This is a genomic window from Catenulispora sp. GP43 (genome assembly GCF_041260665.1).
Classification (GTDB): Bacteria; Actinomycetota; Actinomycetes; order Streptomycetales; family Catenulisporaceae; genus Catenulispora.
This window is the reverse complement of the sequence record NZ_JBGCCT010000030.1, coordinates 1-115,343: the sequence shown is the minus strand read 5'-3', so window position 1 is coordinate 115,343 and position 115,343 is coordinate 1. Positions and strand designations below refer to the sequence as shown.

Sequence of the window (115,343 nt, the reverse complement as noted above, 5' to 3'; positions counted from 1 at the left end):
ATGCTTTCCGTTCACAAGTGTTCGTGCGGTTACGCAGCGGTCATGGCCGGGGTAGTGCGGGGCGGTAGGCATCGAGCGGTGCGGACGGATTCCGTGGGGGGATTTCGGCATGGCGGTCGGGTCGGGCGTGGAGAGCCCGCTTGTGCGAGTACGTGTCGCACGAGCGAGATCTGGTTATGGCAGGCGCGCCGGTACGGCGCTCCTGGTGGCGATGGACTGGACGTGCGCGACGGCGGCCACATGGCTGGCGGTCCCGGTCCAGGACGACTGGCCGGCGCTGGTCGCCGTGCCTGTCGCGTGGGTCGGTGCCGCTGGTGCGCACCGGCTGTACGAGCGACGGCACGTGGGGCCGGGGACCGAGGAGTATCACAGGATTCTGCGGGCCTGCCTGGCCGCGATGGCAGCGCTGTCGGCGCTGTGCGCGCTGGTCGCCCGCAACGACAGATTGGTGCGTGGGGTGCTGCTGGCAGCGCCCACGGCGGCGGTCGCGTCGCTGTTAGCCCGCAAAGCGTTCCGCGCCTTGCAAGCACGGCACACGGGGCTGGCCTCAAGGCCAGCTCTCTTGGTTGGCAGCGCGATCCAGTGCTCGGCGATGGCCGCGATCCTGCGGCGTGAGCGCTCGGGGCTGCGGGCGGTGGCCTCGTTGGAGGTCGCCGGGCCCGCCGCGCCCGGTGCGCCGTTGACGACGGCCTCGGGGTCGGTGCCGCCGACTCCGCAGGACCCGCTGGACCCGCTGAACGTCGGCACGCTGACCGCGCACGGCGGACCCAGCGACGCCGAGCAGGTCGCGACGGCCTTGGAGGTGACCGGGTGCGAGGTCGTGGTGCTGATGCCCGGCCCGCATCTGGGGGCGGCGGCACTGAGCGGCCTGGGCTGGAGGCTGGCCGGCCTGGGCGCGGACATCCTGGTCGCCCCGTTCCTGAGCGAGATCGCGCCGGCGCGGCTGGCGGTCCGGCGCGACGGCGGCGTCCCGCTGTTCCACGTGCGCGCACCCAAGCTGTCGCGTGGCTCCCGCGTTCCCAAGGAACTCGGCGAGCGGGTGATGGCGGCGATCGGCATCCTGCTGCTGGCGCCGATCTTCCTGGCGGTGTCGGTGGCGATCCTGGTCGGCGACGGCCGTCCGATCTACTTCCGGCAGACCCGCGTGGGCCTGCGCGGGGAGCACTTCGTCCTCTACAAGTTCCGCACCATGTCCAACGGCGCGGCCGCGGCGAAGAAGGAGCTCACACACCTGAACGTCAACGCCGACGGCCTGCTGTTCAAGATGCGGCGGGACCCGCGGGTGACGAAGGTCGGCGCGGTGCTGCGCCGGTACTCGCTGGACGAGCTGCCGCAGCTGCTCAACGTCGTGCGCGGCGACATGGCCCTGGTCGGGCCGCGTCCGCCGCTGCCGGAGGAGGCTGCCAAGTACAGCGAGGAGGTCGGCCGCCGGCTGCTGGTCAAGCCCGGCCTGACCGGGCTGTGGCAGGTCAGCGGCCGCTCCGACCTGGCGTGGGCGGACGCGGTCCGGCTGGACCTGGGATACGTCGAGAACTGGTCGTTGGGCCTGGACGCGGAGATCTTGCTGCGGACCGGCTCGGCCGTCGTCAAGGGCAAAGGAGCGTACTGAGAATGTCGGGGGGATCATCGGCCGCGGAGCGGCCGGGAATCGCTGTTGTCGGCGCCGGGTACTGGGGGCCGAACCTGGTGCGGAACCTCATGGGTTCGCCGGACTGGGACCTGCGCTGGCTGATCGATCTGGACACCGCGCGGGCCGAGAAGGTCGCGGCGCCGTACGCCAGCGTCCGGGTCAGCGGTGCGTTGGACGACGCGCTGTCCGACCCGGACGTCAAGGCGGTGGCGATCGCGACGCCGGCCCGCACGCACCGGGACGTGGCGATGGCCGCGTTGCGCGCCGGGCGGCACGTGCTGGTCGAGAAGCCGCTGGCGGCCACCGAGGCCGAGGGCGCCGAACTGGTCGCCGAGGCCGCCGAGCGCGGCCTGGTGCTGATGTGCGACCACACCTACTGCTACACCCCGGCCGTGCTGGCCATCAGAGAACTGATTCATTCCGGCGAGCTCGGCGAGGTCCACTTCGTCGACTCGGTGCGGATCAACCTGGGGCTGATCCAGCCGGACGTGGACGTCCTGTGGGACCTGGCCCCGCATGACCTGTCGATCCTGGACTTCATCCTCCCGGAGACCGTCAAGCCGGTGGCCGTGGCCGCGACCGGCGCGGACCCGATAGGGGCCGGCCGGACCTGCGTGGCGTACCTGACGCTGTCGCTGTCCTCCGGCGCGATCGCGCACGGCCACGTGAACTGGCTGTCCCCGACGAAGGTGCGCACCACCATCGTCGGCGGCTCCAAGCGCACGCTGGTCTGGGACGACCTGAACCCGGCGCAGCGGGTCAGCGTCTTCGACCGCGGTGTGGACCTGGCCCGGCCCGAGGAGCTCGGCGCCGACCAGCGGCGCGCGGCCCTGGTGTCCTACCGGACCGGGGACATGGTGGCGCCGGCGCTGAACGAGCGGGAGGCGCTGGCGGTGGCGGTCGAGGAGTTCGCCCGCGCCGTGCGCACCGGTACGCCGGCGGCCACCGACGGCCGTGCGGGACTGCGGGTCCTGCGGATCCTCGAGGCCGCCTCGCGCAGCCTCGCCGAGAACGGAGCCCTCGTGGCTGTGAGCGACGACGCCTTGGAGGGCGCATGAGCACCACGCACAACACCGGCGCGGCGGTCGCCCTGGCGGGCAGCCGGGCGCTGGTCACCGGCGGCGCCGGGACGATCGGCTCGCATGTCGTGGACCGGCTGCTGGAGGCCGGCTGCGAGTCGGTGGTCGTGCTGGACAACTTCGTCCGCGGCCGGCGGGCCAACCTGGCCGCGGCGATTCCGGGCGGCCGGGTGCGGATCGTCGAGGGCGACATCCGGGACCGGGACCTGCTCGCCGAGCTGAGCGCCGGCACCGACGTGGTGTTCCACCTGGCGGCGATCCGGATCACGCAGTGCGCCGAGGAGCCGAGGCTGGCCAACGAGGTGCTCGTCGACGGCACGTTCAACGTGCTGGAGGCCGCGGCGGCGGCCGGGGTGAAGAAGGTCGTGGCGTCCTCCTCGGCCTCGGTCTACGGCCTGGCCGAGCACTTCCCGACCGACGAGCGGCACCACAGCTACAACAACGACACCTTCTACGGCGCGGCGAAGGCCTTCAACGAGGCGATGCTCCGCAGTTTCAAGAGCATGTACGGGCTCGACTACGTCGCGCTGCGGTACTTCAATGTCTACGGCCCGCGCATGGACATCCACGGCCTCTACACCGAGGTCCTGATCCGCTGGATGGAGCGCATCGCGGCCGGCACGCCGCCGCTGATCCTCGGAGACGGCACGCAGACGATGGACTTCGTGCACGTCGCGGACATCGCGCGGGCCAACGTCCTGGCGGCGGCCGCGGACCTGACCGACGAGGTCTTCAACGTCGCCTGCGGGGTCGAGACCAGCCTGAACGAGCTGGCCAAGACGCTGCTGGAGGTCATGGGTTCGGATCTGCCGGTGGAGTACGGGCCGCCGCGGGCCGTGAACGGCGTGACCCGGCGCCTGGCCGACATCTCGCAGGCCGAGTCGCGGCTGGGGTTCAAGGCCGAGATGCAGCTGCGTGAGGGGCTGACGGACCTGGTGCAGTGGTGGCGGAGCGAGCAGGAGGCGGCGCCCGAGCCGGCGCCGGTGTCCGGGGTCGCGGCGGCGGCGGTGCGCGCCGCGGCGGCGGCCAAGACGGCCTCCGGGGCCGCGGTCGAAGGAGCTCCCTCATGAGCAGCGCTGTGGTCACCGAGGCCGAAGCCGAGGCCGAGGCGGCGGCGCGCATCCCGGTGATGGTGCCGTGGCTCGGCGAGGAGGAGGCCGAGGCCGCGGCCGAGGCGGTGCGCTCCGGCTGGGTCGCCCAGGGGCCGCGCGTCGCCGAGTTCGAGCGGGCCTTCGCCGCCGAGGTGGGGGCCGCGTACGGCGTCGCCTGCAGCTCGGGCACCGCCGCGCTGCACCTCGGCCTGGTGGCCCTCGGCGTCGGCACCGGCGACGGCGACGAGGTGGTCGTGCCGTCGCTGTCCTTCATCGCGACGGCGAACGCCGCGCGCTACGTGAACGCCGTCCCGGTCTTCGCCGATGTGGACCTCGCGACGGGGAATCTGACCCCTGAGACCGTGGCCGCCGTGCTGACTCCCCGGACCCGCGCGGTGATCCTCGTCCACCAGGGCGGCGTGCCGGCGGACCTGGACGCGCTGCGCGGCCTGTGCCGGGAGCGCGGTCTGGCGCTGCTGGAAGACGCGGCGTGCGCGGCGGGAGTCCGCTACCGGGGCGCTCCGGTCGGGGCCGGCGCGCAGGCGGCGGCGTGGTCGTTCCACCCGCGCAAGCTGCTCACCACCGGCGAGGGCGGCATGGTCACCACCGACGACGCCGAGGCCGCGGCCCGGATGCGGCGCCTGCGCGAGCACGGGATGAACGTCTCGGCCGCCGACCGGCACGCGAGCGCGAAGCCGGTGCTGGAGGCGTATCTGGAGACCGGGTTCAACTACCGGATGACCGACATCCAGGCCGCGGTGGGGCTGGTGCAGCTGCGCAAGCTGGCCCCGACGGTCGCCGAGCGGCGGGAGATCGCGGCCCGGTACCAGCGCGAGCTGGCGGGGATCCCCGGGCTGTCGCCGGTGACGGACCCCGAATACGGCCGGACCAACTACCAGTCGTTCTGGGTCCGGCTGGACGACCGGTTCCCGGTCTCCCGCGACGAGTTGCTGCTCCGGCTGTCCGACGCGGGAGTCTCCGCGCGCCGCGGCATCATGGCCGCGCACATGGAGCCGGCGTACGCGGACGTCAGCACGCCGCGGCTGCCGGCCACCGAGGCGCTGAGCCTGAACTCGCTGATCCTGCCGGTGTTCCACGGCATGACCGCGGCGCAGCAGGACCGTGTCGTGGCCGTCGTGAAGGCGGCCGCCTCGTGACCGAGCTGCGGATCGCGATCGCCGGGGCCGGCGGCTTCGGCCGGGAGACGGCCGAAGCCCTCCGGGACCGGTATCCGGGCTCTGACGTCTTCGCCGGCTTCCTCGACGACGCGCTGCCCGGACTGCCGATCGCCGACCAGGTCCGGGGGCCCATCGACCTGATCCGCTCGCTGCCGGAGGTGCGGCTGGTGGTCTGCGTCGGCAATCCGCGCAACTACTTCGCGCGGGCCCGGATCGTCGAGCGGCTGGGCCTGCCGGACCGGCGGTACGCGACCATCGTGCACCCCTTCGCGCAGCTGTCGCGCAGCTCCACGGTCGGTGCCGGATCGGTGCTGCTGGCCGGGGTGGTCCTGACCGCCGACGCGACGATCAGCCGGCACGTGGCCGTGATGCCGCACGCCGTGGTGACCCACGACGTCGTGGTCCGGGACTACGCGACGCTGGCCTCCGGGGTGAAGCTCGGCGGCGGCGTGGTCGTCGACGAGGGTGCCTACATCGGGGCCGGGGCCATGGTGCGTGAGGGCGTGCGCATCGGGGCCTGGTCGCAGGTGGGCATGGGATCCGTGGTGCTCCAGGACGTGCCGGACCGCGAGGTGTGGGTCGGGAATCCGGCCCGCAAACTCCGGGACGTCGCCCGCCCGGAGTCCTTAGCGCACCGGGCGGCGCTGCGATGAACACGTCGCGGCAAGACGGCGGGGGCGCGATGCCGTGCCCTCGCCGTCACTGTCCCCGCCCCAATTCATCGAACCCTGATTCACTGCGCCGTGCGTGCGGCGCCGTCGACCGGAGGACTGATCCATGAGCCCGCGCATACCCCTGGTCGACCTGGCCGCCGCGCACGCGGAGGTCGCGCACGCGGTGCAGGCCGGGTTCGCCGAGGTGCTGGCCACGACCGGATTCGTCGGCGGCCCGCAGGTGGCGGCCTTCGAACGCGAGTACGCGGCGTTCGCCGGCGTCGCGCACTGCGTCGGCGTGGCCAACGGCACCGACGCCGTCGAGCTGTCGCTGCGCGCGGTCGGGGTCGTGCCGGGCGACGAGGTGATCGTGCCGGCGAACACCTTCGCGGCCACCGCCGGCGCGGTGGCCCGGATCGGCGCGAAGCCGGTGTTCGTGGACTGCGACCCGGCCTCCTGCCTGCTCGACGTCCCGGCGGCGCTGGCCGCGATCCGGCCGGCCACCAAGGCCATCGTGCCGGTCCACCTGTACGGGCAGCTCGCGCCGGTCGACGAGCTGCGAGCCGGTCTGGCCGGCAGCGACATCCGGATCGTCGAGGACGCCGCCCAGTGCCAGGGCGCCACGCGCCTGGGCCGGACGCCCGGCTCCGGGCCCGGGGCGATCGCCGCGACGAGCTTCTATCCCGGCAAGAACCTCGGCGCCTACGGGGACGGCGGGGCGGTCCTGACGGACGACGAGGAGCTGGCCGGGACGGTGCGCAAGCTGGGCAGCCACGGCGGCCTGGTCAAGTACGCGCACGACATCGCGGGCGTCAACAGCCGGCTGGACGCGCTGCAGGCCGTGGTCCTGCGCGCCAAGCTGCGCCGGCTGCCGGAGTGGAACGCCGCGCGCCAGGCCGCGGCGGCGTACTACGACAAGCTGCTCGCCGACCTCGACGACGTCACCCTGCCGACCGTGCTGCCGGGCAACGAGCACGTCTGGCACCTGTACACGGTCCAGGTCCCCGACCGGGACGCGGTCCTGGCGGCCCTGGAGGCCGAGGGCATCGGCGCGGGGATCCACTACCCGGTGCCGCTCCACCGGACCGGCGCGTTCGCCACCGAAGCGTCGTATCCGCACGCCGAACATGTCGCGGCGCACACGCTCTCCCTGCCGCTGCACCCGCATCTGATGCGGGAGCAGCAGGAGAGCGTCGTCGCCGCCCTGGCCCGGGCGCTTCCGGCGCACCGGGGCCGTCTGTAGCAAGACAGAGCACTGCGAACGAGGTCGCGGAACCATGGCGCACAACAGGATTTACAGAGGGCTGAGGAAGTCCGCCTACGCGGTCGTCGCGGTGGCGGTCGCCTCCGTGGTGACGGTGTGGGGCGTGGCCGGGCCGGCGCCCGCCGCGGCGTGCGCCAACGCGGTGGCGTGCGAGAACCAGCAGACCACCGGCGTGGAGGACCTGACCGACGGCGCCGGGAACCTGGCGACGTACACCAGCGCCTACGGGGACATCCAGGGGTTCACCACCTCCGAGAGCGTGCTGCCGGGCGGCACGATCAGCCTGAAGGTGGAGTCCCCGACGAAGTACGCGGTCGAGGTCGACCGCCTCGGGTACTACGGCGGCAAGGGCTCGCGGGCGATGTCGTGGAGCATGAACACCTCCACCGGGACCTACCCCGCCAACTACACGAACACCCTGCCGGCCTGCGACTCCGACAAGTCCACCGGTCTGGTGGACTGCGGGAACTGGCCGACCACCGTGGCGATCCAGGTGCCCTCCACCGCAGTGTCAGGGGTCTACATCGTCGCCCTGGAGCAGTGGGACAGCACCGACGCGCTGATCGGCTACATGCCGGTGCCGGTGGTGGTCCGGGAACCGGACAACGCCGCGCACCACAGCGACGTCGTGGTGCAGACCTCCGACCAGACCTGGCAGGCCTACAACACCTTCGGCGGCCAGGACGTCTACGTGGGCAACGGCCCGGCGCCGGACGGCCGCGCCTACCGCGTCAGCTACAACCGGCCGCTGCCGGACATCGGGCAGAACGGCGTGTTCGGCTCGGAGTTCGCGCTGATCTACTGGCTGGAGGAGAACGGCTACGACGTCAGCTACATCTCCGGTATCGACGCCACGACCGACGCGGCGTCGGTGAGCAACCACAAGGTGTTCATCTCCTCGGGCCATGACGAGTACTGGAACCAGGCCCAGTGGAACAACGTCATGGCGGCGCGGCATGCCGGACAGAACCAGATCTTCATGTCCGGCAACGAGGTCTTCTGGCGGACCCGCATGGAGAACAGCATCGACGGGTCCAACACGCCGAACCGCACCATGACCACGTACAAGATGACGAAGCTGTACGGGACCAACCCGGTGGACGGCGTCCCCGACCCGACAGGGCAGTGGACCGGCACCTGGATGGACGCCCACGGCCTCGGCACCGGCGCGGCGCCCGAGGACCAGCTGACCGGCACGCTGTTCTCGGTCAACGCGAACCAGTACTCACCGATCACCTTCTCGTCGCAGTACGCCGACCTGCGCGTCTGGCGCCACACCTCGGTCGCCAGCCTCATGAACGGCTCGGAGAGCACGCCCTACGGCCTGCTGGGCTACGAATGGGACTCGGACTACGCCGACTCCACACGGCCGCCGGGGGAGATCGACCTGTCCTCCACGACGCTGACCGTGGACCAGCTGCGCACCGACTACGGCAACGACTACTCGACCGGTCAGGCCACGCACAGCCTGGTGGAGTTCCGCGACCAGACGTCGCATGCGCTGGTCTTCGGCACGGCCACGGTCCAGTGGTCCTGGGGCCTGACGAACCTGCACACCGACAACACCGGCGTCGCCAACCCGCCGAACCCGCCGAACCAGACCACCACGGTGGACCGGGACGTCCAGCAGGCCACCATGAACATGCTGGCCGACGAGGGGGAGCAGCCGACCACGCCGCAGTCCGGACTGGTGACCGGCACGGCGCTGCCGGCCGGCACCCCGGGCCCGACGACGACCGTGACCGCTCCGAGTTCCGGCACCACGGTGCAGGTCCTCAAGCCCCTGACGGCCACCGGCACCGCGGCGCCGTCGCCCGGGACCGTCGTGGCCCGGGTCGAGGTCTCGGTGGACGGCGGCACCACGTGGAACGCCGCCAGCACCACGCAGACCGCCGGCGGCGCGGTGACCTGGAGCTACGCCTGGACGCCGACCACCATGGGCAATGCGCAGATCCAGGTGCGCTCCGAGGACGACAACGCGGACATAGGAGCCCAACAGTCGGTCGGCCTGACCGTCGGCCCGCAGGTCTGCCCCTGCGTGATCTTCCCGTCCACCGCGTCGCCGTCCCACCCGGACAGCGGTGACGGCGCGTCGGTGGAGGTCGGGACCAAGTTCAAGACCTCGACCGCCGGCAACATCACCGGCGTCCGCTTCTACCAGAGCCCGGCGAACACCGGCTCGCACGTGGCGAGCCTGTGGACCTCCAACGGGCTGCTGCTGGCGTCCACGCCGGCCTCGACGGCGACGGTGACGCAGCCGGGCTGGCAGACGCTGAACTTCACCACGCCGGTGTCGATCAAGGCGAACACGACCTACGTCGTGTCGTACCACGCGCCGGTCGGGCACTACGCGGCCGACGCCGGGTACTTCACGTCCGGCGGGGCCGGGGCGCCGCCGATCCAGGCGCAGCAGTCGACGAGCTCCAGCGGGAACGGCGTCTACGCCTACGGATCCTCGACGGCCTTCCCGAACAACTCCTACAACGACACCAACTACTGGGTGGACCCGGTGTTCGACAACACCGGGATCCCGACCACGCCGCCGACGGTGACCTCGACGACCCCGGGCTCGGGGGCGACCGCGGTGTCGCCGACGACGCAGGTGTCGGCGTCGTTCAGCGCCTCGATGGACCCGACGACGGCGACCTTCACGGTGAAGGACGGGACGGGGACCTCGGTGCCCGGCTCGGTGAGCTACACGTCGTCGACGAACACGATCGTGTTCACCCCCGACAGCCCGCTGGCGTTGAGCACCGGGTACACCGCTTCGCTCATGGCGGACGACGCCTATGGCAACGCGATGAGCGCGGCGGCGACGTGGCAGTTCACGACCGCCGCCACGATGCCGGCGCCCTCGTGCCCGTGCACGCTGTGGCCGACGTCGAGTGTGCCGACGACGGCGGACTCCGGGGACGGCAACTCGGTGGAGCTCGGGGTGAAGTTCTCCTCGTCGGTGGCGGGGAACGTGACCGGGCTCCGGTTCTATAAGAGTGCTGCGAACACCGGCACGCACACCGGCACCTTGTGGAGCGCCACCGGCCAGCAACTGGCGACCGGGACGTTCACCGGCGAGAGCGCCTCGGGGTGGCAGACGCTGACGTTCGCGACCCCGGTCTCGATCGCCGCGAACACGCCGTACGTGGTCTCGTACCACGCGCCTGCCGGGCACTACGCGGCGGACGGCGGATACTTCACCAACCCGCACAACTACTATCCGCTCACCGCGCCGGCAACCACGAACGGGCTCTACTCGTACGGGTCGACGGCCACGTTCCCGACCAACACCTATAACGCGACGAACTACTGGGTGGATCCGATCTTCCAGACGACCGCCCCGGCCGCCAGCCCGGCGGCGTCGCAGCTGTCGAGTCCCAGCGCGCGGGTGATCAGCGGCCGGGTGACGGGTGCCGCGGTGGCGGGCGCGGGCGCGGCGGTTGCGGGATCCGCGGCCACGCCGTCCGGCAACAAGATCACGCTGCTCAAGGACCCGGTGATGGATCCGACGCACCCGATCACCACGGTGCTTCCCGCGACGGCCGATCCGGCGTCGGTGAAGATGACCGTGATCACGGCGGCGCCGGTACCGGGGCAGGAGTGGCCGTCGGGGACGGTCATGCCGGGGTACGTGACCTTCGATCCGGCGACGCACATCGTGGCGTTCCATCCCTCGGGGATGCTGCCGCGCGACGCGTCGTACCGGGTGACGGTGACCGCGAACGTCGACAACGACGATCCGACGCCGCCGCTGACGTGGGTGATCGCGCCGACGACGGTGACCGGCGGTTCGCCTGCGCTGCCGGGGCAGGGAACGCCTCTGGGTGTGGCGCCGGGAGTCTTGCCGTCCCCTTCGTATGGGAGCCGGAGTAACAAGCCGGGGATCAAGTAGGAGGTGGCCGGCCGGGTCGCGCGTCGCGGTTGCGCGCAGGGCTCGGCCGGCTGCTTGTTCGCTAGTCGTGTTTCAGTTTCTGTGAATCGGGCGGAGTGTTATGGGCAGTGTCAGCGTCGTGATCCCGTGCTATCGGTACGGGCACTTCTTGGCCGACTGCGTGCGCAGCGTGCTGGACGAGCAGCCCGGCGTCGACGTACGGGTCCTGATCATCGACGACTGCTCGCCCGACGACTCGGCGGACAAGGCGCGGGAACTGGCGGCGGCGGACCCGCGCATCTCGGTGGCGGTCCACGAGGTGAACCGGGGCCACATCGCGACGTACAACGAAGGACTGTTGGACTGGGCCGACGGGGACTACAGCGTCCTGCTGTCGGCAGACGACCGGCTGACCCCGGGAGCCCTGGTGCGCGCGACGGCACTGCTGGACGCGCACCCCTCGGTCGGCTTCGTGTACGGGCACCCGCTGACCTTCCAGGACGGCTCGTCGCTGCCGCCGGCGCGCGGGGCGGACTGGCGCAGCGGCGAGTGGGCGGTGCGGCCCGGACTGTGGTGGCTGCGGCGCCGGTTCCGCACAGCGGAGGGCTGCATCACGTCCCCGGAGGTGGTGATGCGCACCTCGGTCCAGAAGCGCATCGGCGGCTATGACCCGGCGCTCCCGCACTCCGGCGACATCGAGATGTGGATGCGCGCCGCCTCGGTGGCCGGCGTCGGCCACATCCGCGGCGCGGACCAGGCGTACTACCGCCGCCACGGCGCGAACATGTCGACGGTCGACTTCGGCGGCCAGCTCGACGACCTGCGCCAACGCCGTGCTGCCTTCGAGTCGGTCCTGGTGAAGTGCGGCGACGCACTGCCGGACGCGGACGCCTGGGCCGCGGAGATGCGCCGGAAGCTGGCCCGGCAGGCGCTGCGACGAGCGGTGCGCGCGTACGACAAGGGGCTGACGGGGACGGTTCCGGTGACGGAGCTGATCGCCTTCGCCGAGGACTGCTGGCCGGAGTACCGGCGGCTGCCGGAGTACGCGGGCTTGCGGGTGCGGCGGACGGTCGGGGAGCGGGCTATGCCGTACCTGCGGCCGCTGGTGGTGAGCGCGGCGGTGAACCGGGGGCGGGAGTGGGTGTGGTGGCAGTCTTGGCGGCGGCGGGGGTGGTAGGGGATAGGAGCGCCTCGCGGCTGGTGGCGGTGCTGGTGCTGGTGCTGGTGCCGGTGCCGGAGGCTGGCGGTGCGGTCGGATGGCACCACGCTGCAACCGCCCCCACCGCCCCCACCGCCCCCACCGCCCCCACTGCCCCCACCGCCCCCACCGCTCGCCGGAGAGTCAGTCCGCACTCACCACCAACCGCTGCAACCCCCTGATCGTCGTCGTCCTCCGCCGCCGCACCGGCCCGGCGAGCCGAAGCTTCGGCATGCGCTCCGCCAGCATCTGGATGGCGATGGTCAGCTCCATGCGGGCCAGCGGTTGCCCCACGCAGTAGTGGATGCCACTGGAGAAGGCCAGGTGTTCGGCGGGGTTGGGGCGTTCGATGTCGAAGGTGTCCGGGTGGTCGTAGACCTCGGGGTCGCGGCCGGCGCCGCCGATCATGGTGAAGACGGTCTGTCCTCGGCGGACGTGCCGCCCTTCGAGTTCCGCGTCCTCCAGGGCGATGCGGCTGGTGCCCTGAACCGGTGGGTCGTAGCGGAGTGCCTCCTCGACCGCTTGGGGGGCCAGGCGTTCGGGGTCCGCGCGGAGGGCTTCCCACTGTTCCGGGTTGCGCAGCAGGGCCAGGACGCAGTTGCCGATGACGTTGACCGTCGTCTCGAAGCCGGCGATCAGGAGCAGGAAGACCATCGGTTCCAGCTCGCTCGGCTGGAGCTGGTCGCCTTCGGCCGCCAGCAGGCGGCTGATCAGGTCGTCGGCCGGTTCGCGGCGGCGGAGCTCGAAGACGTTCTCGAACAGGGTGTGCAGCGCTGCCTGTGCGGCTTGGAAGCGTGCCGCTTGGCGCAGCGAGTTGACCCCGTCGAGTGCGCCGCCGACGACGGCGCCGTGTTCGGCGAACTCGCGGCTGTCGGCGTCGGGGATGCCGAGGAGTTCGGTGATGACGCTGATCGGGAGCGGCGCGGCGAAATCGGTGACGAGGTCGAAGCTGCCGCCGCGGGACGTCGCGCGGTCGAGGAGGTCCGCGACCGTGTTCTCGATGCGGTCGCGGAAGGCCGGGAGGGTCTTCGGGCTGAAGGCGGGCTGTGCCAGGCGGCGCAGTCTGGTGTGGTTCGGCGGGTTCATGCCGAGGAACGACAGGTCCAGGTACTCGTCCTGCATGACGCCGAACTTCCGGTCGCGCAGTACCGCGTTGCACACCCGGTGGCTCGCCGTGGACCAGTTGCCGCGCGCCGTCAGGTAGAGCGGCCCGTTCTGCTGCATCTGCCGGTAGATCGCGTACGGGTCCTGGCTGCCTTTGCGGGTGGCGAGCTGCGCCATCGGCTCGTGTCGTACGTAGGCCAGATAGTGGGTGAAGGCACGCTGTGTGTAGAGCGATGCGACGAATCCGGCTGTCTGCGTGAGCCTGCTCATGCCGACGCCTCCTGCACGCCCCGCGCACCCAGTCCGTGCAGCAGCGTTCTGAGCGCGAGATCAGGCGCGTCGAGCGGCGCCAGCTTTCCGTCGTGCACAGCCTCCGCCGCGGTGTAGACGAGCGCGTGCATGGTCTGCAGCAGCCACCAGTCGGGCGTGGAGGCGGCGAGCAGGCCTTGCTTGCGCGCGCGATCCAGGACCGCCAGGCAGCGGTTCTCGACGTCGATGTAGCGCTGAATGAGTTCGTGATCACCGTCGAGGACGGGGTTGCGCCACAGGAACGCCAGCTGCGGCCCGCTCTCGATCATGGCGGCGAGCAACTCTCGCAGGCCCGCCTCCGTGCCGGGCTTGTCCGCGACCCGGTCGACCGCCTGCTCCCAGATGTCCGTGGCTCGCACGCCGACCGCGCGTACCAGCTCGTCCCTCGTCGCGTAGTGCTTGTGGAGCGTGGTGCGACTGATCCCGGCGGCCTCGGCCACCTCGGCGAGCGAGGCGCCGGGCTGCGCCAGGAGGACTTCGGCCACCACGTCGAGCAGGGGCCGTTTCACGGCGCGGCGGGATCGGCTCAAGGCGCCAGACTGAACACTCATGTTCAGGACGCTACGTCTCTGTGCGCGAGCTGGCAACAGAGTTCGAAGACGATCGCGTTTGTCAGGCCGAGGCGGACTCCCCCGAAGCGAGCCGTTCGTCGACGACGATCGGCGGCGCAATGGGCTTGCGGCGCCTGCCGATCCGGCCGAACCGCGACGCCACCGTCCCCGACACCTGCCGCATCACTGATGCCGGCACCGCGATCGGCACGTACGCGGCCATCGCGACCAGGCTCGCGCCGGCGAGTCCGGCGTCGGAGTCTCCGGCGACGTGGTTCACCGCGACGGCCACGGCCACCACCGCCGCGCCGCCGAGCAGCGGGCGCCACGTGACCGCGGCGATGCGCAGGGGGTGGATGCCGACGGCGCGCAGCGTCAGGAGGTAGGCCGGCGCGATGAGCGCGGCGGCGACGACGATGTGACCCGCGCCGACGCCGCTGATGCCGTTGCGGTGCGCCCCGATGATGAGGGCCGGGATCAGGGCGGCGAGCCAGAGGGCCTGGACCGTCAGCAGCGCCCGGGAGCGGCCGGCGGCGACCAGGAAGTCGTAGCAGAGCTCGAAGACGATCCGCAGCAGGCCGAGGATCGCCAGATAGCGCAGGGCTCCCGCGGCGCCGGTCCACTGGTCGCCGTAGACCGAGCGGATGATCGGTCCCGGCAGGGCCGCGAGCAGCGCGCAGGCCGGGACCGAGGCGATCAGCAGGGGCGACAGGCCGCCGGTGAAGCCGTCGGTGAGGGTCTGCTCGGAGACCGCGGCGCGGGAGAAGCCCGCGAAGGAGACCCGGCGCGCGGTCTCGGAGATGGCGCGGACCGGCCAGCTCGACATCGTGAACGCGACCCGGTACAGGCCCAGCGCCACCGGGCCGAGCGTGGCGCCGACGACGGCGCTGTCGGTGTTCATCGTCGCCAGGACGAACAGGCTGGCTCCGGCCAGCGGCGCGCCGTAGTGGACGAGTTCGCGCGCCACCTTGCGGTCCCAGCCGGGCCGCAGGTAGCCGGGGGCCGCGATGCCGCAGCCGATCAGCGCGACCATGACGCCGGCCACGCCGCCCCAGGCGAAGCTGGACGCGCCCCAGCCGCGGAACGCCAGCAGCAGGGTGAGGCCGGAGCTCACGACGAACGTCAGCAGGTCGATCGTCAGGCGCGCCCGCTGCCGGAACTCGCGCATCAGCACCGCGTTCGGGACGCAGGCCACGCCGTCGACGACCACGGCGAAGCACAGGATCCGCAGCACGCCGGTGGCGTCGGGGGAGCCGAGCATGACCGCGATGTCGTGGGCCAGGAACCACAGCCCGACGTACAGCAGCGTGCTGGAGGCCGTCGCCAGGGTGACGACCGTCGGCGCGAACGAGCGCGGGTCGCGGTCCCAGCGCACCACGGCCAGGCTGACGCCCAGCTCGTTGAACGACAGCAGCACCGCCTGCGCGACGCCGCCGACCGCGTACAACCCCCAGTCTCGGGGCGTCAGCGCGCCGCGGGCCAGGATCACGCCCGTCGCGAACGTGCCGATGCGGATCAGCAGGGTATTGATAAGGCTCCACTTGGCGGCGGAGCGGACACGGTCGCCGAGCGATTCCGGAGCAGCGGGTTCGGAACCGGCGGTCTCCGAACCAGCGGGTTCCGAACCCCCGGGTTCCGAACCGGCGTCCGGGGCGACTTGCGACTGGCTCATGGGGCACCTGTCTGAGCTCTGGCGGCGGCTTCCGACCGGGCGATGCCTAAATAAGCACCCGAACAACCGAACAAGAGGAAGAGCAACCCGCTGAGCATCGGGAAGCTGAGTGTGTCGAAGGTGGCGCTGATGAAGAACATCACCGCGAACGTCGCGGCGAAGCACTGGCCGAGGTCGCGGTACGGCTCGTCCACGCTCAGCCTGCGGCCGAGCCGGCCGGCGCGGATCCCGGTGAAGTAGACGACCAGGACCGCCAGGACGCCGACGATGCCGACCTCGACCAGGGCCAGCAGGTAGTAGTTGTCGGTGTAGCGGTAGAGGCTCGGGATGAACGTGGACGGGCCGCGGCCGAACCACGGCCGTTGTTTGATGTACGGCGTGACGCCCGCGTAGTCCTTCGTGCGGGCCTGCGAGCTGTTGTCGGAGTTGCCGGAGGCCGAGGAGAACAGCACCAGGATCGTGCCGAGCAGCCCCGGGACGAGGACCCGGACCGCCGCCGCGCCGACCAGCGATATCAGGTATGCCGGACGCCGGCGGTGCTTGGGCCAGGAGGGCATCAGCACCGCCATCACCACGACCAGGCCGATGATCGCGGTGCGGGACACCGTCATCGGCAGGCTGATGACCATGACGGTCACCGGGCCGTAGCGGCGCAGCTTGTCCCGCAGCCCCGGGCCCCACTTCGAGGCGTCGCCGGCCTGCTGGAGCGCGAAGGGCAGGTGGACGGCGATCACCGCGCCGAACTCCAGCGGCTGGGTGGTGGTGGCCTGCGCGCGCAGGTGGCCGCCGCGGGCGCCGGTGGCGGCCGGGTCGACGTTGGTGGCCAGCCCCGGGATGACGATGTGCTCGGTGAACTGCCAGCCGGAGAAGAACTCGAAGATGCCGATCACGGCCACGATCGTGCCGAGCAGGACCAGGCGGCGCAGCAGCGTCTCCAGGCGGGCCCGGTCGGTGATCCCCGCGGAGGCCACGACCACCAGGCCGCACCAGATCAGCATGAGGATCAGGGCCCGGTCGGCGGCCTGGGTCTCCAGGGTGCTGGCCGAGCGGCCCGCCAGCGTGATGTAGGAGATGGTGAAGGCGGAGGCCAGGACGCACATCGCCTTGCGCACCGAGCCCGATCCGGGGTCGACGCTGAGGCGGCCGGTGAGGCGCCCGGCCAGGAACCACAGGAACGCCAGCACCGAGAAGACGGTCGCCGGGGCGCCCAGGGCGCCGAGGTTGGCCACCGTCTGGGTGGCCGGGGCCAGCATCACCAGGGTGGCGTAGACGGTCAGGACCGAGGTGGCGTCCCAGCGGGACGGCTTCGCGTGCAGGACCGCGGGGTCGCGGTGCCGGGACAGGGCCGGGAGCCGGCGGTGGCCGGCGGTGTCGCCGGCCGAGCTGCCGGAGGAGTCCCCGGCGGTCCGGCGGCGGGGTCGCGGGGGCGCCGGAGCGCTCACTTCTCGGGCCTCCTCAGCGCGGGCCCGGGTCGCGATCGGTGATCGCGAGGTGTTCGAGCGGGAGCGGCTCGATGTCGATCCACGGCTCGGTCTCGTCCTCGTGCTCCGCCTCGAACTCCGCGTCGAACTCGGAGTCGCGGTAGTGCGGCAGCTGCGCTGCGGACGACAGGGCGGGGGCGGGGGCGGGGGCGGGGGCGGAGGCGGAGGCGCGGCGGGCCAGGGTTCCGTTGCCGACGCCGTTGCCGTTGCCGTTGCTGACGCCGACGCCGGCGGTGGTGCCGGCGCCCGATCCCAAGCCCGATCCCGAGCCCGCGTGCGAGGCAGAGGAACCGGACCGGCGGCGCGGCTGGCCGGCCCGCTCACGGGCCCGGCGCAGCGCCACGGCCTCGCTGCCGAACACGGACAGGAACAGGATCGCCAGGCCGAACACGCCGGCCCCGGCCACGTCCTCGAACTTCGACTTCATCGACGTCGTCGGCTTCTGCGGCGGGACCACGACCACCGCCCGGATCAGCGTCGAGGCCGGCAGCGAGGAGGTGGTGCTGGTCTGGATCACCGCGAGCTCGCTGATCGCGTACTGGTCGAAGGTCTGCAGCTCGGTCATGACCAGGTTCGGGTCCTTGCCGGTCATGGTCATGGTCAGGAAGGGCCCCGAGGCGTTCGGCGCCAGCTCGGCGGAGAACGCGTCGGTGACACCCTTGCCCGCCAGATCGGTCGCCGTCTGGTCCGAACTCAGCCGGCGCGCCAGGAAGTCGGCCATCGGTGTCAGGGAACTGTTGAACGCCAGGAACGGGTTGCCGGTGCCCTGATCGGCGCTGGACCCCGCCGGCGAGTTGAGCAGGCTGATGGTGGACGTGGTCTGATACTTCGAGGAGATCATCGTCCACGCCGCCGCGGGCAGGGCGATGGCTACCAACAGTGCGGGGATGGACACGTACCATCGCCGCAGCATGACGCGCAGCATCGTGCCGAGATCCATGGTCCCCCCACGTTTCGCGTTCGGCCTCGCGCGCCGGATCCCAGACGAAACCCGACGGTGGTCCATGATAGGGCCGTATCAGATCACGGGGAAGGAAACGGACGAGCTCGTCCGTGTGGGGATCTCCCCCCATTTTCGGGGTTCCGGCGCCGCGCCCCGCCCTGCATCATCGAGGGGGTCGGCACGGGCGCTCCAACAGGCGCCCGGCCAAGCGGATGGGGGACTGCTGTGAGGGCGCGGGACGAACTCGTGGCGTCACCGGACCGGCGCGACGCCGGCCTGGCGCACGCGGTACGGCGGCGCGCGCGGGCGTCATGGCTGGCGGCCCCGATCCTGGCCGTGACCATGCTCGGCGGCTACTACGCGACCCACCCGGCGCCCCGCTTCCGTGCCCAGGCCGTGGTCGAGGTGGAGGCACCCTCGCTCGAGCAGGCGAAGGACAACCCGAACCCGTACTCGGACCAGAAGGCCTCGCTGGCGGCGACCGCGGCACTGATCGCCGAAGGACTGTCGAGCGATTCCAGCGCGGCACAGCTGCACGCGCAGGGCATGTCGGCGGGGTACTCGCTGACTCCGCGCAACAGCGGGACGACGCAGGAGCCCTACTACTGGCTGCCGCGCCTGGACATCTCAGCGGACGGACCGAGCGTGCCGGCGGCGGCGTCGTCCCTGCGGATCCTCCTCGGCGCGCTGAACGCGGATCTGGACGACCTGCAGAACCGGGTCGGCGTCGACGCCAACGACAGGGTCCGGACACAGCTGCTGGTCCAGCCGTCGACGACGGTGGTGCCGGTGCGCAAGACGCGGGCGCTGGCGGGCGTGCTGCTGATCGGCGGCGGGGCGGCGGCGCTGATTCCGGGGTGGGTCCGGCGCGAGGTGGAGAGGCGGCGGAGTCGGGGGAGTCGGGGGAGGCGGCTGGCGATCACGGCTGGAGTCGGGCCGGGGGAGCCTCTGGCGGAGGAAGATGTGGTGGACGCGACCGGGTGGTACTGAACCCCTACTCCCCGAACAACTCCTCCAGCGCGCGCTCAACAACCTCGGCATCCGGCGTCGGGCACGTCCATCCGGCCGCTTCCATCGCGGCCAGGAAGTCCGGTTCCGGCGCGAAGCCGTACTCGGCGAGGTAGTAGGCGAGCGCGTCGTTCCAGACCCAGGTGCCGTCGGTGCGGAAGTTCATCGGGACCACCTCGCCGCGGTTCGGCTCGACGAAGTCGGGCTCGGACGCGGTGGTCATCATCAGCGCTGTGCCCGCCGCGAGGTAGGCCAGGGGCTGGTCGCGCTCGGCCGGGGTCAGGCGCGGGTGGTTCGGGAGGTAGTACGGGACGCCGTCGGTGGCGCCGTCGAAGACTTTAGCGATGCGGGTCGTGGGCGGCATGGTCGTCGCTGTTCCTATTCCGGTCAGGGCGCGGGCATCCAGCTGAGGATGGTCGGCCAGTAATGATCCATGATCACCGATATCGCGGCGTTCAGGGGCGGGGCCGCGGGGCGGATCTCCCGGTCCGGGTGGTCCAGGATGGCCTGGATCGCGGTCTGGGCGGGGGAGCCGGCGGGTAGTTCCGCGCGCAGCCGGGTCAGGGCATTGCGCATGGGGGTGTTCAGCTTGGACGTGTCGCGCACGATCAACCGCAGTGGCAGCGGGACCTCGTGCCCGGACAGGCTTTGCAGGACCACCGCCTTCTTGCTGAAGTCCAGGCGCTCGCCGGCGTTGAGATACAGGCCCGCGAACAGGGCGTCGCGGTCTGCGGCGGTCAGCCCGTCCGGGTCCGGGTCGAAGCGGGTCGCGGTCCAGTCCAGCGACGCCATCAGGTCGGTGCGGTCCTCCGGTGGGAGGTCGAGGTCGGCCAGGCGGGTGTCGACGAAGGCGCGGAAGCGCGCGTACGTCACGTCCGTGGTCACCTCCGTCGGCTCCGGGTCCGGCGGGGGGTTGTCCTGGTGCGCCTGGTCGCCGAGCCAGCCGGGCAGGGCGATCGAGCGCTGCTGGGCCGTGGCCCGGCGGAAGTGGATGTTGGCCGGGGCGACGAAGCCGTTGTCGGTCAGTGTCGAGGCGGCCAGGTGGCGGTCGTGGTGGACCAGCGCCAGGAACGTCCGCACCTCCGCCGGGTCCTGGGTCGCCAGTTTGGCGAACAGCGCCGGCATCGCCTTGTCGATGGTCAGGTGCTGGTTGCCGAAGCGGGTCGCGGCGCCGTCCCGGACGATGTCGCCGGTGAAGTGGCCCAGCATCAGGGACTTGTTGTGGAACAGCATGCGCTGGTTGCCGTTGGTCTTGACCTGCACAGGCTTGGGGTTGCGGGGATCGTCCAGGGACAGCCGGTCCTCGGGATCGAAGCCCTGGGCGTTCTCGAACCGGCTCATGTGGCCGGCTGTGAGCCGGGTCGTTCCCACGTGCGGCTCCCCGTTGACCAGGGTCACTCGTCGGGCGAACGGCGAGCCGTCGACGTGGACCCAGACGTGTTCGTCGTTCTGCAGCCGCGTTGTGAGATCCGTGAGTGCCTGCTGGGCCTGTTCGGGATCGTCGAGCGCGAAGGAGACGGGATCCACTGGCTCGTTGTGCGACGCGTCCGGATCCGAGGTGTCCGGCGCCAGCTGACGCAGAGCTTCCCGGATGTCATCGCGATCCGCCGGCACATGCTTGGCCAGCGTCTCGACCGTCTTGTCGTCCAACAGGTCCGACAGATCGTCCCGCATCTTGTTCATGTGCTGGTCGATCAGGTGCCGTTCGAACAGCGAGTCGCCGGTGGTGGTGATGACGCCGGCCAGCGCGCGCAGCGGTTCGTGCGCCTCCTGCGGCCAGGTCTCGATCTCGTCGTCGGTGCGCGGCAGCGTCCGGGTGAGCAGCGTCAGCGCGGACGTGCGCCCCAGCTTCTGCCCCGGCGCCAGCTCCAGCTTGACGCCGCCGTCCGGCGAGAACCGCCGCCAGGCTCCGGTATCAGGCTGCTTACGCTTCGGCGTCGGCCGCGGCACGCCGTTGGCGTCGTACTTGTACAGGTTCTCCGAGACGTACGTGTTGCCGTTCTTGTCGGCCCACGCCTTGTCGTTCGGCGCGATGACGTCGACGCCGAGCTCCTTGGCCAGTTCGTGGGCGTATCCGTGGTCGTCCATGCCGGTGTAGCAGGAGAACAGCCGGATCGGCCGCTGGTTCCGGGACCAGCCCTGGTCCGCGCGGATGAGGGCGGCCATCTCCTTGACCGACAGGTGTCCGGCGCCGACGTGGGTGGAACCGGGCGAGCCGTGGAGTGCGACGGTGAAGTAGCGCGTGTCGGGGCCGGCCTTCATCGCCTCGATCGCCGGCTTCAGGCCCTTGTCCGAGTCGTGCTTGAGGTTGCGGATCCACAGCACGTCGTCCGTGCCCTCGGTGTAGCCCTTCTGGAAGTGCTCGACCCACGCGGTGCGGGCCGCGGGGTCCGCGAAGTCGTGCCCGACGTGTACCTGGAACGCACCGGCGTCGCGGCGCAGCCGCAGCTCGACGATCGAGACCCGGGCGTAGGCCTGGCCGGTGGCGTTGTACAGGTCGGTGTGCTCGAACCTCTGCTGCTGCTCGGGCGGCAGCGAGTCGGTGTATCTCTCGACGGCGGCGTGCAGGTCGTTGACGGCGGCCAGGTGCCCGCGGTCGTCGGTCTGCCGGGCCACGGCCGCGGCCTTGTCGGCGACGTCCTGGTAGCCGGTCTGGCTCCGGAACTCGTCGTACTTGGACTTGCTCATGTTCGCCAGCGCCTCGCCGACGAGCTTGACGTCGTCCTGGTGCTGCTTGATGACCGCGAAGGGGTGCGCTTCCCCCTCCTGGAACGCCTCGCGCAGTTCCTCGACCGTGTCCGGCAGGTGCGTCGGGATCAGCTCCGCGAGCTCGCCGAGGCGGTCGTGCGGCAGGCCGATGGCGTCGGCGACCTCGTGGACGTGGCCGGTGGTCACCTGGTGCCAGGGCAGGTCCGCGCCGGTCGCCAGGCGGCCGATGGTGCTCAGGACGTAGTCGGTGCCCAGCGGCAGGTGTTCGGAGCGCTGGCCCCAGTCGCCGTACACCGCCAGGACCCCGTCGCCGTAGCCGGCGACGTTCGTGTCGTCGGGATGCACGTCGAAGTGCTCGAGGGCGCCGTCGTGGAACTTGATCTCGTGCGGGGCGTCCTGGCCGGTGTGCACGGCGACGAAGTCGGAGGCGTCGAGCAGTCGCCGGCCGGCATCGGTGATGTCGACGGTGCCGTTCTCCTGCTGCTCGCCGAGCTGGTGCCCGATCTCTGCGGCGTTGGTGCCGGACTCGCGGATGTCCATGCCGACCATGTCGCGGCGCAGGGTGAGGCGGAGCATGACGCGGTCGAAGCGGGCGTCGTTGTAGAGGTCGGCGCCCTCGCGGTCGGCGGCGGTGTACAGGCCGCGGCCGAGGTGGATCCAGCCGAGCTTGTTCAGTGGCTCGATGCGGCCGTTGAGGTGGGCGACGGCGGTGCGGATGTCGACGAGCCGGTAGACGGTCGTGCCGGCCGGGATCGTGTGGACGGTGACGGAGCCGTCGGTGGGGTGGGCGAAGGGGGCGACGAGCGGGGCGACGGAGGCGTGGGTGGGGACGGTGGGCGGCGCCGGTTCCGGTTCCGGGCCACGGACCTCGTGGACGGCATGCAGGACGTGGTCCCGCGACTGCAGGCCGGGGACCCGCTCCAGCAGCGCGGCTTCGGGAACCGTGCCGGGGGACAGGCTGATGCGCATGATGAGGCGGCGGAAGTCCTCGGGCGAGGTGTCGCGGGCGAGGTTCTCCAGCTGGGTGAGCTCATCGGGCGTGAACCGGCTGAGCTCGTCGCGGGTCGCGGCATCGAGCGGGATCGCGTCCAGGGCCGGCTCTTCGCGCGGGGGCTCGGTCTCGGGGTGCGGGGCCTGGTCGTGCGGAGCCTGGTCGTGCGGGGCCTGATCATTCGGCGGCTCGTGCGGTGCGACCGGTGCCGGCTCTTCGCGCGGCGGCTCCGGCGGCGCCACCGGCTCCGGCTCGCCCCGCAGCTCCCGAATCTTCGCCGCCGGCACCCCGAGCGCCTCCGCCCCGGCCGCGTCCACGTGCACCAGCACGTCGACTGTCGTGGTGCCCGGGGCGCCGCCGCGTCCGAAGTCCAGCTTCAGCTCGATCGGCACGTGCACCGCGAACAGGCCGCCGGGCTGGCGGTCCCAGCGCGGCCGGGTCTCGGTGCTGTGCGTCTCGCTGGTCTTCTCGCGTTCCTCGACGGAGCGGCCGACGCCGGCGCGGCCGCCGACGGTCACGCCGTGCGGGGTGACGCCGCTGGCCGAGATCTGGCCCTTGGTCTCCTGCTTCGTGCTGGCGGTGTGCTCGGTCGTGGTGCCGACGTCGCGGTGGCTGAAGGACTCGCGTTCGGCGCCGCTCTTGAGGAACGCCACGCTTTTCGGCGCCTTCAGTGTGCCCTCGACCAGGACGCCGCGCTTCATCATCAGCGTGCGCCCCGCCAGGTCCACGCCGCGGAACTCGGCGCCGCCGGGCTTGAGCACTTCGTGCAGCGACGCGCCGAAGGTGCCCTTGCTGAGCACCGCGGCGTCCGAGGGCGCGTGCCGCTGTTCGGTGCCGCCGGCCTCGCGGAACAGGGTGCTGATCTTCTCCTGGCCGTGCCAGTCCAGGGCGACCGTGGTGTCCGGCAGCTTCGGCCGGGCGCCGGGTGTGCCCTCGGCCGGGGAGGGCGTCTCGGGCGTGTCGTGGCTGTCGAGGGTGTGCGTCGTGCGCTCGAAGACGCGCACCTCGCTCACGTAGCTGCCGCCGACCGTCTTCTGCAGCGTCTCGGGCGGACGGTCGCCGAAGTGCAGGTTCCACAGCGGGTGCGAGAGCCGGGTGATCGTGTACGTGTACTCGACGTCCTGGCGGTACTCGTCCACCACATCGCCCGAGAAGCGCAGGCCCTCGGACTCGATGTCGCGCCGGGCCCGGGTCTGGACGTCGGCGGAGCCGCCGGAGCGGGTGTGCGTGGCGGTCGCGGTCAGGTGCGGGGTGTCGACGCCGAAGGTCGCGGCGCCGGAGGTGGTCTGCGAGCTGCCGGAGCGCTCGCTGGAGGTCGCCACGTCCGCGTTGTACATCTTCGCGCCGCCGGTGGCGTTGGTGTCGTGCAGCACCGGGCGGCCGACGGTCCTGGCCTGGATGCGCAGTTCGTACCGGCCGCCGCTCACGGTGACGATCGGATGCGTCAGGCCGCCGTCGCTGAGCTTGCGGATCTGCGAGGCCAGCGTCGGGGTCTGGAGCAGGTCGCGGACCTGCTCGTTCAGGTCGCGGTCGCCGAACGCCGCGTCGGCCTTGGCCGTCGCCTCCAGGCCGAGGCCGCCGTCCGGGCGCGCGCCGACCGGGCCGAACAGCATCCCGGACTTCAGGGCCGGGGACGGATCGCCCTCTCCCGGGGCTTTGAAGCCCTCGAAGATCTTCTCGGCGTCGTCCGCGGGGAAGTCGAAGAGGTCCCGCCGGTCGTGCAGCTCGCTGAGCGGCACCATGACCAGCGTCTCGCCGACCGTCTCGACCGGCCGGTCGTCGGGGCCGCCGACGCCGGTGACCCGGTGCCGCACCTGGGTGCGCACCAGCGCCATCTGGACAGTCTTGGCGGTCATAAGACGCGAGGTGTTCTCGCCGCGCCCGGTGTTCGAGCCCTGGGCCGTGTCCCGCGAGTGGCTGACGGTGGCGCCGCCGGTGAGGTCGTCGCCCGCGCCGCCGCCGAACCCGGAGCCGCCCTTGCCGGCCCGGACCTCCAGGTCGTGGTCCACCATGGTGCCGGCCTCGCCGTGGCTCTCGACGTAGACCGCCATCGTCTTCAGGACCTGCGGCCGCCCGGTCGGCGTGACGTCCCAGTGCACGCCCGGCGCGACCCGCACGCCGCCGCCGGACAGCAGCGGCAGCTCCGCGGCGAACCGGCCGGTGCCGAACTCGTGGGACAGGTCGGGGTTCCTCTTCGCGATCTCGGTACGCAGCGCGTCCATCCCGCCGCCGGTGACGGCCATGTGGATGGGCGTGGTGGTCAGCGGCGAGTGCTCGTGCGCGGCCAGCGGACGCAGCGGCAGCGGCTTGCCGAGCCCGGCCGTGGTCTTGACCAGGTCCGAGGACACCCACAGGTGCAGGCCGCCGTCGACCCCGCCCTCGATCGGCTTCTCCGGGTGCTCCAGCCTCCAGCCCAGCCTGCCGCCGACGTCGAACAGCGTGCTGCCGCTGAGGCTGCGCGTGTACTGCCGCACGCCGCCGGACACCGTCGAGCGCGCCGCCTTCGTTTCCCGGCCGCTGATCGTGGCGCTGAACAGGCCGTTGCTCTTGCCCAGGCCGAGCGAGCTGCTCAGGGACAGGTCCTGCTGCCGGGAGCTGCGGATCCTCGAGGTCTGCGACGCCTGGTGGACCGAGATCGGCATCAGCTTGTCGTCGGTGCCCAGGGAGGTGGCCTCGGCGGGCTTCAGGTCGGCCAGGGACAGCCGCAGCGGCACGTCCTTGCCGTCGATCCGGAGCTTGACCGTCACGCCCTCGCCGGTCAGCGCGTCGGCCCGCTGGACGAGACCGGGGCCGGAGACCGCGGAGACGATGCGGCGCCAGTTCTCGTGCTTGTCGTCGGCGCCGTGCAGGAAGGAGCCGGCCGGATCGTGCCGGAACAGCGCGGCCAGCTCGCCGGACGCCTCCTCCGGCAGGTGGTCGGCCAGCTTGGTCGTGAGGTCCCGGTACAGGCCGTCCAGGTTCGAGAGCTTCTTGACCTGGCCCAGCGGCAGCCCTTCGGAGGTCATCAGGTGCGGGTCGAGGCTCGCGGCGTCCGCGGACGCGGGCTTGCGCTCCGGCGTCCCGTCCTGGCTGATCAGCCGAGCGTGGTCGGCGGTGCGCAGCCGGATCCAGGCGGTGGCGTTCGGCACGCTGAAGTGCTCGCTCCGGTCCTCGCCGATGGCGACGTGCAGATCGAGCTGCGACTCCATCTGGTAGGACGCGTTAGTGTCCTCGGCGCGCACCGTGCGGGTCACCGTGAACGCCGATTCCAGGCTCGCGTTCTCGGTCCGCGTGCTCGCGCCGTTGACGCCGAGGGTGGCGGTGCTGTCGTGGGACTTCCCGCCGGCGGTCAGGCTGGCCGGCAGACCGCCGCCGCGACCGGTGCTGACGCCCTGCTTCACGGTGTGCCGGGCGACGGTGTCCATCTTCAGGCCGGCGCGGGACTCGCTCACCTGGGTCAGGGTCCTGGCTATCGCGTGCGCGCCGAGGGTGATCGGGATCTTCGTGCCGGCGCCGTCCTCGGCCGTGACCGACGTGGACAGCGCGGCCCGGCGCAGCGGGTCCGTGCTGTGCAGACCCGCCACGTTGTGCGGGGAGGAGAGCTCGGCGAAGTAGGCGTCCACGTCGGCGCGGCCCTTGTCGCCGAGGACCAGGCCCTTGCCGTGCAGATCCGCGAGGAACCGGTGCTTCAGCTCGTCCCCGTAGCCGGTCCGCTCGGCGAGCAGGTGGTCGATCGAGGGGTCGTCCAGTGCCCGGGTGACGGCGCGCGGCTCCTTGTCGAAGCCCTCGGTGGCGGTCAGGTGCTCCTGGATCCGCAGCTCGACGGTGTGCGCCGGGCCGTCGGCCGGCGGCACGTCCTGCACCCAGTGCCCGGTCGCGGTGTCGGTGACCTCGATGTGCACCTGGGTCTGGACGGTGTGCCGCGCGGTGCCGTCGGAGGGGTCGAGGTAGATGTCGCCGCCGAACGCCTCCGAGGAGGTCAGCTCCCGGCTGCGGATGCGCGAGGCGCCGGCGTTCGCGCCGAGGCTCAGCGGGCCGAAGCCGGTCTTGAGGCCGCCGTCCACGGTCAGGGTGCGGCTGGTGCCGTGGCTGCCGCCGCCGTCGTCGCCGGTGCGGAACATCCGGCTCTCGTTCTTGGCGGTGGCCTGCGACTCCTCGACCCGCTCCGGGCCGGTCCTGAGCAGGGCTTTGAGACGCGCGTCGTAGGCGTGGCCGTCGCGGGTCACGCGCAGCGTCAGACCGCTGTCGGCCATCGCGCCGAAGCCCTCGCGCAGCTCGGTCGGCAGCCCGACCTCGAAGTGCAGCGGGCCGCGGCCGGGGATCAGCGCCCGCAGGCGGGTCTCGATCTGCTCGTGGCCGCCGAACTCGGTCGGGGTGAACAGCCCCGGCAGCTCCTTGGCGTGGGTGCGGGACGCCGCGATGTGCTCGGGCGGCAGGCCGTGGCCCAGCGGCGGCCGCGGGGTGCCGGCGCCGTTGAGCCGGCGGCGCATCGGCCCGGCGAGGAAGTCGGGGTGCTGATACCGGCCGTCGCCGGACCCGGCGGCGGTGAGCAGCCGCCGGAAGGAGTCGGCGCCGGTGCCGCTCTCGCCGTCGAGCGGACGCAGGCGGTCGCCGAGCTGCCGGTAGAACGTCTCGGGGTCGCTCTGGCCGCGCCGGTCGTAGGACGCGTGCGCGAGCTTGGCGACCTGCATGGCGCGGCGCATGTTCCGTACCGTGCCGGCGTCGGGGTCGGCCGGCGCGTGCTCGCCGAAGGCCTGGTAGTAGACCAGGGCGGCGTCGCGCTCGATGGTGTGCCGGTCGGACCACGGGACGTAGGCCTCGTACCGGACCCGCGACCACGGCGCGCGGACGAAGTCGCCGTCGTCGTGGAACAGTGCGCCGTCCAGCGCGCTCAGGCTGCCGGGCCTGCGGGCCCGGGTCGCCGCCGCCGCGAGCGTGGCCACGCCGGTCTCGACGTCGTGCCCGGGGCCGAGGAGCTGGTGGACGAGGTCGGTGAAGTCCGAGACCCGCGGTTCGCGGCGGGGGTCGGTGAAGGCCGGGAACTTCTTGAGGCTGACCGCCGCGAGCTTCTTCAGGCCCTCCGGCGGGATGAAGCCGCCGAGGCTGTCGGACAGGGTGCGGGCCTGGGCGTCGGTGATCTCGGTGCGGGGCCGCGGGGGCGCGGCGGTGCGCGCCGGACGCGGCGCCGGCGCGGGCGTCTCGTCGCGGGCCGCGAGATGGCGCTCCATGGCCGAGGCCGACAGGCGCTCGTTCGGGTGCGCCGCGCGGAACGAGCCGATGTTCGTGCTGAGCCGCTGCACGAAGTCGAGCTGGGATTCGCCGGGTGCGCGATCGCGATCACGGTACAGCCCGAGCTGGCGGCCGAGGTCCTCGATGTCGGCGTAGCGGATCGGCCGCTCCAGCGCCGCCGAATGCGCCGGCAGCACCTCGCGGTGTGCCTCGACCGCCGACCACAGGGCGCTGAGTTCCGCGCCCGGGTGGTCGAGGTCGGGATGGAAACCGATGCCGTCGGCGACCGTGAGGACGTCGGTCCACGTGCGTGCTTCGCGTTCGGTCGGCGGCCGGTCCGCGGTGAGGGATCGCGGCACGTCACCGGCCTGGGTGTCGCGTGCCTTCCGGTACTCCAGGTGGGTGCGCCAGGCGTGCTGGTCGACCGGGCCGAGGGTCTTGAGCGCGGTGTACTCGTCGCTGAGCTTCCGGACGCGTTCCGGCGTGGCCGTCGCATCGGGGCCGAAGCGGTGCCGGATCACGTCCTGCACATGCGCCGGCCTGACGACGCCGTTCCCTCGGTCGGCGCGCGCCAGCATCAGCACGTTGTGCGCCTGGCGGATCGAGGCGGTGTCGGAGGGCGCGGCGTCCGGGAACAGCGCGCGGTGGACCGCCGACAACTGCCGCGCCGTGACCGGATCGACCGACAGGCCGGCGCTCTTCGCGTGCGCGGTGACCGGGTCGTAGACGTAGGCGGCGTCCGATCCGGAAGGCGGTGCGCCGTGGTCCGGACGGCTCCGCGCGTCGGACAGCGCGTCGAGGGCCTGCTTCACTTCGGAACCGGCCGGGGCGTGCTGCTCCATCCACTGGATGGTGTCCGGGGTGAGCACCTTGTCGAGCGCGTCGCGGGCCGATTCGGAGACGTCGAAGGCCTTCTCGCTGTCCCCGCCGGTCTGGCGCATCAGGTGTTGCCAGTCGCCCACGATCTTCTGGGTGACCGGGTCCGCGCCGGCCAGGGTGTCGCCGAAGGGGCCGGCGATGGCTCTGCTCAGGACGGTCAGCGCGGGCTTGCGGCCGAGGTCCGCGGAGTCCAGGCGGATCGGGGCCCGGCCGGCGCTGCCGTCCGCGTTCACGGTGCGCGGCGAGAACACCCGGTATGCGCCGTCGGTCTCCTTGACCGGCCGGTAGGTGCCGTCGGGGCGGCGGACCAGGGTGCTGGCGTACGGCTTGCCGTCGCGCACGCCCCACACGACCGTGTTCGGCGCCTTGACCTCGACCCCGAGCAGGTCGGCGAGCTGCTGGGCGAAACCCTCGTCGTGCTCGCCGGTGTTGCAGGCGACCAGCCGGATCGGGCGCGGGTCGTCCTTCCACTCCGGGGTGTGCTGGAGCAGGTTGGCCATGTCGCGGGCGCTCAGCGTGGTTTTGCCGACGTGGACCTGCTCTGGCGAGCCGTGCAGGACGACGGAGAAGTGGCCGGGGTCGGCCAGCATCGTCGTGGACGTGTGCCGGGTCTGCATGTCGTGCTGGGACTGCGGATCGCGGATCCAGATGCCGCTGCCGTCGGGGCGGGCCTCGACGTACTCGGCGCGGAAGCGGTCGGCCTCGGCGGCGTCCTGGAACGCGGGCAGGTCGCGCCTTTCGACCTCGGGGTCCGGCCCGTACGCGCGCAGCTGGTCGGACAGCCGGCGGTGGAAGCGGGAACCCTGGATCGCGGTGCGCAGGTCTGCCGGCTCCAGATGAGCGACGTTGACGTGCAGCCGGCGCAGGATCTCCTGGCGCCGCGCGTGTTCGGTGGCGTCGCCGGCGTTCGCGATCAGGTCGCGGAAGTGCGCCGGCGGCAGGTGCGCGACGAGCGGGCCGAGTTCGTCGAACTCGCGCCGGGTCTCGGCGGCGTCGTCCTTGAACTGCTTGCGGGTCGCGGGTGGTTCGGGGTGGGAGGTGCCGTAGTGCTGGTCTTCGGCGGCCGGGGGCTGATAGGGCTGGTCCGGGTTGCGCCGGGCGTCCCGCACCAGGTCGTTGAGGCTGAAGGGGCCCGACTCCGGGCTCAGCCGGAAGGTCCGGTCGGCCATGGCGACGGTCCAGGCCCCGGGGTCCGTGATCGTGCCCAGTTCGGGGTGCCTGGCCGTGAGCCGGCGGCGGAAGTCGGCCATGTCGTCGAGCGTCAGCGGCCTGGTGGAGACGGCGCGGTCCGCGGTCTTGTGGTAGAGCCCGATCAGCTTCCACATGCCGCGTTCCTGGTTGGCGCTCAGGTGGCCGATCTGGGTGCGCAGCGCCATCACGTCGACCGCGCGGTCCCAGCGCCGGTCGTGGTCGCGTGCCGAGAGCGCGCGGATCCCGCCCCGGCCCGGCGGGCGGGGGCTCATGTTGCGGGCGAACCTCTCAGGGTCCTGGCCCTCGGGGATCGCTCTGGCGTATTCGGACAGGCGCCGGTACTCGGCCTGGGTCCGCTGGCTGCGGCGCATCATGTGGCCGTGATCGGCCAGCAGCGTCGGCAGGTGTGCGGCGTTGTAGTTCCCGTTGTCGCCGATGCGGAACTCGACGAGGTCGCGCAGGGCCTTGTGCGCCCACAGCGGGTCGGTGCGGTCGCTGCGGGGCGAGGTGATGCGCAGCAGGTCCAGGACCTTTACGGTCTGGTCCACCTCTGTTTTGTCACTCAGGTATTCGCTGCCGAACAAGCCCTTGTGGAGCTGGTAGACGTCGCGGGCGTCCTCGATGGGCAGGTGCCCGAACCCCGCCTTGTCCATGTCCTCGCGCAGCCACCTGTCCTCGGGCGTGGTGGGGTCGTATCCGGCCGCGCTGTGCAGGGTGCCCCGCGGGAACAGGCCGCTGTCGTTCAGGTAGGTCTTGACCGAACGCGGGACCGACTGGCTGAGGAAGAGCGGGTCCTTGCTCCGCTGCGAGTTCTCGAAGCGGCCGGACAGCACGATGTCAGGCTTCGGATACTTCTCGTTCGGCCAGGTCTCGTGCATGGTGTGCAGGACGGCGTGCCAGATCCGGTCCCGGTGGTCCGGCGCGGCCTCGGCGATGACGTCCATCACCGAGGGCAGGTGGAGCACGCCCTCGCGGTTGGCCGCCTCGCGGTGCAGGATCGTGACGGCCGCCTTGACGACCTGCTCCGGCGCCGGATGGGCGCGCGGCGGGCCCGGCGCGGCGTTGGGGTCGGGGACCCACGTGGACGCCGAGCCGGCCTCGATGTCCGCGTGGTCGATGCCCCGGAACCACCCGCTGTCGGTGTTCTCGGTGTCCTCGGGCCTTCTGACCGAGGCGGCCAGTTTGGTGAAGAACCACGGCGTCGGGCCGGTCCGGTTGATGACCTCGGCGCGGACGTTGCGGTGGTAGAGCCGGGCCGGGCGGGTGATGCCCCGCCAGGTCTCCATCTGCCGGTCCCTGCCCTGCGCGCCCTTCTCGGCCAGGATCTCGTTCAGGGAGAGCGCGTAACGGTCTTTCAGGGTCGCGCGGTACTGGTGCACGATCCGGTTGCCGGGGGGCGCGATGAAGGCCGAGTTGTTCTGCTTGCCCTCCAGCCGGGACAGGGCGAACTGCCCGTGTCCGGTGTCGGCCTGGATCTCCTCGATCCGGGTGCGGAGGTGTCCGGTGGCCCGGTTGTCGCCGTCGGTGTAGACGCCGCCGAAGCGGTGCATGATGTCCATGCGCAGCAGGTCGCTGGCTGTGGCGTAGCTGAACTTGGTGCCGCGGGCGCGTTCGGTGGCGATCTCGGCGTGCAGTTCGGCCCGGTCGCCGCCGGCGAAGACCTCGTCGATGTTGGCGAGCTTGATGTCGTGGTTCCCGGCCCAGTCCAGCATCTGCTGGATCTGCTCCTGGCGTTCGGTGCGCGGGGCGTCCGGGCCCTGCCGGCGGAGCTCGTCGATCTCGTGGCGCGGGACGTCGGTCCACAGCACGGAGGTCAAGCCGGTGGTGGCGGCGTTGTCCCGCATCGTGTCCCGGAAGCTCTGGTGGCCCGCGTCGCCGGTGTGCAGCGGGCCGCCGAGCCAGATGCTGTGCAGGACGTGCGGGATCCGCGGCGGGTCGTGCTGGGCTCCGGGGCCGCTGAACAGATCGGCGAGGTCGTGCGGCGGGCCTTCCGTCCGGGCCAGGTCGATGCCTTCGAAGAAGCGGTCCAGGTTCTCCTGCGGCAGGTCGTCCAGCCGCCGGCCGCCCAGGAAGCCGGGCTTGGCCGGGACGTCCCGGACCCCCATGACGTCCGGGCCGCCGGTCGCCTCGAAGCCGTCCTCGGGCCGGGCCGTGCCGTTGTGCGGGCGGCCGGCCAGCTGCATCAGGTCGCTGACGTTGCGGTTCGGTTCCCGCGGCACGGCCGGATGCGGATTGGCGGGGGCCATGAGGCCGCGGTCGTTCGGATCGTGCGCGCCGCCGGCCAGGCGGTGCAGGGCGTTGCTGACCGAGCCGGTGGGGCGGCGGGTGAGGGCGCCGTGGCCGCCGCGCGACGATACCGGGACGCGGGACCGCCGGGTACCGCCGGTTCCCGTGGTGATGTGCGACTTCGGGGCGGTGTCGGAGGTCTCGGTACTGCGCGGCTTCTCGCCGCTGCCGTCCGGCGAGCCGTCCCGCGCGGTCTTGGCGCGGTCGCCGGGCAGCGGGTGCGGGGTGCGCCGGCTCAGCTTGCCCAGCGGCTTCGTCTCGGGGCGCAGTGCCCGGTAGTGGTTGCGGCCGTCCTCGGTGGTGACCCGGTGGATGTAGACGCGCTTGGCGGAGTCGCCGTTCAGGTGGAACGCCGGCTTGTCGTCGCTGACCACGACGACGTCCAGGCCCAGCGTGTGCGCCACGGCTTGCAGCATCTCGCCGCCGAGCGGGGTCTCGGCCAGGGTGCGCTCGCGGATCGCGTAGTCCAGGAGGTCGCGGTGCTGCGGGACGTCGCCGCCGGCGTCGACCTTGGCCTTCGCGTAGGCGGCGAGCTGGGCCATGCCCTTGTCGCCGTCGGAGGTGTAGTGGTCCTCCAGCGCTGAAAGGACCGTCGCGGGATCCTGTTCCAGGCGGCGGGAGAGTTCCTGGACCGGATCGGTGACCTTGCGTTCCGGGAAGCCGGTGAAATCGCGCGGTCTGGCCGGGCCGGCCAGGTCCAGGGCGTCGATATGCGAGCTGGACGAGGCCTTCGGCGGGCCGATGCGGTCCAGGACGGTGCGGGCGCCGTCCGGGGAGAGTTCGCCGAGCAGGACGGCGGAGCCGGGACGCGTGTCAGTGCTCTGGGAACCGACCTGGTCGGCGATCCGGTTGCGGAACTCGCGCATGCCGCCGTCGGTCGACAGGTCCAGGCCCTCGGCGTGGATGCTCTTCTTGGTCACGCCCTGGCTCAGCGCCGAGTCGGCCAGCGAGGCGACGGTGCAGTCGCCCTCGCCGGCGACCTCCTTGGACACGAACTTCTCGCCGCCGCCGCCGAGCGCGACGCGGGCCTCGGGCGGCTCCCCGCCGACGATCGGCTCGCCGACGGTCTGGCGCGGGTCGTAGACGGAGCCGAGGTGCTCGACGCTCCCGTCCGGGCGGACCATGCGGAAGCCGGAGCCGCCGTCGCTGCCGGGGACGCGGATCGAGCCGTTCGGGCCGTTCTCGACGGTGCCGTGCGGGACGACGATGTCCACGCCCTTGTCGGCGGCCAGGGTGCGGATGCCGTCCAGCTGGGCCGGCGGGACGTCTTCGAGCACGGTGAAGCGGGGCTTCGGGGCGCCTTCGGGATGGTTCTCCAGCGTCTTGTCGATGACCGAGCCGAGGCGCTCGTTCAGCGGCGGGGTGCCCTCGGGGTGCGTGACCTCCGGGTCCCCGTACCAGACGGTCTTGGTGCCGTCGGTGGAACCGGGCTGGCGGCGGACGTTGAAGGAGAAGTCGTTGGTGCCGGTCTTGTTGTCCTCGTAGGCACCGTTGGGGCGGACCCAGCTGTCGCCGTTGAGGAAGTCCTCGTTCATGTGGAAGTCGTCGAACGGCTTCACCTTGACGCCGGGAGCGTGGTGCAGGCCGCCCATGGCGGCGCCGAGGGCCGCGCCCTGCAGCAGGCTCAGGCCGTCGATCGGCTGGCCGTTGATGCCGTCCATGATCAGCGAGGTCACCGTGTTGTTGGCGACCTGGGTGGCCATGTTGGCCCACTTGGGCGGGGCCCATATCAGCTTGTTGGCATCGGTGACGCCGGCCTCGGCGGCCTTGAAGAACTTCGGGGCGCCCTTCATCAGGGCCCCGGTGAGCGCGCCGTCCACGGCGCCGCCGATGGCGCCCATCTCGATGGTGTTCAGCGACAGGTTGCCGTCGAAGCCGGAGCGGTCGCGCTTGACGAGGACCTGGTAGCCCTGGACCGCGAGGTCGCCGGCCTCCATCATCACGGTGTTGGTGACGACCTTCTCGACCATCTGCGTCAGCAGCTTGGGCACGGTGGTGCGGATCGCGGCGATGCCGGCCTCGGCCACGGCCATGGTGGCGCCGAAGGTCTCCGGGGCGTTGGCGATGGCCTCGACGATCATCGGCGCCATGATCGCCATGTTGATGACGGCGGTGCCCTTGCTGTACTCGGCCTGCAGCGCGGCGTCGTGGATCTCCACGGCCATCGCCCGGGCGCCGACGGACATGCCGGGCATGCCGTTGTTGACGACGTCGCGCAGGTTGTCGGTGTACTGCGTCATCGCCGGGCCCGAGTTGGACAGGTTGGCCAGCCGGACGGTGTCCACCATGTTGGAGTTGACCAGGTCGATCTTGTCGCTGAACCCGCCGACCTGCTCGCCGAACCGGGCGATCTTGTCCTCGTCGGCGTCCGGCCACTCCGAGCCGGTGAGCTTGAAGAGCCAGCGCAGCGGCTCGGGGAGGTCGATGCCCATGTCAGGGCTCGTGCGGGGTGGTGTGCGTGCCGCTGCCCGGGGTGTGCGGCGCGGCCGGCGGCAGGTTCAGGCTGTCGCCCATCTTGGTGATGCCCTGGAGCGAGGCGTCGTCGGTCGCGCGGTAGTCCGCGGCCATCTTGACCATGCCCAGGCTGATGCCCTGGACGCCGTCGCGCGCGCCCTTGACGCTGTCGGCGAGGTTGCGGACCTGGGTGACGTAGTTCTCCCGGAAGCCGCGGCTGAAGTCGTCGTTCCCGATGCCGATGTCCCCGGACAGCAGGGCGTACAGCTGGTCGTGCACCGAGGTCATGTCGGCGACGTGGCCGTCGAAGGCCCGGCCGTGCTTCTCGAGGTCGTCCGGGTCGGCCTGGATGTCGGTCACGACGCACCCCCGCGCAGGAACTCCGAGATGTCGAACTTGCCGGCCATGATGTCCTCGAACGGCAGCACCGCCCCCTCCCGCACCGGCGCCATGACGTCGGCGACCTGCGCGGCGTACTCGGCGCGCGCGGCGGTGACGGTGTCCAGCAGCAGCCGCGAGAGCTCGGCCGGAGCCATGTCGCGGTAGGCGCCGGTGTGGAAGGTGAGCTCGGTCAGCGCGCCGCCGGCGCCCAGCCCCACGGTCAGCGACCGGTCGCGCGAGCGCACGCTGACGGCCAGCTCGGCGACCCGCTTCTGGGCGTCGGCGATGACCGCCATGCGCCGCTCGGAGTCGGCGACGAGCTCGGCGAGCTTCGCGCGGTCGAACGCCAGGCGGGGGTGGCCGGGAGGGACGTCGGCGGCGGAGGTCTGGGCTCCGGAGGTCATGGGCGCGGGCCTTCGGTGTGGTCTGTGGTCTGTGTCTGAGTCTGAGTCTGTGGTCGTGGTCGTGGTCGTGGAACGGCGGGGGAAGGGCGGGGTGCGCTCGTCCGGGCGCGGACATGCCGGTACGGCGGCCGGTCAGCACTTGGAAGAGTACTGACCGGGCCGCGGTACGCGGTACGTCTCATCGGCGGCCGCCGGGTTCGGGAAGGGCGCCCAGGACACCGCCGAGGGCGTCGCTGCGGGCACCCCAGACTTCCTCGTCCTCGGTGAGCCAGGTGTTGCGTTCGCGTTCCTTGTTCTGGCCCTGGCCGCCGCTGCCCATGCCGCCCATGCCGCCCATCGGGAAGCCGCCTTCGCCCCCGGCTTCGGCGCTGCGGGCCGCGGCGGCCTCGTCGGCCGCGGTCTTGCCGGCCAGGTCGGCGGCGTTCGGGTCGAGGCCACTGGTGCCGGTGCCGGTGAAGTTGCCCGCGCTGCCGGTGCCGCTGCCGAGGCCGCCGGCACCCAGGCCGCCGCCGAGGCCGCCGAGACCGCCGAGACCGCCGAGACCGCTGCCGAAGGAGCCGCTGCCGCCACCGCCGCCGCTGCCGAAGCTTTCGCGGGGCAGGGACGAGAACTCCGATGTCGGGGTGCGGATGCCGGACAGCATGCTGTCCGGGGGCGGGGTGAAGCCGCCGCCGCCGCCGAGGCCTCCGCCTCCGCCGCCGAAGCTGCCGGAGCCGCCGCCCAGCCCGCCGCCGAGGCCGCCGTCGCCGCCGCCGAAGCTGCCGGAGCCGCCGCCGAGGCCTCCGCCTCCGCCCAGCCCGCCGCCGAGGCCGCCGTCGCCGCCGCCGAAGCTGCCGGAACCGCCGCCCCCGCCAAGCAGGTTCTTGTTGTTGCCGAGGTCGCCGCCTCCGCCTCCGCCGCCGAAGCTGCCGGAACCGCCGCCGCCGCCGCCGAGGTCGCCGCCTCCGCCGCCTCCGCCGCCGCCGAGGTCGCCGCCGCCCCCGCCGCCTCCACCGTCCCCGCCGCCTCCGCCGCCGTTGTCACCGCCGCCGTCCGGGGGCGGGGTGATGTTCGGGTCCTTGTACTTGGTGTTCTGGATGTTGAAGAAGGGCATGGCTACTCGTTGAGTGCGGTCAGGGCCGCGTCGTAGGCCTGGACCATCGCGTCGCCGGCGCCGAGCATCGTGCCGGTGTAGCTCAGGTCGCCGCTGAGGGTGACCGGGGTATTGCGGTCGTGGCCGTCCTCGTAGGTCGAGCCGGCCCAGATGAACCCGGCCGCGTCGCCCATCGCCTGGTTCATGTGCGCGATGTGCAGCAGGTTGTTCGGCCCCGCCTCGTTGTACTTGTGCATCTCCGTCGACAGCGCGGTGACGTAGTCGGTGAACGACTTCAGGACCGACTTGAACGCGTCCGCCGCCGGACCCTTCCAGCTCTCCAGGATGCTGTCCCGCGCGGTGTTGACCGCGGTGACGTAGTTGTCGAGCATCGCGCGGATGCTCAGGATCGCGTAGTGCGCGGTCTCCAGCGTCAGCGGCTTGGCCCAGGTGCCCTCGGGCGGCAGGGAGCCGTAGGAGCCGTCGCCGCAGCCGCCGACGATGGCGGTGATGGCCTGGTTCCAGGTATAGCCGGCGAAGCCCTTGCCGGTGGCCGGGGCGGTGGTGTCGTCATGCCGGTCGCTGGAGCCGGGCGGGTTTCCGACCGTGACGTTCAGCGTGTAGCTGCAGTCCGAGCTGGAGCTGGTGGACGTCGTACTGGTCTTCTTCGGCGGCGGAGGCGGCGTCTTCTTGGGAGGCGGTGTGTACTGGTCGGCCATCACGAGCCTCCGTTGCCGTTGCCGTTGCCGTTGCCGTTCCCGTTTCCGGATCCGCCGTGGTTGTTCAGGTAGTTGTTCAGGTTGTCCGTCAGCGCGCTGCCCAGGGCCTGCAGGTCGGTCTCGATCTGCTGGTCGCCCTTGTCGTAGTCGTCGGCGACCTTCTTCAGCGTGTCGGCCAGCATCGACACCATCACGTAGAGGTTGCCGTCCGACATCTGCGTGCTGTTCGGGTCCTGGATCAGCTTCGTGTACATCGTCGACAGCTGCGTGTCGACGGTGTTCTTCAGGTTGTAGGCGCTGGCGATGTACGTGTCGTCCTTCGCGTAGCCCGGCAGGATGCCGACCGCGGTGACGTCGGGGCCGGCCATCGCGCTGCCCTTGCCGGAGCTGCGCCCGGCGTACAGGTCGTAGCGCAGCGGTGCGCCGGCGTAGCCGCCGGTCGCCGAGCAGTCCACCAGCCAGGACGGTCCGGCCGTGAACAGCCCGCCGTCGGCGGTCAGGGTGTCCGAGAACCAGGTGGCCAGGGCCCGGATGGCGTCGGCGTCGGCCGCCACGGTGCCGATCGTCGGCCCCGGGATGGCGGTGTGGGAGCTGACGCTCCAGCTGTCGCCGGAATCGGTGGTCACGGCCGTTCTCCTACTCTCACGCTTGCGGACTGGTCGGCGGGTGGAACTGCGTCACATCGTGTGCCAGCGCTTGGTGGCGGTGTTCTCGGTGTGCACGATGCCGTCGGTGATGTTGTTCAGGTGCAGGTTGAACTGCAGCAGCATCTCGTTCATCGAGTTCGCGGCCCGGTCCCAGTTCTGCTTCTGGGTCTCGTAGGCGTCGCCGGCGGGGCCGGTCCAGGTGGACTTCAGCCGGTCGCCGTAGGCCTGCAGCTGGGCCAGGCGGTCCTCGATGTTCTTGCTGGCGGTGCCCAGGGTGCTGACGAGCTGGGCCATGTTGTCGGTGTTGGCGACGAAAGCCATTACGGTCTCCTTACGGTGCGGGGGTGGTCGCTGAGCGGTCGGGGTACGAGCCGGGCCCGCCGCGGGGGCGGTCCGGGGCGGGGTCACATGCCCAGCAGGGCCTTCTGGGCCGCCGTGTAGTCGTCGCCGCCGCCGATGCTCTTCACGACCTGCACCGCCCACTCTTCGTTGTCGGCGTAGTCCTTGGCGCTGGCGCCCAGCACCTCGCGCATGGTCTCCAGGGCCTTGCAGATGTCGCCGAACTGGATCAGCCACTGGTCGAACAGCTCGCGGTACCGGTCCGCCGCGGCGCTCTGCCACTGCAGCGCGTCGTGGTCGGCGCGCACCGGCGCGACGAAGCCGTTCAGGTCGTCCAGGGCCCGCGAGAACTCGCCGGCCGCCTGCGTCATCGCTTCGTGTTCGTGCTGGAGTGTCGGGTCAGCCATCGCGGGCTCCTGTATCTGCTTGTTCCTGCCGGTCGTCATTGAAATCCCAGCAGGCGCCGCGGATGCGCAACAAGGGGCGGTCCGTGAGATGTTGAGCAAATGGTGAGCCACCCGCGAAAGTGGTCTCATGAGAGTTCTGGTGACCGGACTGGGGCGGCGGCGCAGCCGCACGATCAGCGGCGGTCTGGCGATTCTGGGTTTCGACGTCCGCGAAACCGATGCGGACGCCGATCCGCAGGTCGCGGCTGATGTGGTGCTGCTGGACTGCGGTGTGGTCGACAACGAGGTGCTGGCTTATGTGCGTCGCCTGCGGCGCCGCACTCAGGCCCCGATCATCGCGGTGACGCAGCACGTGGACCTGCAGGCCTGGCTGCGCGGGCACGAGGCGGGCATCGACGACTACGCGGTCCAGCCGTTCGGCCTGCAGGAGCTGGCGGCCCGGCTGCGGCTGGCGGTGGCGCCGGGCCGGGAGCAGACGGCGCCGCCGGTCCCGGCCGGACCGCCGCGCCGGCTCACGGCCGGCCCGCTGGTGGTGGTCGAGGACTCGCGGGCGGTCACGGTCCACGGCACCCGCATCGATCTGCGCCCCAAGGAGTACCAGCTGCTTCTCGTGCTGCTGCGGCAGCTCGGGCGCGCGGTGCCGCGCGAGGAGCTGGTGGCGCAGCTGTGGCCGGCCGGCTGGGAGGGCGCGGAGCGTTCGCTGGAGGTGCACGTGGCGTCGCTGCGCGCGAAGATCGCCCTGCCCGGGATGATCTCCACGGTGCGCGGGGTCGGCTACCGCATGGTGACGCCGGAGTCGTTCCATCGGCTGACGGCGGCGTGAGGCGGAGCCGGCGTGCCCCACTCGCCGGATCCGCCCCCGCCGGGGTTCTACAGCAGGCTCAAGCTGTTCAGGGATTTCAAGCTGTTCAGGGAGCTCGGGCAGTCAGGGAAGCTCAGGCCGTGCACTGCAACTTGGCCGCCGAGATCCCGTAGCGCCAGCCCGCCGGATAGTCCACGCCGTGGTCGAGCAGCCGCAGCTTCACGCTCGCGCCGGCGACGTTGACCGTGCCGAGCGTGGTCCACTGCCCGTGGGTCGCGTTCTGGTCCACTGTGAAATTGGCGACAGTGGTGTCAGCCGCGCCCTCGGAGACCTGGTACCCGGCAGCGGTCCCGCCGGTGTCGGTGGCTTTGCCGTCCCAGGGCACGTAGACGCTCACGACACACGACGCGAATCCGGCGGTCCCGCTGCCGAAGGACCACACCGCGCGGTTGGGGCCGTTGCTGGAGTCGCCAGTCATCGGCATCGACTGCATCGAACCGTTGCAGCCGTCGCCGCTCCAGCCGCCACTGCCGCTGCTGCCCCAGCCGGAGCTGGCGCCGGAACCCACCGAGCTGTAGCCGCCGCTCCCGGCCAGGCCCGGACAGCCCGGACCGGCCACCAGCGTGACGGTCGCTGGCGGCGCCGACGGCGGCGGGCTCGCGGGCCCGCCGACGGACGACGGCGGGGCGGGCGGGGCACCGGGCGCGGAGGAGCTGCGCTGCGACAACCCCGGGACCGAGGACTGTGCGCCCGGAACCGAGCCGGAGCCGGTCGGCTTCGGGGCGCCGGCCGACGACGCGGTCCCGGTGGCCGCGCCGGGGTACTTGGCCGTCTGCTGCCCGGTCTGCCACACCCATGGCGAACCGCCGGTGGCGCCGCTGGCGTAGCCGTTGTCGCCGCTGCTGCTGGGAATCTGCTGACCGACCAGGCCGGCGGTGGGCGCGGCCGACTTGTCAGGGCCCTTGCCCGAGCCGCCGCCGACGGTCGCCGCGACGGCGCCGACGACCACCAGCACCCCGGCCACCGCGGCCGCGACCAGGCCCTTGGAGCGGCCGGACGGGACAGCGGGCCTCCGGCGATCGTGTCCGGGCCCGTCGCCGGTGCGGGAGCTCGTGACGGTGATGCTGTCGACATCGCCTTCAAGTCCGGTATCGGAGCTCAGATTGTCGTCCGCGGCTTCTGTATCGGGCAGGGGAACCGTTTCACGCTCGGTTCCGTCTTCGTCAAACGCCATCGGCGCTTCCTCCTCGCTGGCGTCGGGCCGATCATGGCGCTGACACGGTAGCGGGCCTAGGTGTACGCGCGTCGTTCGCGTCGAGCGCGGGTCCTTCGGGGAACAGGTCGAGTATCGGGGCCGGGACGGACGCCGGGGTGACCGGGCCGTAGCCGAGCCGGCCGAGGTCGTCCTTGGACGCCACCGGGAACCGTTCGCCGACCGCGCTGAGCAGTTGGGCCACGCCGCCGGCCGTCGAGGTGGCCAGGGCGCCGGCGCCGGGACGGACCAGGACGCGGTCCGCGCGGCCGGCGCCGCTGTCGGCGGCGTCGGTGGGGCTCCAAGCCCCGGCAGAGTCCACGGCGGCCGAGGTGGCCGACCGGAGCCGGTAGACCGGAGCGGCCGTCGGGTCCGCAGCCGGTGTCTCCTCGAGGCACACCGCGTCCGCACCGCCGGCGGCCCCGTTCGGACCGGAGCCTGCGGCGAGCGTCGGCAGCGCGGCCGGCAGGTCGCCGGGGAGCGCGGCGGTCACCTGGTTCTGCTGCTTCGCCGCGACCAGCCGGTTCGGATCCAGCGGACGCGGTGCCGGGGAGCCGCCGGCCCGCAGCAGCGCGGCCTGCGTCGGGCTCACCGGGGTCAGGCCTTGCGCCGTGACGACGTACTCGTAGCTGCCGCTGGCGTCCTGGTAGGTGTACAGGTCCCCGACGGTCCCCAGATCGCCGGAGGCGGTCCGGGCGCCGACGGTCAGCGGCGCGATGTCCGATCCGGCCGGCACCGCGTTGAGCCATGCCGCGCCGACGGCCGTGGCCTGCGCCGCGGTCATCTGGAACGCGGTCATCGCCGCCAGCGGGGCCTTCAGCAGGTGCCGCTTCCCGCCCCAGACCAGGTACCGGGCGTCGCCGGCGCCGACGTACAGCGCCTGGCCGTCGGCCACGTCGGTGCCCGCGATTTCGACGCCGAGCGCCGCGGAGACCTGGGCCCTGCCGTCGGATCCGGTCGAGGAGCACACCGTCCAGGGACCGCCGGCCAGCGCGGAAGGGTCCGGCACGTCCGCGGGCGCGCCGATGATCCCCACCGGGGTCCCGCGCGGCACGTTCTTCAGCGCCGAGGCCGGGACGGTGCGCACCGCGTACTTCTGCAGCGCCAGCATCGCCGAGGCCTGGTTGAGGACCTGGTGCAGCACGCCGCCGGTGAAGAGGTACTGGGTGTAAGAACCCTGCTCGACCACCACGGACTGGCCGTCCCGCCAGGACGTGTCCGTCTTCGGTGAGACCAGGCCGACCACCGCCGCCCCGCCGATCCCCAGCACCCCGGCCGCCGCCCCGAGGAACAGCCCCGCCCGCAGCCGCTGCGCCGGGGGCTGCGCGGCGCCGGGGTCGCCGCCGACCAGTCCCGCGGTCAGCCGCCGCACCTGGAACCGGTGTGCCTGCAGCTCCTGCCGCCGTGTCGCCACGTCTCAGCCCGCCAGTCCGCGTGCCCAGCCGAAGGCGCCGAGCACCCCGAGCGCCAGCGGCACGAGCGCGATCAGCACGAAGTACTCGGCGATGTCGGCGGCGCGCGCCGCGTACGGCGGGTCGTCGCTCTGCCGTGCCGGTCCCACCGAGGCCGCGATCAGCCCGATGAGCACCGTGGCGACGGCGATGCCGGCGGTGACGCCGACCGTGCCGGTGTGGGCGTGCCCGGTGGCGGCGGCGCGCCAGGCACCGCCGGCCAGGGCGAGCATCCCGATGCTCTGCATCAGGAGCCTGAGGGCGGTGCGGGCGAAGACGCGGGCCCGCAACAGGAAGGCCAGCCCCAGGTCGGCGGCGGCCAGGGCGCCGAGCACCCCGTGCCCGGCGGCCGGTGCCGCCCCGCCGACGGCGAGCAGTCCGCTGCCGAGCAGCAGGGCGGCCATGATCCGGTCCAGCCGGGCCGAGGTCGCCCACAGGTCGGCCTGGCCGCGGGCCGGCAGGTCGACCTGGATGCGCTCGGCCGTGGCGGGCAGGGCCGGAAGCCGTTGTCCGGCAAGGCGGAACGCGAGCCGCGGGACCGCCAGCACGAAGGCCAGACCGATCACGGCCGAGATCACCGTGGTCTGCGACAGCGCGCGGTGGAACCCGGCGCCGAGCGCTCCGGCCACGACCGTGCCGAACGCGACGATCGCCGTGGTGGCGAAGGGCTCCAGGCCGCCGGTGCCGGGCTCGGGCTCGTCCAGCACGGCCGTTCCGGTCTGCGACCGGCGCGGCGCGGCGGCCAGGTGCCCGGCTGTGTCGACCGATCCGCCGACCGCCGCGGCGGCCGCGGCCGAGGCCAGCAGCGCCGCCGCGCCGGCCCACAGCGCGGCCGCCGATTCCGGGTGCGTCATCGTGTGCGCGAAGGTGTCCGCCGCGAGCCAGCCGCCGAGCGCGGCCCAGCCGACGGCGGCGACGCCGAGCGCGGCGGCGGTCGGCCGCGCGGCCATGACCCGGCCCGCGACCGCCGAGGCGATCAGGACCAGGACGGCCACCGCCCCGGCGATCCCGGCGCGCTGCCCGACCGGGCCCGCGCCGGCCGCGACGCCCGCCGCGCCGGCGGCGAGCGCCACCGTGCCGAGCACCGGTCCGGCCCAACGGCCGGCGCCCTCGCGCAGCCGGTCCTCGCGTTCGCGCACCGCGGTCGCCAGGCCGTCCACGACGTCGTCGAAGACGGCCGTCGGCGCGACGGCGCGGCGCGGCCGCAGATACAGCGTCTCGCCGTCGAGGACCCGCAGTTCGGCCAGGGTGCGGGCGGCCGGCAGCGGGGCGCCGCCGACGCGCTGGAGCACCCAGCCGTCGTGGGCCAGCCCGGCGTCGGCCAGCTCGGGCCCGGCGAAGCTCAAGATTGCTGGTAGGAAGTCCGCCAGGGGTACCGCCGTGGGCAGTGCGAGTTCCAGCACGTTGGCGGGGGTCGCGATGGACAGGCGGCACAAGTCGGCCTCTGGCAGCGTGGCTCGGATGCTCAACGTCCCGCTCTTCTTTCCTTTGCGCACTGGTCCGGACGAGTGCTCGACTATCGCGGGTCGTGTGACCAGGCCGCCAGGGGAAGCAGAGCTAACGTTGAGCATCCGAGAATTCCGGCCGGTGCCGCGGCGCCCCGCGCCGCGGTTCCCTCAAGGTGAGATCGCCTTCCAGGAGCCCCCGGCGATCCCGGAACCGGTGTCCGGAGGGCTCGGACAAGCGGTGATGGTTCTGCCGATGGCGGCCAGCAGCGGCGCCATGGCGATGATGTTCCTGCAGCCGGGCGCGCGGGCCACCAACTATCTGGCCGGCGGCATGATGGCGGTGTCCTCCCTGGGCATGGTAGGCATGCAGGTTGGCCGCGGCGGCGGCGACAAGAAGGCCAAGCTGTCCGGGGACCGCCGCGACTACCTGCGGCACCTGGACCAGAACCGGCGGCAGGTGCGCAAGCACATCGACGCCCAGATCAAGGCCCTCACCTGGCGGCACCCGGACCCGGCGGCGCTGTGGTCGGTGGCGATGAGCGGCCGGCTCTGGGAGCGCGGCACCGCCGACCGGGACTTCGCCGAGGTGCGTCTGGCCACCGGGCCGATGGCGCTGGCGGTGACGATGGCGCCGCCGCAGACCAAGCCGATCGAGGACCTGGACCCGGTGTCGGCGAACGCGCTGCGCCGGTTCCTGCAGGCCTACAAGACCATTCCGGACCTGCCGATCGCGGCGAACCTGCGGGCCTTCTCCCGGGTGGCGTTCGAGGGCGACGGGCCGGCCGGCCGGGCCGTGGTGCGCGCCCTGCTCACCCAGCTCGCGGTGATGCACAGCCCCGAGGACCTGCGGATCGCCGTACACTGCGGCGACATCACGCGCGAGCGCTGGGAATGGGTGAAGTGGCTGCCGCACGCGCTGCACGCCTCGGAGCTCGACGCGGTCGGCCGGGTGCGGCTGATCAGCGACAGCTTCGCGGACCTGGAACGGCTGCTGGACCCGGGCGACTTCCGCGAGCGCGGGCCGCACGATCCGGCCGCGGCGCCGACCGCGCGCGAGCCGTTCACCGTGATCCTGCTGGACGGCGGCGAGCTGCCGGCCGACCACCGCGCGCTGCGCAGCGGGTACCGCAACGCCGTGCTGCTGGACCTGACCGGCGCGGCCGTCGGCCCGGACGCCCCGGTGCCGACGCTGCGGCTGCGCGCGACCCGCGAGGGCGCCGACGCCGCGCTGGCTGCTGTGACCTCGGACCGGGCGGGCGGCGAGGACGTCAGCCCGCTGGGCCGCGCGGCGACCTTGAGCACCGCCGAATCCCTGGCCACGGCCCGGATCCTGGCCCCGCTGCGGGTCACCGGAGCCGGGGACGCCGGCGGCCGCGGCACCGGCGACATCTCCTTCACCGGCTTGCTGGGCATCCGCGACGCGCGCAGCCTGGACCCGGCGCAGACCTGGCAGCCACGGCCGAACCGGGAGCGGCTGCGCGTGCCGCTGGGCCTCACCGAGCAGGGGCTGCCGGCCGAGCTGGACATCAAGGAGGCCGCGCAGGGCGGCACCGGCCCGCACGGCATGATCATCGGCGCCACCGGCTCCGGCAAGAGCGAGCTGCTGCGCACGCTGGTGCTGGCGATGGCGGTCCGCAACGATCCCGAGATCCTGAACTTCGTCCTGGTCGACTTCAAGGGCGGCGCGACGTTCCTCGGCCTGGACCGGCTGCCGCACACCTCGGCCGTCATCACCAACCTGGCCGACGAGCTGCCGCTGGTGAAGCGCATGTACACGGCGCTGCACGGCGAGATGGTGCGGCGGCAGGAGCTTTTGCGCGCCGCCGGCAACTACGCCTCGCTGCGCGACTACGAGGCGGCGCGCAACTCCGGGGTGCCGCTGGCGCCGCTGCCGTCGCTGTTCCTGGTCGTCGACGAGTTCAGCGAACTGCTCGCGGCGCACTCGGAGTTCCTGGAGCTGTTCGTGATGATCGGCCGGCTGGGGCGCTCGCTCGGCGTGCACCTGCTGCTGGCGTCGCAGCGGCTTGACGAGGGCCGCATCCACGCGCTGGAGGGCCACCTGTCCTACCGCGTCGGCCTGCGGACGTTCTCGGTGGCCGAGTCGCGGGCGGTGCTCGGCGTCGGCGACGCCTACGACCTGCCGTCGACTCCGGGGCACGGCTTCCTGCGCTGCGGGACCGATCCGCTGATCCGGTTCCGCGCGGGGTACGTCTCGGCGCCGTACGTCCCGCCGAAGGCCGGCGAGGAGGCCGAGGACTCGGGGCGCTACCACGTGATCCGGTATCGCTCGTCGTACCTGGCGCCGCGGGTCGCGCCGCAGTCCGAGGCGGAAGAGGCCGAAGCCGAGGAGGAGTTCACCAGCCCGCCGGTCTCCGAGACCACGCTCCAGGTCCTGGCCGACCGGATGCAGGGACAGGGCCGGCCGGCGCACCGGATCTGGCTGCCGCCGCTGTCCACCCCGCCGACCCTGGACGCGCTGCTGCCGGAGGCCGTCGCGGCGCTGACCGGCGGGCTGCCGAACCCGGACCCGCGCGCGACGAACTACGGCTCGCTGGCGCTGGCCGGCGCGGCAGGTCCGGCACGCGGCGTGAACGGGCCCGACGACACGCTGCTGGCCGTGCTCGGCGTCACCGACCGGCCCTTCGAGCAGCGGCACGATCCGCTGGTCGCGGACCTGGCCGGGGCGGCGGGGCACGTCGCGGTGGTCGGGGCGCCGCTGTCCGGCAAGTCGACGCTGCTGCGGACCCTGATCAGCTCCCTGAGCCTGCGCTACACACCGCGCGACACCCAGTTCTACTGCCTGGACTTCGGCGGCGGCGGTCTCACCGGACTGTCGGACCTGCCGCAGGTCGGCGGGGTGGCCGGCCGGCTGGACGGGGAGAAGGTGACGCGGACCGTCGCCGAGGTCTCGATGCTGCTGGCCGAGCGCGAGCAGGCGTTCGCCGCGGCCGGGGTGGGGTCGATGGCGGAGTACCGGCGGCGCCGGCGCTCCGGGGAGTTCCCGGACGATTCGTTCGGCGACGTGTTCCTGGTCATCGACGGCTGGTTCACCTTCCACCAGGACTACGAACGGCTGGAGCCCTCGATCCAGGACATCGCCGCGCGCGGCCTCGGCTTCGGCGTGCACCTGGTGATCACCGCGGCCCGCTGGACCGAGGTGCGGCCGTGGCTGCGCGACCTCATCGGGACCCGCCTGGAGCTGCGCCTGGGCGACCCGATCGACTCGGAGGTGAACGCCGCGCTGGCCAAGGAGGTGCCGGCGATCCCGGGCCGCGGCCTGACCAGCGGACGTCTGCACTTCCTGACCGCGCTGCCGCGCATCGACGCCGACCCGGACGCTGCGACCCTCGGCGAGGGCACGCGCGACCTGGTCCGCTCCGTGACCAAGGCGCACCCGGGCCAGGCCGCGCCGCCGGTCCGGATGCTGCCCACCCTGCTGCCCGCCGCCCGCCTGGCGCAGCCGGACTCCCGCACCGCGGTGGCGCTGGGCTGGGACGAGACCCGGCTGCAGCCGGTGCTGCACGAGTTCGCGGCGACCCCGCACCTGATGGTGTTCGGCGAGAACGAGAGCGGCAAGACGAACCTGCTCCGGCTGGTGGCCAAGGCCGTGACCGAGCGCGCCGAGCCGAAGGAGGTCAGGGTCCTGCTGGCGGACACCCGCCGCCGGCTGCACGACGCGGTACCGCCGGCCAAGCAGCTCGGCTACGCGGTGACCGCGACCGCGCTGGAGGATCTCCTGAAGGAGATCACGCCGGTGCTGCTGCAGCGCGTCCCGGGCCCGGACGTGGAGCCGGCACGCCTGCCGCTGCGGGACTGGTGGAGCGGGCCGGAATTGTACGTGGTGGTGGACGACTACGACCTGATGATCGGCAGCCGCGGCACACCCCTCGGACCGCTGCTGGAACTGCTGCCGCAGTCCGCGGAGATCGGCCTGCACCTGGTGCTGGCCCGCTCCACGGCCGGCGCGGCGCGCGGGATGAGCGACCCGGTGCTGCGGCGGCTGTGGGAGCTGAGCACACCGGGGCTGCTGCTGTCGTGTAGCAAGGACGAGGGGGTGTTCCTCGGGGACGCGCGGCCGATGCGGCTGCCTGCGGGGCGGGCGCAGTTGGTGAGCCGGCGGGCCGGGACGATGGTGCTGCAGACGGCTTGGGCCGGCGAGGACGTGGCGTGAGACGGCGTTCGTGGGGTGGGGTGCTGGCTGCGCTCGTTGCGGGGCTTGTCGTCGTTCCGGTCACTGGTCCGGTCGGCGGCCTGCCCTCAGCAGTCGCCGACGACTGCCAGCCCTCGGTTCAGCCGGTGCCGGTGACCGCGCAGGTGCCGTGGGCGCAGACTTCGCTGCGCTTCGGGGATCTGGCGCCGTTCACCGGATCCGGTGCCCGCGTCAGGGTCGCGGTCGTCGACTCCGGGATCGATGTGGCGGCGCCGCAGCTGGCCGGTGCCGTCGATGTCGCGGACAGCGTGTCGCTCGTCGATCCCAAGACCTATCCGCCGACCGCCGACGCGCTCGGGCACGGGACCATGGTCGCCGGGATCATCGCCGCGCGCGCCCGGGCCGGGTCCGGTGTGGTGGGGCTGGCGCCGTCGGCGGTCAGCCTGCTGTCGATCCGGACCTACAAGACCTGCGAGAGCGAGGACGCGCCGATCGCCCAGGGGATCCGGGAAGCGGCGGCGCGGGGCGCGAAGATCGTCAACGTGTCCGCGGGCAGTTCGACGGACTCGCCCGATCTGGCCGCGGCGGTGCGTGACGCGCAGGCCGCCGGGGTCCTGATCGTCGCCGCGGCCGGGAACCTCGGGGCGCAGCAGGACGGGAACCCGCCGCAGTACCCGGCCGCGTACCCGGGGGTGATCGCGGTCGCGGCGATCGGGGCCGACCGGACGATCGCGTCGTACTCCGAGCACGGCGCGTACATCGGTCTGGCCGCTCCGGGCGGGTCGGCGGACGCCCCCATCCTCGGCGTCGGGCCGGCCGACAACGGGACACTGGCCTCGGGGATGGGGACGTCGTTCGCGGCCCCCTACGTCACCGCCACCGCCGCTCTGGTCTGGAGCCGCTACCCGTCGCTGACCGCCGCGCAGGTGCGGCAGCGGCTGTACGCGACCGCCGACCGGATGGCCGCCGGGGCGCCGGACGCGTCCTACGGATGGGGCATCGTCGACCCCTACGCGGCAGTGACTTCCGTCTCTACCCCGGCCCCGGCGACGACTCCGCCCCCTGTTTCGCCAGCACCTCTGTCCTTCGCCGCGGCACCGGTGCGAAGGGATTTCACCGGCCGGGCTTTGGCCGTTGGCGGAGGCGGGATACTGTCCGCCGGGGGAGTCGCCGGAGCAGCGTGGTTGGCCCGGCGACGCAGGCGTGTCATGCAGCCGCCGCTCCCTGCTGAAAAGCTCTGATCCGAGTCTGACCGACACGATTTTTGGGGTACGGCTTTTATGTGGGGTGAGGGAACCGTCCTGGCCGGCCGGTACCAGCTGCGCCAGCGGATCGGCGGCGGCTCGATGGGCGACGTCTGGCGCGCCCTGGACACGGTGCTCGGCCGCGAGGTGGCGGTCAAGATCCTGCTGCCGGCGCTGCTCGACGACGCCGGCTTCGCCGCGCGCTTCCACACCGAGGCCCGGGTCCTGGCCGCATTGAGCCACCCCGGCATCGTCTCGGTCTTCGACTACGGCGAGGCTGACGACCCGCGCACGGCCTTCCTGGTGATGGAGCTCATCACCGGCCGCCCCCTGTCGGACCTGCTGGACGAGAGCGCCCCGCTGTCGGAGGCCACCACGCTCACCGTGGTCGCCCAGACGCTGGAGGCACTCCAGGCCGCCCACGACCGCGGCATCGTCCACCGCGACGTGAAGCCGGCCAACCTGATGCTGCGCGGCGGCAGCGTGGTGGTGACCGACTTCGGCGTCGCCCGCACCGCCGACGCCCGCCGCCTCACCGCGGCCGACGTGGTCCTGGGCACCGCCGTCTACGCGGCGCCCGAACAGGCCCGGCACACGGCGGTCACGGCAGCGGCGGACCAGTACGCGGTCGGCGTGATCGCGTACGAATGCCTGACCGGCGCACCGCCCTTCGACGGCGGCACCCCGCTCGGGATCATGATGAAGCACCTGCAGGAACCAGTCCCCCCGCTGCCCGACACGGTGCCGGCACCGGTGCGTGAGCTGGTGATGCGGGCCCTGGCAAAGGACCCCGCGGAACGCTTCGCGAGCGCCCGGGAGATGGCCGAGACCGCACGGCGCCTCGCGACGCGGGGCGACAGCCTCACGCGGATCGGCACGCCGCAGGACAGCTTCCAGACGGGAGTGGACGTCGCGGGGGTCGAGGCGGCCGCCGCGGCTGCGGACGCGGCGCGGGCCGACGGGGACTTCTTGTCGTTCACGGTGGTGCCCCGGGGCGAGGGGGAGGCCGACGGGGAGGAGACGGCTGCGGCGCTCGGGGGCGGGGTCGGGGGCCCTGCCAAGGCCGAGGACGAGGCCGAGGCCGAGACTGAACTCGCGGCTGGGGCTGGGGCTGGCGTGGAGGGCTCGCCGGCGTGGGCTTCGTATGCGATACGGCCGCAGGCGGAGGGCACGGACTGGGCTTCGTTCACGGTGCGGAGTTCGGGGGACGAAACCGTTCCGCTGCCGGATAGCGAGGTGGTGGCAGCCGAGCCTGAGGCCGAGCCGGAGCCTGAGCCGAAGCCTGAGCCGAAGGTCGAGGGACGTGGCGGGTCGGGGCGGGTGGTGCCGCAGGACTCGTTCATGGCCGGTGTGGATCGGGATGCCGGTGGTGCGCCGACGGAGAAGAGTGCCGCTGTCGCTGAGGTCGGTAAGGCTGCGCGGGCGGGTTTCGGTGCTCGTTGGCGCAAGCGGAATGCGGCACAAGCGGTCGAGCGGGAAACGGCCAAGACGGCAGGTGAGCCGGAGCCGAGTGCCAAGCCGGCGCCTGAGGAGGAGCTGACCAGCAAGCAGGCAGCTGCCGCAGAGCTGAGCGATCAACAGGTAGCCGCCGGCCCGACCGACTCCCAGGTGGCCGACACCATCGCCGAGTCTGAGCCGGCCGACCAGCAGGCAGCCGAATCAACCGGCGAGCCGGAGCCGATCGACCAGCAGGCAACCGAATCAACCGGCGAGCCGGAGCCGAGCGACCAGCAGGCCGCTGCCACAGAGTTGAGCGACCAGCAGGCGGCCGAATCAACCGGCGAGTCGGAGCCGACCGACCAGCAAGCCCTTAGTGCGTCGAGCGCGCCCGCCAACACCGATGCCGAAACCGAATTCGATGCCGAAGCCACCCCGGCCACCGGCCCGGGCCCGGCATCGCCCCCGCCATCACCCGCGCGCATCGCCCCCGGCCATGCCATGCCCCTGAACTCCTTCAACGCGGGCGTCGACCTCGATCCCGTCGAAGAGCCTCCGGTCGGTCGCGTCGTCCCCCAAGACTCCTTCACCATCGTCGGCCCCGACGGCGTCGGCGAGTCCCCCGAGCCCCCGCAGCCGGCGCCCGGTCGGCGGCGGGCCATCGCTCTGGCCGCTGTGGGCGTGGCCGCCGTCGTGGCGATAGCCGTGGCCTACCCGCTCGCCCACGGTGGTTCGCACGCCTCGGCCGCGAGTAGCGCGCCGCTGGGTTCGGCCAGTGCGACGAGTGCTTCGGGCGGGGTTTCCACCTCTGATGTGAGTGTCACCTCCGTGATCTCCGAGACGTCGACGATCGTGGTGAAGTCCTCGGCGTCGAGTGTGCCCGGTAAGCCCACGGGGACCTCCGCGGCGCCGCCGGCCAAATCCGGGGGCAAGCCGGCGCCGACGAGCAGTGCCGGTTCTGCTTTGACCTCGCGGCCTCCGGTGTCGGCCACGTCCTCGGCCGCGGTGCCGCCGCCGCTGACCCCGTCCTCGCCGACCGTGCCGCACAAGTCCGGGTACATCACCAACGTCGGTGACGGCGATGCCATCGACGTCTTCGGCAACTCCTCCGGCGCTCCGCTGTACACCGACGGCTCCTCGCTGACCGTCGAGCCGCAGGCGGGGCGGGCCGGGCAGAGCTTCCAGGCGACCGCGCTGACGTCGAACGGGCAGGCGGTGTACGAGTTCGGCGACGGGTTGGACACCAACCAGCTGATCGACGCGACCGGTGGCAAGATCAGCCTGTCGCACTGCTCCTGCGGGTCGGCGTTCCAGATGTGGTGGCTGTCGCAGGACTCGAGCACGCCGAGCGGCGCCTTCTACATCAACAGCCAGGGGGCCGCCGGGCAGTGCCTGACCGACAACGGCCAGACCAACGCGTTGTCGCTGAAGCCCTGTGTCGCCGGGAACAAGGCGCAGGAGTGGTTCCTGCCCTGAGCCCTGACTGCCCACAGGTCATAAGTCACAAGTCGTACGGGATGCCGCGGACCGCGTGCTCCGCGTGCCCCACGACCTCCTCGACCAGCCGCTTGATGTGGCTGCCGCGCAGGCGGTAGAGGCGGGCCCGACCTTCGGCGCGCTGTTCGACCAGGCCGCCGAGGCGGAGTTTGGCCAGATGCTGGCTGGCGGCGGTGGGGGTGCAGCCGGCTGTCTCGGCCAGGGCGCCGACGCCGAGTTCGCCCTCGCGCAGGGCCCACAGCAGACGCAGGCGGCTGGGTTCGGCCAGCAGGTCCAGGAAGCCGACGGCGGTTTCCACGACCGGGTCCGGCAGGGTGCGTTCGGCGGGGTCGGCGTGGTCCGGGTGGTGGTGCTGGGGGTGGTCCTGGGGGTGTTCCGGGGGGTCGGCGGGGGAGACGGGCTGCTCGCCTTGGTGGGGCATGGGGGCCATCCTCTCACCTGCGCGGACGGCCTGTGCGTCGGTGCTCACGGCCACGCGGCCGGGTCGAACCGAAACGGACAGAACGGGCCCCAGCGCCGGGGACAGGGCGCAGCAGCGACACCTGCCGAGAGCCTGTAAATCAGACTACTGTTATTTATCGCCCGGTGTGACGTGTCGGTGAGGGGGATCATGGCGGAATCACAGCGAGGACAGGACGAGGCTTCGCGACCGGGGGCGACTCATTCGGAGCTGTCAGGGTCGTCTCGCGACACGGTGCAGGCCCGGGATATCAGTGGCGGAATTCACTTCCACACCAAGGATTCGACAGAGGCGGCGCTGCTGCCGCAGCAACTGCCGAGCGACGTTCGTGGGTTCGTCAACCGTCTCGATGAACTTGGCCGTCTCGACATAGTCTTGGGCGATTCCGACAGCGCCGGACTCACCGTGTTGGTGGGGACGGCTGGAGTGGGCAAAACATCGCTGGCAGTAAGGTGGGCGAATCGTATTCGCGAGCGGTTCCCCGATGGGCAGCTTTACGTTAACCTTCGAGGCTACGATCCAGGCGAGCCGGTCTCCGCCAACGAAGCGCTCGAGCGGTTCTTGCGGGCCCTCGGTGTTTCACCGGAGCGCATTCCCGCCGCTGAAGAAGCGCGGGCGGAAATGTTCCGCTCATTCGCGGCCGGCCGCCGGATGTTGATCGTGCTGGACAACGCGGCCGCCGTCGCACAGGTCCGACCGCTGCTACCAGGCTCTCAGACCTGCCGGGTGCTGGTTACCAGCCGCAGCAGTTTGTCAGGGCTCGTCGCTCGAGATGGCGCACACCGAGTCAGCGTTACGACTCTCTCATCGGCGGAATCGGTGAGGCTTCTCCAGGAGACGACCAGTGACTATCGACATGAGGACCCGCAGGAGGAGCTGGCAGAACTGGCTCGGCTGTGTGCCTACTTGCCGTTGGCACTACGCATCGCTGCTGAGCGCGCTGCGGCGCGGCCGCGTATGCCGTTGCCCGAGCTGATCGCCGATCTGCGCGACGAATCGGCGCTGTGGGATGCGTTGTCGACCGGCGACGACGATGCTGCTGCGGTCCGTACAGTGTTCGCTTGGTCGTACCGGGCTCTGCCGGAGGAGGCCGCCCGCCTGTTTCGCCGTCTGGGGCTTCATCCCAGTCCGGAATTCGGTCTGCCCGTCGCTGCCGCCTTGGCGGAGCTGCCCACAAGCAGGACTCGACGTTTGCTCGACGCGCTGGTAGACGCACATCTTTTGGAAGACCTGGGGCTAGGCCGTTACCAGTTCCATGACCTGCTCCGTGCCTATGCCGCTGACCAGGCCCACTCGGTTGACACCGTCGATGAACGGACAGATGCCATCAGGCGGATTCTGATGTTCTACGTTCGTACGGCGAGCAATGCGGCCGAGCTGGTCGGCGGCAGTCTGTATGTTCTTTCGAGAGAGGATGTTCTCTCGAGGGATGCAGACCAATCGTGGTCTGACATCAGCGTTCCTGTCTTCTCAGATGCCGAGGCTGCTGTCGCGTGGTATGAAGCAGAGCGGACGAACCTCATGGCGGCGGTACGGGCTGCAGGCGATATCGGCTTCCATCGCGCCTCATGGCAGATTCCGGTGCTGGTCAAGGAGATCGGCCTCAGGGCGGATCCGCTCAACACGTGGATTGAGCTGCAACGCGCAGGCGGTGAGGCAGCCCGATCGAGTTCTGATGCCTTCGGTGAGGCTGCCATCGAAACGTGTTTCGCAGTCGACGAGCGACTAGCGCGAAGGTTTTCGGAATCCAGACTTCACTATAGCGAGGCAGCCAGACTGTACGCGCAGCTGGGTAGCCGGCGGGGGTTGCTGCATGCCGAAAACGGTCTAGGGCTCGTCGAGCTCTGGGCTCACAATATGGATCCGACCGTTACTCACCTGTCCACTGCGTTGAGTATCGCTCGCGAGCTGCGCGACCGTGTCCTTGTGGGATTGCTTCTGTCGAATCTGGGCGAGGCATGGCTGGAGTTCGGTGATCCGGATCGCGCTTTGCCGCTGCTCGAAGAGAGCATCGACGTGCTACGGGAGGTCGGTGATCGGGTCTACGAACTCGATGCCATGAACTTTCTCGGGCGAACCCTGTGCCAGCTCGGACGCCTCCCGGAGGCGCGCGCCACGCTCGAGGAGACGTCGGCGGGTATGCGGGAGATTTCGTTGGCCGCCAACTACGGAGGCCATATGAATCTTGACTTCGCCCGGCTCCAACTTGCTGAAGGAGCGCCTGCCGACGCGCTGGTCTCGAGTCAGCGTGCGGGGTCGGCGTTCCGCGAGTTGCGCAACCCCCAGTCGGAGGCTACGGCCTGGGCGTTGTCAGGCCGGGCGTTCCTGCAACTTCAGCGGTGGGACGAAGCCGCGTCGTTCTTGGGCCGCGCCGTCGCCGGACATCGTGACAGCGACAGCATGTGGCAACTCTCCAACGACCTGCACGACCTTGCCATAGCCCTTGATCGCATTGGTGAGCACCAGAAGGCGCGTGGCTGTCGAACCGAGGCACTGGATCTGCTCGGCTCGTTTGCCGATCCGTCAGCAAACGCTTTGCGCGACGTGATCAGCGCTGAGCTGGACAGCCGGTCGAGCGAATCGGCCTAGTGTCGAAGGCGTCTCGCGGGTCCTGGTTTGGACCGGGCCCCGAAACCGATCCGGTGCGGGGCCCGTAGCGCCTCAGCTGTTCAGATCGAACTCCTCATCCTTCACTCCAGCAACGAAAGCAGCCCATTCGGAGCGCGAGTAGATGATCACTTCGGCGTCAGGCCGCCGTGAGTGTCGCACTCCGACCCCACCGTTTGGCAGCAGTGCGACTTCGACACAGTTGTTCGCGTTGTTGCTGTAGCTGCTCTTGCGCCACGCGGCGCCGGTCAGGAGGGTCTCGTGCGGGGCGGCTCCGTTCTCAGGGGTCGAATTCGGTGTTGCGCTGGTGCTCAACTAGCTCTCCATCTTCGTCAGCAGGTCGGCCAGCCAGAGCGCCGACCGTTCGGGGGAAAGCGCCGCGGCACGCAGCTGGTCGAACACCGACGCGTAATTGCGCACCTCGTCGACGGTCTCCAGGAAATGCGTCCGCGTCAGGTTGTCCAGGCATACCACGTCGTGTTCCAGAGGATTCCCAAAGCCTACAATCGCGAACGGCTCGTCGAGCCCTGAATATGCGCCTGCTGAATGGGTGATGATCTGGATGGTGATATTGGGCCGGCGGGATTCCTCGATGACGCGTTCGATCTGACCCCGCATCACCTGCGGTCCTCCGACTCCCTGGCGGAGCGCGCTCTCGTGCATCACCAGCCGCAGCCGCAGCGGTTCGTCGCCGCCGAGCATGCGCTGCCGGGTGCGGCGGACGGCGACCAGCGCGTCCACATCGAGCGGTTCAGCGCGGATCCGCCAGGCCTCGGCCAGCGCCCGGGTGTAGGCCTCGGTCTGCAGCAGGCCGTGCACCAGCTGCACCGTGTGCGCGTCGATCGACGTGGCCGCGGCCTCCACGCTGATGTAGTCCGCGTACGGCTCCGGGATGGCCCGCCGGTAGTACTGCCACCAGCCCTTGTCCCTGATCTGGCCGGTCAGGTTCAGTAAAGTCGTGCGCAGGTCCTCGTCCTGGACGCCGTACACGTCCAGCGCCGCCGCCACGTCGATGCGCCGCAGCCGGCCCTGGCCGTTCTCCAGCCGGGACAGGGTCGAGTCCGAGATCTCCAGCCGCTCGGCCGCGCCCTGCAGCGTGAGTCCGGCGCTGAGCCGGAGCCGGCGCAGCGCCGCGCCGAGCCGGCGGCGGCGGATCGGCGGCGCCGAGGGCCCGGCCGGGACCCGGGCCGCGCGCTCGAGGGCGCCGTCGGGTTCGTCCGGCTCGCCGTCCGGCGCTGTTCCGGTGGCGGGTCCGGGGACTTCTGCGGATGTCATCGCCAACCCCCTGCGGTTCGCTTTTGCGATGCGAGCCATTGTGCCCGACCCGGCCCCGGCGATTTCAGGGATTCCCCTGCGGCGCCCGGCGCGCGGTGGGATATTTCATTGTGGGGTGCGCGCTGGGGGAGACGGATCGCGCAGACATCGACGATGTGAGGCCCTCATGCAGCAATTACGCCACCCCGCTCCGGCGGCGTGCCGAACCGGCCAGCAAGGCGCCGGCGGCGGGGTGGCGGTCCGCGACTGCGCGTCCGGCTCCGAGCCGGCGCCGCAGCCCGCGGTACCGCAGAACACTGCTTTGTACTGGTCGTTCCCGGGCTCGGCCCTGGACGTGAGCCTGTCCCGGCGCTGGCTGGCCGCCGCCGTCGAGCAGGCCTGGGGCGCCGGCGAGGACGCCGACCGCGTGGTGCTGGCCTACAGCGAGGTCGCGACCAACGCCGTGGTGCACGGCGCCGGGCCGGTGACGGTCTCCGCACGGATCCGGGCCGGCACGGTGACCTGCGAGGTCGCCGACTGCTCGGTCCACCCGCCGCGGCCCCGGCACGCCGGCGGCGAGGACGTGTGCGGCCGCGGGCTGGACCTGGTCGAGCTGACCGTGGACCGGTTCGGTGTGGACATCGGCGAGGCCGGCAAGACCGTGTCATTCGAGGTCGGACGTCAGGACACTGATACTTCAAGGTCCGGGAGAAGTCCGGTGCCCTGGTCCGGCCCTGGTCCGGTCGGACCGCGGTCCGCTTCGCAGCCCGGCCCCGGAACGGCGCCCGGCCCCGGGTTGGCGTCCGGAACCGAGTCGGCGTCCAGAACAGAATCGGCGCCCGGACCCGGATCAGCATCCGGAACCGGGCCCGCACACAGCTCCGCCGGCGGACCCGCGGGAGGGCCCGCCGGCGGCGAGGACGGGGGGAAGGCCTAGCGGGCGATCCAGACGGCGGTGTCGGCCGGGATCCGGCCCTCCGCCGTCAACGGCCCGCTGGCCAGCAGCACTCGGCCCGCGACCGGCTGGTCCGACGGTCGCGGGCCGAAGTTCACCGCGCACACGAATCCGGGGCCGCGCTCGAAGACCAGCATGCCCTCGGGCGCCTCCAGCCAGGCGAACGGCCCGTCGCCGAGCCCCTCGGTCTCGCGCCGCAAGCGCAGGGCCTTGGTGTAGAGCGTCAGCATCGAGGCCGGATCGTTCAGCTGTCCCTCGGCCGTGTAGTCCTTCCACGCCTCCGGCTGCGGCAGCCAGGGCTCGGCCCGGGCGTCCTGCGGGCTGAAGCCGAACGGCGGCTCGCTGCCGGACCACGGCAGCGGCACCCGGCAGCCGTCCCGGCCCGGGTCGGCCGGGTTGCGGCCCTTGCGCTCCCACATCGGGTCCTGGCGCAGGTCGTCGGGGATGTCCTCGACCTCCCACAGGCCCAGTTCCTCGCCCTGGTAGATGTACACCGAGCCGGGCAGCGCCTGGGTCAGCAGGGCCGAGGCCCGGGCCCGCCGCGTCCCCAGCTCCAGGTCCACCGGCCGGCCCAGCTGCCGGGCGTAGATCGCGAACGAGGTGTCCTCGCGGCCGTAGCGGGTCACCACCCGGTCCACGTCGTGGTTGGACAGCACCCAGGTCGGGGGGGCGCCGACCGGGGTGTGCAGGCTCAGCGTCTCGTCGATCACCTCGCGGAGCTTGTCCGCCTCCCAGGCGCAGCCCAGGTAGGGGAAGTTGAAGACGGTGTGCATCTCGTCCGGGCCGAGGTAGCGGGCCAGGCGCGCGGCGTCCGGCAGCCAGATCTCGCCGATCAGGACCCTGTCGCCCTCGTACGAGTCCGAGACCTCGCGCCAGGAGCGGTAGATGGCGTGGACGTCCTCGCGGTCGACGAACGCCGAGTCGTCCCCGCCGACCTGGTCCGGCAGCGCCGGGTCCTTGACCAGCAGCGCTGCCGAGTCTATGCGGAAGCCGTCGGCTCCCCGGTCGAACCAGAACCGCAGCACGTCCTGGAACTCCCCCGGCACATCGGGGTGCTGCCAGTTGAAGTCCGGCTGCGCCGGGTCGAACAGGTGCAGGTACCACTCCCCGGGCTCGCCGTCCGGCTCGATCACCCGGGTCCAGGTCTGGCCGCCGAACATGCCCTGCCAGTTGGTCGGCGGCAGTTCGCCGTCCGATCCGCGGCCGGGCCGGAACCAGAAGCGCTCGCGCTCCGGCGAGCCGGGGCCGGCCTTCAGCGCGGCCTGGAACCAGGGGTTCGCCGAGGAGGTGTGGTTCGGCACGATGTCCACGACCACGCGGATGCCCAGCTCGTGCGCCTCGGCGATCAGCGCCTCGGCGTCGTCCACGGTCCCGAACAGCGGGTCGATGATCCGGTAGTCGGTGACGTCGTAGCCGCCGTCGGCCTGCGGGGACAGGTACCAGGGGTTGAACCACACCGCGTCCACGCCGAGCTCGGCCAGGTACGGCAGCCGGGCGCGGACGCCGGCCAGGTCGCCCATGCCGTCGCCGGACCCGTCGGCGAAGCTGCGCGGGTAGATCTGGTAGATGGCGGCCGAGCGCCACCAAGGCGCTTGGGAAGTATGCGCGGACACCGGGAACCTGCTCTCTGTACTCGAAGCAGACACGACGGCGGGACAGCCGACGGTGAAAGGGACGGGGGAACGGCGGACGGCGGTCCGCCGTCCGATACGGATCAGGGCCCCGTCAGCCCTTGACGGCGCCGGCCGTCAGGCCGGACATGATGTTCCGTTGGAAGATCAGGAACAGCACGATGGTCGGGATCGAGGCCAGGAACAGCCCGCCGACCAGTGCGTTGTCCGGCATGGAGGTGGCGGCCGTGTTGACGCCGACGTTCAGCGTCTCGTGCGCCGGCACGGTGATCAGCGGCCACAGGAAGTCCTTCCAGACCGCGACCACCGCGAAGATCGAGATCACCCCGAGGATCGGCCGCGACAACGGCAGCACGATGCGCCACAGGGTGCGCAGCGGGCCCGCGCCGTCCACCGCGGCCGCGTCCAGCAGGTCGTTCGGGATGGAGTCGAAGAACCGCTTGAGCAGGAACACGTTGAAGGCGTTGGCCACGGTCGGCAGCCAGATCACCCACGGTGTGTTCTGCAGGTTCCAGTGCACCAGCGGCAGGTCCAGCACCGTCAGGTACTGCGGGATGACCAGCGCCGCGGCCGGGATCATCATCGAGGCCAGCATCAGGCCCAGGATCCAGTTGCCGAAGATCGGCCGGAGCTTGGACAGCGAGTACGCGGCGGTCACGCAGAAGATGAGCTGGAACGCCAGCGCGCCGCCGGCGTAGACGATCGTGTTCCACAGCAGCTGCGCCATCCCGAGCCGGTTCCAGGCCAGGTTGAAGGCGTGGGTGGAGGGGTGCGCGGGCAGCAGGACCGGGGGGTTGCGGACCAGTTCCTGCGAGGTCTTGAAGCCGCCGGTGGCCATCCAGAACAGCGGGCCGATGAACACCAGGGTGGCCAGGGCCAGGGCCACGGTGAGCGCGATCCAGTACAGGCGCTTGCCCCGCACGGTGTTCAGCTGGGTGCGCGATATCAGGGTCCGGTGATAGGTCTCCGGGGCCTTGAGCCGCTGGGAGTGGAAACGATTCCGGGCATCCAGGGCCCGCTGGATCCTCAGCTGGGTCATGTCTCAGTCCTCGCTTCCGCGTCGTTCCAACACGATGTAGATCGCGGAGAAGCACGCCAGCACCAGCAGCATGATCACGCCGAGCGCGGCAGCGGTGTTGAACTTGTTGTAACTGAACGCGTAGTTGTAGAGCAGGTAGACGACGGTGGTGGTGGACCCCTCGGGCCCGCCGCCGGTCAGCACGAACGCCTCGGTGAACATCTGCATCGTCGCGACGATCTGCAGCATCGCCATCAGCGACAGGATCAGCCGGGTTTGCGGGATGGTGACGTGCCGGATTCGCTGCAAGACGTTGCAACCGTCCAGTTCGGCCGCTTCGTACAGGTCTCCGGGAATCCCTTGCAGCGCCGCCAGGTACACCAGCGTCGCGGTGCCCATGTTGCTCCACGTCGAGACCACCACCAGGGAGGGCATCGAGGAGGACTTGGACGCCAGCCACTGGGACCGGGGCAGGTGCAGGAAATGCAGCGCCTGGTTGAACAGGCCGAACCCGGGGTCCATGAAGTACTTGAACAGCAGGATCCCGGCCACCGGCGGCAGCATCACCGGCAGGTAGACCAGGATCCGCAGATACCCCTGCGCGTGGCGGAACTCGTTGACGACGATGGCCACGCAGAACGGCGCGGCGAAGCCGAACACCAGGGCCAGCGCCGTGAACTCCGCGGTGTTGCGCCAGGCCTGCCAGAACTCCGGGTCGGCGGTGATCTGGCGGTAGTTGCCCAGGCCCACCCACGTCGTCTGGCCGCGGTGCACGCGCTGGAAGGACATGATGATCTCGCGGACCATCGGGTACCAGGTGAACAGCGCGAAGCAGACCAGTGCGCCGAACAGGAACGCGTGGGCGCGCAGGTTGCGTCCGGCGGCGCGGCGCAGCGCCTTCCAGGACGACCTGCCGGTGCTGCGTTCGGTGCCGTCGTGCAGCCGCTCAGTGGCCAAGGCGTAGGCCATCGTTCGACTCCGTTTCCGTGGGTCGGGCCGCGTGGGGCGGCCGGTCCGCGTCCCTCAGCGTGGACCGGCCGCCTGCCGCGGACGCGGCGTTACTGGTTGGCCAGGATCTGGTTGACCTGCGATTCGGCGGTGCTCAGGAGCTTGGCCGGATCGGCGTTCGCATTCGTCATCGCCGCCGACATCGCGGTGTCCAGGACCTTGTAGAGCTGTTGCGCCGCCGGGGGTTCCAGGACCGGCGCGATCGGGTTGTTCACGAAGTCGGCGTACTGGTCGATCGGCAGGGTCGCCGAGGTCTTCAGGTCCGACTGCACCTGCGTCATCTGCGGGGAGGTCGGGTTCCAGAAGAACTTCTGCGGGATGCCGATCGCCACCGGCTTGTCCGAGGTGGCCAGCGCCTTGGAGCGGGCGAAGTCGAACTGGCCCTTGCCCGGGGTCAGGTACTCGAAGTCGATCCAGGCGATCTCGGCCTTGATCTGGTTCGGGGTCAGACCCTTCTTGAAGTAGTACAGGTCGCCGCCGGCCAGGGTGCCGGTCGCCGGCCCGGTGCTGCCGGGGATCGGGCCCATGCCGTACAGCTTCGGGTCCGCGCCCAGGACCTCGACCAGGTGCTGGATCACGTCCGGGGCACCGAGGAACATCCCGACCTTGCTGGTGGCCAGGGGCGGGAAGGCGTCAGCCCACTGCGTCACCGGTGTCGGGCCGATGCCGCCGTCCTTGAAGCGCATGTCGTGCAGGCGCTGCAGAACCTGCTTGCCCTGGTCGGTGTTGAAGGCGGCCTTGGTGCCGTCGGAGTTGACCATCTGGCCGCCCAGGCTGTCCAGCTCGCCGGCGAAGTGCCAGCCGCCGGTGTTGCCGCCGCTGTAGTCCTCGTAGCCGGTCACGCCGCCGCCGAGCGCGGAGATCTTGGCGGCGTCCGCCTCGACCTCGTCCCAGGTGGTCGGCGGCTTGTTCGGGTCCAGGCCGGCCTTGGTGAACAGGTCGCGGTTGTAGATCAGACCCTCGGTGTAGTAGTTGATCGGCAGTGAGTAGGTCTTGCCGCTGTCCTGCAGGTTCTGCTTGACGCCCGGCAGCAGCTGCGACCAGCCCGGCACGGTCTGGTCGTTGACGTAGGAGCTGATGTCCGTGACGTCGCCGGAGTCCAGGACCTGGTTCTTGTCCGTGAAGTAGGCGTGGAACGCCTCGGTCTCGTTCTTCGCCTTCAGGCTCGCTGTGAACTGCGGCGGGTCCTCGACCTGGCCCACGTAGGGCTTGGCGTTCACCGTGACGTTCGGGTACAGGATCTTGAACGCCTGCAGGTCGTCGGCGTACGAGGCCTTGTTCGCCGCCTGGTCCGCGCCCGGTGCGCCGTCGATGGTGATGGTCACCGTGGCGTTGGGGTCCAGCGGCTTGCCGTCGGCGACGCCGTCGGCGCTGTTCGTACCGGTGGAGCTCTTGCTGGAGCTGTGGCTGGACGAACAGGCGGCGCCCGCCATGGCTATACCGGCCGCCGTGACGAGCGCGACCATCATGCGTGATGCGTTGTGTTTCATGCGTTTCACCCCTTCGTTCGGTGGATCGGGGAGGTGCCCTGCCGCAGTCATCGGCGTGCCGAGAAGGTACAGCCGTAAACAGGCGACTGCAAGAGTCTGATGAAAAATCGAAAGAACACGACTAGGTTACGGATGATCCACTCAGGTCTCTGACGGCAGGTCGCGGGGTCACCGCCTGCTTGCGGACCGCTCGAAATTTCTTGCGCGAGTTGGCGAGAACCCATCGCATTCTTACTGGCATTCGTTCTACTCTTGCGGTATGACGAGCAGACTCGCCGAGGTGGCGCAGAAGGTGGGGGTCAGCGAGGCCACCGTCAGCCGGGTGCTCAACGGCCGGCCGGGGGTGTCGGAGAGCACGCGGACGGCGGTCTTGACCGCGTTGGACGTCCTGGGGTACGAGCGGCCCACGCAGCTGCGCGGCGAGCGCGTACGGCTGATCGGCCTGGTGCTGCCCGAACTGCAGAACCCGATCTTCCCCGCGGTCGCCGAGGTGGTCGGCGGGGCTCTGGCCCAGCGCGGCTTCACCCCGGTCCTGTGCACCCGCACCGCCGGCGGCCTGTCGGAGTCGGACTACGTGACGATGCTGCTGGACCAGCACGTCTCCGGCGTGGTCTTCGCCGGCGGCCACTTCGCCGAGGACGAGGCTCCGCACGAGCACTACCACCTGCTGCGCGAGCGCGGCATCCCGGTGGTCCTGTTCAACGCGGCGGTGGAGCACCTGGAACTCCCGCAGGTGTCGACGGACGACGCGGTGGCGGTGGAACAGGCCTACGCGCACCTGGCCTCCCTGGGCCACGAGCGCATCGGCCTGGTCCTGGGCCCGGAGGACCACGTCCCCTCCCAGCGCAAGCTGGCGGAGTACCGCGCCCAGTGCGAGAAGTACGGACGCACGGTCGACGAGAACCTGATCGAGCACGCGATGTTCGCCCTCGAAGGCGGCCAGGCCGCGGCCTCCCGCCTGCTGCGCGTCGGGGCGACCGGCATCATCTGCGCCAGCGACCCGCTGGCCCTGGGCGCCATCCGCGCGGTCCGCCGCGCCGGCCTGCGGGTGCCGCGCGACGTGTCGGTGATCGGCTACGACGACTCGGCGTTCATGAACTGCACCGACCCGCCGCTGACCACGGTCCGCCAGCCGATCGAGGCCCTGGGCCGGGCGGCGGTGACGCTGCTGGTGAACCAGATCGAGGGCGCGCGGGTGGCGGCCGAGGAACTGCTGTTCGAGCCGGAGCTGGTGGTGCGCGGGTCCACGGGGTCCGTGGTGGGGCGCGGGGCCGGGGCCGATGCGGAGGAGCTGGTGGAGGTCGGGGAGGGGTAGGCGCGCGGGGGCGGCTGCCTGGTGGGGGCAGGGGTCGGTGCTGGCGGAAGATGAAGCGCTTGACCCCGAGCCGGGTCGCTAGGCGACGGTCCCGACTTTCCATACCGTGATGGTCGTCGTGCCGGTTCGGCGGATGCGCAGCCGACCCGCGAGCTCACGCAGCGACGCGTAGACGGCTCGGCGCTCATCGTCGGAGTCCCGGGCCGCCAAGGCACGATCGGCGACGCCGGCGAGGATGATGCGATACGTCATGCGTCGCCGGCTCTGTCGGCGACGATGGCGTCGAACTCCTCGAAAGGCATCGCCGCGATGTCGCCGATCACGACAAGTGTACGTAGTCAGCACAGTGCGCACTTTTGAACTGTCGTGGCCGGGCGAGTCCCCCGTGCTACCGTTTTGGATCCAGTTCGGGCTGTGAGCGGCGGGAGACGACGGTGACCGAGGCAGGCTCGCGACCACCGACCGCGCAGCAGTTCGTGCTCGCCGAGGTGCGCCGGGCCATCACCACCGGCGAGCTGAAGCCGGGTTCCGCCATCCGGCAGGAGGCGCTGGCCGAGCGGCTCGAGGTGAGCCGCGTTCCGTTGCGCGAGGCGCTGAAGACGCTCGAGGGCGAGGGCCTGGTCACCTACCGCGCGCACCGCGGGTACCGCGTCGTCGAGTTGTCGATGGCCGATCTGCGCGAGGTGTACCGGCTGCGCGAGATCCTCGAGGCCGAGGCGGTGCGGGCGGCGGTGCCGTTGCTCGACGATGCGCTCTTCGAGCGGCTGGAGGCCGCGCAGGCCGAGGTCGAGCGCGCGGCCGGGGAGGGCGACGTCGCGGTGATGGCGGGGGCCAACCGGCGCTTCCACTTCACGCTGTTCGAGGCGGCGGGGATGCCCCGGCTGGCGCGCATCATCGGCACGCTCTGGGACAGCACCGATGCCTACCGCTCCTTGTACTACGCCGGCGATGAGAATCGGCGGCACGTCGTCGCCGAGCATCGGGCGGCGTTGGCAGCCCTGCGCGCCGGTGACGCCGAGGGCGCCGTGCGGTGGTTCGACCGGCACCGGGCTGCGGCCGTCGAGACGCTGGCGCTTCAAATCGAGGGCTGACTCAGCCACGCGCGAATCGCTCCCCCGTCGGCATCCAACCCCGGCGGCGCCGAAACGTACTTCGCAGGCGTCCCGCTGAAGCGCACCGGATGCGCGGTCTGCCGCGCACCCCCCACCTCCACCGCCGCCTCCAGTCCCAAGTGCTCGGCGAGCGCGAAGGCGCCGGCCACATCATTGATCGGCCCGCACGGCACCCCGGCCTCGGTCAGCGCGCCGAACCACGCCTCGGCCGGCCGCGTGCCCAGCCGCCGGTTCAGCTCCTCGGCCAGCGCCTCGCGGTGCGCGACCCGCGAGGTGTTCGTGCCGAAGCGCGGATCGGCGGCCAGTTCGGGCGCGTCGAGCGCTGTGCACAGGCTGTGGAACTGCCGGTCGTTCCCGGCGGCGATCACCAGCGGCCGGTCGGCGGCGTCGAAGACCTCGTACGGCGCGATGCTCGGATGCCGGTTCCCCATCGCCTGCGGCACCACCCCGGCCGCCAGGTACGCCGAGGCGTGGTTCACCATCCCCGACAGCAGCGACGTCAGCAGCGACACCGACACCCGCTGTCCCTCGCCGGTGGCGTCGCGGTGGCGCAGGGCCGCCAGGATCCCGAACGCCGCGTGCAGCCCGGTGATCACGTCCACCAGCGCGACGCCGGCCTTCGCCGGGTGCCCCGGCTCGCCGGTGACGCTCATCAGGCCGCCGACCGCCTGGACCAGCAGGTCGTAGCCGGGGAGCACGGCGCCCGCGCCGTCGCCGAAGCCGGTGATCGAGCAGTAGACCACCCCGGGGTCGTCCTGCCGCATCTGTTCGTAGCCGAGCCCGAGGCGTTCCATGGTCCCGGGCAGGAAGTTCTCCACCACCACGTCCGCGCGCCGTATCAATTCCTTGGCCAGCGCCGCGTCCCGCGGTGCCCGCAGGTCCAGGGCCACCGAGCGCTTGTTGCGGTTCACGCCCTGGAAGTACGTCGCCGTCCCGTCCGGGGCGAACGGCGGGCCCCAGGCCCGGGTGTCGTCGCCGCCGCCGGGACGCTCCACCTTCACCACGTCCGCGCCGAGGTCGGCCAGGAGCATGGTCGCGTAGGGGCCGGCCAGGACCCGGCTGAAGTCCGCGACCAGGACGCCGTGCAGCGGGGGATTCATGGCGGTCACCATACTGGATCCAAAATCCATTCTGTGGTGGAGTAGGGCCATGCCCTCCAAGCCTGTGTCCCCGCTCGATCTGTTCGCGATCGACGGCCTGCTCAGTGACGAGGAACGCGCGATGCGCGACCTGGTCCGCTCCTACGGCGCCCGCGAGCTGCGCCCGCACGTCGCCGACTGGTTCGAGGCCGGGGAGCTGCCGGCCCGCGACGTCGCGCGGGGTCTGGGCCGGCTCGGCGTGCTCGGCATGCACCTGCACGGCTACGGCTGCGCCGGAACCAGCGCCCTGACCTACGGCCTGGCCTGCATGGAGCTGGAGGCGGTCGATTCCGGGCTGCGCTCCCTTGTCTCCGTGCAGGGGTCGCTGGCCATGTTCGCGATCTGGCGGTACGGCTCGGAGGAGCAGAAGCAGGCCTGGCTGCCGCGGATGGCCGCCGGCGAGGCGATCGGCTGCTTCGGACTGACCGAGCCCGACTTCGGGTCCAACCCGGCCGGGATGCGGACCACCGCCAAGCGCGAGGGCGACGGCTGGGTGCTCAACGGCACCAAGATGTGGATCACCAACGGCTCGGTCGCCGACGTCGCCGTCGTGTGGGCCCAGACCGAGGACGGGATCCGGGGCTTCGTCGTGCCCGCCGACACCCCCGGGTTCAGCGCGCCGGAGATCACGAAGAAGCTCTCGCTGCGCGCCAGCGTCACCAGCGAGCTGGTACTGCAGGACGTGCGGCTGCCGGCCGACGCGATCCTGCCGGGGGCCGCCGGGCTGTCCGGGCCGCTCGGCTGCCTGGACGAGGCGCGCTTCGGCATCGTGTTCGGCGCCCTCGGGGCCGCGCGCGACTGCCTGGAGGCGGCGATCGCCTACGCGCTGGACCGCGAGGTCTTCGACCGGCCGCTGGCCGGCTTCCAGCTGACCCAGCAGAAGCTCGCCGACATGGCGCTGGAGCTCGGCAAGGGCATGCTGCTGGCGCTGCACCTCGGCCGGCTCAAGGATGCCGGCAAGCTGGACCCGCGGCAGGTGAGCCTGGGCAAGCTCAACAACGTGCGCGAGGCGCTGGCCATCGCCCGGGAGTGCCGCACCATCCTGGCCGCCAACGGGATCACGCTGGAGTACCCGGTGCTCAGGCACGCGAACAACCTGGAGTCGGTGCTCACGTATGAGGGCACGAGCGAGATCCACAGCCTGGTCATCGGGCGTGCGCTGACCGGGGTTTCGGCCTTCGTGTAGCGACGCAGTGCCCGATGATGCTTCGTTCGCCCACCTCGGCCGCATAGTCTGGGGTCCGTGCGGAGCAGCGAGTCACCGATGGCTGAAGCGGGGGACGGCGTCGGCGGCCGACGTCACGCGTCCGGCGGGTCCGGGGTTTGGCGGGGCCGGCCGGCTGGAAACCTCGCAGGCATGCGTGGGTCACTGGCTCGTCGGAGCATTACGGTCGTTGCTGCGTGCACGGCGTTGATCGGCGTCGGGGTGGCAGCCGCCGCTGCGGACGCTCGGCCCGCGCGCAGCGCCGCGGCCCCCACGCCGGCGCCCCCGGCGCCCAGCTCCACGCCGCTCGGCCCGACGGTCGCCAGTCCCGGGAGCCCGCCGATCCCGCCGGACGTCCAGGCCGGCTCCTTCGTCATCGCCGACGAGGCCACCGGCGCGATCCTGGCCGAGCGCGCCCCGCACGACCGCCTGCGTCCGGCCTCCACGCTCAAGGTCCTGACCGCGCTGGCCCTGATGCCCCGGCTGGACCCCTCGGCGGTCCACCTCTCGGTGCCCGGGGACATCGCGGCCCTGGCCACCGCCGAGCCCGGCGGCAGCGCGGTCGGCATCAAGCCCGGGCTGTCGTACCGGGTCTCCGACCTGTGGAACGCGGTGTTCCTGCGCTCGGGCAACGACGCGATCGCCACGCTGGCCGCCATGGCCGGCGGCGAGCCGACGACGGTGGACCTGATGCGCCAGACCGCGCAGCGGCTGCACGCGGACGACACCGTCGTGGTCAACGACGACGGCTACGACGCCGACGGCCAGGTCTCCAGCTCCTACGACCTGGCGCTGATGGCGCGGGCGGGCCTGCAGGACCCGGGCTTCCGTGCGTACTGCGCGCTGCCGAAGGCCAAGTTCCCCTCGGTGAACGGCACCACCTTCGAGATCGACAGCGAGAACCGGCTCCTGGGCAAGTATCCCGGCATGATCGGGGTGAAGAACGGCTACACCTCGCTGGCCCACCACACCTTCGTCGGGGCCGCCCAGCGCAACGGCCGCACGCTCATCGTCTCGGTGTTCGACGCCGGCCCCGACATCTATCAGCAGACGGCGAAGCTGCTCGACTGGGGCTTCGCGGTGCCGGCCACCGCGGCCGGCGTGGACCAGCTGGTGCCGCCGGACCCGCTGGAGAAGTCGTCGGTGCCGAACGAGACGCTGCCGCCGCCGGACGCGCTGCACTCCAAGAAGCGCTCGCTCTCGGACGACGACGGGACCCTCAACACGCAGGCCTCGGCGGCCGTCACGGCGCCGCACAAGGAGGCCGGGTCGACCTTCCTGGGCGACGCGTTCGAGACGCTGCTCTATGTCATCGGCTTCCTGGTGGCCGCGGTCGTCGCGTTGCGGGCCCGGGTGTTGTGGAAGCAGCGCAAGGAGCGGTGACGGTGGTTCACCGCAGTGTGCCGAGTCACCGCAGTGTGCCGAGTCACCGCAGCGAGTCGAGGAAGTCGCCGATCAGCGGCGCCATCTCGGGAAGCTTCTCCTCCAGGGCGAAGTGACCGGTGCGGAAGACGTGCAGCCGCGCGTCCGGCAGGTCCCGCAGATACGCCTTCGCCCCCTCGACGGTGAAGAACGGGTCGCCGTCGCCCCACAGGACCAGCGTCGGCGGCCGGAGCTCGGCGAGCCGGCGCTGCCAGCGCGGGTAGAGCTCGACGTTGCTGTGGTAGTCCAGGGCGAGGGCGATCTGCGCGGCGTCCCGGCCCGGCAGGTCGAGGTAGTGCTGGTCCAGGGTCCAGCCGTCGGGGGCGACCAGTTCGACGTCCGAGGTGCCGCCCTCGTACTGGGAGCGGGTCACCTCCGCGGTGAGGATGGCGCGGACGCGGTCCTCGGCGCCCGGGACGCCCGGCTTCTCGGCGGTCAGGCTCCTGGCGCTCTCGGACAGGCCTTCGGCATAGGCGTTGGCGTTCTGCACGATCAGGCCCGCGATCCACTCCGGGTGGCGGTCCGCGAGCCGGAAGGCGACCGGACCGCCGAAGTCGAAGGCGTAGACGGCCAGGCGCCGGCCGCCGGCGGTGAGGCCGAGGGCCTCGACGAAGGCCTCGACGACGTCGGTGAGGGACTCGAAGGAGTACTCGAAGTCCTCCGGCGCGGTCGTGCGCCCGAAGCCGGGGTAGTCCGGGGCGATCAGCCGGTGGTCGCCGCCGAGGGCGTCCATCAGGCGCCGGTACTGCGCCGAGGAGCTGGGGAAGCCGTGCAGGAGCAGGACGGTGGGCGCGCCGGTGGCTTCGGCGCGGTGGGGGACGGTCTCCCGGTAGAAGACGTTCACGCCGGAGACGGTCACGGCGCGGTGGCGGATCGTGGGCAGGGAAAGAGCGCTCATGCCGATGATTCTAATGGATAGTGTGGCATCTATGCGTTAGAAGCACCTCCGCACGTGGAGGCGGGGGCGAATCGGTCAGGAAGCCGCGCTGGGCACCGACTCCTTCAGGAGCAACCCGATCGAGTTGACGCAGTAGCGCCACCCGCCGAGTTCCTCCGGTGCGTCCTGGAACAGGTACCCGAGGTGCGATCCGCAGGTGGCGCACCGGATCTCGGTGCGCAGCATGCCCTGCGAGCGGTCCTCGTGCTGCTCGATGAGGTCGTCGGTGAGGGGGCCGGAGAAGGCGGCCCAGCCGCACTCGGCGTTGAACTTGGACTGCGAGCCGAACAGCGCGGTGTCGCAGCCCCGGCACAGGTAGGTGCCCGCGTCGTCGTTCTCGACGTAGGCGCCCGACCACGGGTTCTCGGTTCCGAACTCGCGCAGGGTTCTGTAGGCGGCGGTTCCCAGGTGCTGCCGCCACTCTGCCTCGGTGCGCTCAACCTTGTACACCATGTAGTCGAGCCTACTCACGTGACGCGGCTGCGCCAGCGTTTTGGAGAGGCGTAACTCGGCGTGGACCGTGCGCGGGGGCGGAACCCGGGAAGCGGCCGGCGATGCTCTCAGCTGGGCGAATGCGTGTACGAACTCGCATTCGCCGGAGGCGTTGTGGATCAGCAGTGAGGGGAATCAGGCGTCGGATGCCGGCCGGGAGGAAGGCCGCCGGATGGCGGCCGTTTTCAGAAGCATCTGGCGCACCTTCGGGTCCCGATTCTTGTCGGCGGCCCTGTACATCTTCTCCAGGCGCTCCGACAGGCGGGGGTCCTCAGCGGGGTCCGGGTGCTCGGGTGTCGTGAAGATCCGCGGATGCGCGGTGGGGACGCGTCTGCCCTGCTCGGGGGCCTCGCTGCCCTGGCTCTGTCCGACATAGCGGATGGGCACCTCGGGGAGCCGGTACCGCCGGGTGAAACGCGAGACCACCTCGGTGACGCGCATCGGCTCGGGCAGCCCGAGGGTGTAGATCTCGCCGCCGGTGGCCATCCGGGCGGCTTCCAGTGTCAGGGCCACGGCCTCTTCGACGGTCGCGAAGCAACGCGCGGCTTCGGGGTGGGTGACGGTCACCGGGCCGCCGGCGCGGATCTCGTGGGCCAGGACGGTCAGGAGCGAGTCGCGGGCGTCCAGGACGTCGCCGATCCGTACCGCCGCGAACACGGTCTCCGGGCGGTGCTTCTTGCCGGTCTTGTGGGTGGCGTTCTTGTGTGCGGAGTTCTTGTGGGTGGCGCCCCTGTGCGCGGCGCCGAGCAGGACGGCTTCTGCGGCGCGGTGGGAGGCGCCGAGCATCGAGGCCGGGTCGGCGTCGGTGGACAGGCGGATGAAGCGCTCGGTTCCGTGCCGGGACGCCGCGCGGACGAGGTTGTCGGTGCTGAGGACGTTGGCCGTCACGCCCTGGCTCGGGCGCCGTTCCAGCAGGGCCGGGTGCCTGAGCCCGGCGGCGTGGAACACCACCTCGGGCCGCAGGTCGCGGAACGCCCGGTCGGTCTCGTCGCGGTCGAGGAGGTCGGCGGCCGGCTCCTCGCCCCACACGTCGGCGAGCAGGCTGCGCGAGGGCTTCTCGCCGTTGCCGAGCAGGAACAGTCGGTCCGGGTTGAAGGCGTGCAGTTGGCGGCAGAGCTCCGCGCCGAGGGCGCCGCCGGCGCCGGTGACCAGGACGCGCCTGCCGGTGACGATCTCCTTGACCTCGGGCGCGGCGGCGTACGGCTCCGGGCCGTCGATCAGGGCCCGGACGTCCAGCGGCAGCAGGTCGGAGGCGGTCGCCTCGCGCGGGAGGGCGGAGGCGTACCAGGGCAGGTAGCGGACGACGGCGCCCGCGGCGATCGCCGCGGCGGTCAGTTCGCGGACGCGCGGGGCCGGCAGGCCCGGGACCGCCGGCACGACGGCGTCGGCTGCGTGCTCGTCCAGCAGGCGCGGCAGATCGGCCGGGGTTCCCAGGCGCGGTGGTGCGGATGCTTCAGCGGCGTCCGCGTTGCCGGTGGCGTCAGTGTTGTCGTTGCCGTCAGCGTTGTGGGCGTTGTCGGTGTCGTCGAGGAAGCCGATCGGGCGGAGCCCGTGGCTTTCGTCGTCCTGCAGATCCCGGGCCAGCGCCTGCCCGGCCCGTCCGGCGCCGATGATCAGCGTGCGCAGGAGGGCGGGCCGCTCGGGCCCTTTCCACAGCGCAAAGGACTGTCCGGTCATGGTTCCTCGTCGGTTCCTCCGCCGGTCAGCGGGGGTCTTCCCCGATTCCGGCGCGTCGGGCCACCGCCACGGCGGCCAGCGTGGAGTGTACGCCGAGCTTGCCCAGGACGTTCTGCATGTGGGTGCGGACCGTGTTCGGGGACAGGAACAGGTGCTGGGCGATGGAGGCCCGGGTCATGCCCGAGACCATGCACTGCAGGACTTCGCGCTCGCGCGGGGTGAGGGCGCCGACCAGGGTCTCGTGCTCGTTGCGCTCCTGCTCGGCGGCCATCAGGTCGCTCAGGACGTAGGTGAGCAGGCGCGGCGGGATGTGGGTCTCGTCGCGCAGGACGCCGCGGACCACCTGGAGCAGGTGCTCCACCGAGCCGTCCTTGGCGACCCAGGCGTTCACGCCGCCGCGGACCGCCTCGGCGACCCGCCGCTCCTCCTCGCCGGCGGTGACCATGACGATACGGACGTCGGCGTGGCTCGCGCGGATCTCGGCGGCGAAGCGGATGCCGTCGCGGCCGTCGAGGTCGACGTCGAGCAGGACCACGTCCGGGCGGCGCTCGTCGATGAGGCGGCGGGCGCCGTCGATGGTGGTGGTCGCCGCCACACCGAAGCCGGGCTCGGCGCGCAGGCGCGAGGCCAGCGCCTCGGCGAAGGTGCGGTGGTCGTCGACGACGAGGATCCGGACCTCCCCGAGGCCCGCGCCGTCGAGGCGCTCCTCGAGGCGGTCCTCGAGTCCGATCGTGGAGGCGTCAAGCATGCTCCCCATCCTCGCAAGTCACGGCGGCGTCGCCCACCACCATGGTGTGGAGCCGCCGATACTCCAAATGACGTAGACGCCTGTCTAGACGCGACCCCCGGCGGTTCACCCGGGGCGTCGCCGACGGTTACTGCGAGGCGCCCAGCCGATCCACCGCGCCGACCCGGGCGACGATCGCCGAGGCCTCGACGCGCGAGTGAGCACCCAGCTTGACCAGCACGTTCTGCACATGGGTACGGGCCGTGGACTGAGCGATGTCCATGGCCCGGGCGATCTGCTTGGTGGACTCGCCCTCGACGATGCGCCGCAGTACCTCGCGCTCGCGCGGCGTCAGGTAACGCAGGGTGCGCTCGGCCTGGTCGACGTCCGGGGCCTTCAGATGCCGCACGGCCGCGCGCAGCAGCTCCGGATCCACCGCCACCTCGCCCCCGGCGACCCGCTCCAGGATCTGCACGATCCCGTCGATCCGCTGGTCCTTGCGCGTGAAGCCGGAGACACCCAGATCCAGCGCCGCACTGACGATGGCCGGATCATCGGTCGCGGACACCATCAGCACCTTGGTCCGCGGATGCCGCTCCAGCACCGCCCGCGCCAGCTCCAGCCCCGCGGTCACCATCCGGCTCCCCGGCCGCGACACCGGGAACGCCTGCTCGCCGGCCGTGGCCAGCGGCGAGGCCGCGGCGCGCGCCGAGACCGTCATCGGAAAGTGCACGTCGAGCATGAGGATGTCCGGATCCAGCGACGCCACGGCGGCCAGCCCCTGCGCCGGGGTCGAGGTCACGGCCTCGACCTGGTAGCCCTTGGCGGCCAGCGAGGCGGCCAGGGACTCGGTGAGCAGGGTGTGGTCGTCGCAGAGCACGATCCTGGTGGGCATCAGAAAGCGCCTCCTGGGAGCAGGGAGAGCTGGACCGAGGCGACCGGCTGCAGCGCCGAGGCGGGGATGCGCGGGGGGTGGGTCAGGGTCGCCTGGGAGGGGAGCTGGATCGAGGCGAGGGCGGTGTCGTCTTGACCGGTGGGGATGATGTGGAGGGGTTGGGTGTCGGCGGGGTCGAAGGTGGGGGTGGGGGCGGGTGTGGGTTCGGTGGCGGTGGCGGTGGGTTCGGTGACCGGGGCGGCTGCGGGCTGCGCGGTGGCCGGGTCGCCGAAGCCTGCCAGCGCGGTCGGCGCGTCGGCGGGCTGGGACATGACCGGTGCGGCGAAGGTCGGTGCGGGTGCGGTGCCGGGCTGCTGGTCGGCGGTCGGCACAGCGGCGGCAGGAAGCTGGGCGGCGGTTGCCGCGGCAGCCCCCTGCGAGGCCGACCGAGCCTGATGCGCGGCCGCGGCGATCTCGCCGGGGGCTTGAGGCGTATGCGTGGCGCTCTGGTGCGCGGCGAACAGGCCGGCGGGGACCGGGTGGGCGGTGATGTCCGCTGCCGTGCCGTAGAGGCGGTTCTGGGGCGCCTGCTGGGGGGCCGGGTCGTCCTTGAGCGGCAGGCCGAAGTAGCCGGTGTCGGAGGGCTTGGGCGGTGCCGCGTCGAAGAAGCCCCGCGCGGCGTCCGGCTGCTGGTCCGCGGCTTCCGCCGGCTGGTCCTGCTGGAGGGGCAGGCCGAAGTAGGTGCGGTTGTCAGCCGCCGGGGCGATGGCCTCCTGCTGCGCCGCTCGGGCTCCGAACGGGTTGCCCGGTCCCGCCGGTCCGCCGATCGCCAGCTGCTCCTGCGTATTCGAGATCGCCATCGGTTCCGGCCACGCGCTGAGCTTCGTCAGGAACGCGTGGCCGCCGGTCAGCGAGTGTCCGCCGGCCGCCGCGGTCTCGGCGGGTTCGGCAACCTCAGCGAACTCGTGCTCGTCATCCTCGAAGCCGTCGTCGAACTCGTCCTCGAAATCGTCGTCGTCGAACAGGTCGTCGTCGAGCTCCGCCAGCGCCGGGTGCACGCGGGCGCCGCCCGCCGCCAGCTCCGCGGCCAGCTGCGTCAGCGAGATCTCGCCGTGGAAGGTCTTCGTCAGCTCGTCGTCGGCGCTCAGCGGGCGGATCGGGGTGACCGGGAGGACCAGGCGGACCAGGGCGCCGCCGAGGGGGCCCTCGGCCAGTTCCACCGAGCCGCCGGCCGCCTCTATCGTGCGGCGGACCACCGCCAGGCCGAGGCCGTGGCCGCTGGGGATGTTGCCGAAGCCGGGGCCGCTGTCGTCGACCTCGATCACCGCGCGCTCGCCCTGGGCGGTCTCGAAGCGGCGGACGGTCACCTGGACGCGGCCGGCGTCGCCGGCGGCCCGGGTGCCGTTGGACAGGACGTTGCCCAGAGCCCGCTTGAACAGGACCGGGTCGACCGTCACGTGCAGCGGGTCCTCGGCGGCGGCCAGGGCCAGGTCGCCGTCGAAGGTGGCCCGCCAGCGCTCCACGGATTCCGCGGCCAGGCCCGCGACGTTGCACGGGACCGGTGCGCCGAGGCCGTCGACGCCCTGCTTGGCGTCGTCGAGGAACTGGCGGACCGTGGCCGATATCTCCTCGGTCTGGGTCATGATCTCCTGCAGCACGTCCCGGACCCGTTCGGGGACGTCCGGCCGCAGTTCGGCCGCCGAGGCCAGCATCAGGATCGCGGCGACCGGCTGGCGCAGGTCGTGGCAGACCTCGCGGACCCGGTCCAGGGGGATCGCGGTGCCGCCGTCGGCGTACAGCACAGCGTCGCGGCGGTGCGAGCCGTGGTAGCGCTCCAGCTCCGCCCCGACGGTCTCGGCCGTCTCGGTGGTCTCGGCGGTCATGGCATTCACGGCGTTCGCGGCCGGCCCGGGCTCCCCGCCCGCGCCGCGCCCGGCGGCCGCCTCGCGCGCCGCCTTGTCCGCCGCCGCCTGGGCCCGCAGCTCGCGCAGGTCCAGCAGCACGGTCTCGTCCGTGCCGCGGATGTACGGGTCCTTCGAGGCTGGCCCGCCCCCGGACGGCCCCGCCCCGTACGGCCCGCCGGTGTCCGCCCCCGGTGTGGCGGTGTCCGTGGTCGTGCTCATGATCGTCCCCCACCGCAGCGGTTCCGGGTACGGTCGCGCGCGCGGCGAAGCGGACACGCGGCCTGTCCCGGCCGTCCGTCCGCGTAGTGTGCCACGCGCCTCCCCCTTGCTCCGGCCGCCGGTGCGCACCGGCGGCCTAGTCAGCCCCCGTCTACTCGGAGAGTGAGAGCCACTCATCCTCTAGACGGAGACGTTCCTCATGCAACTCGCGTAGCTTAGCGTCCGCATCGGCCGCTGCGAGATAGTCTCCCCCAATCTCTGAGAGTTCCTCATGCAGCTTGGCCTCCAGCTCCGCGATCTTGTCCAGGCGCCGTTCGATGCGCGCCAGTTCCTTCTTCACGGCGCGGTCCTCGCGCGAGCCCGTACCGCCGCTCGAGGAGTTTGACGGCTGGGCGGGCGCTTTGGTTGTGCGGGAGTTGGAAACCTCTGTGCCGCGCTGCTCGCGGTGGGCGAGGTACTCGTCGACGCCGCCGGGCAGCAGCCGGATCCGGCCGTCCCCGTACAGCGCCGCGATCCGGTCGGTGGTGCGCTCCAGGAAGTAGCGGTCGTGGCTGACCACCAGCAGGCTGCCCGGCCAGCCGTCGAGGATGTCCTCAAAAGCGGTGAGGGTGTCGATGTCCAGGTCGTTGGTGGGCTCGTCGAGCAGCAGCACGTTCGGGGCGTCCATCAGCAGTCTGAGCAGCTGCAGCCGGCGGCGCTCGCCGCCGGACAGGTCGCCGACCCGGGTCCACTGCTTCTCGCCGGCGAAGCCGAACCGCTCCAGCAGCTGCCCGGCGGTCAGCGTCTTGCCCTTGCCGATCTCGACCGTGGAGTGCACCTTCTCCACGGCCTCCAGCACCCGCCAGGTGGGGTCGATCTCCGCGACCTCCTGCGACAGGTGCGCGGGCTTCACCGTGACGCCGGTGACGACCCGCCCGGAGTCCGGATGCGCCTCGCCGAGCAGCAGCCGGACCAGCGAGGACTTGCCGGAGCCGTTGACGCCGATCAGCCCGAGCCGCTCGCCGGGGCCGAACTGCCAGGTGACGCGCTTGAAGAGCTCCTTCTTGTCCGTGCCGTCGCCGGCAGTGTCAGTGCCGACGGCGTAGGACACGTCCTCCAGCTCGTAGACGGTCCGCCCGAGCCGGCTGGCCGCGAACTTCTGCAGCTCCGAGCTGTCCCGGGCCGGCGGTTCGGCGGCGATGAGCTGGTTCGCGGCGTCGATCCGGAACTTCGGCTTGCTGGTCCGGGCCGGGGCCCCGCGCCGCAGCCAGGCCAGCTCCTTGCGCAGCAGGTTCTGCTTGCGGTCCCATTCGGCGTCGGCCTGCCGCTGCCGCTCGGCGCGGGCCAGGACGTACGCGGAGTAGCCGCCGTCGTAGTCGAGCACCTGCCCGTTGACGACCTCCCAGGTGCGGGTGGTGACGGCGTCCAGGAACCAGCGGTCGTGGGTGACGGTGAGCAGCGCCGGCTTGGCGGTGGCCAGATGCCGGGCCAGCCACGCGATGCCCTCGACGTCCAGGTGGTTGGTGGGCTCGTCGAGCAGCAGCAGGTCGTGCTCGTTGATCAGGGCCTTGGCCAGCGCCACGCGGCGCCGCTCGCCGCCGGACAGCGGACCGATCCGGGTGTCCATGCCCTCCGGAAAAGCGGGGAAGTCTGTCCCGCCGAACAGCCCGGTGATGACGTCGCGCACCCGCGCATCGGCCAGCCACTCGTGGTCGGGCTTGTCCGCGACCAACTCGTGCCGGATGGTCGCCGCCGGGTCGAGGCTGTCGTGTTGCCCGACGAAGGCGATGCGCAGCCCGCCGGTGTGCGTGACCCGGCCGGAGTCGGGCTCGTCGAGTTTGGCCAGCACCCGCAGCAAGGTGGACTTACCGCCGCCGTTGCGGCCGACCACACCGATCCGGTCGCCCTCGGACAGCCCCAGGGAGACTTTGTCCATGAGCGTGCGGGCGGTATAGGCCTTGGAGACGTTCTCCAGGTTGACGAGGTTGACAGCTTGGGGTGCCATTGCGCCAACGCTACCGGGTCCCGGGCGGGGGTCCTTCCTGTGCGCAGGTCAGGACCAGGTTCAGCAGGCGGGCCGCACCGGACTTGTCCAAGGGGTTGTTCCCGTTCCCGCACTTCGGCGACTGCACGCAGGACGGGCAGCCCTCCACGCATTCACACGCCGCGATCACGTCCCGGGTCGCCGTGAGCCACGCCACGGCCGCGCCGTAGGCCCGCTCGGCGAAGCCCGCGCCGCCGGGGTGGCCGTCGTAGACGAACACGGTGAGGCGCTCGGTGTCCGGATGCATCGGCATCGAGACGCCGCCGATGTCCCAGCGGTCGCACGGGGTGAACAGCGGGAGCAGGCCGATGGAGGCGTGTTCGGCGGCGTGCGCGGCGCCGGCGCTCATGGCGGCGTCGAGTTCGGCGTCGCGCAGGGCGGCCGGGTCGACGGTCCACCAGACCGCGCGGGTGCGCAGGATGCGTTCGGGGAGGTCCAGCGGCTTGGTCTCGACGATCTGGCCGGTGCCGGCCTTGCGCTTCAGGTACGAGACCACCTGCGTGCTCACCTCGACCGAGCCGAAGTGCAGGGAGGCGTCGCCCCAGTCCTGGGTCTGCTCCGTCTCCAGGATCCCCACCTGGACCACGTCGCGGGCCATCGTGGTGTAGTCCGGGTTCGCCCGGTGCACCAGCGCTATGTTCTGCTCCAGGTCCAGCTTGTCCACCAGGTACGTGTGGCCCTGGTGCAGGTACACGGCGCCGTCGTGCACCGTGGAGTGCGAAGCGCCCTCGTCCACGGTCCCGAGCAGGCGGCCGGTCTTGTCCTCGACGATGCGGACCGACGGTCCGCCGGTGCCGCGCAGATCGGTCAGCGCCGAGGGGCGCTCCCGCCGGGTCCAGTACCAGCCGGTGGGGCGGCGGCGGAGGTATTCGCGGCGGGTGAGGTCCGAGAGCAGGGCTTCGGAAGTGGGGCCGAACAAAGACAAGTCGGAATCCGTAATAGGGAGTTCCGCGGCGGCCGCGCATAGGTGCGGCGCCAATACGTAGGGATTGTCCGGGTCCAGCACCGACGCCTCGACCGGCCGGTCGAAGATCGACTCGGAGTGGTGGACCAGGTAGGTGTCCAGCGGGTCGTCGCGCGCGATGAGGACGGCCAGCGCGCCCTGTCCGGCCCGTCCGGCGCGCCCCGCCTGTTGCCACAGGGATGCACGGGTGCCGGGGAATCCGGCCATCAGGACGGCGTCGAGCCCTGCGACGTCCACGCCGAGCTCCAGGGCTGTCGTGGCAGCCAGCCCGACCAGCGCGCCGTCCATGGCCGGGTCCATGTGCAGGGCGGCTTCCAGCGCCCGGCGTTCGGTCTTCAGGTAGCCGCCGCGATAGGCCGCGATGCGCTTCCCGTATCCGGTGCGGCGCTCCTCCAGGTAGTCGCGCGTCTGCATCGACACTTGTTCGGCGCCGCGGCGGGAGCGGGTGAAGACGACAGTGCGGACGTCGTCCAGCACCAAGTCCGTCAGCAGGTCCGCGGCTTCCGCTGTAGCGGATCTCCGTACCGGCGCTCCCCGTTCCCCGATGAAGGTCGTCAGGGGAGGCTCCCACAGGGCGAACACCAGAGGGCCGCGCGGTGAGGAGTCGTCGGTGACGGCGGCGACCTCAACCCCGGTGAGCCGGGAGGCCGACACGGCCGGGTCGGCGGTCGTGGCTGAGGCGAGTATGAAGGTCGGACTGGAGCCATAGCGCGCGCAGATGCGGCGCAGCCGTCGTAGGACTGCCGCCACGTGGGAGCCGAAGACCCCTTTATAGGTGTGACACTCGTCGATGACGACATAGCGGAGCTTGCGTAGGAACGGGGCCCAGCGCGCGTGCCCCGGCAGCAGCGAGTAGTGCAGCATGTCCGGGTTGCTCAGGACGTAGTTCGCGTGCTGGCGGACCCAGTCGCGGGCCTCGGCGTCCGTGTCGCCGTCCAGCAGGCCGGCGCGGACCCCCGGTACGTCCAGCCGAGTGAGACGCCTGAGTTGGTCGGCGGCCAGTGCCTTCGTGGGGGCCAGGTACAGCGTGGTGCCCGCGTTCTCGCGGATCGCGGTCAGGGCCGGCAGCTGGAAGCCCATCGACTTGCCCGAGGCGGTGCCGGTCGCGAGCGTCACATGCCGTCCCGCCCGCGCCGCCTCGGCCGCCGCGACCTGGTGCAGCCAGGGCCGGGGCACGCCGCCGGCCTCGCGGAACCCGGTCACCACCGCCTCGTCGGCCCACTCCGGCCACTCGCCGTGCTCCGCGTCCCGGGCCGGTACCACGCGCACATGCGTCACTCGCTCCGCGCGCGACGCGGGAACCGAGATCAGCCTCTCCAGCGTTGCCGGGATAGAGCCGTTCTCCGAATTGGCAGCATCAAGTCCCGGTGTCGGTGTGGACACACCGCCCGTGCCGGGGTTTTCCTGGTAAGGAGGAGTCGGCGACATCGCAGACCAGTATCCGACACGAAGCCCGACACGAACACGACCAACCGGTGCCGCGCGGCCCGCGACACCCGACGGCGCGCGATCATAGGCGCAGGACGACGCACCATTAGAGGGCACTTGACGCGAATCGTGGCCGAGTGTCATCCCGAGGTGATTGACTGTGCTCAAGCCCTGACCCGGGTGAAGCTGTATTTTGTGTTGCCGAGGACACACCTTTTCTCACCCCCGCCACGGCGGGAAGGCACCGATTTTGGAGGCCGGCAGTGGACCTGAAGCTGGAGACCCGAGACGAGAACGGCCGGACGATCGTCAAGGTCGGCGGGGAGATCGACGTGTACACCGCTCCCAAGCTCCGGGAGCAGTTGGTCGAGCTGGTCGGTGCCGGGAAGTACCACCTGATCGTGGACATGGAGGACGTCGACTTCCTGGACTCCACGGGCCTGGGCGTCCTGGTCGGCGGCCTGAAGCGGGTCCGGGCGCACGACGGCTCGCTGCGCCTGGTCTGCACCCAGGAGCGGATCCTGAAGATCTTCCGGATCACCGGCCTGACCAAGGTCTTCCCGATCAGCGACAGCGTGGAGCAGGCCGTCACCGCGGTCGACTAGCCCCAGCGGCGGGTTTCCGGCCGCGCCGCGCGACAGTTCGCGCCGCGCACCGGGGCCCGCCATCCGGCCGCCCAATCCCGTACCTGTTCCTAAGGGGTCTGCCAACATGGATGCGCAATCGTCGGCCGTCGGCACGGTGGCCAAGACCGAGAGCGCCACGGCCGTTCTGCTGCGGTTCACTCCGCAGCCCGAGCACGTCAGGACCGCGCGCCTGGTCGCGGTCGCCCACGCCCGCCGGGTCGGCGTGGAGGCCGGACTGCTCGACGAGGTGCGCCTGGCCGTCGGCGAGGCCTGTTCCCGGGCCGTCGGCCTGCACCAGCGGCACTGCCCGGGCGAGCCGGTGGTGGTGGTGCTGGACGCGATCGACGCCTCCGGCTCCGGCCTGGTGCCGGACCGGTTCGTGGTGACCGTGGCCGACAAGGTCTCCGGTGCGGTACCCGGTCCCCGCGACGGGGCCGGCGCCCCGGACGCCGCCGAGGGTGAGACGGCGGTGCGGTCGGAGGAGGACGACGAGGAGGACCTGGACGACGCCGAGATGGGCCTGGCCGTGCTGACCGGGCTGGTCGACGATCTCGACATCGCCTCCGGCTCCGACGGCGGTTCGGTCCGCATGGGTTGGCCCGTCAAGGATTTCTGAACACTTATATGAAGGCCGGTTCGGGGCATCGCAGTAGGCCCGACTAGTCCGGTCGCATGTCTTCGCGGCGGGGCGCCGCCATCCATGGCCGTCCCGCCGATTCTTTGGGCATCACCCCACATCAAGCGGCGCTTCCATTCACCAAACCGAGTGAAAAGTGTCCTTCATCACATAGCGATCCGTGAGGTCGGCGAAACGATCTGTTGACCGACCTCGTGTATTCGCGCGTAGACTCCCCTGCCATTGGCTGTGATCTGAGTTACAGCGTCGGAATACGGATCGTCACAGTGGAGGACGCATGCCGCGAATCGCGGACAGCGGCTCGACGGTGATCCCTTTGGCCGGGGGCAACCTCGCCTGGATCTTCGTGGTGGCCGTGATCGCCCTAGGTGCGCTTGGCGTCGCCGGAATCCTCGTCAAAGAGGTACTGGCGGCCAGTGAGGGCACAGAGAATATGAAACGCATCGCGGCCGCGGTGCAAGAAGGCGCGTCCGCGTACCTGGCGCGGCAGTTCCGTACGTTGGCGGTATTCGCTGCCGTGGCCTTCTTCCTGCTGCTGGCGCTGCCGGCCGACGACTGGTCGCAGCGCATCGGCCGCTCGGTCTTCTTCCTGGTCGGAGCCGCCTTCTCGGCGACGACCGGGTATGTCGGCATGTGGCTGGCGGTGCGCTCGAACGTCCGCGTGGCCGCGGCGGCGAACGAGTCCGGCTCGCCGCGGGCGATGCGGATCGCGTTCCGCACCGGCGGCGTGGTCGGCATGTTCACCGTGGGCCTGGGCCTGTTCGGCGCGGCCCTGGTGGTGCTCATCTACAAGGGCAACGCCCCGAACGTGCTGGAGGGCTTCGGCTTCGGCGCGGCCATGCTGGCGATGTTCATGCGTGTCGGCGGCGGCATCTTCACCAAGGCCGCCGACGTCGGCGCGGACCTGGTCGGCAAGATCGAGCAGAACATCCCCGAGGACGACCCGCGCAACGCCGCGACCATCGCGGACAATGTCGGCGACAACGTCGGCGACTGCGCGGGCATGGCCGCGGACCTGTTCGAATCCTACGCGGTCATGCTGGTCGCGGCGCTGATCCTGGGCAAGATCGCCTTCGGCACCCAGGGGCTGGTGTTTCCGCTGATCGTGCCGGCGCTCGGCGTGATCACCGCGGTGATCGGCATCTTCGCGGTGTCCCCGCGCACGGGGGACAAGAACGCGATGGCGGCGATCAACCGCGGCTTCTTCATCAGCGCGATCGTGGCGGTGGTGTTCGTGGCGATCGCGGCGTTCACCTATCTGCCCAGCAAGATCTCCTCGCTGGACCACGTCGACCCGAAGGTGCTGCTCGAGGCCGGGACCAAGGATCCGCGCTGGGTGGCCCTGGGCGCGGTGCTGATCGGCATCGCCGTGGCCGCGGCCATCCAGGTGCTGACCGGGTACTTCACCGAGACCAACCGGCGTCCGGTGATGGACATCGGCAAGACCTCGCTGACCGGTCCGGCCACCGTGGTGCTGGCCGGCATCGGCGTCGGGCTGGAGTCCGCGGTGTACTCGGCGCTGCTGATCGGCGGCGGCGTGTTCCTGGCCTACCTGCTCGGCGGCGCCTCGCTGACGCTGTCGCTGTTCGCGGTCGCGATGGCCGGCACCGGCCTGCTGACCACGGTCGGCGTGATCGTGGCCATGGACACCTTCGGCCCGGTCTCGGACAACGCGCAGGGCATCGCGGAGATGTCCGGCGACGTGGGCGAGGAGGGCGCGAAGGTGCTGACCTCGCTGGACGCGGTCGGCAACACCACCAAGGCGATCACCAAGGGCATCGCGATCGCGACCGCCGTGCTGGCCGCGACCGCGCTGTTCGGGTCGTTCACCCAGAAGATCGGCGAGGCGGTGGCCAAGACCGGCGCGAACGCGGTCGGCGGCAACCCGGAGAACGTCCTGCAGTACACCGGCATCCTGAACGTCGGGAACCCGCGCAACCTGTTCGGCCTGATCATCGGCGCGTCCGTGGTGTTCCTGTTCTCGGGCCTGGCGATCAACGCCGTGTCCCGGGCCGCCGGCGCGGTGGTCTTCGAGGTCCGCCGCCAGTTCCGGGAGATCCCGGGGATCATGGAGGGTACCGGGCGGCCGGAGTACGGCCGCGTGGTGGACATCGTCACCACCGACTCGCTGCGCGAGCTGATCACCCCGGGCCTGCTGGCGGTGATGGCGCCGATCGCGGTCGGCTTCACCCTCGGCGTCGGGGCCCTGGGCTCCTACCTGGCCGGCACCATCGGCGCCGGCGTCCTGATGGCGGTCTTCCTGTCGAACTCCGGCGGCGCCTGGGACAACGCCAAGAAGCTGGTCGAGGACGGCAACTTCGGCGGCAAGGGCTCCGAGGCGCACACCGCGACCATCGTCGGCGACACCATCGGCGACCCGTTCAAGGACACCGCCGGCCCCGCGATCAACCCGCTGATCAAGGTGATGAACCTGGTCAGCCTCCTGATCGTGCCGGCCGTGGTCCAGCTGTCGATCGGCACCTCCGCCAACGCCCCGGTCCGCACCCTGATCGCGATCGCCGCCCTGGCGATCATCGTCGGCGCGGTGTGGAACAGCAAGCGCAGGTCGATCGCGGTCTCGGACTCCAACTCGGACTCCAACGCCCCGGCCACCGGCGCCGGCGCGGCGGTGGAGGCGGCGGCCACGGCTCCGGGCGCCCCGCGCAACGGGGACGAGGACACGACGATGGAGGCTTCCGCTCAGTCGATCTAGCGGTGCTCCGGGAGTCTTCTCCTTATTAAATGCGGCGCCCTCGGCCTCCGGGTCGGGGGCGCCTGCCGTCTCCCGCGACAATGGACCCATGGAGAAGCTGCGCGAAGCCCTGATCAAGGCCGACTACACCGTGGACGGCGTCCTGGAGGTCCTCGGCCCGCTCGCCTACGCGGCGCTGGCCCGGAGCGAGAGCGTGCCGGCCCTGCGGGCCACGACCGGGGGGTCGCCGGTCGAGACCCTGATCCGGCTCTTCCTGCTGCAGCAGCCGGTGGAGCGCAAGGCCGTCGAGGCCGCGCTGCCGGTCGAGGACTCGGTCGCGGCCGGGCTCGTCACGGTCGAGGGGGAGCTGGTGCGCGCCGCCATCGACATCCGGCCCTATGGCGACGACGACGGCCACGACTGGTACCTCGTCTCGGACCTGTCCGGGGGCCTTCATGCGCAGGGACAGGGCCATCCGGTGCGCGAGGACCACGTGCTCGGCGTCGGCGGCGCCTCCACCACGCTCGCGCAGCTCACCATCCGCGACCCGTTCCGGTCCGCGCTCGACATCGGGACCGGCGGCGGGGTGCAGGCGCTGCACCTGTCGACGCACGTCGACCGGGTGGTCGGGACCGACCGGAACCCGCGGGCGCTCAAGCTGGCCCGGCTCACCCAGCAGCTCTCCGGGGTCGAGCCCTTCGACCTGCGCGAGGGGTCGCTGTTCAAGCCGGTGCAGGGCGAGTTGTTCGACCTGGTCGTCTCCAATCCGCCGTTCGTCATCTCGCCGGACAACGCCGCGCAGGGCGGGCGCTTCGTCTACCGCGACTCCGGGCTGCCGGCCGACGAGGTGTGCCGTCAGCTGGTCAGCGACGCCCACCGCCACCTGGCCGAGGACGGCTGGTGCCAGGTGCTGGCCAACTGGCTGCACGTGGACGGCGTGGACTGGCGCGAGCGGGTGGCCGGGTGGGTGCGGGACACCGGCTGCGACGCCTGGGTGGTGCAGCGCGAGGCCCAGGACCCGGCCGAGTACGTCGAGCTCTGGCTGCGCGACTCCGGCGAGTACGGCACCCCGGACTACCCGGCGCGCTACGACGCCTGGTTGGACTACTTCGAGCAGAACAAGGTCAACGCCATCGGCTTCGGCTGGATCACCCTGCACAACGCCGGCGCCGAGAGCCCGCTGATGCGCCTGGAGGAGATCTCGCACCCGGTGGAGCAGCCGCTCGGGCCGCACATCCCGAGCTGGTTCGCCCGCCACGACTTCCTGCGCGGCACCGACGACGACGAGCTCATGCGGCGCCGGCTGGCGGTGGCGCCGGACGTGCGCTGGGAGCAGGTCGCGCGGCCGACCTACGAGGGCGGCAGCGGCTGGGGCGGCGACTCCTCGCGGCTGAGCCAGCAGGAGGGGTTCATGCGATCGGCGGACATCGACCCGGTCGGGGCCGCGGTGGTGGGTGCCTCGGATGGGGAGACTCCACTCGGGGAAATCCTGGACGCTGTGGGCGAACGCTACGGAATCGACGGCCGGAGCCTGCGCACCGGGGCCGTCGAGGCCATCCGGGGGCTGGTCGAGGACGGATATCTGTTCCCCGTGGCCTAGCGCATACCCGGTGCTGCCATCAGCGCCGATGGACTCAACACCGGTTGTCGTGCGTCACATCCGTCCCACCTCTGGCGTTTTCCGGTTCCGTCCTATACGCCAGTTCGGGTTAACGTTCGGTTGTACGCCGACCATTCAAGACAACGAGTAGGACACAGTAGACAGCGCGGAGACGTACGGCTGAGGTACGGTCACTCTCCGTTGGTGTCGCGGTATCCCGACTACGTGTCGTACCGCGGTGTGCGGGGTACGCCCAAGCGCGTATCCCTTGGGGCTAGCAGCTGGGAAGCAGAGGTAACGGTGGCAGGCAAGGGTTCAGCGGACTCGGGCGGGACGACTCGCCGGCTCGTCATCGTCGAGTCGCCTGCCAAGGCGAAGACGATCAAGGGCTACCTCGGTGCGGGCTACACCGTCGAGGCCTCGGTCGGCCACATCCGGGACCTGCCCGCCGGTGCCGACGAGGTGCCGGAGAAGTACAAGGGCACCTCCATGGGCCGGCTCGGCGTGGACGTGGACGGCGACTTCGAGCCGCTGTACCTGGTCAACGCCGACAAGCGCAAGCAGGTCGCCAAGCTCAAGGACCTCCTGAAGGAAGCCGACGAACTCCTGCTGGCCACCGACGAGGACCGCGAGGGCGAGGCCATCGCCTGGCACCTGCACGAGGTGCTCAAGCCGAAGGTCCCGGCCAAGCGGATGGTGTTCCACGAGATCACCCGCGAGGCGATCCAGGCGGCGGTGCGCAACACCCGCGAGATCAACCTGCAGCTGGTCGACGCCCAGGAGACCCGCCGCATCCTGGACCGGCTCTACGGCTACGAGGTCTCCCCGGTGCTGTGGAAGAAGGTCCGCACCGGCCTGTCGGCCGGCCGCGTGCAGTCGGTGGCCACCCGCATGGTGGTGGACCGGGAGCGCGAGCGCATCGCGTTCCGCGCCGCCGAGTACTGGGACCTGACCGGCACCTTCGAGACGCTGAAGGCCGCCGGGCCGGACGACCCGCGCTCCATGACCGCCCGGCTGGCCAGCGTCGACGGCAAGCGCGTGGCCGCCGGCCGCGACTTCGGGCCGGACGGGCAGCTCAAGAGCGGAAGCCAGAACGTCGCCCACCTCACCGAGGTCACCGCCAAGGCGCTGGCCGCGGCGCTGCGCGAGGCGGACTTCAGCGTCCGCGGCGTGGAGCGCAAGCCGTACCGGCGCTCGCCGTACGCCCCGTTCCGGACCACCACGCTGCAGCAGGAGGCCAGCCGCAAGCTCGGCATGGACTCCAAGCGCACCATGCGGGTCGCGCAGAGCCTGTACGAGAACGGCTACATCACCTATATGCGTACCGACAGCATCACGCTGTCGGACACCGCGCTGAACGCCGCCCGGACCCAGGTGCGCGAGCTGTACGGCGCCGACTACCTGCCGGACGTGCCGCGCCGCTACGACTCCAAGGTGAAGAACGCGCAGGAGGCGCACGAGGCGATCCGGCCCTCCGGCGACACCTTCCGCACTCCGGCGCAGACCGGCCTGTCGGGCGACGAGTTCCGGCTGTACGAGCTGATCTGGATGCGCACCGTCGCCTCCCAGATGAAGGACGCCACCGGGCACACCGTGACGGTGAAGGTCGGCGGCGCCGCCTCCGACGGCCGGGACGTGGAGTTCAGTGCCAGCGGCCGCATCATCTCCTTCCACGGCTTCCTGAAGGCCTACGTGGAGGGCACCGACGACCCGGACGCCGCGCTGGACGACTCCGAGCAGCGGCTGCCGGCCGTGGCCGAGGGCGACGCCCTGACCACCACCAAGGTCACCGCGGACGGGCACTCGACCAAGCCGCCGGCGCGCTTCACCGAGGCCTCGCTGATCAAGGAGATGGAAGAGCGCGAGATCGGCCGGCCCTCGACGTACTCCACGATCCTGGGCACGATCCTGGACCGCGGCTACGCCTTCAAGAAGGGCACCGCGCTGGTCCCGTCCTACATCGCCTTCGCGGTCGTCGGGCTGCTGGAGAACCACTTCGGCGACCTGGTGAACTACGAGTTCACCGCGCGCATGGAGGACGACCTGGACCGCATCGCCCGCGGCGAGGCGCAGCGGGTCCCGTGGCTGCGCCGGTTCTACTTCGGCCCGGCCGAGAACGAGCCGGGCGGCGCGGCGGCCGGCAAGGGCGGCGGCGACGGCGCGGTGTTCGACCACCTCGGCGGCCTGAAGGACCTGGTCACCGACCTGGGCAACATCGACGCCCGGGAGGTGAACTCCTTCCCGGTCGGCGAGGACGGGATCATCCTGCGCGTGGGCCGCTTCGGCCCGTACATCGAGCGCAACCTGGAGGACGGCACCCAGCAGCGGGCCAGCGTCCCGGACGACCTGCCGCCGGACGAGCTCACCCCGGAGTTCGCCGAGGAGCTGTTCCTGCAGCCCAGCGGCGACCGCGAGCTGGGCCGGGACCCCTCGACCGGCTTCGAGGTGGTGGCCAAGGCCGGCCGCTTCGGGCCGTACGTCACCGAGATCCTGCCCGAGGGCACCCCGACCCGCGGCAAGAACGCGGTGAAGGCCCGTACCGGCTCCCTGTTCAAGAGCATGGGCCTGGACACGGTGACGCTGGAGGAGGCGCTGCAGCTGCTCTCGCTGCCGCGCGTGGTCGGCGCCGACCCGGAGTCGGGCGAGGAGATCACGGTCCAGAACGGCCGCTACGGCCCGTACCTGAAGAAGGGCGCGGACTCCCGCTCGATCACCTCCGAGGAGCAGATCTTCACGATCACGCTCGAGGAGGCACTGGAGATCTACAAGCAGCCCAAGGCCCGCGGCCGCGGCGCGGCCAAGCCGCCGCTGCGCGAGCTGGGCCCGGACCCGGTGTCCAACAAGCCGATCGTCATCAAGTCGGGCTTCTACGGCGAGTACCTGACCGACGGCGAGACCAACGTGACCATCCCCAAGAGCGAGACGGTCGAGGGCATCACGCCGGCGAAGGCCTACGAGCTGCTCGCCGAGAAGCGGGCCAAGGGGCCGGCGAAGAAGACGGCCAAGAAGACGGCGGCGAAGAAGACCGCGGCCAAGAAGACAGCGGCTTCGGGGACGAAGACGACGAAGACGGCGAAGGCCACGGCGGCGAAGAAGACGGCTGCGAAGAAGACGGCGAATTCGGGGACGAAGTAGGGCGGACAGGGTCGCTGTCGGTCGGAGGAGTGACGGGCGAGCCTGCCGAACAGGCCCGGGCCAGCCGGATCACGCCTCCGCCCGGCGGGTTCCCGGCCGCCGGTCCGGGCCGGTCGCCGAGCCGGCACGCCCCTCATGGCGGGACCGCTGACCACCCGCCTTGGCGCGTTCGCCCGACCCGGTCCCGGCTTGACCGGTCATAATGACGCGCATGAGTTCGAGCACGCGTCCGGCCCATGGCATCGCCATCCGTGAGGCGGTGGCCGGGGACGCCGAGGAGATCGGGCGGGTGCGGCACGCGGCGTGGCAGGTCGCCTATTCGGGGCTGATGCCGGCGGACTACCTGGCCGGGCTGTCGGTGGACGGTTTCGTGCTCAGTGCCCGGCGGATGCTGGCCGATCGGGCGGCGCGGCGGATGGTGGTGCTGGTCGCCGAGGTCGGCGGGGTGGTCTCCGGGTTCGCCTCGGTGGGGCCGAGCCGCGACGAGGACGCGGCCGAGGGCAGCGTGGGGGAGCTCAACGCCATATACGTCGACCCGGCGATCTGGCGACTGGGGATCGGCTCCCGGCTGCAGGAGGCCGCGCTGCGGCGGCTGCGGGAGGCGGGCTACCACGAGGCGACCCTGTGGGTGCTGGCGATCAACAGCGCGTCGCGGGCGTTCTACGAGCGCACCGGGTGGCGGCACGACGGCGGGGTCTCGGGGTTCGAGGCCGGGGCCGAGGTGCTGGACGAGACCCGGTACCGCAGGGCTTTGTGATCTTGGCGGGGTGATCCCGGTGCCGCGGGACAGGGGCCTGTGATCGTTTTCGGGTCCGGTCGTTCGCGGATTCCCTCGTTCGGTGGAAACCTCCGGCCGTCTGACCACGGTTCGCGCATATCGCCCATTTTGTGATGAAAAGTCGCCGGTGGCGGTGGGTAGCTCATCCCACAGCCATTCGGACACTCACTCACCCACTCGGGCGGCGCGGAAGGAGTTCGGCATGCGGGGACGCGGGCACGGTCGGCGGGCGGCGCTCGTCACGGCCACGGTCCTGACGGCGGCGCTGCTCGGCGCCGCGGCGCACGCCGACCCGGGCACTCCGGTGACGCCCGGCCAGGCACCACGCCAGATCCCCAGTCGGACGCTCGGCCAGACGCCCGGCCAGTTCCCCGGCCAGGACGCCGTCGACCGGGCCGAGGCCGACGTCCGCGACCGCCAGTCCGCCGCCGACCACATCCAGGAGGCCCTGGACGCGGCGAGCGCCCGCCTGCACACCCTCCTGGCGCGCGTCGGCCTGGCCGCGGAGGCGTACGACACCGCCGTGGCGCAGGCGGCGACGGCGGCCCAGGCGGCCGCCGCGGCGCGGAACCGCGCCGTCGCGGCCCTGGACGCGCAGCACCAGGCCGAGCAGCGCCTCGGGACGTTCGCCGCCGAGACCTACCGGCAGGGCCCTGACCTGGCGGCGGCGCAGGGGCTTGAGCTCGGGCTGGAGCGGCAGCACGAGGCCGGGCTGGCGGCCCTGGCGGCGCAGCAGGCGGCGGTGCGGCAGTCGGCAGCGGCAGCGGCAGCGGCCCTGGCGGCGCAGCAGGCGGCGGCGCGGCAGTCGGCAGCGGCGTCGTCCGCGTCCGGGTCCGCGTCCGCGTCCGGCGGCGCGGCGCACACGCAGGCGCCCGCAGTCGCCGACGGCGCGTCGACGTGGACTCCGACCGCCTCCGCAAGCCCCATGCCGTCGGCCGGAGGCGCGGTCCGCCTGATGCTGAACTACATCTACGCGCAACTCGGCAAGCCCTACGTCTGGGGCGGCGCGGGCCCCGACGTCTTCGACTGCTCGGGCCTGGCGATGCGCGGCCTGGAAGCCGGCGGCTGGTCCTACCCGCACCCCGCGCAATGGCAGTACCTGGCGATGCACCCGCTCACCTACGCCCAGCTGCGGCCCGGCGACCTGGTCTTCTGGGCGGAGGACGCCGGCAACCCGCACACGATCTACCACGAGGCCGTCTATATCGGGAACGACAGCATCATCCAGGCCCCGCACCCCGGCGGGGTGGTCGAGCAGCAGTCGCTGTGGATCAACGGGACGCCCGCCTTCTACGGACGCCCTTAGAAACCCGGGCCCGATAGCGTGACAGCATGCCGATTCCGGAGTTCATCGTCGACATCCGCAAGAAGATAGGCCACGACCTGCTGTGGCTGCCCGGGGTCACCGGCCTCGTCGTCGACGACGCGCAGCGGGTGCTGTTGGTGCGGCGCGCCGACAACCTCCAGTGGACGCTCGTCACGGGATGCCTGGACCCGGGGGAGCAGCCGGCGGTCGGGATCGTGCGCGAGATCCTGGAGGAGACCGGGGTGACGGCGCGGGCCGAACGGGTGCTGGCGGTGGACGTGACCGGCCGCTTCACGCACGCCAACGGCGACGAGACGGTGTTCATGGACGTGGCGTTCGTCTGCACGCCGACCGGTGGGACCGCGCGGGTCAACGACGACGAGTCGGTGGACGTGGGGTGGTTCCCGATCGCGGAGCTGCCGGAGTTGCCGGCGCGGCATCAGGGTTATGTGAAGCAGTACCTCGACGGCGGGGAGAAGACGTGGTTCGCGGAGGCGTGAGGGGTCGGGCGCGGGCGCTGCGGTTCAGCAGTGGCACAGCAGCCGAACGACCACGCAGTCCTCGTCCAACTCCTCCAGATACGCCGTGGACCGCCGCGCGAACGTGTCGCTCTCCTCGTCCGGGGCCGGGGTGTAGGGCTTGATGCCGGTCCACTCGCCGTCCAGGGTGAGCAGGGCGGCACGGGCCACGGCCCAGGTCTCGGCCAGCTCGAAGCCGGGCTCGGGGTCGCGGCTGTAGATGGTGATCGGGTCCGTGTCGGGGCCCAGGACCCAGGCGCCCAGGCTCGGGTAGCGTTCGAAGACCGACTGGTGGTTCAGGGCCTTGATGAGCGGCTGGGCGTGGTGGTCGGCGACCGCCTCGGTGCGGGGGTAGCCCTCGGGGTCGGCGGCGTGGCGGGCCAGGAACGCGGTGAGCGGCTCGGCCGGCGGGTGGTCGGCGACCAGGCGTTGGAAGTCGTCCTGCTGCGCCTGCCAGTAGGCCCGGGCCTCGGTGCGGGCGGCGCGGCGGCAGGCGTCGAAGTCCAGCAGGCCGCGGGGGCCGCCGTCGCAGCGGAGCGGTTGGTGCGGGGCGCCGACGACGACCGGGTCGGCGTGGATCAGGCGGGGGTCGCCGTCGTGGCGGGGCTTCACGGCGAAGCGCTGGCGGCCGGCGTCGACGCGGTACCAGTCCCAGGTGGCCTCCGGGTCGAAGGTGTCGCCGCGGTTCATGTCGAACGGCGCCATCGCCTCGGCCAGCGCGCCCTCGACGTCGGACAGCGCCGCCGGCGGCAGGCAGACGTTGACCCGGTACTTGCTCATGGCTGCGGCCCCTCTCGCCGGTCGCGAAGGGGCCGATGCTAGCGGCCCGCGGCAAGCCGCTGCCAACCGGCTTGTCAGGGTTCGGACGGCCGCGTCCCGGCGGCCCACCGCGCCGTCGGCACCATCGCCGAGCCCGCCACCGCGAAGACGGCCGCCAGCACCGCCCACCCGGCCACTCCGTGCCGGATCGCGGCCTGGGTGACGACCAGCGGCCCGACCATCTGACCCGCCGCGGTGCCCGCGTTGAAGACCCCCTGGTACGCACCGATCGCCCGGTCGTCGGCGAGGTCGTAGCTCAGGGTCCAGGCACCGGCCTGGGTCAGCACCTCGCCGGCGGTCAGGAGCACCGCCGCGAGCACCAGCACGGCGACTGCCGCGGCCGGCGACAGCCCCTTGGCACACGCCGTCACCATGCACGCGCCGCCGAGCACCAGCCCGCCGGCCCCCGTCGCCCGGGCCGCCGCCGCGATCCCGGTCACCCGGCGCGCCACCCGCACCTGGAACAGCACCACCAGCGCGGTGTTCAGGATCAGCATCCCGGAGACCATGAACCGCGGCGCGCGGGTTTCCTGGAGCAGCCACAGCGGCAGGCCGATGTCGAAGAAGGCGAACTGGAGCGTCATGGCCGCGTTGAGGGCCGCGACCGCCTGGTAGGGCCGGGCCACGCGGATCTTCGCCGAGGGGCGGGCGACCGGGGAGTCGGCATCGGCGTCGGTGGTGGCGGCGGTGGCGGCGGCCCCGGCCCCGTCCGCCCCGCGCAGCGCGATCCCCGGCAGCAGCGCCGCGATCCCCAGGAAACTCAGCGCATTGGCCAGGATCGCCGCCTGGAACAGCCACCGGCTGTCGGCCTGCAGAACCAGCGCGGCCGTCGCGGCGCCCACCCCGATCGCCACGTTCGTCACGGCCCGGATCGCCGCGCGGTCAGCGACCCGGGTCCGAGGGTCGAAGGCCCGCGCGTAGAGCGCCTGCCGGACTGCCGACGCCGCGCGGTCCACAGCTGTGGACAAGCAGGCCACCGCCGCGAACATCCAGAACGACGTGCAGAACGCCAGCGCGCCGACCGTCACCGCCTCGGCGGCGAGCAGTAGTGTGTACACCGGCTTGATCCCGAACCGGTCCGCGGCCCGGCCCGCCGGCAGGCTCGCCAGCACGCCGGCCAGCCCGGCCACGGTCAGCACCAGGCCGACCCGCGCCGCGCCGAAGCCGAGCACGCGGGTGAAGTAGAGCGCTGAGACCGTCAGGTACAAGCCGTTCCCGAAGCTGCTGACGAACGTCGCGAGTTCGAGCCGGCGGCGCGGACTGCCCGGCGGCGGCGCCGAGTCCGGGCTCGAAGCCCGCGGCCGGGTGGAGGTCGTTGTCATGGGATCAGCACAACCCGGCTAGCATCGTGGCCGGAATCGATTCAGCGGGGGGCTGAATGATCACGTTCGAACTGGGCCTGGACGAACTGGCCACCACCTCCTTCGCCTGCTCGGCGCTCCTGGAGGCCGGCATGAGTCTGCGCATGTGGACCCATTTCGGCTACTACGCCACGCAGGTGCCGCTGTTCAACCGCATGCGCCCGGCCTTCGAGCGCCTCGACACCGAACTGCTCACCGCGCTGGTCGGCTCCTGGCGCTGGATCCCCGACTTCCTCACCCCGCGGCCCACGACCCCGTGGCCGGACTTCCACCGGGAGCTGGCGGTGCTGCGGGCCACCCCGCCGGAGCGGATCTGGCCGGAGCTGCAGCGCACCTTCGTCGAGATCGACGGGGCCGTCCCGGCCCGGCTGGCCCGCGCCCGGCGGGATCCCGGCGGGCTGCTGACCGAGATCGCCGACGAGCTCGAGGCCTACTGGGAGACGTGCCTGGCGCCGGAGTGGTGGTCGCGGGCCCGGTCGGTGCTGGAGGCCGACATCGTGTACCGGGCCCGGACGCTGGTCGAGCGCGGGGCCGCCGCGGTGTTCACCGGCCTGACCGACCGGCTCACCTGGGACGGCCGGCGGCTGACGATCGCCTGGGGGGCCACCGTCTACGCCCCCGCCGTCCCCACGTACAACGTCCCGGCCGCCGGGCGGGGCGTGGTGCTCGCGCCGACCTGCTTCGCGCACGGGGCGGTGAGCCAGATCGATCCGGCCTCGGAGCCCTGGATCCTCTACCCGGCCCGCGGGCTGGCCACGCTGGCCGAGCGCGTGGTCCCGCCGCCGCCGGGACCGGCGCTGGAGCGGCTCCTCGGGGCGCCGCGGGCCCGGCTGCTGCTGATGCTCGCCGAGCCGGTGACCACCACCGAGCTGGCCCGGCAGCTCCAGGTGACGCCGGGAGCGGTGAGCCAGCATCTCAAGGTGCTCCTGAACGCCGGGCTCACGTCGCGGGCCCGGCACGGCCGCAGTGTGCTGTACGCGCGAAGCCCGCTCGGAGATTCTCTGGCGGGGATGTCACAATCCGGCGCGCGCCGGGGTCATAGAGGTGACGACGACGCAGATTGACGAGGACGCGGTCCGAGGGGGGGCGCCGCAGCGGCGAAGCCGTTCCGCACCGCGAAGCCCCCGGCGGGATCACTCCCGCCGGGGGCTTCTGACGTTCTCACCGTCCACCGGGCCGGTCCGGGCTGAGGCCAGCCGGTGGTCACTGCCACTGTCTGGGTCACCGCCACTGTATGGCGCGGACCGTCTACAGGTGGTGGATCTTCTCCTCCTCCGGCAGCTCCTCGAACCGCTTGTAGGAGCGCTGGATCTCGGTCTCGGCCTGGGCCCGGTTCTGCCACTCGGCGTGGTGGACCTCCTTGCCCGGCTCCAGGTCCTTGTAGCTGGTGAAGAAGTGCTGGATCTCCTGGCGCTCGAACTCGGAGATGTGGTGGTAGTCGCGCAGGTGCTCGAAGCGCGGGTCGGTGGCCGGCACGCACAGGATCTTGTCGTCGCCGCCGGCCTCGTCGGCCATGTTCAGCATGCCGATCGCGCGGCAGCGGATCAGGCAGCCCGGGAAGGTCGGCTCGTCGAGCAGGACCATGGCGTCCAGCGGGTCGCCGTCCAGGGACAGCGTGTCCTCGATGAAGCCGTAGTCCGTCGGGTAGACCATCGAGGTGAAAAGCATGCGGTCCAGCCGTATGCGGCCGGTCTTGTGGTCGACCTCGTACTTGTTGCGCTGGCCCTTGGGGATCTCGATGAGAACGTCGAACTCCATTGGTCTTTCCTCGTTTCCGCGCTTTCAGGTGCTGCTACTAGTGTCGCCCAGACAGGCGGTGACGACAGAGTTCGCGAGATCAAGGAGTGACCTGAGTGGCAAGACAGGTGCCGGGAACGCTGCCGACCGCCATTGTGTCAGCCGCGCTCGGGATCGTACTGGCCGCGGGCTGCGTGTGGGCGGCCGGTCCGTGGTCCGGCGGGCAGCGCGTGAGCGAACGCGAGAACGGCTTGCGGGGCCGTCTCACGCCGGTCGCCGAGGGGGTGGTGCCGCCGTCCCCGCCGGCGCCGTCGAGCCGGTCCGCCGGGCCCACCCACGTCCCGGCTGGTGCCGCGCTGGATCCTGTTCTCGCAGGTGACAAGCCCGGCGGCGGGCTGACGGCGGCCGAGCTGGCCGGCGCGCTGGGGCCGCTGACGCTCGCGCCGGGGCTCGGCAAGCACGTCGGGATCGCGGTCGCCGACCCCGCTTCGCCGACGCTGTTGTTCGACGATCACGCCGCCGACGGGTTCGCCCCGGCGTCCACGAACAAAGTGGTGACCGCGGTCGCGGCGCTGGCCGCGCTGGGGCCCGACGACCGGTTCACGACCCGGGTGGTGCAGGGCCCGAACTCCGGCGCGACGGCATCGATCGTGCTGGTCGGAGGGGGTGACCCGACGCTGTCGACGCAGGGCCCTTCGGCCGATCCGGGCTACCAGCCGGCCTCGTTGGACGACCTGGCGGCCCGCACCGCCGCGGCCCTGCGGGCCGAGGGCGTGAAATCGGTCACACTGGGCTACGACGCGTCGGTTTTCAGCGGTCCGGGCCTGAACCCGACGTGGTCCCCGGAATACACCGACGGCAACGTCGCGCCGGTCACCGGCCTGATGGTCGACGAGGGCCGGGCCAGGGCCGCGGACGACCTGAGCCCGCGGGTGACCGACCCGGCCGGGGTGGCCGCCGGGGACTTCGCGAGCCGGCTGGTCGCGCACGGCATCCAGGTGACCGGCAAGCCCGCTGCGGCCTCGGCCGGCTCCGGCGCCCAGCTGGCGGACGTCACCTCGCTGCGCCTGGCCGACTTGGTCGAGCACATGCTCACGGTCTCCGACAACGACCTCGCCGAAGCCCTGCTGCGGCACGTGGCCGTGGCCGACGGCCGGCCGGCGACGTTCGACGGCGGCGTGGCGGCGGTCCGCGACGAGCTCGGGAAGCTGGGCCTGGACGTGACCGGCCTGGACGTGCTGGACGGCAGCGGCCTGTCGCGCAAGGACAGCATCACCCCGGCCTTCGAGGTCAGGGTCCTGTCGGCGGCGGCCGCGGACAACCATCCGGACCTGCGCGCGGCCCTGACCGGCCTGCCGGTGGCCGGCTTCACCGGCACGCTCGCCGAGGACGGCCGGTACACGACCCCGCCGTCGCTGGCCGGCGCCGGCCTGGTGCGCGCGAAGACGGGGTCGCTGACCGGGGTGGTGACGCTGGCCGGCCTGGTCCGCGACAGCTCGGGGCAGCTGTTGGTGTTCTCGCTGATGGCGGACGCGGCGCCGGACTCCGCCGCGGCGCGGGCCGCGGTGGACCGGCTGGCGACGACGCTGGCGGGGTGCGGGTGCGGGGGAGGGTAGGAACTCAGCCGACGAAGAGACGAAGTAACGCAGTAACGCAGTAACGCAGTGACGAAGTGACGAAGTAACGGGGCCGCGGCTGTTCTCAGCCGTGGCCCGTTTCCGTGTCGTTCGGGGCTTCCGGCAGCAGCGGGAACAGCCTGGCGATCAGCGCGACCGGCAGCGCCCCCTCCGGCCGGGCCAGCGGTCGCTGCTCGCGGTCCTGGTAGCGCGCGAGCATCTTCTGGATCGCGCCGGCGATCTGCTTCATCTCCTCGGCGGTCAGGTAGGCGACCGTGCTGAAGGCCTCTTCGCGCGGCCAGTCGGCGGGGGCCCGGTCGCGCAGGTCCAGCCAGCGCTGCCAGCTCTCGTCCTCCAGGCCGCGTGCCAGGTCGCCGAACTGGTCGTCGGCCGGTGCGTCCTGCTGCTGTTTCAGGCGCCAGGGCCTGGCGCGGCCTCCGGTGTGCGGTGCTTCTTCGATGAGGCCGTGGCGTTCGAGTTGGCGCAGGTGGAACGAGCAGAGTCCGGAGCTGTGGCCGAGGCGGTTCGCGGCCTCGGTGGCCGTGACCGTGCCGACCTCGGCCAGCAGCTCCAGCAGGGCTGATCGGATCTCGTGGTCGCGCAGGACGTCGTTCACTTTGCAAATTTTGGTACTTTGCAAAGCCCGGGGCAAGTCAGCGAGAGGACATCCGCGATGGACGTGTATGTGCAGGGTCGGCCCGTCAGCGCCTACCCGACGGTCCCACCGGAGGCGGGACGCGGTTCGTCGCGCCGCATCACCGAGGTCGGGGAGGAGGTCCTGCGCCGGCCGTGCCGGGAGGTGACCGGGTTCGGGAGCGCGGAGCTCTCCGCGCTGATCGACGACATGTTCCTGGCGATGCACGTCGCCGAGGGCGCGGGTCTGGCCGCCAACCAGGTCGGCGTGGATCTGCGGCTGTTCGTGTTCGACTGCCTCGACGGACGCGGGGGCCGGCACGTCGGCCACATCGCCAACCCGGTGCTGGAACTGCCCGAGGGGGAGGGGCGGCGGCTCGTCGAGGATGTGGAGGGCTGCCTGTCAGTGCCCGGCGCGACGGTGGTGGTCCCGCGGACCGAGCGCGCCGTAGTGCGCGGCTTCGACAAGGACGGCGAGCCGCTGGTCATCGAGGGGCGGGACTACTTCGCCCGGTGCCTGCAGCACGAGACCGACCACCTGTCCGGAACCGTCTATCTCGACCGGCTCTCGAAGCGGAACCGGAAGGACGCGCTGCGGCAGATGGAGGAGCGGCGCGAGGCGGTGTTCGCCCGGCGCGCCACGATGGCGGCCAGGATGGAGAAGCAGACCAACCTAGAGAACCAGAAGCAGAAGCAGAGCCGCTAAGCCGCCGCCTCCGCGCCCGCCTCGGCGGGCTCTCGCTCCACCCCCAGCGCACACTGCTTCAGCGACCCCACGTACGCCGCGATCGCGTCGTGGTTGCGCGCCAGCAGCGCCATCCGCTCCGCGAGCCGGTCGCGGTGGCCCTCCAGCGTCGCGATGATCTCCGGGGTGGCGTCCGCGAAGTGGATGTCGCTCGGCTCGTTCAGGCACGGCAGGATCTGCTTGATGATGCGCGTGGACAGGCCCGCGTCCAGCAGCCCGCGGATGTGCACGACCTGGTCCACCAGGGCCTCGTCGTAGTCGCGGTAGCCGTTGGCGCAGCGGCCGACGCGGATCAGGCCCTGCTCCTCGTAGTAGCGGAGCAGGCGGGGGCTGGTGGCGGCACGTTCCGCCAGTTCGCCGATGCGCATGTGACCCACCTCACAAGATCGCCGGTTGACCCTCACACCCGTGTGAAGGTTCGACCATGGTCGCATGAGCCAGGACATCGAACTCTACGATTATCGTCCCATCACCGAGCGCGAGCCGCTGAGCTGGCCGGGAGACAAGCGGGTCGCCTTCTATGTCGGCCTCAACATCGAGCGCTTCTACGTCGACCTCCCCGGCACCGCCACCTACGAGGGCACCACCTCGCTCACCCCCGACAGCCTCAACTACGGCTGGCGCGACTACGGTCCGCGGGTCGGTATCTGGCGGCAGATCAAGCTGCTGGACAAGCACGGCATCAAAGCCAGTGCCCTGCTGAACTCCGATGTCGCCGCGCGCTACCCGCAGATCATCGAGGCCGGCGTGCAGCGGGACTGGGCCTGGCTCGGGCACGGCGCCAGCAACAGCCACCTGTTCACCGGCCTGGAGCGGGACGTCGAGCAGGGTCAGATCCGCAGTGTGCTGCGGACCATCGAGGAGGCCACCGGGGTCAAGCCGCGCGGGTGGATGGGCCCGGGGCTGATCGAGACCTTCCACACCCCCGGGCTGCTGGCCGCCGAGGGCGTGGAGTACGTCCTGGACTGGACCAACGACGACCAGCCCTACCCGACGAACGTCCCGGGCCTGCTGAGCCTGCCGTACTCGGTGGAGCTCAACGACATCGGCGTCTTCGTCAGCAAGGGGCTGACCGGGCCGGACTTCGTGCAGATGGTGAAGGACCAGGTGGACCAGCTGGCCGAGGACGCCGCCGACGGCTCCGGCCGGGTGATGGCGCTGGCCCTGCACCCCTTCATCACCGGCCAGGCGTTCCGCACCCGCTACCTCGACGAGGCCCTGGACTATGTGGTGAACCACCCCGGGGTCTGGACCACGACGGCCGACGCCATCGCCGACCACTACCTGGCGGTGACCGGGCAGGCCGGGGCTCCGAAGTCCACCGGATGACCCCCTCGCCCGGCCGATCCGCCGCGATCCGATCTAGGTTTCACCGCCCCCGCCACGTAGCCTGAGAGCCATGACGGCGAGAGCGCAGCTGGTCGACTGGCAACTGGCGGTGGCGACGGCGCAGCGCCTGGTACGGCCGGGCCCGGCCACCTCCGCGGCCGAGGCCGCCGCCACGGTGGCGGACCTGCGCCGTTACGCCGCCGAGTCGCGTGAGCACGTGGCCGCCTTCACCGGCCTGGCCAACCAGGGCACCATCCTGACCGAGCCGCAGGTGCTGGTGGTGGACCGGGCCGGCTGGATCAAGGCCAACGCCGAGGGCTTCCGGATCGTCACCGAGCCGCTGGCCCGCAAGCTGAACGAGAAGCGCGAGGGCGTGCCGCCGTCCGGGCTGGCGGCGCTGGGCCCGAAGGCCACCGCGCTGGAGCTGGGCACCCTGCTGGCCTACCTGTCGCACCGGATCCTGGGGCAGTACGAGATCTTCCAGGAGCCCGGCCGGCTGCTGCTGGTCGCCCCGAACATCGTCAGCGTGGAGCGCGAACTGCAGGTCAAGCCGGACGACTTCCGGCTGTGGGTGTGCCTGCACGAGGAGACGCACCGCACCCAGTTCGCCGCGGTGCCGTGGCTGCGGGCGCACATCCTCGGCGAGATCGAGTCCTTCATCGCCGGCATGGACACCGACCCCGGCGCGCTGGCCAAGCGGGTCCGCGAGGCCGCCGCGCTGCGGCGCGAGACCGGCGAGCGGCGCCCGATCACCGAGCTGGTGCAGACCCCGCAGCAGGTCGCGGTGCTGGACCGGATGGTCGCGGTGATGTCGCTGCTGGAGGGGCACGCGGACTTCGTGATGGACGGCGTCGGGCCGCAGGTGGTGCCCAGCGTGGCCGACATCCGCCGCAAGTTCGGGCAGCGCCGGGCCAAGGGCGCCAGCCGGATCGACGCCATCGTGCGCCGGGTGATCGGCATGGACGCCAAGATCCGGCAGTACCGGGACGGCGCGCGGTTCGTCGCCGCCGTGGTTGAGCAGGCCGGGATGTCCGGCTTCAACCGGGTGTGGACCTCGCCGAACACGCTGCCGACCCGCGCCGAGATCCATGACCCGGGGGCCTGGCTGACCCGGGTGCGGCCTTAGAGGGAGCGGCCTTGGAGATCCGCGCACCCTCTTAGGCAATCCGCGGAAGTGAGCGCATGATGGGCGAAAGTCGCCGACCGGGGGGCCGGCCCACGCCGTAAGGGTGGTCCTGCGGAGTGTCGCCGCGACCTGAGAAGGGTCTGCGTCGTTGCTCCGGGAAAGATGCCCAGGGAGAAAGACCTGGGCGTCGCATGTACGAAGGAGTACCACCATGGGTCCAGCCCCCGCCGTCGCCGCGATACGCCTGGCCGTCCGCAAGTCCCTGTCCGACCTCCCCCCGGGCGCCCTGGTCCTGGTCGCCTGCTCCGGCGGCGCCGACTCCATCGCGCTGGCCTGCGCGACCGCGTTCGTCGCGCCCCGGCTCTCGCTGCGCTTCGGCGGCCTGACCGTCGACCACAATCTGCAGGAGGGCTCGGCCGCGCAGGCCGAGCGCGTCGTGCGCTTCCTGGGCGGCCTGGGCTTCGACCCGGTCGAGAGCCTGTCGGTGCGCGTCGAGGGCCGCGGCGGGCCCGAGGCCGCCGCTCGCGTCGCGCGCTACGGCGCGCTGGACGAAGCCGCCGAGCGCCTCGGCGCCGCCACCGTCCTGCTCGGCCACACCCGCGACGACCAGGCCGAGACCGTGCTGCTGGGGCTGGCCCGCGGCTCCGGGGCCCGGAGCCTGGCCGGGATGCCTGCGCAGCACGGCCGCTACGCGCGCCCCTTCCTGGATCTGCCGCGGACCACCACCGTGGCGGCCGCCACGGCCGAGGGCTTCGAGCCCTGGGACGATCCGCACAACGCCGACCCGGCCTACACCCGGTCGCGGGTCCGGCACGCGGCCATCCCGGCCCTGTCCGCCGCCCTGGGGCCGGGGATACCGGAAGCCCTGGCGCGGACCGCGAAGATGCTGCGCGAGGACACCGAGGCGCTCGACGCGTGGGCCGCCCGGGAGTTCGACCGGCTTGTGGAACCCTTCGGCGACTGTGATCTGTCCCACTACCTCGACGCGTCCGAACTGTCCGGGCTGCCCACCGCCGTGCGCCGCCGGGTGCTGCGCCTGGCCGCCCTGCGGGCCGGGTGTCCCGGCTCTGACCTGGCCGCGGTCCACATCGAGGAGCTGGACCGGCTGCTGACCGACTGGCGCGGCCAGGGGCCGTTGCACCTGCCCAGCGCGGTCGCGGTGGCCCGGCGGTATGGAAAGCTGGCCTTCGAGAGATCCGGTGCGCTGCGCCGAGCAGGCACGGACCGGAACGATCCCGGCCAGCCGGCGGAGGACCCCGCCCCGGCCGGATTGTTGATGCCGGCTTAAGCGACGCACGAGGGACTTCCAGCGTGGACGACAAGGACATGGGCCAGGACCTGGAGAAGGTCCTCATCCCCGCCGACGAGATCAAGGCCAAGCTGGCCGGGCTCGCCCGCGCGATCGAAGCCGACTACCAGGGCAAGGAAGTCCTGCTGGTCGGTGTGCTGAACGGCGCGCTGGTGGTGATGGCCGACCTGATCCGGGAGCTGCACATCGACTCCGAGATGGACTGGATGGCGATCTCCTCCTACGGCGCGGGCACCAAGTCCTCCGGCGTGGTGCGGATCCTGAAGGACCTCGGCGCCGACATCCAGGACCGGCACGTGCTGGTGGTCGAGGACATCATCGACTCCGGGCTGACCCTGTCCTGGCTGCTGTCCAACCTGCGCTCGCGCCGTCCGGCCTCGCTGGAGGTGGTGACGCTGCTGCGCAAGCCCGACGCCGCCAAGGTGGCCATCGACGTCAAGTACGTCGGCTTCGACATCCCCAACGAGTTCGTCGTCGGCTACGGCCTGGACTACGCCCAGCGCTTCCGCGGTCTGCCCTTCATCGGCACACTCGCGCCGCACGTATACAGTTCGTAGGCGGAATGACACTCCGATAAGCCACGTTGGGACCAGTGTGGGTTCATCGGGAGCCTCGCGCGGGAACGCAGTGACCGCGTACGGTCGTTAGGCATCATGAACCACCCCACCCCCCGCCGTGAACCGCTAGCACGAGTCGTAGAGGATCGATGGACGTCAAGCGTTACTTCCGAGGCCCAGTGATCTGGGTCGTCCTGGCCGTCGTGGCGGTCCTCGCGGTCATGCAGCTGGTCTCCTCGGCCGGCGGCCCCAAGTCCGTGGACACCTCCGTGATCCTGGACGCCATCCACAAGAACCAGGTCGTCTCGGCCAAGGTCGTCGGGGGTTCCGGCTCCTCGGTCGAGATCAAGGTCGACCCGAACAGCACGGTGGCCCAGCAGCAGGGCGCCACCGACCTGAAGGCCTCCTACCTGAACGACCAGCAGGGCGCCGCCATCACCACCGCGCTGGACAACTCCCAGCAGGCCGGCGGCCTCAAGGACGGCTACAACGTCTCGCTGGCCCATCAGAACGCCCTCGTCGGCATCCTGATCACGCTGCTGCCCTTCGTCCTGATCGCCCTGGTCTTCCTGTTCCTGATGAACCAGATGCAGGGCGGCGGCTCCCGGGTGATGAACTTCGGCAAGTCCAAGGCCAAGCTGGTCAGCAAGGACACCCCGAAGACCACCTTCGCCGACGTGGCCGGCGCCGACGAGGCCGTGGAGGAGCTCCAGGAGGTCAAGGAGTTCCTGGAGGCCCCCGCGAAGTTCCAGGCCATCGGCGCCAAGATCCCCAAGGGCGTGCTGCTCTACGGCCCGCCCGGAACCGGTAAGACGCTGCTGGCCCGCGCGGTGGCCGGCGAGGCCGGAGTGCCGTTCTTCTCCATCTCCGGTTCGGACTTCGTCGAGATGTTCGTCGGTGTCGGCGCCTCCCGCGTGCGCGACCTGTTCGAGCAGGCCAAGGCCAACGCCCCGGCGATCGTGTTCGTCGACGAGATCGACGCCGTGGGCCGGCACCGCGGCGCGGGCCTGGGCGGCGGGCACGACGAGCGCGAGCAGACGCTGAACCAGCTGCTGGTCGAGATGGACGGCTTCGACGTCAAGGGCGGCGTGATCCTGATCGCCGCGACCAACCGCCCGGACATCCTGGACCCGGCGCTGCTGCGCCCGGGCCGCTTCGACCGGCAGATCGCGGTCGAGGCCCCGGACCTGGAGGGCCGCAAGCAGATCCTGCGGGTGCACTCCAAGGGCAAGCCGTTGGCGCAGGGCGTGGACCTGGACTCGCTGGCCAAGCGCACCCCCGGCTTCACCGGCGCGGACCTGGCCAACGTCCTGAACGAGGCCGCGCTGCTCACCGCGCGCGGCGACAAGAAGCTCATCGACAACGAGTCGCTGGACGAGGCCGTGGACCGCGTGGTCGCCGGCCCCCAGAAGCGCACCCGCCTGATGAGCGACAAGGAGAAGAAGGTCACCGCCTACCACGAGGGCGGCCACGCCCTGGTGGCGCACGCGATGCCGAACCTGGACCCGGTGCACAAGGTGACGATCCTGTCCCGCGGCCGCGCCCTGGGCTACACCATGGTGCTGCCGGAGGAGGACAAGTACTCCACCACGCGCAACGAGATGCTGGACAACCTGGCCTACGCCATGGGCGGCCGGACCGCCGAGGAGCTGGTCTTCCACGACCCGACCACCGGCGCCTCCAACGACATCGAGAAGGCCACCAACATCGCCCGCTCGATGGTCACCCAGTACGGCATGACCGAGCGCCTGGGCCCGATCAAGTTCGGCAAGGACTCCGGCGAGGTCTTCCTGGGCCGCGACATGGGCCACCAGCGCGACTACTCCGAGGAGATCGCCTCGATCGTCGACGAGGAGGTCAAGCGGCTCATCGAGAGCGCACACGACGAGGCCTGGGAGATCCTGGTCGAGTACCGCGACGTGCTGGACCAGCTGGTCCTGGAGCTGCTGGAGAAGGAGACGCTGAACAAGGAGCAGATCGCCGCGATCTTCGCCCCGGTCTCCAAGCGCCCGCAGCGCCCGGCCTGGATCGGCTCCTCGCGCCGGACCCTGCAGACCCGCCCGCCGGTGCAGACGCCGCGCGAGCTGGAGGCGGCCCGCTCGGCCGCCAACGGCACGGTGACCGACAGCATCGTCGGCCGGACGGACACGGTGCCCGAGCAGTGAGCGATACCCAGAACCAGAACCACGGCGGCGGTGCCGCCCCCCGGGCCACTGGCCTGGGGGGCGGCATCGCCCGCGTCAGCCTGGCGGGCCAGCCCGAGCTGGCCGCGCCCGACCTGGGCCGCGCGGTCGCCGAGTACGACCCCGACCGCGCCGAGCGCGCGGTGCGCGAACTGCTGATAGCGGTGGGGGAGGACCCGGACCGCGACGGCCTGAAGGAGACCCCGGCGCGGGTCGCCCGGGCCTACCGCGAGATGTTCGCCGGCCTGCACCAGGGCCCGGAGGACGTGCTCACCACGACCTTCGACCTGGGCCACGACGAGATGGTGCTGGTGCGCGACATCGAGGTGTACAGCACCTGCGAGCACCACCTCGTGCCATTCCACGGAGTGGCCCACGTGGGGTACATTCCCTCGGTGGACGGACGCATCACGGGCCTGTCCAAGCTGGCCCGGCTCGTCGACGTCTACGCCAAGCGGCCCCAGGTCCAGGAGCGCCTGACGACGCAGATCGCCGACGCGCTGGTCCGCATTCTCGAACCGCGCGGGGTCATCGTCGTTGTGGAGTGCGAACACCTGTGCATGTCGATGCGAGGGATCAGGAAGCCGGGCGCGAAGACCGTGACGTCGGCGGTGCGGGGGCAACTGCTCGCCCCGGCCAGCCGCGCCGAGGCGATGAGCCTGATCCTGGGCCGGTGAGCGAGCGCCCGACCCGGACCGTCACCACGACCCGCCCGGGCCCGGCCGCCGGATCCGGCCGTCCCGATCCCGCAGTCTGTGATTCCGCAGTCCGCGATCCCGCTGTCCCCGACACCCCCGCCGGCCCCACCGGTGGCGGGCCGGGTACAGGGGGTGCCGGTGGCGTCCCGGGACCGCGCGTCAAGTCCTCCGGGGCGGGTAACCGCCGGAATGTGGCCACAGGACATGCGGGCGCCCCCCGCGATTTGCCGAAGGATGCCCCGGCGCGCCCCGGCGCGCGGCACAATCAGGTCGGATCCGCCACGCCGGCGGATGACGCTGCCAACACCGGTGACAACCTGCACGGTGCCCTCGAACGTCCCTCCAACATGACTCGGGCCAAAGCCATGACCTCCAAGACCGCGCCGCCCCCGTCCGACGCGGCGGCGGCGCAGCCGCCGCAACACCGGAACTGGGTGCCGCGGCTCGTCGCGTTCATCACCTACCTGGCCGGCTTCGGCAACATCGCCTCGGCGATCTCGCCCGGCTTCCGGCACTCCCGGGTCCACTCGATCAGCGTCAAGGTGCCCACCGAGGTGCAGAACCTGGCCGCCGCGGCCACCTTGATGTCCGGCGTGGTGCTGGTGCTGATCGCGCACGCGCTCAAGCGCCGCAAGAAGCGGGCGTGGTGGGTCGCGGTCGTCCTGCTGGCCACGGTGGTGGTCTTCCACCTTGTGCGCTCGTTCCGCGGCGGGGACCGCGACGCCGCGACGCACTACCTGGGCATCCAGATCGTCCTGACGATCGTGGTGCTGGTCCTGCTGCTGGTCTACCGCGAGGAGTTCTACGCCCTCGGCGACCCGTACACGCGCTGGCGTGCGCTACGCGCGTTCGTTCTGCTGGCGGCGTTCGCCTTCGCCTCCGGTATGGCGCTGATGTACTGGCAGGGCAAGCACATCCAGGGCGACCCGAGCGCCTGGAAGCGGCTGCAGCACGTCGCCCTGGGCCTGATCGGCATCGACGGGCCGGTCCACTTCAAGCGCGGCTCCACCGACGACCTGGTCGCCCTGCTGCTCGGCGGGCTGGGCCTGATGACCGCGCTGATCGTGGCCTACCTGGTGCTGCGCCCGGCCGAGCCGATCGCCCGGCAGTCCGCCGAGGACGACGAGCGGCTGCGCGAGCTGATCGCCAAGCAGGGCCGCCGTGACTCGCTGGCCTACTTCGCCACCCACCGCGACAAGTCGGTGATCTGGTCGCCCTCGGGCAAGGCCGCGATCACCTACCGCGTGGTCTCCGGCGTGATGCTGGCCTCCGGCGACCCGATCGGCGACCCCGAGGCCTGGCCCGGCGCGATCAAGGTCTACGTCGAGGAGGCCGACCGGCACGCCTGGGTGGTGGCCGTGGTCGGCTGCTCGGAGACCGGCGGCGAGGTGTGGTGCCGCGAGGCCGACCTGGACGCGCTGGAACTGGGCGACGAGGCCATCTGCTACACCGACAAGTTCAGCCTGGAAGGCCGCGCGATGCGCAACGTGCGGCAGATGGTGAACCGGGTCGAGCGCCAGGGCTACGAGTGCCAGGTGCGCCGGCTCAAGGACATCCCGCGCTCGGAAGTCGAGCTGATCAAGACCGGCATCGAGGCCTGGCGCGGGTCCAGCGAGCGCGGCAGCTTCTCGATGGCCCTGGGTCCGGACCGGTTCGGCGACCCGGCCGACGGCGAGTGCGTGGTGGCCACCGCGACCAAGGACGGCGAGGTCCGGGCGCTGATCAACTTCGTGCCCTGGGGCACCGACGGCATGAGCCTGGACCTGATGGTGCGCGACCGCGAGGCCGAGCCGGGGCTGAACGAGCTGCTGATCGTCAAGGCCATGCAGGCGGCCGAGGGCCTGGGCATCACGCGGTCCTCGCTGAACTTCGCGGTGTTCCGCTCCGCGCTGGAGCGCGGCGAGAAGCTCGGCGCCGGCCCGATCACCCGGATGTGGCGCTCCACGCTGGTGTTCTTCTCGCGCTGGTACCAGATCGAGTCGCTGTACAAGTTCAACTCGAAGTTCCAGCCGGAGTGGGTGCCGCGGTTCGTGGCCTTCAAGAACACCCGGGACATCCCGCGGGTGGGCCTGGCCTACGCCGAGGCCGAGGGCTTCATCGTCCCGCCGGGCCTGCCCTGGTCGAAGAAGGACCGGGACGAGCGCGAACTGGACGACGCCGACGCCGAGGCCGAGTGCCCCGAGCACGCCGCCAAGGCCGACGGGACCGAGGACGGGACGGACGCCGAGCCCACTCCGGGCGAGCCCGAGGCGGCGCTTCGCGGGCCGGGAGGCCAGAAGGCCGCGAACGGCTAGGCTTTCACCATGAACGCGCAGGGCCGGCCCCTCAACCGCAGCCAGACCGTGCGCGGTCTGCCGGATTTCGGACGCTGTGCCGTTTTCGGTGTGGTGAACGTGACGCCCGACTCCTTCTCCGACGGCGGCGAGTACTACGCCGACGGGGACACCGCCAAGGCCGTGGCGCACGGCCTGCGGCTGCACCGGCACGGTGTGGACGTGGTCGACGTGGGCGGGGAGTCCACCCGGCCCGGCGCCGCCCGGGTCACCGCCGAGCAGGAGCTGGACCGGGTCCTGCCGGTGATCGAGCAGCTGGCCGCGGCCGGGGTGCGGGTGTCGGTGGACACCATGCGCGCCACGACCGCCGCGGCCGCGCTGGACGCCGGCGCGGTGATCGTCAACGACGTCTCCGGTGGTCTGGCCGATCCGGACATGTTCCCGCTCGTGGCCCAGGCCGGGGTGCCGTACATCTTGATGCACTGGCGCGGGCACAGCACTGACATGCAGACCCGCGCGGTGTACGACGACGTCGTGAAGGACGTCGTGGAGGAACTGCGGGCGCGCTTCGACGCGGCCCTGTCCGCCGGCATCGGCGGGGACCAGGTGATCCTGGACCCCGGCCTGGGCTTCGCGAAGAACGCCGACCACAACTGGGCCCTGCTGGCCCATCTGGAGAAGCTGGAGTCGCTCGGCCGGCCGCTGCTGATCGCCGCCTCCCGCAAGAACTTCCTGGGCCGGCTGCTGGCCGACCAGAATGCCGGGATCCGCCCGCCGCACGGCCGGGACTCGGCCACGGCCGCGCTGTCCGCGCTGGTCGCGGCCGCCGGGGCCTGGGGCGTGCGCGCGCACGACGCGCTCGGCTCGCTGGACGCGGTCCGGGTGGCCGCGGCGCTGGCGGCGGCGCGATGAGCGCCCGGGAGCCTGACGGCGTGGGCGGTCCCGGCGAGCCCCGAGACCCCCGCGACCCCCGAGAGCCCGGCGACCCCCGAGACCCCGGCGAGCACGGCGGTCCCGACGGCCCGGGAGAGCCCGGAGAGCCGGCGGACGCCGGGCGGGACCGGGACGGGTTCGAGGACTTCGGCGAGTTCGAGGAGGAGTTCGGCGCCTTCGCGGCCGGCCCCGACGGCCCGCCGCCGCAGGTGGCCGCGGACATCGAGGCGATCACCGAGGCCAACGAGGAGTTCTACGCCGCCGCCGAGGCCGGCGACCTGGACCGGCTCGGGGCGATCTGGCTGTCCGGGCCGTTCGAGGCCTCGGTGCAGTGCGTGCACCCCGGCTGGGCGCCGGTGTTCGGGCGCGAGGACGTGCTGCGCTCCTGGGCGGTGGTGTGCGCGAACACCCCGTTCCTGCAGTTCTTCCTCACCGACGTGCGGATCGACGTGGTGGACCGGATCGCGGTGGTCAGCCTGACCGAGAACATCATCACCGACATGTCGGCCGGCTCCTCGGAGGAGGACCCGGGCTTCATCGCCGGCGGCCGGGCCACGACGGTCAACATCTTCCGCCGCACCGACGACGGCTGGCGGCTGTGGATGCACCACGCGTCCGCGGTCATGGAGAGCGTCGAGGAGTAGGCGGCGCGGGCCGGGGCCGGGCATCACGCGTGGTCCGGACCCGGTGGCGGTATTCGGGCGATCCCGGAACGGCATGCCGGAACCGGCCCCGGTATGTTCGTCATGATGTCTACTCACAACAAGCGGCTCGACCGGGTGACCGTCCACGGGCTGCGCGGGCGCGGCCACCACGGGGTCTTCGAGCGCGAGCGGGAGAAGGGCCAGACGTTCATGGTCGACGTCACGCTGGGCCTGGACACCAGCCGTGCCGCCGTCAGCGACGCCCTGGAGGACACGGTCAACTACGGCGAGGTCTCCGAGCGCATCGTGGCGCTGATCGAGGGCGACCCGGTCAACCTGATCGAGACCCTGGCGGCCCGGATGGCCGCGGCGTGCCTGGAGTACCCGCTCGTCGAAGAGGTCGAGATCACGCTCCACAAGCCGGACGCGCCGATCACGGTGCCGTTCGAGGACGTCACCGTGACCGTGGTACGGACACGGGAGGACCTGGCGGCCGCCGCCGTGCGGCAGCCGGAGAACGGCGGGTCGGCGATATGAGCCAGACGGTCGGCGACATGGGCGGGACGGCCGGGGGCGAGGGTCTTCGCACCCACACCGCGGTCCTGGCGATAGGCGGCAACCTCGGGGACCGCCTGGCCAACCTGCAATCCGCGGTGGATTCCCTGGCCGACACCCCGACGCTGACCGTCACCTGGCTGTCCCCGGTCTACGAGACCGCTCCGATGCTGGAGGAGGGCGCCGAGCCGCAGGACGACTACCTGAACGCTGTGCTCGGCGTGACCTCGGCGCTGCCGCCGGACATGCTCCTGATGCGGACGCAGGCCATCGAGGAGGCCCTGGGCCGCACCCGCGAGGTGCACTGGGGCGCGCGCACCATCGACATCGACATCGTCCAGGTCGACGAGCTGGTCTCGGACGAGGCCGAGCTGACGCTGCCGCACCCGCGGGCCGCGCAGCGCGCGTTCGTGCTGGCGCCGTGGCACGACGTGCGGCCCGAGGACGTGCTGACCGGCGTGGGGCCGGTGGCCGAGCTGCTGGCCGCGCTCGGCGGGGCCGCGGCGCAGGGCGCGGCGCGCCGGGACGACCTGGAGTTGCTGCTGCCGTAACCGCCGATTCACGCCGGGGTGGTCCGCCGGCCGCCCCGGCCCGAATCGCGGTTTTCCGCCATCGGCCGGCCGTCGGCGCGCCCGGCCCGCAGGTCCGGGTCCCGCCGCTGGTCAGCGCCTCGGCCGAGGCTCTGGGCAGCGGCCGCGACGGCGCGCGGCGCCGCCGCCGGACGCCCCGGGCCCAGCGGCTCGCCTCCCCCGCCACCACCCGCGTACCGTGGACCCTGTGAAGCCCACCCGTCCCCTGGCACTCGTGACCGCGTTCCTCGTGGTCGGCGCCTTGTCCTATGGCGGCGTCCAGCTCTGGTCGCACTACGGCACCCCGCCCGGCGTCCCGGCTTCCGCCCCGCTGACCCCGGCGATCCTGGCCGTCATCATCCTGGCCACCGCGCTGGGCTTCCGCTCGCGGCTGAAGACGCAGCGCGAGGCGGTCCAGCGCATCGCCGACGGCGAGCCGACCCCGCCGCTGCTGCCCGGGCAGCGCGCCGCCAAGCCGCTGGACCCGCTACAGGCGGCGCGCGCGGTGATGTTCGCGAAGGCCTCCTCGATGGTCGGGGCGATCGTCTCCGGCGTGTACGCCGGCTACGGGGTGTTCCTGCTCAGCAAGCTCGGCATCGACGTCTACCGGACCCGCGCGATCGTCTGCGGTATCACCGTCCTGTGCGGTCTGGCCCTCGTCGCCGCGGCGCTGTTCCTGGAGTACGTGCTGCGGGTACCGCCCAGCGGCCCGGAGGACGGGCTGCCGAAGGACGGGACCAAGACGAAGTCGGCCGCCCCCACGCGTCCGGTGCGCAACCGGCCGGACGGGACCTTTCCGGTCCGCCGGGAGTCCAACCATTCAGGCTCTTGATTCGCCGGGTATGTCCGAAGCCTGACCATTTGCAAGATCTTGATATCCGCGTGCCCGGTATCGCTCGTACGTTTCGCTTGTCCGTGCGAGGCCGCAGCCAGTAATGTTCGGCCATGCGTCACGCTCGGCAGCTACAGGCCCAGCGACGCGGGGGCGACATAGCCGGCCCGGCATGGCCCTCGATCGTCGCCACCACCACGTCCTTGACGGGCGCGGCCGCGGGCATCGCGACCACGCTCGCCTGGAGCGATCCGTTCCATCTCCGGCTCGGCGTCGGCATGGCCGCCGCCGGCGCGGTCTTCTCCTCCGTCGCCATGGTCGCCGCGCGCCGGGACCGGTCGACCCGCCGGGAGCTGGTCGCCGCGATGCGCGAGGACCTCGCCGCGGAGCTGAAGTACGAGACCTCGCGCCGCGACAAGCAGATCGCCGACCTCAAGACGGACGCGCTGGCCGCCGAGGAGACCGTCGTCCTGTTCGAGGAGCGGGCCAAGGAGGAGCAGCTGCGCGCCGACGCCTCCGAGGCCGCGCGGGTGCGTGCCGAGCACGACCTCGCGGTGCTCTCGGCGTGGGTGCAGCAGACCACGGCCGCGGCCGAGCTGACCCGGTCGGCGGTGCAGTCCTTCGCCCAGGTCCAGCCCTTCGAGCCGGCGCACCAGTTCGAGCCGGTGTCGGTGCACGACCACGCGTTCGCCGGCTACCAGGCGGCGCGCTCGGGCGTCTACGAGCTCGAATACGACGCGGCCTACCAGGCCGGATACGCGGCCTACGCGAACACCGCCGAGTACGCGGAATACACCGAGTACGACTACGGCACGACCGCCGCCGGCACCGAGATCGACCTGCGGCCGGCCGCCGCGGTCCCGGTCCGGGCGCTGGAACCGCAGCCGCAGCCGCAGCCGCAGCCCGAGCTGCCCGCCGCCGAGCCGCGGCCGCTGCGCTCGGCGGTCCTGGCGGTGCGCGACGAGGTCGGCTTCGACGTCGCCGGCGAGGTCTCCGGCCCCGGCCACGACCCGTACACGGTGCCCGGCGTGGTCATGCCCCGCCAGCGCCAGGACGGCCGGCCCACGGCGCTGCCGTCGGCCCGCCCGGTGCCCCCGGAGCGGCTCTACCGCCCCTACCTCGCCGCGGATCAGGGCACGACCTCGAACGCGGCCCCGGTGGACCTGACGATGTACGACGAGACGCAGCAGATGGCCAAGATCGAGCACCGGGAGACCGGGACCGCCTGAGGTTCCTCAACCCCACTGAGCTTCGCGCGAAAGGGCCCAGCCGATCTCGGCGGGGCCCTTTCGCGTGTCCGGTGTCCGGTGGTGCTCGGTGCTCGGTGTCCGGTGCTCGGTGCTCGGTGTCCGGCTACCCGATCACTTGTCGATGTCCCCGACCACGAAGAACATCGACCCCAGGATCGCGACCATGTCCGCCACCAGATGTCCGGGCAGCGCCTCGGAGAGCACCTGGATGTTGTTGAACGACGCCGAGCGCAGCTTGAGCCGCCACGGCGTCTTGTCGCCGTGCGAGACCAGGAAGTACCCGTTGATGCCCAGCGGGTTCTCGGTCCAGGCGTAGGTGTGCCCCTCCGGCACCTTCAGGATCTTGGGCAGCCGCTGGTTGATCGGCCCGGTGTCCAGGGTGTCCAGCTTGTCGGCGCAGGCCTTCGCGATGTCCAGGGAGTTGTACGCCTGCTCCAGCAGCACCTCGAAGCGGGACAGGCAGTCGCCGCCCCGGCCGGTGACCACCTTCAGCGTCTCGCGCACCTCCGGCTCGCCGTAGGCCAGGTACGGGTCGTCGCGGCGCAGGTCGAAGTCGACGCCGGAGGCGCGGGCGATCGGGCCGGACACCCCGTAGGCGGCGATCTGCTCGGGGGTCAGGACCCCCACGCCCCGGGTGCGGGCCCGGAAGATCTCGTTGCCGGTGATCAGCCGGTCGATGTCGGACATCCGGGAGCGCACCAGGGCGATCGCGGCCCGGACCCGGTCGGTCCAGCCCAGCGGCAGTTCCTCCTTCAGGCCGCCGACCCGGTTGAACATGAAGTGCATGCGGCCGCCGGAGATCTCCTCCATCACCGCCTGGATCTCCTCGCGCTCCCGGAACGCGTAGAAGATCGGCGTGATCGCGCCCAGCTCCAGCGGATAGGAGCCCAGGAACATCAGGTGGTTGAGGATCCGGTTCAGCTCGGCCAGCAGGGTGCGGGCCCAGGTGGCGCGCTCGGGGACCTCCATCCCGAGCATCCGCTCCACGGCCAGCACCACGCCGAGCTCGCTGGAGAAGGCCGACAGCCAGTCGTGGCGGTTGGCCAGCACGATGATCTGCCGGTAGTCGCGGACCTCGAAGAGCTTCTCGGCGCCGCGGTGCATGTAGCCGATGATCGGGTCGGCCGAGACGATGCGCTCGCCGTCCAGGACCAGCCGCAGCCGCAGCACGCCGTGGGTGGCCGGGTGCTGCGGGCCGATGTTGAGCACCATGTCGGTGGTCTCCAGGCCCGTTCCGGTGCCCGCGATGCGCTCGGTCAGCTGCTGGGAGGTCATGCCGGTCATTGTGCCAGGCGCCCGGACCGCCGGCCGGGCGGTGACCGGGGGCGTGGGCATGCGGCGGGCGTCGATCACGGTTCGGTGACGACCGGGGGAGGACAGGCAACGCGCCGTGCCCCGTTGCGTCTATGTGATGGGAGGCCCGTGCGGACGGGCCGCGGGGCGGTCAGGGGTCGGATATGAGGCGAAGGCTTCGCGCTGTCATGGCGGGCCTGATGGTGGTCGGTGCGGGCGCGGTCGCAGGGACGGCGGCCGCGGACGGGGCGGGGCCGGTGGCCACGCCGCCGTCGGCGCCGAAGACGCAGACGGTGTCGGGCGTCGCGGCCAACGGCGTGCAGCTGTCGATGACGGCGCCGGCGCAGCTGCCGCTGGACCTGCCGGGCCAGCAGCTGCCCGAGCGGGAGGTCGACGTCACGGTCAAGGACGCCGGGGGCCAGGGCTACACCGGCGCCGTGACGATGACGCTGACCTCGGAGGGCTCCGGGGTCTCGGCCACCGCGCTGCGGCTGGACCACTACGACCAGGCGAGCGGCTCCTGGCAGACGGTGCCGGTGCCGGCCGGCCAGGCGTCGGTCACCGTCACCGACGACGTGACCGTCCCGGCGAGCGGGACGCAGGTGCTCAAGCTGCGGATGTCGCCCGGGACGACGGCGGTCGACGACGTGCGGGTGAGCGCGTCGGCCAACGGCGCGACGGCGGTCGCGTCGATGCCGGTGACCGGGCCCACCTTCCAGGTCTCCGGGCTCACGGGCTCGGGGCGCGCCGGGGCGCCGATGGTGCTGACCGGCACCCTGGACAACCCGACGGACCTGAGCCTGCAGGACGTCCCGGTGAAGCTGCTGCTGTGCTCGGCGGGGTCCGCGGGCTGCATCGCGCATGCCTCGGACGTGAAGGTGGAGGAGCAGACCGGCGGCGGGACCTGGCACACGGTGCCGGTCTCCGACGCCACGGCCACCAGCCCCATGTCGGCCACGGTGGTCCCGCAGCTGACGGTGCCGGCCGGCGGTTCGGCGCAGTTCCTGGTGCGGGTGACGGTCGGCGCCGGTGCCTTCGCGGCGCCCGGGCAGGCCCCGGGCCAGCCGGGCTCGTCGGCCACCTCGTCCTCGTCCTCGTCCTCGTCGGCGCCGGCACAGCCGGTGGCGGTGGCGGTGGCGCTCAGCCCGGTCGGGCTGTCGTTCGCCGCGCAGCCGACCGTGTCCGGCACGCTCACGGTGCAGCCGCCGCCTCCGGCGCCCTCGACACCGTCGAGCACGCCGAGCAGCTCGGCGACGCCGACCGCGCCGGCCCCCACCGCGACGGAGACCACGACCGACTCCTCCACCGCGGCGCCGACCGCCTCCCCGACCCCGGACCCGGCTTCGACGACCGAGGCGGCGAGCACGCCCGACGCCGCGTCGTCGAGCAGCAACCCGACGATCCTGGTCGCGGTCGGGCTGCTCGCGGTGTGCCTGGCGCTGGTGCTGTGGTGGGTGCTGATGAAGCGGCGGGAGCGGATGGCGCTGGCCGGCGCCGCGGATCACGGGCATGACCATGACCGTGACCACGACTACGGCGGCGACCACGACCACGGCGGCGACCACGGCGACGGCGACGGGCAGGCGCACGGCACCGAGTAGTGGCGGGCGCCTGCGCGGGGCGTGAGTGGCGGGGGGGGGGGGGGGGGGCGGCCGCCGCGCCGCCCCCCGGCGCCCCCCCCCCCCCCCGGGCGGCCGGGGGAACAGGGACCAGCACCAGAAACACACCGACCAGC

At 71.7% G+C, this 115,343-nt stretch carries 84 protein-coding genes; 44 read left to right on the top strand and 40 right to left on the bottom strand.

Translation table 11 applies throughout. The annotated features are described in order from the left end of the window. The first annotated feature begins 211 nt into the window (after positions 1 to 211). The 8 genes from ABH926_RS41790 (at position 212) to ABH926_RS41755 (ending at position 11,937) form a co-directional block, all read left to right on the top strand. Positions 212 to 1,609, top strand: coding sequence for a sugar transferase (locus ABH926_RS41790; RefSeq protein ID WP_370372001.1), 1,398 nt, complete (start codon positions 212 to 214; stop codon positions 1,607 to 1,609). 2 nt (positions 1,610 to 1,611) lie between these two features. Beyond that, positions 1,612 to 2,688 (top strand): Gfo/Idh/MocA family protein, encoded by a 1,077-nt coding sequence (locus ABH926_RS41785; protein ID WP_370371954.1) that lies wholly within the window; start codon positions 1,612 to 1,614, stop codon positions 2,686 to 2,688. Next, entirely contained in the window at positions 2,685 to 3,779 is a 1,095-nt protein-coding gene (locus tag ABH926_RS41780; protein ID WP_370371953.1) for an NAD-dependent epimerase/dehydratase family protein, read from the top strand. The genes ABH926_RS41785 and ABH926_RS41780 overlap by 4 nt, the downstream gene beginning before the upstream one ends. Beyond that, a complete protein-coding gene (locus tag ABH926_RS41775; RefSeq protein WP_370371951.1) occupies positions 3,776 to 4,957 on the top strand; it encodes a DegT/DnrJ/EryC1/StrS family aminotransferase in 1,182 nt (393 codons plus the stop codon). Before ABH926_RS41780 ends, ABH926_RS41775 begins: the two co-directional genes overlap by 4 nt. Further along, the gene (locus tag ABH926_RS41770; RefSeq protein WP_370371949.1) at positions 4,954 to 5,631 is read left to right on the top strand and encodes a NeuD/PglB/VioB family sugar acetyltransferase; all 678 of its coding nucleotides are present in this window, start codon (positions 4,954 to 4,956) and stop codon (positions 5,629 to 5,631) included. Before ABH926_RS41775 ends, ABH926_RS41770 begins: the two co-directional genes overlap by 4 nt. Positions 5,632 to 5,755: 124 nt before the next feature. After that, positions 5,756 to 6,874 carry a DegT/DnrJ/EryC1/StrS family aminotransferase gene (locus ABH926_RS41765; protein WP_370371948.1) on the top strand — a complete coding sequence of 373 codons (1,119 nt, stop codon included), beginning with the start codon at positions 5,756 to 5,758 and terminating at the stop codon, positions 6,872 to 6,874. Between the two features lie 34 nt (positions 6,875 to 6,908). Continuing rightward, positions 6,909 to 10,781, top strand: a complete 3,873-nt coding sequence (locus ABH926_RS41760; protein ID WP_370371946.1) for a DUF4082 domain-containing protein — start codon at positions 6,909 to 6,911, stop codon at positions 10,779 to 10,781. A gap of 100 nt (positions 10,782 to 10,881) precedes the next feature. Then, positions 10,882 to 11,937, top strand: a complete 1,056-nt coding sequence (locus ABH926_RS41755; protein ID WP_370371944.1) for a glycosyltransferase family 2 protein — start codon at positions 10,882 to 10,884, stop codon at positions 11,935 to 11,937. A 165-nt stretch (positions 11,938 to 12,102) separates the two neighbouring features. Here ABH926_RS41755 and ABH926_RS41750 read toward each other — a convergent pair whose 3' ends face one another. The 5 genes from ABH926_RS41750 to ABH926_RS41730 form a co-directional block, all read right to left on the bottom strand. Beyond that, positions 12,103 to 13,332, bottom strand: a complete 1,230-nt coding sequence (locus tag ABH926_RS41750) for a cytochrome P450 (RefSeq protein ID WP_370371942.1) — start codon at positions 13,330 to 13,332, stop codon at positions 12,103 to 12,105. After that, positions 13,329 to 13,922 carry a TetR/AcrR family transcriptional regulator gene (locus tag ABH926_RS41745; RefSeq protein ID WP_370371940.1) on the bottom strand — a complete coding sequence of 198 codons (594 nt, stop codon included), beginning with the start codon at positions 13,920 to 13,922 and terminating at the stop codon, positions 13,329 to 13,331. The genes ABH926_RS41750 and ABH926_RS41745 overlap by 4 nt, the downstream gene beginning before the upstream one ends. Positions 13,923 to 13,983: 61 nt before the next feature. Further along, positions 13,984 to 15,594 carry an oligosaccharide flippase family protein gene (locus tag ABH926_RS41740; protein ID WP_370371938.1) on the bottom strand — a complete coding sequence of 537 codons (1,611 nt, stop codon included), beginning with the start codon at positions 15,592 to 15,594 and terminating at the stop codon, positions 13,984 to 13,986. Next, positions 15,591 to 17,036, bottom strand: coding sequence for an O-antigen ligase family protein (locus ABH926_RS41735; RefSeq protein ID WP_370371937.1), 1,446 nt, complete (start codon positions 17,034 to 17,036; stop codon positions 15,591 to 15,593). Before ABH926_RS41735 ends, ABH926_RS41740 begins: the two co-directional genes overlap by 4 nt. Positions 17,037 to 17,049: 13 nt before the next feature. Beyond that, positions 17,050 to 18,015, bottom strand: coding sequence for a hypothetical protein (locus ABH926_RS41730; protein WP_370371936.1), 966 nt, complete (start codon positions 18,013 to 18,015; stop codon positions 17,050 to 17,052). 249 nt (positions 18,016 to 18,264) lie between these two features. Here ABH926_RS41730 and ABH926_RS41725 point away from each other — a divergent pair, with 249 nt between their 5' ends. Next, complete coding sequence (locus ABH926_RS41725) at positions 18,265 to 19,008, top strand: hypothetical protein (RefSeq protein ID WP_370371934.1); 744 nt, start codon at positions 18,265 to 18,267, stop codon at positions 19,006 to 19,008. Positions 19,009 to 19,012: 4 nt separating this feature from the next. Here the strand turns inward: ABH926_RS41725 and ABH926_RS41720 are convergent, their stop codons facing one another. The 9 genes from ABH926_RS41720 to ABH926_RS41680 form a co-directional block, all read right to left on the bottom strand. After that, positions 19,013 to 19,390, bottom strand: a complete 378-nt coding sequence (locus ABH926_RS41720) for a hypothetical protein (protein WP_370371933.1) — start codon at positions 19,388 to 19,390, stop codon at positions 19,013 to 19,015. Between the two features lie 23 nt (positions 19,391 to 19,413). Continuing rightward, a complete protein-coding gene (locus ABH926_RS41715) occupies positions 19,414 to 34,722 on the bottom strand; it encodes a hypothetical protein (protein WP_370371932.1) in 15,309 nt (5,102 codons plus the stop codon). A 1-nt stretch (position 34,723) separates the two neighbouring features. Continuing rightward, positions 34,724 to 35,104 carry a WXG100 family type VII secretion target gene (locus ABH926_RS41710; RefSeq protein ID WP_370371931.1) on the bottom strand — a complete coding sequence of 127 codons (381 nt, stop codon included), beginning with the start codon at positions 35,102 to 35,104 and terminating at the stop codon, positions 34,724 to 34,726. Continuing rightward, entirely contained in the window at positions 35,101 to 35,529 is a 429-nt protein-coding gene (locus tag ABH926_RS41705; protein WP_370371930.1) for a YbaB/EbfC family nucleoid-associated protein, read from the bottom strand. Before ABH926_RS41705 ends, ABH926_RS41710 begins: the two co-directional genes overlap by 4 nt. Positions 35,530 to 35,707: 178 nt before the next feature. Further along, positions 35,708 to 36,622: a hypothetical protein gene (locus ABH926_RS41700; RefSeq protein ID WP_370371928.1), complete on the bottom strand. Its 915-nt coding sequence runs from the start codon at positions 36,620 to 36,622 to the stop codon at positions 35,708 to 35,710. 2 nt (positions 36,623 to 36,624) lie between these two features. After that, the gene (locus ABH926_RS41695) at positions 36,625 to 37,320 is read right to left on the bottom strand and encodes a hypothetical protein (RefSeq protein WP_370371926.1); all 696 of its coding nucleotides are present in this window, start codon (positions 37,318 to 37,320) and stop codon (positions 36,625 to 36,627) included. Continuing rightward, a complete protein-coding gene (locus ABH926_RS41690) occupies positions 37,320 to 37,946 on the bottom strand; it encodes a hypothetical protein (protein WP_370371924.1) in 627 nt (208 codons plus the stop codon). The genes ABH926_RS41695 and ABH926_RS41690 overlap by 1 nt, the downstream gene beginning before the upstream one ends. Positions 37,947 to 37,997: 51 nt before the next feature. Then, positions 37,998 to 38,288, bottom strand: coding sequence for a WXG100 family type VII secretion target (locus ABH926_RS41685; protein WP_370371922.1), 291 nt, complete (start codon positions 38,286 to 38,288; stop codon positions 37,998 to 38,000). 83 nt (positions 38,289 to 38,371) lie between these two features. Beyond that, complete coding sequence (locus ABH926_RS41680; protein ID WP_370371921.1) at positions 38,372 to 38,713, bottom strand: WXG100 family type VII secretion target; 342 nt, start codon at positions 38,711 to 38,713, stop codon at positions 38,372 to 38,374. Between the two features lie 127 nt (positions 38,714 to 38,840). Here ABH926_RS41680 and ABH926_RS41675 point away from each other — a divergent pair, with 127 nt between their 5' ends. Further along, entirely contained in the window at positions 38,841 to 39,536 is a 696-nt protein-coding gene (locus ABH926_RS41675; RefSeq protein WP_370371920.1) for a response regulator transcription factor, read from the top strand. A 112-nt stretch (positions 39,537 to 39,648) separates the two neighbouring features. Here the strand turns inward: ABH926_RS41675 and ABH926_RS41670 are convergent, their stop codons facing one another. From ABH926_RS41670 to eccD, 3 genes are read right to left on the bottom strand one after another with little or no spacing between them, the layout of a single operon-like run. Further along, positions 39,649 to 40,749 carry a hypothetical protein gene (locus tag ABH926_RS41670; protein ID WP_370371918.1) on the bottom strand — a complete coding sequence of 367 codons (1,101 nt, stop codon included), beginning with the start codon at positions 40,747 to 40,749 and terminating at the stop codon, positions 39,649 to 39,651. Between the two features lie 31 nt (positions 40,750 to 40,780). Next, entirely contained in the window at positions 40,781 to 42,181 is a 1,401-nt protein-coding gene (gene eccB, locus ABH926_RS41665; RefSeq protein WP_370371916.1) for a type VII secretion protein EccB, read from the bottom strand. Positions 42,182 to 42,184: 3 nt separating this feature from the next. Further along, complete coding sequence (gene eccD, locus ABH926_RS41660) at positions 42,185 to 43,687, bottom strand: type VII secretion integral membrane protein EccD (RefSeq protein WP_370371914.1); 1,503 nt, start codon at positions 43,685 to 43,687, stop codon at positions 42,185 to 42,187. Between eccD and eccCa the strand changes: the two genes are divergently transcribed. The 3 genes from eccCa to ABH926_RS41645 are packed head-to-tail and all read left to right on the top strand — an operon-like array spanning position 43,680 to position 51,973. Then, positions 43,680 to 47,837, top strand: a complete 4,158-nt coding sequence (eccCa, locus tag ABH926_RS41655) for a type VII secretion protein EccCa (protein ID WP_370371912.1) — start codon at positions 43,680 to 43,682, stop codon at positions 47,835 to 47,837. The genes eccD and eccCa overlap by 8 nt on opposite strands. Beyond that, entirely contained in the window at positions 47,834 to 49,057 is a 1,224-nt protein-coding gene (locus tag ABH926_RS41650; protein ID WP_370371910.1) for a S8 family serine peptidase, read from the top strand. Before eccCa ends, ABH926_RS41650 begins: the two co-directional genes overlap by 4 nt. Before the next feature lie 39 nt (positions 49,058 to 49,096). Further along, a complete protein-coding gene (locus ABH926_RS41645) occupies positions 49,097 to 51,973 on the top strand; it encodes a protein kinase (protein ID WP_370371908.1) in 2,877 nt (958 codons plus the stop codon). A 25-nt stretch (positions 51,974 to 51,998) separates the two neighbouring features. Here ABH926_RS41645 and ABH926_RS41640 read toward each other — a convergent pair whose 3' ends face one another. Then, positions 51,999 to 52,415, bottom strand: a complete 417-nt coding sequence (locus tag ABH926_RS41640) for an ArsR/SmtB family transcription factor (RefSeq protein WP_370371906.1) — start codon at positions 52,413 to 52,415, stop codon at positions 51,999 to 52,001. A 189-nt stretch (positions 52,416 to 52,604) separates the two neighbouring features. On the opposite strand from ABH926_RS41640, the gene ABH926_RS41635 reads away from it, so the two are divergent. After that, complete coding sequence (locus ABH926_RS41635) at positions 52,605 to 55,043, top strand: tetratricopeptide repeat protein (protein WP_370371904.1); 2,439 nt, start codon at positions 52,605 to 52,607, stop codon at positions 55,041 to 55,043. 72 nt (positions 55,044 to 55,115) lie between these two features. Here ABH926_RS41635 and ABH926_RS41630 read toward each other — a convergent pair whose 3' ends face one another. Then, positions 55,116 to 55,376, bottom strand: coding sequence for a DUF397 domain-containing protein (locus tag ABH926_RS41630; RefSeq protein WP_370371902.1), 261 nt, complete (start codon positions 55,374 to 55,376; stop codon positions 55,116 to 55,118). Continuing rightward, complete coding sequence (locus ABH926_RS41625) at positions 55,377 to 56,336, bottom strand: helix-turn-helix domain-containing protein (protein WP_370371901.1); 960 nt, start codon at positions 56,334 to 56,336, stop codon at positions 55,377 to 55,379. 166 nt (positions 56,337 to 56,502) lie between these two features. On the opposite strand from ABH926_RS41625, the gene ABH926_RS41620 reads away from it, so the two are divergent. Beyond that, positions 56,503 to 57,252 carry an ATP-binding protein gene (locus ABH926_RS41620; RefSeq protein ID WP_370371900.1) on the top strand — a complete coding sequence of 250 codons (750 nt, stop codon included), beginning with the start codon at positions 56,503 to 56,505 and terminating at the stop codon, positions 57,250 to 57,252. On the opposite strand, the gene ABH926_RS41615 is transcribed toward ABH926_RS41620, so the two are convergent. The 4 genes from ABH926_RS41615 to ABH926_RS41600 form a co-directional block, all read right to left on the bottom strand. Further along, positions 57,249 to 58,883, bottom strand: coding sequence for a glycoside hydrolase family 13 protein (locus ABH926_RS41615; RefSeq protein WP_370371898.1), 1,635 nt, complete (start codon positions 58,881 to 58,883; stop codon positions 57,249 to 57,251). The two genes, ABH926_RS41620 and ABH926_RS41615, sit on opposite strands and share 4 nt — an antisense overlap. Positions 58,884 to 58,995: 112 nt before the next feature. Continuing rightward, the gene (locus ABH926_RS41610) at positions 58,996 to 59,940 is read right to left on the bottom strand and encodes a carbohydrate ABC transporter permease (protein ID WP_370371896.1); all 945 of its coding nucleotides are present in this window, start codon (positions 59,938 to 59,940) and stop codon (positions 58,996 to 58,998) included. Between the two features lie 3 nt (positions 59,941 to 59,943). Beyond that, positions 59,944 to 60,888 carry a carbohydrate ABC transporter permease gene (locus tag ABH926_RS41605; RefSeq protein WP_370371895.1) on the bottom strand — a complete coding sequence of 315 codons (945 nt, stop codon included), beginning with the start codon at positions 60,886 to 60,888 and terminating at the stop codon, positions 59,944 to 59,946. Between the two features lie 89 nt (positions 60,889 to 60,977). Continuing rightward, entirely contained in the window at positions 60,978 to 62,417 is a 1,440-nt protein-coding gene (locus ABH926_RS41600) for an extracellular solute-binding protein (RefSeq protein ID WP_370371893.1), read from the bottom strand. 259 nt (positions 62,418 to 62,676) lie between these two features. Here ABH926_RS41600 and ABH926_RS41595 point away from each other — a divergent pair, with 259 nt between their 5' ends. After that, positions 62,677 to 63,732 carry a LacI family DNA-binding transcriptional regulator gene (locus ABH926_RS41595; RefSeq protein WP_370371891.1) on the top strand — a complete coding sequence of 352 codons (1,056 nt, stop codon included), beginning with the start codon at positions 62,677 to 62,679 and terminating at the stop codon, positions 63,730 to 63,732. 78 nt (positions 63,733 to 63,810) lie between these two features. On the opposite strand, the gene ABH926_RS41590 is transcribed toward ABH926_RS41595, so the two are convergent. Continuing rightward, positions 63,811 to 63,984, bottom strand: coding sequence for a hypothetical protein (locus ABH926_RS41590; protein ID WP_370371890.1), 174 nt, complete (start codon positions 63,982 to 63,984; stop codon positions 63,811 to 63,813). A gap of 182 nt (positions 63,985 to 64,166) precedes the next feature. Between ABH926_RS41590 and ABH926_RS41585 the strand changes: the two genes are divergently transcribed. After that, a complete protein-coding gene (locus tag ABH926_RS41585) occupies positions 64,167 to 64,823 on the top strand; it encodes a GntR family transcriptional regulator (RefSeq protein WP_370371888.1) in 657 nt (218 codons plus the stop codon). On the opposite strand, the gene ABH926_RS41580 is transcribed toward ABH926_RS41585, so the two are convergent. After that, complete coding sequence (locus ABH926_RS41580) at positions 64,808 to 65,944, bottom strand: CaiB/BaiF CoA transferase family protein (RefSeq protein ID WP_370371886.1); 1,137 nt, start codon at positions 65,942 to 65,944, stop codon at positions 64,808 to 64,810. The genes ABH926_RS41585 and ABH926_RS41580 overlap by 16 nt on opposite strands. 49 nt (positions 65,945 to 65,993) lie before the next feature. On the opposite strand from ABH926_RS41580, the gene ABH926_RS41575 reads away from it, so the two are divergent. Both ABH926_RS41575 and ABH926_RS41570 read left to right on the top strand, forming a co-directional pair. After that, positions 65,994 to 67,169 (top strand): acyl-CoA dehydrogenase family protein, encoded by a 1,176-nt coding sequence (locus ABH926_RS41575; protein ID WP_370371885.1) that lies wholly within the window; start codon positions 65,994 to 65,996, stop codon positions 67,167 to 67,169. Positions 67,170 to 67,409: 240 nt separating this feature from the next. Then, positions 67,410 to 68,570, top strand: a complete 1,161-nt coding sequence (locus ABH926_RS41570; protein ID WP_370371884.1) for a D-alanyl-D-alanine carboxypeptidase family protein — start codon at positions 67,410 to 67,412, stop codon at positions 68,568 to 68,570. 43 nt (positions 68,571 to 68,613) lie between these two features. Here ABH926_RS41570 and ABH926_RS41565 read toward each other — a convergent pair whose 3' ends face one another. From ABH926_RS41565 to ABH926_RS41530, 8 genes are all read right to left on the bottom strand, one after another. After that, a complete protein-coding gene (locus ABH926_RS41565; RefSeq protein ID WP_370371882.1) occupies positions 68,614 to 69,507 on the bottom strand; it encodes an alpha/beta fold hydrolase in 894 nt (297 codons plus the stop codon). A gap of 75 nt (positions 69,508 to 69,582) precedes the next feature. Next, entirely contained in the window at positions 69,583 to 69,999 is a 417-nt protein-coding gene (msrB, locus tag ABH926_RS41560) for a peptide-methionine (R)-S-oxide reductase MsrB (protein ID WP_370371880.1), read from the bottom strand. Positions 70,000 to 70,173: 174 nt separating this feature from the next. Next, positions 70,174 to 71,715, bottom strand: coding sequence for a polysaccharide biosynthesis protein (locus tag ABH926_RS41555; protein WP_370371879.1), 1,542 nt, complete (start codon positions 71,713 to 71,715; stop codon positions 70,174 to 70,176). A gap of 25 nt (positions 71,716 to 71,740) precedes the next feature. Further along, complete coding sequence (locus tag ABH926_RS41550) at positions 71,741 to 72,463, bottom strand: response regulator (RefSeq protein WP_370371877.1); 723 nt, start codon at positions 72,461 to 72,463, stop codon at positions 71,741 to 71,743. 127 nt (positions 72,464 to 72,590) lie between these two features. Beyond that, the gene (locus ABH926_RS41545) at positions 72,591 to 73,337 is read right to left on the bottom strand and encodes a LuxR C-terminal-related transcriptional regulator (RefSeq protein WP_370371876.1); all 747 of its coding nucleotides are present in this window, start codon (positions 73,335 to 73,337) and stop codon (positions 72,591 to 72,593) included. Next, positions 73,337 to 75,439, bottom strand: coding sequence for a sensor histidine kinase (locus tag ABH926_RS41540; protein WP_370371874.1), 2,103 nt, complete (start codon positions 75,437 to 75,439; stop codon positions 73,337 to 73,339). The genes ABH926_RS41545 and ABH926_RS41540 overlap by 1 nt, the downstream gene beginning before the upstream one ends. A gap of 151 nt (positions 75,440 to 75,590) precedes the next feature. Continuing rightward, the gene (locus tag ABH926_RS41535; protein ID WP_370371872.1) at positions 75,591 to 77,423 is read right to left on the bottom strand and encodes an ABC-F family ATP-binding cassette domain-containing protein; all 1,833 of its coding nucleotides are present in this window, start codon (positions 77,421 to 77,423) and stop codon (positions 75,591 to 75,593) included. A gap of 10 nt (positions 77,424 to 77,433) precedes the next feature. After that, a complete protein-coding gene (locus ABH926_RS41530; RefSeq protein WP_370371871.1) occupies positions 77,434 to 79,854 on the bottom strand; it encodes a DEAD/DEAH box helicase in 2,421 nt (806 codons plus the stop codon). 263 nt (positions 79,855 to 80,117) lie between these two features. Between ABH926_RS41530 and ABH926_RS41525 the strand changes: the two genes are divergently transcribed. The 8 genes from ABH926_RS41525 (at position 80,118) to ABH926_RS41490 (ending at position 91,128) form a co-directional block, all read left to right on the top strand. Beyond that, complete coding sequence (locus ABH926_RS41525; protein ID WP_015796998.1) at positions 80,118 to 80,459, top strand: anti-sigma factor antagonist; 342 nt, start codon at positions 80,118 to 80,120, stop codon at positions 80,457 to 80,459. Between the two features lie 106 nt (positions 80,460 to 80,565). Further along, positions 80,566 to 81,096, top strand: coding sequence for an ATP-binding protein (locus ABH926_RS41520; RefSeq protein WP_370371869.1), 531 nt, complete (start codon positions 80,566 to 80,568; stop codon positions 81,094 to 81,096). 298 nt (positions 81,097 to 81,394) lie between these two features. Continuing rightward, on the top strand, positions 81,395 to 83,830 hold the full coding sequence (locus ABH926_RS41515) for a sodium-translocating pyrophosphatase (protein ID WP_370371867.1): 2,436 nt from the start codon (positions 81,395 to 81,397) through the stop codon (positions 83,828 to 83,830). Positions 83,831 to 83,918: 88 nt separating this feature from the next. Beyond that, a complete protein-coding gene (locus ABH926_RS41510) occupies positions 83,919 to 85,409 on the top strand; it encodes a methyltransferase (protein ID WP_370371865.1) in 1,491 nt (496 codons plus the stop codon). Between the two features lie 300 nt (positions 85,410 to 85,709). Beyond that, entirely contained in the window at positions 85,710 to 88,544 is a 2,835-nt protein-coding gene (gene topA, locus ABH926_RS41505; RefSeq protein WP_370371864.1) for a type I DNA topoisomerase, read from the top strand. Between the two features lie 211 nt (positions 88,545 to 88,755). Further along, the gene (locus tag ABH926_RS41500; RefSeq protein WP_370371863.1) at positions 88,756 to 89,301 is read left to right on the top strand and encodes an N-acetyltransferase family protein; all 546 of its coding nucleotides are present in this window, start codon (positions 88,756 to 88,758) and stop codon (positions 89,299 to 89,301) included. Between the two features lie 223 nt (positions 89,302 to 89,524). Further along, a complete protein-coding gene (locus ABH926_RS41495; RefSeq protein WP_370371861.1) occupies positions 89,525 to 90,628 on the top strand; it encodes a C40 family peptidase in 1,104 nt (367 codons plus the stop codon). Positions 90,629 to 90,654: 26 nt separating this feature from the next. Then, a complete protein-coding gene (locus tag ABH926_RS41490; RefSeq protein ID WP_370371859.1) occupies positions 90,655 to 91,128 on the top strand; it encodes an NUDIX domain-containing protein in 474 nt (157 codons plus the stop codon). Between the two features lie 24 nt (positions 91,129 to 91,152). Here ABH926_RS41490 and ABH926_RS41485 read toward each other — a convergent pair whose 3' ends face one another. Beyond that, the gene (locus ABH926_RS41485) at positions 91,153 to 91,926 is read right to left on the bottom strand and encodes a hypothetical protein (RefSeq protein WP_370371857.1); all 774 of its coding nucleotides are present in this window, start codon (positions 91,924 to 91,926) and stop codon (positions 91,153 to 91,155) included. Between the two features lie 74 nt (positions 91,927 to 92,000). After that, positions 92,001 to 93,287 carry an MFS transporter gene (locus tag ABH926_RS41480; RefSeq protein ID WP_370371855.1) on the bottom strand — a complete coding sequence of 429 codons (1,287 nt, stop codon included), beginning with the start codon at positions 93,285 to 93,287 and terminating at the stop codon, positions 92,001 to 92,003. Between the two features lie 56 nt (positions 93,288 to 93,343). On the opposite strand from ABH926_RS41480, the gene ABH926_RS41475 reads away from it, so the two are divergent. Further along, positions 93,344 to 94,390, top strand: coding sequence for an ArsR/SmtB family transcription factor (locus ABH926_RS41475; RefSeq protein ID WP_370371853.1), 1,047 nt, complete (start codon positions 93,344 to 93,346; stop codon positions 94,388 to 94,390). 184 nt (positions 94,391 to 94,574) lie between these two features. Here ABH926_RS41475 and ABH926_RS41470 read toward each other — a convergent pair whose 3' ends face one another. After that, on the bottom strand, positions 94,575 to 95,084 hold the full coding sequence (locus ABH926_RS41470; RefSeq protein ID WP_370371851.1) for an inorganic diphosphatase: 510 nt from the start codon (positions 95,082 to 95,084) through the stop codon (positions 94,575 to 94,577). Positions 95,085 to 95,179: 95 nt separating this feature from the next. On the opposite strand from ABH926_RS41470, the gene dacB reads away from it, so the two are divergent. After that, entirely contained in the window at positions 95,180 to 96,679 is a 1,500-nt protein-coding gene (gene dacB, locus ABH926_RS41465) for a D-alanyl-D-alanine carboxypeptidase/D-alanyl-D-alanine-endopeptidase (RefSeq protein WP_370371849.1), read from the top strand. An 85-nt stretch (positions 96,680 to 96,764) separates the two neighbouring features. Here the strand turns inward: dacB and ABH926_RS41460 are convergent, their stop codons facing one another. Continuing rightward, the gene (locus ABH926_RS41460; protein WP_370371847.1) at positions 96,765 to 97,295 is read right to left on the bottom strand and encodes a helix-turn-helix domain-containing protein; all 531 of its coding nucleotides are present in this window, start codon (positions 97,293 to 97,295) and stop codon (positions 96,765 to 96,767) included. A 57-nt stretch (positions 97,296 to 97,352) separates the two neighbouring features. Here ABH926_RS41460 and def point away from each other — a divergent pair, with 57 nt between their 5' ends. Further along, positions 97,353 to 98,018: a peptide deformylase gene (gene def / locus ABH926_RS41455; RefSeq protein ID WP_370371845.1), complete on the top strand. Its 666-nt coding sequence runs from the start codon at positions 97,353 to 97,355 to the stop codon at positions 98,016 to 98,018. Here the strand turns inward: def and ABH926_RS41450 are convergent. Beyond that, positions 98,015 to 98,425: a MerR family transcriptional regulator gene (locus tag ABH926_RS41450; RefSeq protein WP_370371844.1), complete on the bottom strand. Its 411-nt coding sequence runs from the start codon at positions 98,423 to 98,425 to the stop codon at positions 98,015 to 98,017. The two genes, def and ABH926_RS41450, sit on opposite strands and share 4 nt — an antisense overlap. 64 nt (positions 98,426 to 98,489) lie before the next feature. Here ABH926_RS41450 and ABH926_RS41445 point away from each other — a divergent pair, with 64 nt between their 5' ends. From ABH926_RS41445 to ABH926_RS41385, 13 genes are all read left to right on the top strand, one after another. After that, positions 98,490 to 99,386 carry a polysaccharide deacetylase family protein gene (locus tag ABH926_RS41445; protein WP_370371842.1) on the top strand — a complete coding sequence of 299 codons (897 nt, stop codon included), beginning with the start codon at positions 98,490 to 98,492 and terminating at the stop codon, positions 99,384 to 99,386. Positions 99,387 to 99,456: 70 nt separating this feature from the next. Then, positions 99,457 to 100,512, top strand: coding sequence for a zinc-dependent metalloprotease (locus tag ABH926_RS41440; protein WP_370371840.1), 1,056 nt, complete (start codon positions 99,457 to 99,459; stop codon positions 100,510 to 100,512). A gap of 211 nt (positions 100,513 to 100,723) precedes the next feature. After that, positions 100,724 to 101,800 (top strand): tRNA lysidine(34) synthetase TilS, encoded by a 1,077-nt coding sequence (gene tilS / locus ABH926_RS41435; RefSeq protein ID WP_370371839.1) that lies wholly within the window; start codon positions 100,724 to 100,726, stop codon positions 101,798 to 101,800. A gap of 23 nt (positions 101,801 to 101,823) precedes the next feature. Then, on the top strand, positions 101,824 to 102,378 hold the full coding sequence (gene hpt, locus ABH926_RS41430; protein WP_370371837.1) for a hypoxanthine phosphoribosyltransferase: 555 nt from the start codon (positions 101,824 to 101,826) through the stop codon (positions 102,376 to 102,378). A 149-nt stretch (positions 102,379 to 102,527) separates the two neighbouring features. Beyond that, positions 102,528 to 104,543, top strand: coding sequence for an ATP-dependent zinc metalloprotease FtsH (ftsH, locus tag ABH926_RS41425; protein WP_370371835.1), 2,016 nt, complete (start codon positions 102,528 to 102,530; stop codon positions 104,541 to 104,543). A 98-nt stretch (positions 104,544 to 104,641) separates the two neighbouring features. After that, positions 104,642 to 105,238: a GTP cyclohydrolase I FolE gene (gene folE / locus ABH926_RS41420; RefSeq protein WP_370372000.1), complete on the top strand. Its 597-nt coding sequence runs from the start codon at positions 104,642 to 104,644 to the stop codon at positions 105,236 to 105,238. A gap of 386 nt (positions 105,239 to 105,624) precedes the next feature. Further along, positions 105,625 to 107,553: a phosphatidylglycerol lysyltransferase domain-containing protein gene (locus tag ABH926_RS41415; RefSeq protein WP_370371834.1), complete on the top strand. Its 1,929-nt coding sequence runs from the start codon at positions 105,625 to 105,627 to the stop codon at positions 107,551 to 107,553. A gap of 9 nt (positions 107,554 to 107,562) precedes the next feature. Beyond that, entirely contained in the window at positions 107,563 to 108,444 is an 882-nt protein-coding gene (folP, locus tag ABH926_RS41410) for a dihydropteroate synthase (protein WP_370371832.1), read from the top strand. Continuing rightward, positions 108,441 to 109,109 carry a nuclear transport factor 2 family protein gene (locus ABH926_RS41405; protein WP_370371831.1) on the top strand — a complete coding sequence of 223 codons (669 nt, stop codon included), beginning with the start codon at positions 108,441 to 108,443 and terminating at the stop codon, positions 109,107 to 109,109. The genes folP and ABH926_RS41405 overlap by 4 nt, the downstream gene beginning before the upstream one ends. Before the next feature lie 93 nt (positions 109,110 to 109,202). Next, entirely contained in the window at positions 109,203 to 109,646 is a 444-nt protein-coding gene (gene folB / locus ABH926_RS41400; RefSeq protein WP_370371829.1) for a dihydroneopterin aldolase, read from the top strand. Continuing rightward, positions 109,643 to 110,215 carry a 2-amino-4-hydroxy-6-hydroxymethyldihydropteridine diphosphokinase gene (folK, locus tag ABH926_RS41395; RefSeq protein WP_370371827.1) on the top strand — a complete coding sequence of 191 codons (573 nt, stop codon included), beginning with the start codon at positions 109,643 to 109,645 and terminating at the stop codon, positions 110,213 to 110,215. The genes folB and folK overlap by 4 nt, the downstream gene beginning before the upstream one ends. A gap of 226 nt (positions 110,216 to 110,441) precedes the next feature. Further along, positions 110,442 to 111,065: a DUF3180 domain-containing protein gene (locus ABH926_RS41390; RefSeq protein WP_370371826.1), complete on the top strand. Its 624-nt coding sequence runs from the start codon at positions 110,442 to 110,444 to the stop codon at positions 111,063 to 111,065. Positions 111,066 to 111,178: 113 nt separating this feature from the next. Continuing rightward, positions 111,179 to 112,294: a hypothetical protein gene (locus ABH926_RS41385; protein WP_370371824.1), complete on the top strand. Its 1,116-nt coding sequence runs from the start codon at positions 111,179 to 111,181 to the stop codon at positions 112,292 to 112,294. A 132-nt stretch (positions 112,295 to 112,426) separates the two neighbouring features. Here ABH926_RS41385 and ABH926_RS41380 read toward each other — a convergent pair whose 3' ends face one another. Next, positions 112,427 to 113,599, bottom strand: a complete 1,173-nt coding sequence (locus ABH926_RS41380; protein ID WP_370371823.1) for an NADH-quinone oxidoreductase subunit D — start codon at positions 113,597 to 113,599, stop codon at positions 112,427 to 112,429. Positions 113,600 to 113,796: 197 nt separating this feature from the next. Here ABH926_RS41380 and ABH926_RS41375 point away from each other — a divergent pair, with 197 nt between their 5' ends. Further along, on the top strand, positions 113,797 to 115,209 hold the full coding sequence (locus ABH926_RS41375) for a hypothetical protein (protein ID WP_370371821.1): 1,413 nt from the start codon (positions 113,797 to 113,799) through the stop codon (positions 115,207 to 115,209). The last annotated feature ends 134 nt before the right edge of the window (positions 115,210 to 115,343 follow it).

Bases quoted from the DNA above. Each gene is read 5' to 3' on its own strand.
- ABH926_RS41790 (WP_370372001.1), top strand. From the start codon at position 212: ATGGACTGGACGTGCGCGACGGCGGCCACATGGCTGGCGGTCCCGGTC.
- ABH926_RS41785 (WP_370371954.1), top strand. From the start codon at position 1,612: ATGTCGGGGGGATCATCGGCCGCGGAGCGGCCGGGAATCGCTGTTGTC.
- ABH926_RS41780 (WP_370371953.1), top strand. From the start codon at position 2,685: ATGAGCACCACGCACAACACCGGCGCGGCGGTCGCCCTGGCGGGCAGC.
- ABH926_RS41775 (WP_370371951.1), top strand. From the start codon at position 3,776: ATGAGCAGCGCTGTGGTCACCGAGGCCGAAGCCGAGGCCGAGGCGGCG.
- ABH926_RS41765 (WP_370371948.1), top strand. From the start codon at position 5,756: ATGAGCCCGCGCATACCCCTGGTCGACCTGGCCGCCGCGCACGCGGAG.
- ABH926_RS41760 (WP_370371946.1), top strand. From the start codon at position 6,909: ATGGCGCACAACAGGATTTACAGAGGGCTGAGGAAGTCCGCCTACGCG.
- ABH926_RS41755 (WP_370371944.1), top strand. From the start codon at position 10,882: ATGGGCAGTGTCAGCGTCGTGATCCCGTGCTATCGGTACGGGCACTTC.
- ABH926_RS41750 (WP_370371942.1), bottom strand. From the start codon at position 13,332: ATGAGCAGGCTCACGCAGACAGCCGGATTCGTCGCATCGCTCTACACA.
- ABH926_RS41745 (WP_370371940.1), bottom strand. From the start codon at position 13,922: ATGAGTGTTCAGTCTGGCGCCTTGAGCCGATCCCGCCGCGCCGTGAAA.
- ABH926_RS41740 (WP_370371938.1), bottom strand. From the start codon at position 15,594: ATGAGCCAGTCGCAAGTCGCCCCGGACGCCGGTTCGGAACCCGGGGGT.
- ABH926_RS41730 (WP_370371936.1), bottom strand. From the start codon at position 18,015: ATGGATCTCGGCACGATGCTGCGCGTCATGCTGCGGCGATGGTACGTG.
- ABH926_RS41720 (WP_370371933.1), bottom strand. From the start codon at position 19,390: ATGCCGCCCACGACCCGCATCGCTAAAGTCTTCGACGGCGCCACCGAC.
- ABH926_RS41715 (WP_370371932.1), bottom strand. From the start codon at position 34,722: ATGGGCATCGACCTCCCCGAGCCGCTGCGCTGGCTCTTCAAGCTCACC.
- ABH926_RS41705 (WP_370371930.1), bottom strand. From the start codon at position 35,529: ATGACCTCCGGAGCCCAGACCTCCGCCGCCGACGTCCCTCCCGGCCAC.
- ABH926_RS41700 (WP_370371928.1), bottom strand. From the start codon at position 36,622: ATGCCCTTCTTCAACATCCAGAACACCAAGTACAAGGACCCGAACATC.
- ABH926_RS41695 (WP_370371926.1), bottom strand. From the start codon at position 37,320: ATGGCCGACCAGTACACACCGCCTCCCAAGAAGACGCCGCCTCCGCCG.
- ABH926_RS41685 (WP_370371922.1), bottom strand. From the start codon at position 38,288: ATGGCTTTCGTCGCCAACACCGACAACATGGCCCAGCTCGTCAGCACC.
- ABH926_RS41680 (WP_370371921.1), bottom strand. From the start codon at position 38,713: ATGGCTGACCCGACACTCCAGCACGAACACGAAGCGATGACGCAGGCG.
- ABH926_RS41675 (WP_370371920.1), top strand. From the start codon at position 38,841: ATGAGAGTTCTGGTGACCGGACTGGGGCGGCGGCGCAGCCGCACGATC.
- ABH926_RS41670 (WP_370371918.1), bottom strand. From the start codon at position 40,749: ATGGCGTTTGACGAAGACGGAACCGAGCGTGAAACGGTTCCCCTGCCC.
- eccCa (WP_370371912.1), top strand. From the start codon at position 43,680: ATGCTCAACGTCCCGCTCTTCTTTCCTTTGCGCACTGGTCCGGACGAG.
- ABH926_RS41645 (WP_370371908.1), top strand. From the start codon at position 49,097: ATGTGGGGTGAGGGAACCGTCCTGGCCGGCCGGTACCAGCTGCGCCAG.
- ABH926_RS41640 (WP_370371906.1), bottom strand. From the start codon at position 52,415: ATGCCCCACCAAGGCGAGCAGCCCGTCTCCCCCGCCGACCCCCCGGAA.
- ABH926_RS41635 (WP_370371904.1), top strand. From the start codon at position 52,605: ATGGCGGAATCACAGCGAGGACAGGACGAGGCTTCGCGACCGGGGGCG.
- ABH926_RS41625 (WP_370371901.1), bottom strand. From the start codon at position 56,336: ATGACATCCGCAGAAGTCCCCGGACCCGCCACCGGAACAGCGCCGGAC.
- ABH926_RS41620 (WP_370371900.1), top strand. From the start codon at position 56,503: ATGCAGCAATTACGCCACCCCGCTCCGGCGGCGTGCCGAACCGGCCAG.
- ABH926_RS41610 (WP_370371896.1), bottom strand. From the start codon at position 59,940: ATGACCCAGCTGAGGATCCAGCGGGCCCTGGATGCCCGGAATCGTTTC.
- ABH926_RS41605 (WP_370371895.1), bottom strand. From the start codon at position 60,888: ATGGCCTACGCCTTGGCCACTGAGCGGCTGCACGACGGCACCGAACGC.
- ABH926_RS41600 (WP_370371893.1), bottom strand. From the start codon at position 62,417: ATGAAACACAACGCATCACGCATGATGGTCGCGCTCGTCACGGCGGCC.
- ABH926_RS41595 (WP_370371891.1), top strand. From the start codon at position 62,677: ATGACGAGCAGACTCGCCGAGGTGGCGCAGAAGGTGGGGGTCAGCGAG.
- ABH926_RS41590 (WP_370371890.1), bottom strand. From the start codon at position 63,984: ATGACGTATCGCATCATCCTCGCCGGCGTCGCCGATCGTGCCTTGGCG.
- ABH926_RS41580 (WP_370371886.1), bottom strand. From the start codon at position 65,944: ATGAATCCCCCGCTGCACGGCGTCCTGGTCGCGGACTTCAGCCGGGTC.
- ABH926_RS41575 (WP_370371885.1), top strand. From the start codon at position 65,994: ATGCCCTCCAAGCCTGTGTCCCCGCTCGATCTGTTCGCGATCGACGGC.
- ABH926_RS41565 (WP_370371882.1), bottom strand. From the start codon at position 69,507: ATGAGCGCTCTTTCCCTGCCCACGATCCGCCACCGCGCCGTGACCGTC.
- msrB (WP_370371880.1), bottom strand. From the start codon at position 69,999: ATGGTGTACAAGGTTGAGCGCACCGAGGCAGAGTGGCGGCAGCACCTG.
- ABH926_RS41555 (WP_370371879.1), bottom strand. From the start codon at position 71,715: ATGACCGGACAGTCCTTTGCGCTGTGGAAAGGGCCCGAGCGGCCCGCC.
- ABH926_RS41550 (WP_370371877.1), bottom strand. From the start codon at position 72,463: ATGCTTGACGCCTCCACGATCGGACTCGAGGACCGCCTCGAGGAGCGC.
- ABH926_RS41545 (WP_370371876.1), bottom strand. From the start codon at position 73,337: ATGCCCACCAGGATCGTGCTCTGCGACGACCACACCCTGCTCACCGAG.
- ABH926_RS41540 (WP_370371874.1), bottom strand. From the start codon at position 75,439: ATGAGCACGACCACGGACACCGCCACACCGGGGGCGGACACCGGCGGG.
- ABH926_RS41535 (WP_370371872.1), bottom strand. From the start codon at position 77,423: ATGGCACCCCAAGCTGTCAACCTCGTCAACCTGGAGAACGTCTCCAAG.
- ABH926_RS41530 (WP_370371871.1), bottom strand. From the start codon at position 79,854: ATGTCGCCGACTCCTCCTTACCAGGAAAACCCCGGCACGGGCGGTGTG.
- ABH926_RS41520 (WP_370371869.1), top strand. From the start codon at position 80,566: ATGGATGCGCAATCGTCGGCCGTCGGCACGGTGGCCAAGACCGAGAGC.
- ABH926_RS41515 (WP_370371867.1), top strand. From the start codon at position 81,395: ATGCCGCGAATCGCGGACAGCGGCTCGACGGTGATCCCTTTGGCCGGG.
- ABH926_RS41510 (WP_370371865.1), top strand. From the start codon at position 83,919: ATGGAGAAGCTGCGCGAAGCCCTGATCAAGGCCGACTACACCGTGGAC.
- ABH926_RS41500 (WP_370371863.1), top strand. From the start codon at position 88,756: ATGAGTTCGAGCACGCGTCCGGCCCATGGCATCGCCATCCGTGAGGCG.
- ABH926_RS41495 (WP_370371861.1), top strand. From the start codon at position 89,525: ATGCGGGGACGCGGGCACGGTCGGCGGGCGGCGCTCGTCACGGCCACG.
- ABH926_RS41490 (WP_370371859.1), top strand. From the start codon at position 90,655: ATGCCGATTCCGGAGTTCATCGTCGACATCCGCAAGAAGATAGGCCAC.
- ABH926_RS41485 (WP_370371857.1), bottom strand. From the start codon at position 91,926: ATGAGCAAGTACCGGGTCAACGTCTGCCTGCCGCCGGCGGCGCTGTCC.
- ABH926_RS41480 (WP_370371855.1), bottom strand. From the start codon at position 93,287: ATGACAACGACCTCCACCCGGCCGCGGGCTTCGAGCCCGGACTCGGCG.
- ABH926_RS41475 (WP_370371853.1), top strand. From the start codon at position 93,344: ATGATCACGTTCGAACTGGGCCTGGACGAACTGGCCACCACCTCCTTC.
- ABH926_RS41470 (WP_370371851.1), bottom strand. From the start codon at position 95,084: ATGGAGTTCGACGTTCTCATCGAGATCCCCAAGGGCCAGCGCAACAAG.
- def (WP_370371845.1), top strand. From the start codon at position 97,353: ATGGACGTGTATGTGCAGGGTCGGCCCGTCAGCGCCTACCCGACGGTC.
- ABH926_RS41450 (WP_370371844.1), bottom strand. From the start codon at position 98,425: ATGCGCATCGGCGAACTGGCGGAACGTGCCGCCACCAGCCCCCGCCTG.
- ABH926_RS41445 (WP_370371842.1), top strand. From the start codon at position 98,490: ATGAGCCAGGACATCGAACTCTACGATTATCGTCCCATCACCGAGCGC.
- ABH926_RS41440 (WP_370371840.1), top strand. From the start codon at position 99,457: ATGACGGCGAGAGCGCAGCTGGTCGACTGGCAACTGGCGGTGGCGACG.
- tilS (WP_370371839.1), top strand. From the start codon at position 100,724: ATGGGTCCAGCCCCCGCCGTCGCCGCGATACGCCTGGCCGTCCGCAAG.
- ftsH (WP_370371835.1), top strand. From the start codon at position 102,528: ATGGACGTCAAGCGTTACTTCCGAGGCCCAGTGATCTGGGTCGTCCTG.
- ABH926_RS41415 (WP_370371834.1), top strand. From the start codon at position 105,625: ATGACCTCCAAGACCGCGCCGCCCCCGTCCGACGCGGCGGCGGCGCAG.
- folP (WP_370371832.1), top strand. From the start codon at position 107,563: ATGAACGCGCAGGGCCGGCCCCTCAACCGCAGCCAGACCGTGCGCGGT.
- ABH926_RS41405 (WP_370371831.1), top strand. From the start codon at position 108,441: ATGAGCGCCCGGGAGCCTGACGGCGTGGGCGGTCCCGGCGAGCCCCGA.
- folB (WP_370371829.1), top strand. From the start codon at position 109,203: ATGTTCGTCATGATGTCTACTCACAACAAGCGGCTCGACCGGGTGACC.
- folK (WP_370371827.1), top strand. From the start codon at position 109,643: ATGAGCCAGACGGTCGGCGACATGGGCGGGACGGCCGGGGGCGAGGGT.
- ABH926_RS41385 (WP_370371824.1), top strand. From the start codon at position 111,179: ATGCGTCACGCTCGGCAGCTACAGGCCCAGCGACGCGGGGGCGACATA.
- ABH926_RS41380 (WP_370371823.1), bottom strand. From the start codon at position 113,599: ATGACCGGCATGACCTCCCAGCAGCTGACCGAGCGCATCGCGGGCACC.
- ABH926_RS41375 (WP_370371821.1), top strand. From the start codon at position 113,797: ATGGCGGGCCTGATGGTGGTCGGTGCGGGCGCGGTCGCAGGGACGGCG.